A 115,343-nucleotide genomic window follows, 5' to 3' on the forward strand; every position below is an offset into this window, starting at 1 on the left:
CCATCCCAATGCTCCCAAACCGTCGTCGCCCCTAACTTGACTTGGTGTAGCCAAGATGGGTATGAGCCTTTCAGCAGTAGACTGTATGCTGCTTCTGGATAACCATTGTCGCTCAGCGCATCACAGATATGCGGCGTTCCCAAGAAACCAGTATTCAAATGACCACCATTCTTTTCGATCAACGATACGAGGCCAGAAGCAAGCATTGGTTTCTGCTCTGCTGAAACTAGATCAAAGTACAGAGGCAGGATGTGGGACGTCTGAGTCTTAGGTACTCGCTCTCCGAACTCACCAATGAACTCAGATACAAACTTTTTCTGTATATTTGAATACAGTTGAGAGAAGTACTCCTCTCCCTTTTCATAACCTAAAATTCCTGCGATCTGTGCTAAAAGTTTTGTGGAATATGCAAAGTAGGCAGTTCCTGTTAAACGGGTTGGGGTGCCACCAAAAAAGCTTCCTTTCTCAGCATCAAGAGCCAACCAATCACCAAACTGAATACCAATATCAAATACATAATCAACGGATTGATTTTCTACAAAATAGATGTAGTCACACATTGATTGATAGTTTTCTCTCAATACATCGGTATCCCCATACATGAGATACATATGCCAAGGAATAATCACTATCGCATCGCCCCAACCCGCTGCGGAGTGGGTGCTTTTCTTAAAGAAAGGATGATCGTCAACACGGCCTGTAAGCGTATCTGGCACGACGAAAGGAATGCCTCCTTCTGGGAGCTGATCGCAACGAACATCAACTAACCACTTAGAGAAAAAGCTCTGTGAGTCATAGAGGTAACACGCTGTTTTTGAGAAGATTTGAGCGTCACCTGTCCACCCAAGTCGTTCATCGCGCTGAGGGCAATCTGTTGGAATATCAACAAAGTTACCACGCATTCCCCATCGAATATTCTCATGGAGTTTATTCAACAAAGAATTCGAACAGTCAAAGTGTCCAGTCTGCTCCATTGCTGTGTGCAGCACTGTCGCTTCGATTTGATCAATCACTATATCTTCACAAGACTTAGTGATTTTTACGTACCTAAAACCCTGGAAAGTAAAATGAGGTACATATCTATATTGCTTGTTGGCACCAATAATAAAGGTGTTCTTTTGTGCTGCGGTACGCAGATTCTCAGTATGGACATTGCCATCTTGGTCAAGCACTTCAAAATGCTCAATGGTGACTTGCTCACCTTCATTTCCGGAAATTTCAAGTTCAACAACACCGGAGATATTTTGCCCAAAATCAACGACGGTCTCTTCTTTGGGAGTTTTGAGTATCGATTTAGGTTTTAGTGTTTCTATGAACTTAATACCAGAGCTAGTTTGTGGTTTGAGAGCTCGTTCGTCGAATGGCACAACCTGACAATGCTTCCAATCATCATTGGATGAGGTTTCTTGATTCCAATCTGAGCTTTCCTTTCTAGCATCATAGATTTCACCATCATAGATACTAGAAAACACCACCGGAGAGGCTTTGTATTGCCATGTGTCGTTACTCGCAATGACCTCTTCTTCGCCACTTTCATAACGCACCACAACCTGGCAAATAACGCCGGGCTTTTCAGCGTATAAGGCGCTATCACCTAACCAACCTAAACGCCCGCAATACCAGCCAGCTCCGACATGCATGGTAATCACGTTCTGTTCTTTAATTTGCTCGGTAATGTCGGCAGATTGATAAAGGTGATTTTCGTTATAACTGGTGAAACCGGGCTTAAGCACCCCGTCTATCACCTCAGTGTCATTGAAGTACGCTTGATAAATTCCACCCGCTGTCGCATGAACAGTGACCGATTTAACCTGATGAATTCGCTCGATGTTAAAACACTTTTTAATGTAAAAAGCTTGTTGTTCATACGGTGTATCATCGTCACCACAGGTTATATATCGAGCTAGCCACGGCTCATTGATGATACCTGTTAAGAAGTTCGCTTCTTTCCAATCAGTGACTCGGTTTTGACTATTCCAGCACCTAACACGCACAAAATACGTAGTCGAACTTTTCAGAACAAGTGCATCCATTTTAACGTTAGCACTACGATCACTTTCAACCATACCTGAATCAAGGAGCAATCTTGTAAAGCAACTTGTTGTCGAGACTTGATATTGATAAGCGACTTGAACATCATTACGAGCTTCGCTTCGCACTTTCCAAGTCAATTTAGGCATAGACTCGAGACAACTTGTCTCTAATTGATTGTTGAGATAGAGCTTGTCTATATATAATTTGTCTTCTTTCATAGAACTACTTTCAACATATTTGATTTGAAAAAGAGCACATACCTATTCAATCAGTATGTGCTCACTTAGCTATGACACTAACTAGTCAGTAGCAACTGATAGTTTGTAATCTGGTTTTTTCACTGCTTTCAGTAGAGCAACACCAATACCAGCAACAATGATTGACATGAATAGGAAGATCAGTCTTCCCCAAAGCGGGTTAGGAACTAGCGTCAACAGAAGGATAAACCCAGCTGCAACCAGAATCATTTTACCTAACACTTGGCACTGTCTGTTATCTAGCTCGATGCTTTCGTCCGTTTCCTCTACAACAACTTCGGTTGCAACATTAGAAAAGAACTTTTCGATATTCTTCTCACGCTCAGGAGCTAAGCCTTTGTAGAAGAATTGAGAACATACAAAGAACGGTAGAGTAATAAGACCATGTCCAATAACACCAAGCGTTACAGATTTCATTTCCGTAAACTCACGATTAGTTAACGGCTGCTCTAAGTTTAAGAAGCTCGCAATCATCTCTGGTGTAATAACAAATGCAATGGTTGCTGATACACACATACCGACTAAGATAGTACCGCCAACAGCCCACTCTGGTGTTTTCTTAATGTAGAAGCCCAACAAAGCCGGAATCAGAATCGGGAAACCAATCAGAGTATTAATCAGCATGGTCAAATCAAACAGACCGTACTGTCTGAGCGATGAAAGCCCAAGCGCCGCTAGAATGATCACAACCCCAAATGCTGCTGTTAGCATCTTGCCTACTTTCAATAAGTGTTTTTCTGAAGCTCCTTTATTGATGTATGGCTGGTAAATACTCTTAATGACAATACCGGAGTTTCCGTTCAAACCAGAATCCATTGAGGACATTGTCGCTGCAAAGATTGCTGCAAGTAGTAGGCCGATCATACCGACTGGCATTTCTCGCTTGACGAAAATGTAATAAGTCGCGTCTGTGACTTTGTTACCTAATTCCGTAATGCCCCATGTTGAAGGATCTGGGTAATGGCCTGAAACAAACCATACTGGTAAGAACCAAACCAACGGACCAACTAACATGAGTGACGCTGCCAACAATGCCGCTTTTCGAGCATTTTTTGTATCTTTTGCAGTAATGTATCGGTAAGAACTCAACATATTGTTCGTCGTCAAGAACTGCTTGATAAACATACACAGGAACCAACCTACAAACAGGTATGTGTAGTTGTAGCCATCACCAATAATTGGGTTTTCTGGAAGACCATTCGACATAAGTTCAACGACACCGCCGCCCTTCCACAGTGCGACAAGACCTGTCACCAATGTCATCACAGTTAGAATAACCATCTGCATAAAATCTGATGCAATTACGGCCCAACTGCCTCCGATCAGGGACATGAAAACAACGATACTACCTGTGACAACAATCGTCACTTCCAAAGGCACACCGACAACTGCACTTGCAAATACCCCAAGCGCATTTACCCAAATCGCTGCCTGAAGGATACCCAAAGGCATTCTTGACCACATCATGATCTGTTCGTTAATACGACCATAACGCATTCTCACACCTTCTAAAGGTGTAATCACTCGCATTTGTCGAGCTTTGGCAGCAAAGAACAGATAGTTACATAAAAAACCTAGTGCAGAGGCATAAAACACAACGATTGCGACTGCAAAGCCACCCGTTAGACTTTTACCCATATGACCCGTGAACGTCATTGCACTGACTGCTGTCATGAATGAGGTTGACCCCACCATCCACCACAGCATCTTGCCGCCCCCTCTAAAATAGTCACTGGTATTTGAACTAAATTTTCTGAATGCCCAACCGATCGCAATTAAGAAACCGAAATAGACAAAAAGTATCGCGATATCAATCATACTTCCCTCTCAACCTTCCATTAATAAATTATTCACTGCTTACAGCTCGATTTCATAGTCAAACACAACTCGTTGCCCGGCTTCTTTAGACGGAGCGTCTTGAATCGTGATAGCGTTATGACCGATGTCGTCCAACTGTTGATTTAACGTTTCTCTAAGCTTGCTAACCACACCATCATGCGATTTATAGCCAATTAAGTTATCCAACTCGTATGGATCCGCTTGTAGGTCGTACAAGAAGTCATCGACATAAGTATCAGACTCAACTTGCTTAACACTGTATTTCCATCGAGTTGTTCGAATGCATCGACCGACATGTGACTCACTGATTTCGACGTAAGCATGATTTCTCACGTTTTGGTCGCGTTTCTCTACAAGAGGAAGCAACGACTGACCGGACATATCAGATGGAACCTCAATGCCACAGGCATCCAAAAGTGTTGGTGCAACATCCACTAAGCTGACCGGGTTTTCGAATCGACCACCACGGTTAAACTGACCACCTGCCATTACCATTGGAATCTTGATTGATGCATCGTGGCATGAGCGCTTATATTCACCATTGCGCGTTTTGAAGTGACAGCCATGATCAGAGGTGAAGATCACGATAGTGTCATCTAATAGATTTAGACTTTTTAGCACGTCCTTTAAGCGGCCATAAGCTTCATCAATTCGCTTCACCATGCCGTAGTAACCTGGTAGGTGAGAAGCACTAGTGCCCCCAAGCGCTTTGAGATCAGGCGGAGTCCAATTGTCTAGGTAACGCTCGCTATAACCTGTTGGTGCTGGGAAGTCATCACGATGATTTTGCATATGAGGCTCTAGCAAAGAAACCATCATATAGAATGGTGAGTCCTGGTTTTCATCAACGTATCGAATCGCCTCATCAACAATCGCATCTACGCGATACCCTGGCAATTTCAGTTCATTCCCTACTTCGTCATAAACAACCGTTCGATAGGCATCTGAAACAAATTCAGGGATATTAGCTGCACGCCATGTTTGGTACCCACCTTGCGGGCTATCAAAAGGACCTACACATGACGCATTAAGATGCCACTTACCAAAATAGCCAGTTTTGTAGCCTGATTCGTTAAAGAAGTGAGCGAGCGTTCGCTCATCAGAAGACATACTACTACCATTGGTATTACAGTTAGTTTCTGATGCATATTTACCCGTCTGCAAACAAGCTCTTGCTGGCAAACACACCGGTTGAGGTGTAAATGCATTTTCAAAATGTGTTCCACGCACCGCATCATGATCGAGGTTAGGAGTCAGCCCCATTGGATTGCCATGCACACCTAATGTGTCAAACCTTTGCTGATCAGTAAAAAAAATAATGACGTTCTTTTTTTTCATAATAAATACACCCTTGACACACAAAATAAAATATCGTTTCAGCATCTGAAATCTTTATATCGAGGGAAATTATAAAAACAAAATAGAACATAAACCCGTGAACCAAACCACAATTTATTTTAATTGACAATCTCATAAACCATAACGTGAGCATAACCACAAAACCATAATCAGTATTTATTAAAATAGACATCAGTTAATTAACTTGAGTATATCCTCAGATAATTACCAACACCTTCACAACAAATTGAATTAAGAGAGTAGAAATGGTGACTTGTGAGATTGAAACGCCAAACAATAAAGTGGCGGAAAATAACAATATTGTCGATGATGCGATCAAACGCGTATTAAAGAAAGTTGACCTTATGATGACAGTTTATCATGATGGTTTTCCTGCATCGGCTAGTGAAAACTTGGTCTACCCAAAAATTGAGAATACTCAATGGACTACATGCTTTTGGACAGGATTGTTGTGGTTGGCCTATGAGAACACTAACGATGAAAAATACCGTCTTCTTGGCGAATCGTTAATGGATAAATTTGAAGAGCGACTTGACAAGAAGATCTGTCTTGAAACTCATGATATGGGCTTTTTGTTTACACTTTCTTGCCTTGCTCCATACAAAATTAATGGTAACGAGAAGGCAAAAGAGCTTGCTGTTCGTGCTGCTGAAGTACTCATCAATCGATACCACGACAAAGCACAGGTTATTCAGGCTTGGGGTAACGTCAATGACCCTAACCATAAGGTTCGTATGATCATTGATTGCAACATGAATCTGCCACTGCTTTATTGGGCAACAGATATCACTGGTGATCAAAAGTATAGAAACATCGCACTAAGCCACCTTGCGCGTTCAAATAGCCATATCATTCGTGATGACTACTCTACGCACCATACCTATTTCTTTGATAAAAATGACGGAACCGCTATTGGTGGCAAGACTTTCCAAGGCTATTCAGATGAGTCCACCTGGGCTCGTGGACAAGCTTGGGGAGTTTACGGTTTGGCCCTAAGTTACAAGCATACTGGTGACTACAGTTTGATTGAAATGTCTAAAAAACTTGCAGACTATTTTCTTGATCACCTTCCAGAAGACTTAGTCGCCTATTGGGATTTGACGTTCACAAGTGGGGACGAGCCGCGCGACAGTTCAGCGACCGCAATTTTCCTATGTGGATTGCAGGAGTTACTAAAGCACCTGCCTGTTGGAGATGCTGACCGAGCTCGCTATGAAGCTTTTGTTGATAAAGCCATTGAGAATCTATCTGACTCTTACATCAGCGAAAATGACGATGAGTACGGTGTGTTACTGCATGGTACATACGCAAAGCCTGACGGCAGAGGTATTGATGAGTTCTGCATCTGGGGAGATTACTTCTTCCTTGAAGCTCTAATAAGAAAAAACCGCGATTGGAACACCTACTGGTAAAGATAAGTTAAACCACCCCCAAATTGGTATTTACCAGCTTGCCCATATCATTACTCAGGCAAATGATATGGGCCTTTTTCTAAGGAAATTTTATGAAAACTGCAGCGATACTTCTCTCATCTGGCTACGAAGAAGGCGAAGCCATTAATATCATTGACATACTGCGTCGATTGCAGATAGAAGTGAGTATTTTATCGTGTGAAGATACGTTAAATTTGGGCTCATACCATAATGTCACCATCAAGGCAGATGATTATCTGTCGAACAACCAGAATAAAGTTTATGACGTTCTAATCCTCGTGGGAGGCCCACCAAACACTGACTATTTAGGAACGCATAAACCCACTAAAGAAATGATAGGAAACCACTTAAAATCAGGATCTTACATAGCCGCTATCTGCTCATCAGCTGCAAAAATACTTGCAAAAAATAACTTTCTCAAAACACACCAATATGTATGCTGTGGTGAGTTTTACAAGAACTACGAGGATGGGGTTTACATTGACCGCCCTATCGTCATTGATGGACCGTTTATAACGGGTAAAGACTACGGATACACCATCGATTTTGCATTTGCTATTGCTCATCTGCTGCTCGGTGATCAGCGAACACGGTCTCCAGAAATAAATGATATCGACTGGGTAGCAAAACACATAAACTATCGCAGATATAAAGATTACTAATTAATTGATATTAACTGGATAGTATTGATTCTGGCCCATACTATCCAGCGCCTGTAAAGTCATCATCGACATTTGTAATTTGATACGTCATATTTTGCCCTCCCTACTGAAAACTCGCAATTATTGCCACAAAACAAGTTAAAATTAAACACTGCACAATAAAGCCAAATAGCATATTTTATTAATTGAATTAGGCAATATATAGGACCCATATTGTATGAACCGTTCTTTTATTATTTTAACCTTTGCCTTTTTGAGCATAACTCTTGTTTATAGCGTTCGTGCTAAGACTCAAGAAATTAATACCAACTCCATAAATAAAAGCTATCAAGCGGATTATAATTATTCATCACTAAATACAAAATCTATTGATTTAAATTTAGAGCTTGATGCACTCAACAATGCATATATTGAGAGCGATATGCTTTCCTATCTAGACGTAGCACAACACCTAATTAACGACTTCATTAGAAAAAACCCTCCAAATGATGAGTCAACTTACGTGGTGAGTTTTGATACGCTTACGAGTATAGTAACGACCGTGGCATTAATAGAAGACGCTAGTGACCATTCTAATGGCTTCATACTAGCAGCTAGAGGATGGTTAAAAGAGTACCTGAATTTTACTTTGCCACTGAGAGATCAAACTGCCTCAGATTCCGTTCAGCCGCAATACGTTCAAGCCCAAGGGTTACTGATGGAGCTGAATCACTCTGTTGATTTTCACTATGACCAAGATCTATCTACCAGAAAAATTGCGGAACGGAATCCTGACCGGATAAATCCTGAGGTTTATTCAAGTTCAATCAGGTTGTAACGCATTCAATCATTTCACGCTTACTCGGAAGCACTACACCTGTGTTAGCACTCATCCATTTTGTGAAATGATAAGCGTTGAAATCGGCTCAAATTTCAACGCTTATCACAGCGTTAAGAAAACTATTACAGTGATTCTAGCTTATTTTTCAGCCTGTATAGCCCTTCAACAAAGTAGTAGTCTCCGTAAATCAAAGAGCAGTCAATCCCAAGTCCTTTCGGGTAGTTAAAAGTACCGCCAACCAAAATTCCTTGGTTGCTGCTATCTCCGTATGTGCCGTAGTGTTTGTAGAGACTTTCTAGAATGTCACTAGCGGCCTTCAAATAGCGCTGGCGTAACTCTTCCGTCGGAGCTAAATCTGATAGTAAAACCAGTCCACTAGCAGCACATGCCCCAGCAGAGGTATCTCTTGGCGTCGCTTCATCTCTTGGCGCTCTGAAATCCCAATACGGTACAGAGTCCTCATCAAGGTGTTCGATAAAGAAATCTGCTGTCTTCATCGCTGCTTTGAGGTAGCGTTCCTCTTTGGTATGTTGATAGCTCATTGCAAAACCATGAACAGCCCATGAGGCGCCTCGGCTCCACGCTGAGTCCTCATCGTAACCTTGACCGCCATGGTATTGTTTTACATTTCCTGATAAGTAATCAAACTCAACCATGTGTCTTACTGAGCCATCAGGGCGGATAAACTCCTTCAACACGGTATCAGCGTGAGCCATTGCAATAAGTTTAAATCGAGGGGCATCGAGTTGCTCTGCTGCCCAATATAAGATAGGCAAGTTCATCATGCTATCAATGATACTAAGACCCCTTGGATCAGCATCATTAACATCATTTTTATTCCAAGCAGTCAGGAATCGACCATTGATATTAAAACGGCTGGCTAGATGACTTGCTGCTCTTAGGGCTCGAGTTCTAGATTGCTCATTCCCCAACAGCTCATACTGCTTTATTGATGTAAGTTGCCACATAAAGCCCACGTCGTGATGAATATTAACATATTCATCTAATGCCTCATCCATGGTCTCTTCACGCTGTATCGCGATATCTTTGAAAGGAGCGTAGTCTTCTTTCTCATGCAATAACCACAATAAACCAGGCCAGAATCCGACTACCCAGCCCCAAAGTCTGTCGCTATCCGTGTAGATACCATCTGCTGTCATTGTCGGGAAACGTGCGGAGATGTTTTCACTTGTAAGCTTTACCTTGTCAAACGTATCGCTCCACGCTTGCTCAACCCATTGTAGATTATCTTTCATTCTTTACCCTTATCGATAATTTATATTATTTTTAGTCCAGAGTAGACCGCTCCCAGCCCAGCAACAACACATAACGCGAGTGAGAGGTTGCGCACCAGTTTTTGAGAAATACGTGGCAAAACCGCGATCGCTAATTTATGGCCAGCATAGCCAGCGGGTATCAGCGGCAAAGCCAATAACACATGCTTAATGCTCATGTATCCAATGGGGATCTGAATCATCAAAGACAAAGATGAGCTCATTAAGAAGAACCCTGCCAGATTGGCACGGATCTGATTAACATTCTGATGTTGAAGTAACAATGCCATCGGCGGCCCGCCAATACCTGAACTTGTCCCCAGGAATCCAGAAAAGAAACCTGCCAGCATTAAGCGCCTCGGTGTGACATCAACTTTAAATGGCAACAAGCTGGCACCAACCGCGATAAGTACGGTAGAGCCCAGCAATACTGACAGTTGAGCTACATCGATAAAGTAGAGAATAGCAGCCCCTACACAACTTCCTGGCAGCAAACCAATCGTGCTTTTTTTTAGGCCATTTAAAGAGATTTGCGTGCGATATTTAAACGTGTTGATGGAGGCAATGAACAAACCAACGATGATGATGGGGCCGGGAATGTAATCTGGTGAAATGTACAGCAAAAGAGGTGAGGCAACGATTGCCATACCAAAGCCTGTGGCAGTTTGAATGAATGCTCCTATGAAGATCAGGAACATAGCTAGTAATATAGTAACATCTATCAATTTTGAAACCTTGCCGTCTTTAGTAACTCACACTTTGCGTGCCAGCACTATACGCCCTGTGGAAACGTCACGTCAAATTTTATAAACCCTCGTTTTATAAAATAACTTCTTGTATTGATGTATGACAAATATTTGCTTTTTGCCCATAGATGACTGATTGTTTGAACATGTTTAATACAAATATAGTCACATATGACTCACAAAAATCAATTGTTGCCATTTCGTGCTAATAACTTGCCCTTTCAATCGCTAAACTAATTTGTCTTTCAATGAAACTCATGACCCACAGGACATCTCTTTTTGAGCGCTGACGCTGACATTGATAGAGAACTTCCACGATACCGTTCGATACCATGTCAAGAAACACATCTTCCCCCCAATACTGATGAGGCAAAATCAACCCTGCAAATACAAAACCCGCAAGCATTTATAGCTTGAATTGCAAATCAATAAGCTATTGATATTTAGTTTTGTTCTAACAGACACCAAAGTCAGCGTGATGTCAATAAACGTGAACTAAGTCTATATTTTCTGTCGAATCTGTTGAGTTACAAGCTAAAGTTGGGATTTATCTACCCTTGGTTTCGATGTATCACTTAAAGGCAAATAAGCTAGTCCGTGACTAGCTTAGGAATGAAGGTTTGAACCATGTATACACTAATTTCTTGCTCTTTCAATCGCAAAGTCAATCTGCCGCTCTACAAAGCAGAGAATCCACTGTGCGTCTCTCTTTGAACGATGATTCCTGCATTGGTACAACACCTCAATCACACTATTTGCAACCATGTTTAAAAACATATCTTCGCGCCAATGCTGGTAAGGTAGCATGTAGGTTCGACTTTTCAGCAACAGATATATATCTTCTTTCGACTGCTTGATATCCTCTGCTGTCATATCATCAAAATACTGGCTTTGAATCACATCAAAGCAAAGGCTGGTGCAATGCACCGCTAACGGTGAATATCGCATCATTTACCTCCTGTATTTAAGAAAGCCGCAAACGCGCTGCCATCTCGGCGAGTTAAGTTAGGCACATAACGAGAATACACACGAAACAGCATAGTGGTCGTGGTGTGACCCATTTGATTCGCTATCCATTCTGGAGATTCACCTGCCGCCAAAAGTAACGTTGCGAAGGTATGGCGGGTTTGATACGGATTACGTCGTTTTAACCCTGCTCTTTCAATAGTCGGATACCAAACGGAACGAGCAACTACAGCGTAATTGAGGTGACGATTTTGAGCATTAGTAAACACATATTTCAGTTTTTTATCGGCGCTAACACAATGCTTTTGAAGGGCTTCCACCACCCTATCTGTAAGCTGAATCACACGATATGAACCATCGGTTTTGAGCCCTTTTAACCGGCCACGCACAATACTTTGACTAACCGTAATGGTTTTGTTCTCTAGATCCACGTCTTCCCACATCAATCCATCCACTTCACCTGTTCTCATACCGGTAAAAAAGCGTGTAACGTAATAGGCGTAGTACTCCTCATCAACATGTTTGAGGAATCGCTCCACTTCCTCTAATGAGAATGGATCAACTTCCGTGCGACCTACTTTTAAGGCTTTGATATTCTTCCAGGCTGGGGTAAAGTCATAACGATCAGCGGCTTCATTAAGAATCATTCTAAGCGGTGTCATTATGTGATTTATTCGTGATGGACTTAAGAATTGTGCATTTCGTCCCGGCACTTTGGCGAGGAAGGAGCGAAACTGCATGATTTGAGCCTTATTGATGGCACTGATTCTTTTGCTGCCGAATGTCGGTAATAAGTATTTGTTCAATATACCCTCAACATCCACTAGGTGACTGTGACTCCACTCGATCTTCATTTCAGCTAACCATATCTCAGCAAATTCCTGAAACCTTGGTGACTCTGGCGCTTCAAAGTAACTTTTTGCCGTTTCCTCTCTTCGTTTTACCTCAGCGAAACGCTTTGCCATAGAGCTTTTTGGAAAGTAAGCGGAATAGTCAAAGGTATCGAGTACAATTTCCGCCTCTATCCTTTTGAGTAAGCGCTCCAAGCGGTTTCGATTGGGCTTATTATCAGGCAGTTGCGTTTGTTCTCGGCAACGCTGACCACGATAGCGAAACTGAAGAACAAGCTTGCCATTTCGAACGTTCAATACCCCCATATTGTGCCCCTTACAAACCAGTGATTAATGATTGCATCGAAACACCGCTAAGCATTTCCTCTTCTACTCGTTCCCAAATAAAGAGTATTTTTCTACCACCGAATGGACGGATGTAATGTACTCCTTCAAACAGTACACTGTCCTTCAACTGCTCTCTAATCACTCTTTCGTCATACTTGATTCGCTTTGAGAGCTCTGACGTTGTCAAATAGGTATTATCCATCGTACAATCTCCTACTGAACTAAATATCTTTCAAAAGAGCCTAATACTCTCCTGTAGAACAAAATGTATCATAAGAATTCTCTTTTGCAAGCATTTTTAATCTACAGGAGATCATTTTTTACAGGAGAAGACCATGCTGAAGTGCCACTTATCGAAAATCATGGGTGAGAGAAAGCTTAAAATTTCCGATGTATCACGCGATACGGGGATCAATAGGGGCACTATTACGCGTTTGTATAATGAAACAGCAACCCGTGTAGAGTTAGAAGTGATTGATACACTATGTGGCTACTTTGATATCACTGTTGCAGAGTTATTCGAACGGATACCTCAAAACAACAATTAGAAAAAGTAATGATGAGCTGACGACTATTACGCTTCAGCACATTTAACGTCACCTAATACCCTTAACCAGTGGTGGACACCAAATTGGCCACCATTTGGACACCGACATACAAGGCAACGTCTAGTTCTTGGGTTTCAGGCATGAGAAAAAAACGCAATAAAGCGTTTATTTTTAATAGTTTAGCTTGATTTTATAACAGATAAGAATTGGAGCGTGCAGCGGGAATCGAACCCGCATCATCAGCTTGGAAGGCTGAGGTAATAGCCATTATACGATGCACGCACATCGTTGGAACGAGGTTTAATATGCCACACCTGTGAGAAAAGAAAAGCACTAAATTGGCCGAATTGAACTGACTGCGTATCTTTTGGGCATTTTGAGGGTTTATTGTGCTAGGCTCTTGTTCTCATTAGAAATTAGTGAGAGATAGCTCTCATTTTTAGTTCCTCTCATGCTAGCTCTTCATTCTTCTTAACAAATTGACTCCCCAACCAATTTCAGTCAGCATTGAGTCTCATTATCAAAATAACAAGCTCAACACAGGTTACCATGAAATTTATTCGAATCATTTTAGGCAAATTGATTTTGCTACTGAACTTTATCTTTCGCCCAAGTGGTGTCAAACGTGCACCAGACGCACAGCAAGCTGCTGATGAAAAGGCCAAGGATCTCACGCTATACCAATTTGAAGCGTGCCCATTTTGTGTCAAGGTTCGACGTGAAATGAAGCGTCAGTCGATCAACCTTGCATTGAAAGACGCTAAAAACGATGAAGTCGCGCGTCAAGAATTACTCGAAGGCGGTGGTCGAGTCAAAGTACCTTGCCTTAAGATAACTAAACACGGTGAAGAGACTTGGATGTATGAGTCATCCGATATTGTGGCCTATTTGCAAAAAGAGTTCGCTTAATCGCTGATTGGTACTAACTCAAACTGATAGCAGAGTGCGTAATGTACCGGCGTTTTTTAAGGTACTCTGCTATTCATTCTCATGAAAATCAAATAGTTGATTAAACCATTCATCCAACTGTTGTTTTTTGCTTTCTGGGCCGTTAACACGCACAAGATCTCGCTCATTCGCTTGCTGCCACGTAATCAAGCCAGACGCCAAAGCATCTAATATATCTAGCTCGGTAACGACCAATAAGTCATCTTCCCCTGGAAATTCATTCATCCCCGTCACCAATACTGATTCATTGACAATAACTTCGCTGTAGTGCCCTTTCACTGCCTCGAAAATGGCAAAATCAAGCTTGTTATCACTCGGCTCGGCCAATGCACTTCTGAGCGAATACAGTCGGAAATGATCAGGCTTGCCCGCATTATTAAACTCATTTGACTGCCTCACATCTATCACACGTGCAAACACATCCAAAGAGCCCTCTTCTATGACCATATTAAACCCGGTGCTTTGGTGTAACCCACACGCCCATGCAGTAAAGGAACTCACCAATAATACAGCTAAACCTAGTTGTCTAAACATCTGAATCCTCAAAGATAAAAGGGACCGATTTGGTCCCTTCATTCATTTCCTTTAGAGCCTTATCAATGTTCGTTGTTAGCGCACAATCAACATAATCTCTTCAGGAGACATTGGCTTGTCAAAGTAGCTCATGAACTGGCCAAAGGCTTGAATGTTGCCGTTAGCAAACGCAAACTCACCACTTTGTAGCTTCGCACCAATCGTTTGTTGCGCAGCTGGGCCAGCAATCAAGATGTCGTTCAGTGTCGCGCGAGTTGTGCTGATCTGAACATCAGCGCCCTCAAGTGCAGATTCGTGCAGCTGAGCAATACCGTTACGAATTTCAATTGTGAAAGACTCGTTGGTATCAGTGAAGTTGTAGGTCATCGCCATGTTCACATCGAGCGTATTCTCAGCGATCAACGTTGACGTCATCATATCGAAGATTTGCGCACTTGGTAGCGCAGTTAGCACGTCGACTGATGCAAAGCTGATCATGTTAGAAAAGTCACGCGTACCCTCAAGCTCAGCCGCTGCATTCAAGCCCCAGTTACGCCAGTTGATGTTCACCTGATCTGCCGCCCATGCTTTATAAGCTTGTGCTTTTAGCTTGCGCGCTTCCATATCATCGTTATCAACGGTAATTGGGTATGACAGAATCTCTGCGGCAAACGTGTAGTTTTCTGCTTCAATAGCTGATTTTGCAGTTTCGAGGATGTTGTCACGACCGCCCATCAGCTCAACAAACGCTTTAGCACGCTGGTCGTAAGCCATCGGCTCTAGTTGCCACGGGTCACCTTCAAAGAAACCGTTATAACCTACGTAGATTTGACGTACCGCATGTGCCACTGTGCCGTAGTGCTCACCTAACCACGGGTGCTCAGCTAAGTGTGAAGGCAGTTTAACTACTTCCACTAGCTCATCTGGCGTTAGACCTTTGTTCATGTAACGAATCGTTTGGTCATGCGTGTATTGAATCGCATCACGGTAAGCCGTTAGAACGTGTGATACTGCTTCTTTACCCTCTACTGGACGACCGTGAGAGTTGATCATCACCTCAGTATCAAACTGACGCATTACGTCGATACCTTTGAACCAAACTGAAGGGTCGCGGAATTTTGTACCACGAATGGTGTGCAAGTTCGGGAAGTTTTCACCCTGCAGCACTTCTGCCGCATGCAGAACTTTTTGCTCTGGTAAGTAAACCACCAGCTCATCCGCTGTTTCAGAAGGTACGTGCACAATCTCCAGTTTCACACCGGCAATCGTAACGTCTAGACGATCATCAAACTCTAGGTTAGGTTCGATGAATGAAATGTCACCTTGCATGAAACGCGGGCCTAAGCCGTCATTAACCGTACCGAACTCACCCTCAGGAACATGCTTAGCACCGGTGTATGATGTGCGGTGACCAAAGAGAGTGCCTAGGTTTGAAGACCAGTTTGCAACCGCAGCTGTTAGCGTTTCTTGCGCGATGATTTTCACTTCGCCAGATGCTACTTGCTCATCAGTTGCCCACGCACGAACACCTGCGATGTGGTCAATGTGGTTGTGTGTGTAAATGATTGCCTTGACAGGCTTATCAGTGATGGCACGGAACTGCTCTTTCGCAGACTGAGCCATCTGTACCGACTCACCTGGATCGATCACGATAATCCCGTCATCACCTTCGATCATAACAGGAGTATCAAGGCCAAAGCCGTAAGCCATGAAAATGTTATCGTCGACTTGAAGAACCGCTTGATCCATCTTGCGACCGTGCTTTGTTAGGCTTGGGTGAACATGCTCTGATTCTTCAATATATGCGAGAGTATCGCCAGTCTTAGACAAGACTTTGATTCGCTCGCCCTTACCCCACATTAGGTTTGAAGGGTGCTCGATCAACACTCCATCGTTGTAACGCGCCATCATATCAACATCTTGATACTGTGCCGCGCTGCTTGTTCTGAGTTCATGACCCGCTGCTGATGTTGCCTCAACAACCGGAGTTGAAGACGTGCAACCCACAGTAAACAGAATACCTGCAATCGCTGCAGGTAATGCCATTTTCTTGAATGAATTTGTCATTATCTAAAGACCTTTGTCTCAAAGTTATTGTGTTTTCCACCATACTAATTAGATAAAAGGCTACCATCTACGATGGTTTACGATTTCAATTCATCGTATTTACGATATTATATTATTCAGTGATTACAGACTCAAGGTCCTCAATGAACAACGAAATTCCAAACTATAACCTACTTGTTATCCTTGCCGCTGTGATTGAACAAGGCAGTTTGAGCAAAGCGGCCGAGCACCTCAATACCAATCAATCCACCGTCAGTACGGCTATGAGTCGGTTATCAAAACAGCTGGGGCAAGAGTTGTATCAACGTAAGGGACGTACGATTGAGCCAACAAGCTATGCGATGAGTTTATACAAGCAGATCAAAGCTCCTATCGCTCAACTAAACAACGTATTTCAATCGTTTGGGGACTTTAACGCTGAAAATGCCCAGCGCCAGTTTGTGATTTCTGCACCTGAACATTTGCAATGGATTGTGATGCATGAATTCAAACGTATTGCACCAAAAGGCATTACACTCGAAGTGTATGAACACCCTTTTAGCGAAGAAGAGATGTATAACGACCTTCTCTCGCAAAAGTTTGATTTATTAATCGATATCTTACCTTCCAAACAGCCTAACGTGATCAGTAAGAAACTTATGGAGAATCGTTTTGTTGTCGTTTGCAGTCGAGCTCACCCGAGAATACAAGAGACATTGTCAGAAGCACAGTTTATTGATGAACAACACGCATTACTGGAAAGAAAGCGTGATAGCCAGTATAGCCTGAGTCGCTACACCGATATCGATTTATCAAAACGAAAAGTGGCTTATCACGGCAGAACATTATTTAGTAACTTAATGCTCTGTAGCCAAACTGACTATTTAACCGTGGTGCCTCTCTCGTTAGCACTGCAATTTCAGGAAAGATTGCAGCTACAGATATTTGAGCCACCATTCGATCACACACCAATCAGTACGCATTTAACATGGGCTAAGAAGCTAGATAACGACCCTGCTCATCAATGGCTTAGAGAAAAAATGTTCATCATTTCTGAACAGGTTCAAGGTTATCTCAACGACTATAACCGGCAAACGCGCTAGATCGCCTGTTGCATTTGCTCTATCTCTTTATCATGCTTTGCCATCTCAAAGAAACTGTCTATCCAGTGAAGAAGCAGAGCTGAATCCTGTGGCTTTCTCACCTCTTTGAGCGCTGACCAATAATGGTTTTCAGTAACGAGAGGTTTGAATTTGTGCACGACCGCTTCGGTAAACTCAGCACTAAATTCTGGATGACCTTGCACCGTCATGATGTGGTTGTCTTTTACCAGCATAAAGTTGGGGCAAAAATCATTTTTAGCCACGACTTTCATCCCTGATGGGGCAATGGTGACCTGGTCTTGATGACTAACAAGTAATCTGGCACTGTCCACACCCAGCTTCATCCAACGCTTTTGGGCACAGATTTGCACTTCATAACTGCCAAGCCCCCACCCTTTGTTTGAGCGCTCTACTTTCCCGCCTAATGCTCGAGCAATAAGCTGATGACCAAAACAGATCCCTACCAGCGGCTTTCTTTGAGCCTCGCAGCGAATGATCCACTCCATTAAGTTGGTAATCCACGGTTCGTTGTCATAGGCATTATCGACACTGCCAGTCAGAACATAACCAAAACAGACATCCAGGTTAGGTAGCACTCCGGCTTTTGCATCGTAGTTTACAAACTCGATGGTATCGTTGATGGCATGCAAGTTTGTGGTGATCATGTCCACGTATTGCCCATCTATATCCACCAATGATGGATCAACATAACCGCAAGTAATTATCCCTATCTTCATAGACAGTGCTCTCCCTAATGACTATTTTTTCATTATAGACCCAATACTTAGCTTCAATTAAAAAATGTTAGATTCAGCACAAACAACAAAGGCGCACCGAAGTACGCCTTTATGTTCAACCGTTACAGACTTAATCTAGGTTAGAAGTGATAGTGAGCATTAAACGTCAAACTTGACGCACGTGTTGACTCATTCATCACTTCCATACCGAAAGATTGTAAGCTGGCACCAATACTTAGCTGCCTCATCAAAAACAGGTCAGCGCCAACGCCCAGAACCAAACCCATACCGGACTGGCTGCCAGATTCCCACGTATTGTCTCTCGACAATGACGCATCGTAGTAATTAAGCCCTGCTTTAGCGTGCAGCTCGAAACGACCAATAGGGTACGTTGGTTTAGCAGCAACATACCAAGATGAGGCATCGACATCACCATTAAACGCATTCACTTCGCTGTGCTCGATATATCCCGCTTCGGCCGAAAGATAAGGGTGAAAGCGGAAACTGCCATTGATTCCTTTTGCAGTGCTGCTGCTCGATTCGATATCACCAATACCAATTTGAGCACCTAAGTTATAAGGCGAAAACGCATTAGCGGATAATGACACCAACATAAATGCAAACAGGCTAATTTTATTCATTGTGTTCCTGTAAAAACTCTCCAACTGAAAACGCCGAGATAATGAATGATATCGCATGGTGTTTCAAATAAGATTTACATTTCATATCAATTTATCTCTCAATTAAACCAATTGATGGCTACTATTTACATTCTGCCGAGCCCAGCCTCATTTATTGGGCTAAGTTAGACACACACGCTTCGCTCTATTCGTTTTTCATCATGTTCCACATTCAATCGAAACCTTCGCGCCATAAAACCTTCACTTTTCTGACACTTTGCACTCACCTAAGTGAAACACAATGCGAAGAAAATAACTTCGTACGAAACAAACGAACTCTCGTTAGAAACCTCTCTTATTGAGAACAATAAAAGGAAAGAACAATGAACAAGCTAATGCTAGCAGGACTGCTATCAGCGACTGTTTCAGGTGTAGCGACAGCACAAACCGAAATTACATTTTGGCATGCTATGGGTGGTCAACTTGGCGACACAGTGAACCAGATCGCAAGCGACTTCAATGCTTCACAAGGCGACTACAAAATCACTCCTATCTATAAAGGTGAGTACACAGAAACACTGACAGCGGGTATCGCAGCATTCCGTGCTGGCGAAGCACCAAACATTCTCCAAGTCTTCGATGCTGGTGCTGCGACTATCATGAATGCACCAGGTGTGGCTAAACCTGTACAAGATATCTTGGTTGATTCGGGCTACTCATTCAGCTCAGACAACTACCTAGCGGGTGTTCGTAACTTCTACGCTGACAACGAAGGCAAGATGATTGGCATGCCATTCAACAGCTCTACGCCAGTGCTTTACTTCAACAAAGACATCCTAGATGAAGTAGGTGTTGAAGTACCTTCTACTTACGAAGAGCTCGAAGTGGCTGCAGCTAAATTAAAAGCAGCTGGTCATGCAACCTTCTCTCAATCACTTTCAGCTTGGATCTTCTTCGAAAACTTCAAGTCTCGTCACAACTTACCATTGGCTGATAAACAAAATGGTTATGATGGTCTTCCAACTAAGATCATGTTCAACACAGAAGACATGCAAATGCACGTCTCTAAGCTAAAAGATTGGTCTGACAAAGGTTACTACAAGTACTACGGTAGCGACTGGGACGCAAACCAAACCCCATTCGAGCGTCAAGAAGTGGCAATGTGGATGGGTTCATCAGGTTCATTCGGTGGCCTACGTAACCGCGTAGATTTCGAAATGGGTACGACTTACCTACCTTACTGGGAATCAGTAGCGGAAGAAGGTAGCCACACGTTCATCGGTGGTGCTGCACTGTTTGCTCTAAGTGGCCACGATAAGAAACAAGACGATGCTGTTGCAGCCTTCTTTGCTTACCTAACTCAGCCAGACACACAAATGCAGTGGCACAAAGATACTGGCTACGTTCCAGTAACTAACGCAGCATACGACCTAACTAAAGAGTCTGGCTACTACCAAGAAGCACCAGATGCTGAAGTGGGTGTTCTACAGCTAAGCCTTCCTGAAGGTGAGTGGACGAAAGGTTACCGCCTAGGCTTCTACCCACAAATCCGCGAAGTGATGCACCGTGAGTTCGACAACATCTTCGCTGGTCGCTCTTCTGTTGAAGAGAGCCTAGAGAAGGTAGACGTTGAGTCATCTCGCCTACTACAGCGTTTCGCTCGTACAGTTAAGTAATTCAATTACTTAAGCCAGCCCTCACCTCGGTGAGGGCTTTAGTGTTTGTTTTTCACGTTTGGAAGTTATTGTGAATCGTCGACAACAATTCAGCCACAGCCCGTTGGCTTACCTGCTCTTGGCTCCGCAAATCGCCATCATTGCAGTATTCTTTATTTATCCAGCGGCTCAAGCCGTCTATTTGTCATTTATGCTCGAAGACCCATGGGGTATGTCCTCTACCTTCGTTGGTCTAGAGAACTACCAGATTCTATTTGAGTCGCGAGATTATCGAGACTCTGTGATCTTTACCGTGCTTTTCGCCTTTACGGTATCGCTGCTGTCTTTAAGCTTAGCTCTGCTGTTAGCCGTTAAAGCCGACAGTGTTTTGCATGGCCAAGGCCCTTATAAAGTGACCCTAACTTGGGTTTACGCGGTTGCACCAGCGGTCGCCGGTATTATGGGTGCGTTTCTGTTTAACCCCCACTTCGGCACGCTCACCGAGCTTTTCTCAAAGATTGGTTGGAACTTTAGTTTCCAAACCGACCCAGTTGATGCGACGTTAGCCCTTATCATCGTTTCCGTTTGGAAGCAGGTGTCCGTCAACTTCATTTACTTCTTAGCGGGTTTACAGTCGATTTCATACGCAGTGCGCGAAGCCGCAATGCTAGATTGTGTTTCAGACCGCAAGCGTTTCTGGACGATTACTTTCCCACTCCTCGCCCCTACTGGCTTTTTCTTGTTGGTGATTAACCTGACATACGCCTTCTTCGATACGTTTGGCGTCATCGATACCATGACAGGTGGCGGCCCAGGTGGCAATACAACCTCTTTGGTTTACAAGGTTTACCGAGATGGTTTTGTTGGTGCAGACCTAGGTGGCAGCTCAGCCCAGTCTGTTGTTCTTCTGCTGTTGGTATTAAGCCTGACCTATCTGCAGTTCCGCTTTATTGAAAAGCGCGTTCACTACTGATTATTCACTAAGAATACGAGTGAAAACGAGGAGTTACTATGAAAACCAATAAAATCTCTGATCATATTATTCTGATCCTTGGCGCGCTGTTTATGCTTGCGCCGATCTGGCTTATCTTTGCCAGTTCAACCCACCATCCAAATACTATCCTGACCGACGGTTTACAGATGACGATGGGTGATAACCTAGTCGGTATCTATTCCGAAGCTTGGAATAACAGCCTTGGGTTCTCTGACGCAGTGACGGCAAAGTCGATGATCATGAACTCGATGATCATGGGTCTCGGCTTCGCCATCGGCAAAATTTTAATAGCGATAGTCGCAGCTTATGCGCTGGTCTATTTCCGCTTACCTTATGCGACGGCATGGTTCTGGCTGATTTTCGTTACCCTACTGTTGCCTCTAGAAGTTCGCATTATTCCGTCTTATGAAATTGTCGCTAAGATGGGTATGCTTAACAGCTATTCAGGGCTTATCTTTCCACTGATTGCTTCTGCGACCGCAACCTTCTTCTTCCGCCAGTTCTTTAAAACCATTCCAGATGAACTGATGGAAGCGGCTCAGTTAGACAATGCGGGCCCGATTCGTTTCTTAGTCGATATCGTTCTGCCACTTTCAAAAACCATGATGGCAGCGATTTTTATCATTATGTTCGTCGATGGTTGGAACCAATACTTGTGGCCAATCATGATGACGACCGATGAGAGCTACAACACGATTGTTATGGGCATCAAGCAGATACTAAACAACATCAGTGAATCTAGCCTACCTCGCTACGACTATGCCTTTGCCATGGTCATTCTCGCAATGCTTCCACCTATTTTAGTGGTCGTTATCTTCCAACGTTGGTTTGTTAAAGGACTCGTAGAAAGTGAAAAATAATCAGCAACAACCTCATTCATCTCAAGTAGTTAATATGCAAAACCCATCATTGGAGACAAGTATGCTTACCCTAAAAAGCTTGGTAAAAACGTACGAAAATGGCCATCAAGCAGTAAAAGGTGTCGACCTCGATATCAAAAAGGGCGAGTTCTTAGTGTTAGTTGGTCCTTCTGGTTGCGGAAAGTCTTCCATTCTTCGCTCTATTGCGGGTCTTGAGAGTATTTCGAGTGGCGAAATTCATCTCGGCGGACGCCGCGTTGATACTGAAAAACCTGCTCTACGTGATATTGCGATGGTGTTCCAAAACTACGCGCTATACCCGCATATGACCGTGTATGACAACTTAGCCTATGGTCTGAAAAACCGCGGTGTTGATAAAGCCACTATCAAACAAAAAATTGAGCAAGTTGCAAAGACCCTCAAGATTGAAGAGTATTTAGATCGTAAACCTTCTAAGCTATCAGGCGGCCAACGCCAGCGTGTGGCGATGGGCCGTGCAATAGTTCGCTCACCGCAACTGTTCCTTTTTGATGAGCCACTGTCTAACCTTGATGCTGCTCTTCGCGCGCACATGCGCCTTGAAATCAAAAAGCTACAACGAGAGCTAGGCGTGACTAGTGTTTACGTCACACACGACCAAGTAGAAGCCATGACACTAGCGGATCGCATTGTGGTGTTGAACGGCGGTGAAATTGAGCAAGTAGGGACACCTTCTGAGGTGTATCATAAGCCTGCAAGTCGTTTCGTGGCCAGCTTCATCGGCAGTCCTGCGATGAACTTCTTACCTGCAAAACTTGAACGTGGCGCTCTGACAGTAGGCACACACACACTATTTTTGCCTGAATATGCGCATCTCTCTTTAGACAACTTAAGCGTGGGTGTTCGCCCTGAAAATGCGTGCCTTGAGCGCGAAGACTGCACTCAGCTTGAGCTGGATATGGGTATTACTGTGGTTGAACCTCTCGGTCCAAACCAACTGGTTCACGGCAAAGTCCATGGCGAACCGTTTATTGCTGTGACACCAGAGATCGAGATTGATGCGTCAAAAGTGATCCCGTTTCATGTCAGCATCGACAACCTGCACCTGTTTGATGAACAAGGCAAACGTCTAGAACCGAGTTTAGACGCTCCCCTTGCTGAAGCTGATAAAGCCATTGCGTAATAAGGACTCTCTGTGAATTTATCTCCAAGACAGAAAGAGATTCTTCATTTCCTAGGCGAAACCAATGGAGTGCTATCGAGCACTCTATTGTCTGAACGCTTTGCGGTCTCGGTGCAAACCATTCGTAAAGATATGAATGATCTCAGCGACAAAGGCATGGTTCGTCGAGTGCATGGAGGGATCACACTGCCAACAGCCAACGACAACCTCTCCTTCTCCAATCGAGAAGTGGTGAACTTGCCTGCAAAGCAGTCGATTGCCAGTCGCATTGTGGAAGAGCTACCTGAGGGAACGAGTATTTTTCTCGGGATCGGTACCACACCGAAACAAGTCGCTCATGCGTTATTGGATCACCCCGGTTTGACAGTAGTCACCAACAACATTAACGCCGCTAGCATCCTCAGTCGCAACCCAAATCTGAGCGTGCACCTCGCTGGAGGACAAGTTCGTTCATCCGATGAAGACACTGTGGGCGAAACCGCAACCAATTTCTATCGCCGCTTTTATATCAAAATCGGTATTTTTGGTGTTGGCGGGTTAACTGAAGATGGACAACTGCTCGACTTTACACCCGAAGAGGCGGATCTATCGCGTGCCATTATCGAGCAAAGTACCCAAAGCTGGCTTGTTGCGGATAAAACTAAACTAGGTCGCTACGCCCCGATAGTCAGTGGTAAACTTGGGGAAATAAATACGCTGTTTATTGATGAGTCTTCGCCAGAGATCCAACGCTTGTGTAAGGTCAATCAAGTAGAGTTAATTGAAGCCAACGCCCCTCTTGCGGCTATCAATTCGTAGAAGGAATTTGCATTATGTCACCGATTATTGTCGGCCACCGTGGTGTTGCAGGGCACTACCCTGAAAACACACAAGTCAGCATTCAGGCCGCTATCGATTTAGGTTTAAAGTGGGTTGAGATTGATGTTCAACCAACAAAAGACAACATCTTGGTTGTATGCCATGACCATACCATCAATCGCTGCAGTAATGGTCGAGGCCGAGTTGACGCCTACACCCTTGAAGAGCTACGCCAGTTCGACTTTGGCGGCTGGTTTGCGCCACAGTTCCAAGGTGAACCTATCTTTACCTTACAAGAGTTACTTGAGCTCGCTGCAGCCAATAACGTTGGTCTAAACATTGAGGTAAAAGTCGATAATCACGATGTCGCCGAAGTCGCGAGTCAATTAAAACAACAACTGGATAAGAGCCCGTTAACTCAAGATAAAATTATCCTATCCAGCTTTAGTCACGACATCATGCGCCAACTCCACCAGCATTGCCCCGGCTATAAACTTGGCGTGCTCAGTGAGCGTTTACGTAAAAAAGACTGGATTTTACTTGAAGAGATTGGTGCCTTTAGTTGCCATTTAAACTTCCGTTGGACAGCGAAGCGACATGTAGAAAAGCTGCATCAAGCGGGCTATCAAGTGTGGTGTTATACCGTGAATAACCCTCGCAAGCTCAAACACCTCAATAACCTTGATGCTGTGTTTAGTGATTTCCCGAGTCGGTTTTTTCGCTAACGTTTTATGAGCCCAGATTTCATTTCTGGGCTTTTTCTATAACTAACAACAATAGTATCTAAGGACTACCCCGGTTTTGAGTTAAACTACAACGACTTACACTACTCTCATTAAGTTATGCCTATATTTGCTCACATTGCCGTTGTTATGTTCGCCTTTGCAGCTAACTCGCTTCTCTGCCGTATGGCATTGGCTAACGAACTCATTGACCCAGCGAGCTTTACACTCCTTCGAATCGTCTCTGGTGCGATAACGCTAATATTGGTGAGTCAGAGAGTGGCTACGCCTCATAGTCAGCTTTTCTCTTTAAGTCGAAACGCTATCGTTTCTAGCCTAAGCCTTTTCGGCTACGCCACGTTATTTTCATTCGCTTACGTCTCCCTTTCGACTGGAACGGGCGCATTGCTGCTGTTTGGTATGGTGCAACTTTCACTTATTACGTGGTCGCTTATTAAAGGCCATCGTTTTAACGGGCGTGAGGTCATTAGTGTTGGTTTATCACTGATTGGTTTTGTGGTGTTGATGCTGCCCTCTGCTGAGCAACCTTCACTAATTAGCGGCGTGATGATGGCACTCTCTGGACTATGCTGGGCTATATTCACCCTTATTGGTAAGAAGCAGCAATCTGGTTTGTATGCCATCACTCAAGGGTTTTCCGGTGCAATGCTGTTGAGTGTGTTACTGCTCCCGTTTGCTTTTGTCTACGCAGACCTTTCGTTGCATGGCGTGATATTGGCGGTGATTTCTGGCGCACTCACATCGGGCTTGGGCTACTACCTTTGGTATCAAGTGTTACCGAAAATATCGACACTAAACGCCTCGATTGCACAGCTTAGTGTGCCTGTCATTTCGATGGTTATGGGAAGTTTAATGCTTGATGAGACAATTTCCGTCAGAACAGCGATTCTATCAATGATGATTTTGTTAGGGATCACCATTACGTTTCTGAGCAGAAAAGAGTGAACCTTCTGTGCTTGTCAGATAAGCCTTGATTGACGATGCTTGCTCACGCAGCGGTTCGACTACTCAACCAAAAAACCGTACGAGCGAAACAGCTGCTTAGACTCTTCCGTTTCCAGATAATCATAGAAATCTTGAGCTGTTTTACTTTGGCTTTTGCCGGTCACAATCGCGACTGGATACTCAATGGCGTCATGTGATGACGAAGGAAATGTGCTGATGACTTCAACCTTGTCTGACACCATCGCATCCGTTCGATACACCACCCCTGCTCTCGCTTCACCACGCTCAACCCACAACAGTGCCGAGCGTACGTTATTCGCTCGCGCTAACACTGGCATCAATGATTGCCACATCCCCAATGCTTCTAGCGCTTGCTGGGTATAAATTCCTACTGGTACATGTTTCGGGTCGCCTACCGCTAAGCGAGTGCCTTGCAGTAATTTAAGAATATCGGATGCCGAAGTAAAGTTGACTTGGGGGATAGGCTCACTGCTAGGAACCACCATCACCAGCTCATTGCGAACTAAAGGGGCAACCGAGTCTGGCTCAACCGCATTTTGTTCGACTAAATAGTCCATCCAGCGCGTATTGGCAGAAATAAACAGATCAGCGGGGGCACCTTGGGCAATTTGGCGAGCCAGAACAGACGAAGACGCATAAGAGCGTTTAATCTTAATCCCGTTCTCTCGTTCATATCGCTGAGCAATCTCATCCAGCGCATCAGTCATTGAAGCGGCAGCAAACACCGTAATATTTTCAGTAGCGTTAACACTCAGTGAAACAAGAAGCGACAAACAAGTAAACAATCTAGATAACATACCAACACGCTTTGATTAGCAAAATTCACGCGTATGTTAGCACGGCTTCGCACGGTATAAAAAAGCCCTGAATAATCAGAGCTAATCTCAGTCACAATAGAGTCAATGGTGAGCGTCTAAGCGCCGATAACGCCACCGTCCTCTTTTGTGATCATCAATACTGATGAGCGAGGAACACTGGTCCCGCCATCAGGGAAGTGCGATGGTGCTAAGTCTTCTCCTGGGTGCTGAACACCCACAAACATGGTCTTGTAGTCTGGTGAGAAGGTTAAGCCAGTGATCTCACAAGCGACTGGGCCAGTTAAGAAACGGCGAACTTCACCACTTTCTGGGTCGCTACACAGCATCTGGTTATTGCCCATGCCAGCAAAATCGCCTTTATTGGAGTATTTACCATCCGTTTGAATCCACAAACGACCAAAACGATCAAAACCAATACCATCCGGGCTGTTAAACATATTGTCAGCATTAATATTATCACTGCCCGCCATCAAACCCGACTCATGCACTTCTGGGTTGCCGGCCATCACAAAAATGTCCCACTCAAACGCTGAGGCAGTATGATCGCCGCCTGTGGGTTGCCAACGCACAATGTGTCCATACGGGTTTTTCGCTCTAGGATTGGCGGCATTAAGTGGCTGAGACTCTTTTACACCACGGTTTTTGTTGTTTGTTAGGGTCACAAACACGGAGTGCTGTTCAGGGTGAATCGCTACCCACTCCGGACGATCCATCGTCGTTGCCCCCACTTGTGTTGCCGCAAGGCGAGCAAAGACCATAACAGAAGCAGCATCAGGGAAACCGTTTTCTGGCGTTAAACCATTTTTACCCCACGTCAGCTCTAGCCACTCTCCTTTGCCTTTCAATTCGCCTTCTGTGCCGGTGAACTTGGCGACATAAAGCGTACCCTCTTCTAACAGGTCGCGGTTCGCGTCACTACCTGGCTGATACTCGTTTTTTGAAACAAACTTGTAGAGATGCTCACCACGCTCATCATCGCCTAAATACACCACAACATGACCACTCTTATCCACCATCAAAGCGGCATTCTCATGCTTAAATCGCCCAAGTGCGGTGCGCTTTTTCGGTGTGGAAGCGGGATTCATTGGGTCAATTTCCACCACCCAACCGTGACGGTGCGGTTCATTGGGCTCTTTACCCATATCAAAACGATCATCATGCTTAAACCAGTCATAACCGCGATCTTTGTTACCTAAACCATATCGGGCATAAGTATCGCCAAGCTCAGTACCTTTGGTATTGGCAAAGTAGCCGTTAAAGTTCTCTTCACACGTGAGGTAAGTGCCCCAAGGCGTTTCACCATTTGCGCAGTTATTGAACGTACCCAGCACTTTCTTGCCAGAGCTATCTTTTGCAGTTTTTAACAGGTCATGCCCTGCTGCTGGCCCAGAGGTTTCCATCTCGGTATAAGCCGTAATGCGTCGGTTCAATCTTCCTTCTGGATTCACCATCCATTGGCCCTGTTTTTTCACCAACTCAACAACCGATACCCCATGAGCTGCCTGCCCTTTCAGCGCATCATCAGCAGAAATAGTCTTGCCTTGGTGCGGGTATAGATATTCGTTGTTGGTGTATTCATTGTTCACCGCCAATACCGCACGTTCGTCACTGATAGGGAAGAATGTCATGCCGTCGTTGTTGTCACCGAACTGCATCGCTTGCGCCTTAGCATCGTTCGCCTGATCAAACGCTGGTGCACCTTTGATGACCGCATCACCCCAAGAGATCAACACATCCGCTTTATATCCCTTCGGCACTTTCACCGTATCGTCTGTTGAAATAGGGATTCCTTCAAAGCCTAACAACGCAGAAGGCGTTGCTACAGTGCTCGCAATCGCCTGACTGATTGGGCTGGCAGCGAAGAAGCCCACCGTGCTTGCGGCACCAGTGGCTTTCAAAAAGCCTCGACGTGACAATGCCGCGTCTATATAGCGGTTAAACTCAGGCTCTTCTTGAAGTGGACGTTGGTCGGTGTGGTCATCATAAGTGCTCATAGTGCTTCCTTTTACTTTGGCGTCGAGCCCTATATTGAGCTCTTAGAGTAATAACTTGGCCTATGATGGCGACAATAAGTGAAGGTTTGGTTACATTTAATTAACACTTGCATGAATGAGATTTAACCACCCAGGTTTCAAACTGAAACTATCTGTAAGATTATTTGTCTGGGTAACTGATAATACACTGAAAAGTAACGCTTTCGCTGACCGCCTTGTAAGAGTGGTTTTGATCAGCAAAAAACCTCAGGCTCTCGCCCGCTTTAATCGCGTGCCACTGTTCACCACACCTAAGGCTTAGATCCCCTTGCACAACATGAATATGTTCAACGACACCAAGTTCGTGAGGTGTGGAATCTTGTTGATGAAATTCACTTAGGGTAATTTCAAACACCTCAATACGCGTATCATTCTGAAACGGAAACAGTGTTTTCACCTGCATCTTGGAATCGTCAGGAAAGGTCATTGCACTCTCTTGCAACTCGGGCTCTGTAGCAAAAAAAGCAGAGAATGAGGTTTCTAATCCACTGGCAATTTTCCACAGCGTTGAAATGGTGGGATTAGACTCACCACGCTCAATTTGCCCCAACATCGCCTTTGAAACCCCGGTGCACTTAGCGGTGGCATCTAAACTTAACCCCTTCTCTATTCTTAGCGATTTAAGGTGAGAGGCGATTTGAGTTTTAAACATACTTTCAGACACGATAATTCCTTGGCAAAACCGTCTTGTGCGTTATAGCGCACAGTGCTATCTTTTAATTGTGCGCTATAGCGCACGGGCATGGTCATAAGGATAACAGGCAAGCAAAGGAATGAAAATGTTAAAGCTCGACCACATCACCGCCGGACTCGCTGCCGTTATCGTCGGCTATACCAGTGCCATCATCATTGTTATCCAAGCGGCACAAGCACTTGGGGCTACTAGCAGCCAAATTGAAAGTTGGCTATTAGCGCTTGGGCTGAGTATGGGCGTGGGCAGTTTTGTGCTCTCTTACTATTACAAGATTCCGATTCTTATTGCATGGTCGACACCCGGTGCGGCACTTCTTATTACGCTTGAGGGCGGTTACTCTATCGCTCAGGCAACACCCGCTTTTGTCGTTACTGGTGTCATGATCACACTGACTGGCTTGATTAGACCGCTTAACAAGGCATTATCATCCATTCCACCACACCTCGCCTCTGCGATGCTGGCGGCGATACTATTGCCGTTTTGCATTAATGCCTTCACGCCAATCGCCCATCAGCCGCTACTCTTTTTCACGATGTTTGTGTCGTTTATCGTGGCTAAAATCTTGTTTCCTAAGTTTACGATGCTGACACTGCTCGTTGTCGGTATAGGCTATTCAATGTTATTTGGTCAGTTTGAAGTGGCGAGCCTCAGTTTCGATATTGCGCGGCCAGAGTTTATGGGTTGGCAATGGGATCACAATGCCATAATCAATATTGCTGTGCCGCTCTACCTCCTCACGATGCTTTCGCAGAACTTGCCCGGCTTCGCGATGCTGAAAAACTACGATTACCCTACTCCGACTCAGCCTATTCTCGTCACAACCGGTCTTGCTAATGCTTTGTTCGCCTTTATTGGTGGGTTCAGTCTCAACTTAGCGGCCATCACCGCATCACTATGTATGAATGAATCGGTAGATAAACAGCCACAAAAGCGCTATCTAGCCGCGATGTGTGGCGGCGTTTTTTATATCGTAGCTGGATTATGGGGTACGGCGGTGGTGTCACTCTTTATGGCGTTGCCAAAAGAGGTCTCGCAAATGTTGGCTGGGCTCGCGTTATTGGGAACGCTGACCTTGTGCTTGAAGAAGTCGTTGGCGGAAGCTGATAGTGAACCCGCTTTGATCACATTTCTGATCACGCTCTCTGGGGTGTCAATTTTTGGGGTGAACTCAACGCTGTTGGGGTTAACTACAGGCTGGCTGTATATGATATTAAAGCGACGCGAGGCCGCGTCGCTTTACAGCAAAAGCAAAGAAAACGATTCGCCAACTAGTAGCGTTTCTTCATCTTCAACGCCACGTTCACTAGAGCAATAAGCACAGGGACTTCCACAAGAGGGCCTATCACACCCGCAAAGGCTTGGTCTGAATTCAGGCCAAATACGGCGATTGAAACCGCGATAGCCAATTCAAAGTTGTTACCTGATGAGGTAAAAGCAATCGAAGCGTTTTGATCGTAAGGTAGACCCAATTTCTTACCGATAAAGAAGCTGATAAAAAACATCGATAGGAAGTAGATGATCAGTGGAATCGATACAAGTAACACATCACCCGGCAGTTCAAAGATCATCTCACCTTTCAGACTAAACATCAGCACGATGGTCGCGAGCAACGCAATCAAGGTAATCGGTGAAATGCGTGGAATAAACTCTTCTTGGTACCACTGCTCACCTTTCGCTGCGACTAGCCATTTACGGCTTAAATATCCTGCCAAGAATGGAATACCGAGATAAATTAATACACTTTCGGCAATATCAAGCATCGTGATATCGATATCGAAACCTTGTAGGCCCATCATTGGCGGCAATACCGTGATGAATAGCCAAGCAAGGAAGCTGTAAGTGACAATTTGGAACGCACTGTTCAATGCCACTAGCGCAGCGCCGTACTCTTTGTTACCGCCACCGATATCATTCCAAACCAGAACCATGGCGATACAGCGAGCAAGACCAATGAGAATCACCCCGACCATGTAGCCGGGATGGTCACGTAAGAAAATCACGGCTAATGCGAACATGAGGATTGGCCCAACGATCCAGTTCATAACTAATGACAACGTCACTGCCCTGCGATCTTTGGTGACTTGTCCCAATAGACTGTAATTGACCTTCGCTAATGGTGGGTACATCATCAGAATCAAACCAATCGCTAGCGGGATATTGGTGGTTCCCACAGTCATTGATTCATTCCAGTTCTCTACTGCCTGCGGAAAGCCGACACCAATTGCAACGCCCACTGCCATTGCAAGGAAAATCCAAACCGTCAAATAGCGATCAAGAAAACTCATTTTCTTAGCTGCCGTTTGATTCATATCCACTGTTTCAGCACTCATCATTCCACTCTCATTTTATTGTTGCCGGTGACAACGGCTGTTCTGACAGATCAGTCGATCTTCGAAACTGACCACCACCGAAAACATACGCAAAACCATATATACGCCAAATCATATATGCATTTTGTTAAGAGTCAACCGGTGTCATAAAAAAATCATACTCGCGGCTCACGATCTGCCGGATGATTAACCCCATCATTGACAACAACTTCTCCCAATTCATATGGGTTGATACCCTCTAGGCACCCAATGTTATAGCCATATTCTGTCGGATTTGAACGTCTTTGATGGTGAGTGTAGATACCGCATTGTGAACAAAAATAATGCTTCGCTGTGTGGGTATTGAATTGATAGAGCCTCAGCAACTCTTCCCCTTTGAGAATTTTTATCCCATCAAGCTTTACCGATCCAACTATCGCCCCTCTACGTCGGCAGATTGAGCAATCACACCGTCTCGGTTTTTCAATACCACTCGGTAAGTGCAGCTCTAGTTGAACCGCTCCACAGTGACATGATGCACGGTGACGAATCCGTACTTGTACACCACCGACTACCTTGATCATGCGCATCTCCTTTGCGTGTTCATGATTGATGGTTCAGAATGTAATAATCATCTCTTTATCGCAATTATTTCATGAACTTTCTTGCTCATTTACACATCGCAGATCTCTGCCAAAGCAGTTTGTTAGGTAATCTACTGGGTGATTTCGTCAAGGGTGACCCATCAAAGCAGTTTGACGCAGAGATCGCAGCGGGTATTCGACTACACCGGTTTGTCGATTCCTTTACCGATGCTCACTCAATAATTAAAGATGTGAAGCCTCTGTTTAGCCCAGAGCAGCGCCGGTTTGCCCCTATTGCGCTAGATATGTTTTGGGATCACTGTCTGGCAAAGCACTGGCACTCACACCACACGCTATCTCTCAGACAGTTTGTGGTGCAAGCCGAATCAAACATTCGACATTATAAAGGCCCTTTGCCTCGCCGCTTTAACCAAGTTACCGACCATATGTGGCAGGGACGCTGGCTAGAATCCTATGCGGAGTTTGATAATATCGTCTATGCACTCGAACGTATGTCGCAGCGTAGCTTACGAATGGGCGCGTTAGCAAAATGCAGCGACAGCTTAGATAGGCATTATGATGAGTTAGAACAGCAGTTCGTTCCTCTCTATCAAGACGTACTCAAACAGGCGCTCAAGGCATCTCAATAATTTGGTAGTCGCGAATAACCTGTTTAGTCACTTTGCCCCAGCGTGAGGCTTTTACCCGTTGTTGGTGCGCATCAAACGCTGCACGGGAGATAAATTCTTCGTAGACATCATAGCAACATGGGTTATTTGGTCGCACCACGACATCAAAAACGACACAACCTCGCTCTTCTCTTGTCAGTTGAATATGTTGTGGCAGGCATACCCGTACACTCTCTAGCTGGTCAAATGGAATCTCAATTATCCCTTTGAGTATGACTTTTCCCATCAAAGAATCTCCAACAACTGACAATTGCTATCGATAGCTCAAAAATATCAATCAGACCCCAGTGATAATATTGAGTTATATCAAACTATGTCAACAACACAGTTCAAAAGCTGAGTGCATACTCTATCCTTACCACCTATTGGTTAGATAAACTTTCCGCAGAGGCAAGCATGGATGGACTTTCTCTAGATATTAGAACGCTAAATTTCATCGTGATTCTATTTTCATGCACCTATGCTGGGGCCTTTGTACTTTATCGTCAGTCTCAAACACGAACCAAAGGTCTAAAGTTATTCGCTTTCTCTTTACTCTGTATTGGTATTGGTCCATTTTTCTTGAGCTTTCGTGGCATCGCCCCTGATTGGCTCACCATCATCGTTGCTAACACGATACTTATAACCGGGTTTCAACTGAACCTTCATAGTTTGTGCATATTCAAACAAGCCAAGATTCGTTATACCTATATTGGTTATATTGCGCTACCTATCATGTTTATCTCGCTGCTTTACTATACCTATTTCGAACCCTCGATAAAATATCGTGTCATCGTTATATCTTGCGCGTTTATCGTTATCTCGCTTGCTAGCGCCGTCGCCATCTATAGAGGTAAGCGCAAAGACTTAGCATCAGCCGAAAAAGCAATGATTAGCGCCTTCGGGTTGTATTGCCTATTTAACGCAATTCGAGCTGTGACGACTTACTTCAATCCAGAGATACCAAGCCTGTTATCCGCAGGATTAGTTCACCAACTTGCGTATTTGAGCATAATGCTCCTCGTCGTAACGATTAGCTTTAGTATGTTATGGATACTAAACGCGCGATTGATTTCTGCTATTGACCATCTATCCAAGCGTGATGCGTTAACAGGTTTTTATAACCGATTAGCACTTGACATCAAACTGCCTAAGCTTACAAAACAAGCAGAGGAAAAACAGCATCCTATCAGTATCATCATGACCGATATTGACCACTTTAAATCAATCAACGACCAGCACGGACATATCGTTGGCGATCTCGCGATTCAATCGATAGCCAGCGCTATTCAAAACAAACTCCCACATCAGTTATCTGCATTTCGCTATGGCGGTGACGAGCTGCTGATTGTATTACCTGAGTATTGTGAACAAAGAGCCTACTCGCTTGCAGAGCAGTTACGAGTATACGTTGCCGATAAACACAAACTTGATACGGTACATTTGGAGATCACGTCAAGCTTTGGTGTTGCAACCTTACTTAAAGGAGAGACATGGAAGGAGCTCATCACCCGAGCTGATGACGCGTTATACAGAGCCAAGCGACTTGGAAGAAACAGAGTGGTTCTTTGCAAATGCTCACTATCGATAAAAACAGCATAACCTCTACAGCTAGCCTTCTCCCCTGAAATATAGTGACGCCGTAACTAATGTATTTATCCCGAAGTGCCTAGTCATGCCAACCAATAAACAACAGCTTAGATTTCACCAAGACCTCTCGAATTATTTTCACTGATAAACTTGCTTTGAGTGAACATCGAGAGGTCAGTGCATGAGTCGATTTACACTGTTAATTGTGTCGCTTTACCTACTTGCTCAACGGTTGCTTTGACGTTTTCAGCAATTTGGCTAAGGGTTTCCAACTCTTCTTCAGTAAACGGATGCTTCAAGACTGTTTCAGCCCCTTTACGTCCAATGACCATTGGAAGGCTTAACACCACGTTATCAAGCCCATATTCACCCTGAAGTAGCTTAGCAACGGGTAATACCGAACGTTCGTTGATGGAGATCGCCTGAATAATTCGGAATACACTTGCTGCAATGCCATGAGTCGTATTTTGCTTGCGCTTGAAGATCTCATAACCCGCTTGTTTCACGGATTCGAGCAGATCATCAGCATCGATACGTGGGATATGTTGAGTATCGCAATAAAAATCGGCTGGCTGACCTGCAATTGAGATTAAGCTCTTTGGTGTGAAGCAATTACTCCCATGCTCACCCAACACGTAGCCAAAGACATTCTTCGGGTCAAGGTCGACACGACTAGCAACAATCGTCATTAGACGTGCCGTATCAATCACACAGCCACTGCTGATCACCTTAGACGGCGTAAAGTTAGTGTTTTGAGTAATAAAGTGCGCAACGATGTCACAAGGGTTACTCACGACAATTAAGATCGCATTTGGTGCAACCTTTTCCACTTGTTGTGCAATATCAACCCCAATTCGGCTATTCACTTCCGCCAAATCAAGGCGAGTTTGACCTTGTTTGATTTGTGCGCCAGCGGTAATCACCACAATATCTGCTTGAACCAACGCCATATAATCATCGGTTGGAACAATGTGTGTATTTTTAGAAAAGGTTAAAGCGGCGGTATGACGAAAGTCGAACACCTCTCCTTCCGCACGTTCCAGGTTATTGTCTAGTAAGACGAGCTCACTGACACTGCCCATCGTCAGTAAGTAATTACAGATGCCTACACCTACGGCGCCAGCGCCAATCACACCAATTTTCATGATTCCATTCCTGATAAATATCCTAAGCACAATATATTAACAGCAAGCAGAAAAGATGCCATAAATCACCAGCCAACCGCCTAGTTATCAATCAATTCATCTAATCAACCAGTATGAGACCAGACTCATCCCCCAACAAATAGCCAAGAAAAACAAAACAACATACAAACCTAGTTAACAATATAATTACACCAATCCAATTCTAAAAAATATTTTATAATTAGACAAAAATTCTCTATTATAAGCAACAGACAGGTGATTTAACCAAATGAGACTAAAGTCACACTTTAGATCTAGTAGTAATTACCATCGCTAACAGAACAATACTTCATCCCCGCCTACCTTGTACTGTTTTACTAGTACAGATTTTCCTGCTAGGTTGCGTGCTCTCTGTTAAAAAGTCGTATGAGGACGCCATCGTGAGTGATGTTCAAGCGCAACCACAGCCTAGCAGTTCGGGCGTGATTGGCTTTATTGAAAGAGCTGGTAAAAAAATCCCTGATCCCGTGATCATCTTTATGTTCCTATTTGCGTTTAGCCTTGTGCTAACGGCAATGATCGGCGGTCTTCAATTTGAAGCTCTTGGCGCTGATGGCGGTATGGTTCAATACACCGTTAAGAGCATGACAGATACTGAAAGCGTTCGCTGGTTGTTTGACAATGCTATCCTTGCTAACTGGCTAGGTTTTGGTGGTGGCGTACTTGGTGTCATCCTAATCGTGATGTTAGGTGTTGGTGTCGCAGAAAACTCTGGCATGCTTGCCGCTGTTATCAAGAAAGTCGGTCTTCGTATTAACGATAAATATCTTCCAGTTTTAGTTGTCTTTTTGGGTATTATGAGCTCAATTGCCACTGACGCAGGCTATCTTGTTCTTATCCCACTAGCAGGTATGCTTTACGCAGGCCTAGGTAAAAACCCACTTATTGGTATGGCAGCAGCTTTTGCTGGTGTTTCTGCGGGCTTTAGTGCGAACCTTCTTCCAGCAACGCCAGTTGATGTTGTTATCGGTGCAAACGCACGTATCTTTGCAGAAGCGCAAGGTATCCCTTTTGAAGCAGCAGATGGTCGTGAGCTTAACCCAGCAACGATGCACTACTACTTCATCCTTGTATCAACATTCCTACTTGCCGGTATTGGTGCATGGGTGACAGCTAAGTTCGTTGCGCCTCGTCTTGAAAAGATGGATTACACCATCCCAGATGACATTGGTCTTGAAGACTTCGCAGTAACAGACGCAGAAAACCGTGGCTTAAAAGCAGCAGGCCTTGGCCTTATCGTGTCAATTCTGGCTGTTGTGGGTCTTGCTATGGGCCCTCTAGCAACATACACCAATGATGCTGGTCGTGAAGTAACACCATACCTAGACAACGTTATCGTCTTGATTGCTATGGTCTTCACTATCGTTGGTGCGTTCTACGGCTTTGCAGTTGGCAAATTCAAGAACGTACAAGACGTGGTTACCTCGATGGTAAAACAGATGAACACCATGGGCTACGTACTGGTGCTTACGTTCTTCTGTTACAACTTCTTGGCGCTAATGAGCTACTCAGGTCTTGGCACATACGTGACGTTCCTAGGTGCAAGCTTCCTTGAGATGCTAGGTCTACAACAGTTCCCTATTCTGCTGATCATCGGTTTCATTCTTGTTACTGGCGTTATCAACCTATTCGTTGGTGGTCTAACAGCAAAATGGATGCTACTAGGTCCAATCTTTGTCCCAATGCTGTACCAGGTAAACCCAAACATGACACCTGATATGGTGGCTGCGGCTTACCGTGTAGCGGATTCATCAACCAACATCATCACTCCTATGATGACGTATGCAGGTGTTATCCTAGCGTTCATGCGTAAGTACAAGCCAGAGTTAAGCTTTGGTGATGTAATCGCAATGATGGTGCCATACTCGATTGCCTTCATGACAGCATGGACCGCACTACTGATTGGCTTCTTTACCTTTGGTATTCCACTAGGTTTCTAACCTTAGCCAAAGACAGTCATAAATGAAAAAGCCCCTCACAACGTATTTGTGAGGGGCTTTTAATTGTTGATAAGACTACGAACTCAACAAATCGATGTACGACTAAATTCACGCTAAACCTTTTTTCCCAACGAATAAAGCGAATATCGCTATTGATGATAAACTAAGCCTATAAGCCCACTAATGAGATAACCATCATGAAAGACTGCAATCAGTGCGGTAAGTGCTGCATCAAATATAGCGATGGTGATCTAGCGGCCACGCAAGAAGAAATAGACTTATGGGAGCTGTTTAACCCTGACATTTTTGAATATGTTAAAGATGGGCAGATCTGGTTTGACCCTGAGACAAAAGAGCCATTACACCGTTGCCCGTTTTTAGAGTTAGCCCCTAAAGCCAAGCCTGATGAAAAAGACAAATATACCTGTCGCATTTACCTCGATCGACCAGAGGATTGTCGTCACTACCCTAGCCTAATCGATGAAATGGTGAGAGATGAATGCGAGATGATCGAAGTGGTGGATCTTGAAAACCCGAAACAAGCTCAGAAACAATTAGACAAGTTAATGAGCTCAAGCCGACCATCAAGCTATTCTTAGCGCCTGGTTTTAAGCTAACAGTTATAAGCTAACAGTTATAAGCTAACATGAAACGCTAAATGGTAGAAACTACCCCGTACGCAACGCCAATATTGCCGGAATATCAGAAATGTCGGTATAACGTGACAAGTGTGAGTCTTTTGATTCAATCGCTACAATCGACATCCTATCTGCGAGCTCGTTGCCCTCGATACCAACATGCCCATTAACATGATGTATCGTAATTTTGGACGCAATTTGCTGATACAGGGCGAATGTCGGTTTGATAATATCAAGGTTCTTGATTTCACCACCCGGCTTCGTCCAGCCTTTTTTCTCCCAACCTACAGCCCACTTAGTAATACAATCGATTGAGTATTTCGAATCACAGAAAATCCCGACCGTATGCCCTTGTTCCAACTTATCTTTCGCTAAGATCAGCGACTGATGCAAACCATTTAGCTCTGCCGTATTGTTGGTGCCATGCGATTGATATAAGCCATACCAAAGCTCACTAAGCTGATTGTTTTGATAGACAGCTAAACCCGTCCCCGCCTCGCCTGGGTTTGGATCACAGGCTCCATCGGTATAGATTTTTACGTCAAAGTCCATTGAATCAATCTTCGCCTGACTCAGAGGTACCGCTTTTCCTTTTGAGGTCGCTTTAGAGCCCGTATTCACTTTACTGGTATTAGAGCGAGCGGGTTTACCACGGAATGCCGCTTCCGCCTCTTCAAGCGTCGGAAAAGACTTATATCGAGCACCTGCAAAGCCATCAACCAATGACTTACATTTAGGCCAAGTGGTGAAAATACCCGTTTCACGCCCTTTCCAAACCACATAGTATTTTTTAGCCACGCGGCCTCCAAACTGATATTGTTGTATATATATAATGCTGCCTCACAGTGCATTAACACCGTAGCCAAGACTATCACCGTTGCTGTTCAATAAATTCAACAAAGCTAGCCATATGCCTTTGCAGACGTGTCTCAACCTTTTCATCGATAATCTCAAGTTGATCATTCAAGACACTATCTATACCCGTAATCATCATTTCATGAGTGGGATGAATCTTAGAAAGGGTCGAGTCAAAAACCAATTTAATATGTGCTTGAGCTCTAGCACCACCGACAGGGCTGTTTGCCTGTGTAATGATAGTCACTGGCTTGCCCTTTAATACCGAGTTAAAAGCAGGTCTCGATACCCAATCGATCGCATTTTTCAGCACGGCTGGGATGCTGTGATTGTATTCTGGCGTGCACACGATCAGGCCATCTGACTCTTCAACGTAACGAATCAACGCTTGAATATTGTCAGGCATATCCTGAGCTAAATCCTCACAATAAAACGGCAAAGTGTTTAACTCTGGAAGGACACACTCGTGCTGTGGTAGATACCCTTTTAAAGCGTTTAAGATGGCAATACTTCTACTCTTCGAGTGAAAGCTTCCCGATAATAATAGTAATTTCATGGTCATTCCCACTGATGTATGGCTTTTATATCGCCATCGCGCTAATGATAATCATCTTGCTATAGGATGTTTCTACGGCGAGCTTCTTTCTTAAAGCTGGATTCACGATAAAACCAGAGTACACAATTTGCGAGTAGCATTAACGCAGCAAACAGCACAAAATTAGACAGCTGACTCTGCAAAAACACATCAATCCCCTGCGCTTTGATTGAAGAGTATTGGAAAACAACACTGAAAACCAAATAGAAAGAAAATGCACCTAGTGTGCTTTTTGAAAGCCAAGCGAAGAAACCCTGCTCGCGCTTCTTTTGCCAAATATCAAATACTTTATCGTTCATAAATCAGCCTAACTTGGTGGTCCTTTTGCAATCTTCGCTGCCACTGCCTGCTCACATAGCACCGCTATTGATTCGCTACACAGCAACAGCTTAACCTAAGCTATTGTGCCGTATAGGCTAAACCCAACAATGGAATGATATTGTGAGCCCCTCTTAAAGAGTTGTTATAGCAAGTTTTCACGACTATAAATTGTGTTCAGCTCGCTCATCTTTGCACTCATATGAGCCCATTTCAAACTCACGACAAATCCAAGGTCGATTTTCATAGATAGTACACATGAAGCTTTGTCGGTCTAAGGCTGAACACCAGCCATCTGAGAGCCTCAGCATCGTTTCACTACCCCAAATATCACGTTTAATGTGTTCTTCTGGTACACCTGTGTCTGAGATGATCATGACCTCTAGTCGGCAGCAGCAAGCCTTACAATTAGAGCACAAAACTTCGGAAGGGGATTGAGTTTGGATGGGTATATTCATAAAGCATATCTTCAAGGTCAATTGTGCATTATACCTTAATTTACCTACGCTTCCTGATGTTTAATTACACTTAGTGGGATAACACCACATGAGGTTAGACTATTGCTTAAAGAGGTCTATTTATGATGTTCTTTACTCCATGAATGCTCAGCATACTTTTTAGAAATTAGTTGATGGATGTGAAGCCCTGTCTTTCGAACCAGATACCAATCTATCACTGCCAAAAATGACCAATCCTATTATCGTTCCCATCTAAAACCTCCTTGCACATCGAATCATAACTCTATCAAACCACTGATAAATTAGATAAGCAGGAAAGCCTAATAAAGCGGCCACCATCACCCACGTTCGAAAGATGCTAGTCATCTTATATACGATTCGGGGGGATGGCGTCATGTGGGATGAAAATATTGCTAAAAATTAGCTATTGACGCCATAGTCGTTTGTTATAGCTCTGCGATGTGCGACAGAGTTTCTGGGTGACGTTGTACCAATTTTAGAAGAGTAACAGCTTGCCCATTTGGTGCGCTACGTCCCTGCTCCCAGTTTTCTAATGTACGCGATGATGTATGTAGCAAACGGGCAAATACACCACGAGACATATTAAATTGCTCACGAATACTTACTATCTCATCAGGCGAGATGTTTAACTCGTTGATGTCATTAACTTGGTGCGTTTTCAGAGTTACTTTACCCTCTGAATGCTCCTTAGCTTCAACAAGTGCTGAACTGAGTTCTGCAAATAGGTCACGATTGCTCATTGCGCCACGCCTCCATAAAAGCCTTTAACTGTTTCTTTTGATCTGCGGTTAAGTCTGACATTTCATTTTTGCTGTAAATGGTAAGTAAATAGAAACGACGCTTTTCATCGAGGAAGTAATAGATAACACGTGAACCACCACGCTTGCCTTTACCTTTACTTGCAACTCGAATCTTCCGCAAACCACCTGTACCTTGAATTACGTCACCTTGCTTCGGGTTCGACATAAGTTCGGCTTGGAACAGTCGAAATTCCTAGTCAATGAGGTATTCATTTCGGTACTTTTCAAATATGGTTGATTCAACAAATACACTTTTCATAAGCAAAGTGTACGCAAGTAACGTATGGATAGCAAACTGTACGTGAATAACGTAGTGATTAGGTTTTGGAATGAGAAGCCGAACAGAGCTATAGCCCTGGTAAGGTGCGAGCAGCGCAATACCGATGCCTCCGCATACCACCTTAATCACTAAAACCAACGCATAGTAAAAATGCCACGCGTTGCGAATCACTCTTAAATGCTTTGTTGAACGAAGCCGCTCTGCGGCAGAGTAAAGCGCACATACTTCTATTACCACCATCACTCGATGGTCAACATAGGAGTCTACACCATGAACCCCACCGACACTGAACGCTACCACTCACTTTATGAACAACACCTTACCAACCTAAAGCTCCAAGGTAAACGACCAGCAACCATCGATGCCTACTCACGTCCTGTTCGTCGTATTACTCAGTTCTTTGGTTGTTGCCCTGACACACTCAGTAAGCAACAACTCAAGCGCTATTTCGCCACTCTCATTGAGACCCACTCATGGAGTACCGTCAAGCTTAACCGTAATGGATTGCAGTTCTTCTATCGTTACACCCTTAATAAAAAGTGGGAATGGCTCGATATCGTAAGACCGCCCCACGTCAGTAAGGTGCCTGATGTCATTACCCCGCAGCAAGTGGCTCTGCTTATTAACCGATGCTTTGAGCATTACATGGGAGCAAGTATGAGTACGTTTATCGAATTGCTCCGCACCAATAAAGATGAGCTTGAGCACTACCTTCATCAACAAAAAATCAGCGCCCAAGTCAGCAACGACATACGCTCTGCGATCCAAGCGGCTTCCAGCGTGCTAAAGAGCTTCGCCGAAAGACAAAACAAAGGCGCATTAGGCTTTACTGCCGTGCTGCATACTCACAATAGGCAACGTGATCTGCATCCCCACCTACATATTATCGTCGCGGGTGGGCGGTATGACTCACCCAAACAAGTTTGGCACAAAGACAATAAGCAATACTTGTTCAATGCCTTCGCACTGGCAAAGGTATGGCGAGCCCGACTATTAAGCGCAATCAATAAGCACCCCCAGTTATGGCGACCAAGAGTCAAGCGACTCGGAGCTGTCCTTGCTGCCAACACGAAATGGTGTGTGTGGGAATAACCCGACCGAGATAGCCGAAAGGCGAACATAATAAGGAGAATGGCGAGGGACAAAGAGTAAGGGAGGGAGGCAAGCAAAAAAAGAGAGACGAACATACGCTAACCATATGATAAAACGAAACTCTTCGTTTTATCACCACTGCGCTCGCCTTGAGAAAACCACCAAGGCGAAGCCACGTCAAAAGATGATCGTACAATTTACTTATAGAGAGGCGTCGGGCTTGTTCAACAACCAGATTAAGCGCTGGCTTCGCAGCGCTTAATCCTTATCTGTTATACAAACACTAGCTCGTATCTATCTCTTACCATTGTCATCTTGTGCATGCTGACATTAAGGTTATGTACTTTATTATAGTGGGCAACCAAATCTTGTAATTTGTCAAAATTGTTTGCTTGCATTTTTGCTCCAGCGATTACCCCTGTCATTATCTCAGGCCTAAATTTATGAATACCTGGGCCTGCGACGTGTGCTAAACATCTATGTTCCCGCTCATAACTCCAATCAGTCGCTTTGACCAAAAACTGCTTTTTGACTGCATCGAACCCCCTTACACCCATATGCGTTTTAGGCATTGATTCAGAGTACTCAACAGGCCATGACGCTAACGTTCGCTCTGGATAATCTGCCAAATATCTATCATCAGTCTCAAATTCAACGACAAATCCGCGATGCAAGTCGGCATAATGTGACCACATCAATATACTGTTTGGATTGTCTGATAGTGAACAAATTCCCCAAGCAGAAGCTAAATCCTGAGCTATTGCACCTTGTTCCATCGAACGTTGAATGTTAGCCAACATTACGCTTTTCTTTTGAATTCTTTGGGCAGGCGATAACTTTAGATGTTCCCCTGCAGCTTTTAGTAAATCAGATCTTTCATTTATAACGTATTCCATCGACTTTTCGATGTCATAGTTTACGACACAATCAAAAGGGTCATTGAACTCAGAATATGAAGAGAACTTCATTGTATTGTGAGTCAGTATGTTCAATGAGCCATCATTAAAAGGCACATATTTGTATAGCTTCACGAAATAATCCTGTTTGTATAACGCCTTGTTATATGCCTAGCTTTCACCTATACTCAATGCGCACCATCAATACGCATAGGATTACTTTATGAGAAACACATATAGCACACATGCACCTAAAAAGGCTACAAACCTTAGCCTAAACAGTGAGTTACTTGCCGAAGCTAAGCGCCTAAACATCAACCTATCAGCAACAATGGAAAAGGCTTTGGAAAAGGAAGTAAAACAACAATTGAAAGCCGAATGGCTAGAACAAAATGCCGAAGCTATTGAAGCTTGTAACGACTTAACTGCAAAACACGGACTATTTTCCGATTCATACCGAGTATTCTAATGGCACAATTTACGCTTTATAAAAACAACGATAAGAGCACCGCAAACGCTTACCCATATTTTGTCGATGTCCAAAGCGAGTTGCTAGATTCACTGAATACTCGCTTGGTGATTCCCTTAACTCCTATCGAGCTGTTAGAGAAAAAAGCCCCTAGCCACCTGTGCCCTACGATCCATATTGATGAAGGTGACTTTGTGATTCTTACTCAACAAATGGCTAGTGTACCAACTAAAATCCTTACGACCCCAGTCAATGAGCTAAGCACGTTTAGAAACGAAATTATCGCTGCTATCGACTTTTTGATTACTGGCATATAACGCCTTACTAAGCTGTGAGTAAACGTGTGCCATGTCTGAGCGCTAGCGAGTTCGGCACGCGTTTGCGAGTCAGACTTAAGCAATTTGTTAGCTAGGTGTTATCCCGCATTTTGTAATGGAAGACAAGTATGATAGTTCGCTTGCCCCAATGGCATCTTTATGTACTTTCGCTTTAGTTGGAGTAATTTTAATGCTTGATGCTGCACCTCCTAAAATGAAAGCCCCTAGCTTAAATACTGGATCATCAAAGAAATGACTGAAACTAATACCTCCAACGAATGAAGTGCTACTCAACTCTCGAGATACATTCAGGTTGGCAAAATCACAAAAGCCAAACTTTTCTTTACTAACGGTATTCAAGTCTGAAATGGCGCTATTTAGCTGCTTTGCATAAAAGCCTCTTGCAGTGTTTGAGTCATTAGAATTTGTAATTTTGAGGTACAAATCTGTCAGGGTATCTGCGAGAGCATCCAATTCATCGGTTCGTTTGCATTTAAAGTCTAAAATCGATTCAATAGGAATATCAGCTCGAGGCACTGGCAGGCAGTTTTTTAGTTCCATTTTTGCTGTTAACTGCTCAACTTCATGTTCTTTAGGTAAAACTAACTCACTACCATTTTGATGAATAGTCCACTTTATTGGATCTTTTTTAATTAGTTCTCCCATCTTCTCACTAGCCAGTAAAAAGTGGTCATTCTGGAGATATTTGACCAATTGCTGGCCAAAAGGGTCCATAGCAGCTTGTTGCGTTGGGTCGCAATACAATCCACCTCCTGTCCACTTAACATACCCCAAGCTTTGATCCCAATCTGGATTACCTGCTGTTTTCAATGACAAGATGCCAGCTTTACTTAATAGCTCTTTCTCTTTATCTAACTCACAACGTATTGGAAGAGCATCAACAAGAGCTATTTCATCCCAATACAAACAAAAATACCTTAAAAGCTCAGGAGTTATGTCCGCTGAAATAGATAATTTAGAAGCTGTTACATTGACGGCATACGCAGACATTACTACACCATTCCCAATCATCAACTTACTCCTAATTCAAATGTAACCTAGCTAACGCTTAAGCATTTATCCATTGTCGAAGCACACTCGATAAATGCCTGTTGGACTGAGCCGCTTCTTTCTATGGAATTTGCTTTTTTCTACTCATTCCCTTTCTGGCTACGCTGCTCGCACAAGCTCTGCTAAAGCCTGCAATTTTTATCGTAGCCATCTGTCGCCAAGGTATTAATTATACTTGTTGCATAACCATTTTTGAAGCGAACAATATCCCTCCCTCGCACTTCAACTGCGATTTGTTCTCTTATGAACTACCCACTAGCTCAGTCGTTCTTTTTCAGCAATGGCGCGCGGTCGAACCGTTATCCCTATCAAAACCATCGAACGATTCTTACAGTTCGGACAGCAAGGCTTTTCCTTATGCACTTCTGTCACTTCATCAAGCTGCTCACTGAGATTTTTTCTGATGTCCGCTATTGCTCTGGCTCGTATTGCATTGGCTAAAAAGCCGTAGTAACGGATCCTCATCAACCCTTTGGGCAGCACATGAAGCAGCAGCCGCCTAAGCATCTCTCCCGGACTACAGCACATTTGCTTCAATGTCTTTGATTGATGATCTTTAAAGGTCATTTCGATGCTGCCATTGCTGCCTCATCTGCTCTTGGCAATTAGGGCAGTGACGATCTCGGCAAGAGCAATACCAAGTCTCATCATGACCACACTTTTCACACCGCCATTCATAGGTGCCCATTCTTTCAGTTCGACAGTCCCGAAGATGGTGCAGGACCTGCCACTGCCTTGGCGTGATCTTGGCTTTGTTGATTTCATCCAGTCCCTGAGTAAGCACGGTTTGATACGGAGATAAAACGTTCATTCCGCGCCCCATAACCGCTCTATCAGATCAAACTCGTTACTGCTGTTGCCCTCGCTATAGTGACCAATCCAGTGTGTATACCTTAAAGTGGTTTGGATGCTCGAATGACCAAGATGCCGCTGTAAAACATTCAGTGGCATGCCCGACTCAAGCTGATGAGTAGCATAGGCATGCCGCAATGCGTGTATCCCCCCTTCCTTCTTGACACCCGCAGCACGCTTTGCAGCTTTAAAACTCCGCTGCATTGAGCTGATATCAAGATGTTGCTCTGGCTCACGACTGGGAAAAAGGACAATCATGGGGTGGTAGTGACGCCAATAATTTCTTAAGTGGTTTAACTGGCTATCACACAGTGGAACGAACCGATCTTTCTTACCTTTGCCTTGATGAATATGCAGACGTTTCGCCACACCATCAATATCTTTAACGTGAAGCGCTACAACTTCACTCACTCGTAGCCCACAACCATAACAAAGCTCGAGTGCCGTTTGATATTTCAGGCTGCGGCAATGGCTGATAATTGCCTTCACCTCGTTGCGGTTTAACAGCTCTGGTATCTTACTGTCGCGTTTAATTGGAGGGACAAGTCGCTCTTTGAACTCTCTTTTTAGAACGGCCCGATAGAAAAACACAATGGCGTTGAGCGCCTACAAACACGTACTGCCACACAGGTGTCTTTCATGGGTTAACGAACGTAAATATTGACGGATTTGTTCATCACTCAATTTGTCCGGGGCACTATGGTAGGTCTCCGACAACTCTGTGACCCAGCGTAGGTAACATTCATGAGTGCGTGGAGAGAAACGCCGAAGCGTCATTTCATCAATAAACTGCTGTCTTAAAGGGGTCATGATGTATTCCTCTTTCAATGGATACATCATGAGTTTGGCTTATCGAAGACAGTCTAGCGCAGAACTCCGCGAAGCGGTTTAGTTCAACATCAATATGGCGGCAGTGCTCAACTGCACATACTTTGTTTAATGACAAAAAAAGGGAGCTGACCAAATCAGCTCCCTTATCTATTAGTAACCTCTACTCACGCAGACTTATACTTCTTCAAGCAATTCCTGCTGTGGTTCTGATTTGTCTGTTTGTCCAAAACCACGTAGGCCAACCACATGTACGTGTTCGTGATCTTTGAAGACCTTACGGACCAGTTTGTAGGTGGTGCCTTTTTCTGGGCTGATGTTCTCTGGTGCGGCGATAAGCAGCTGCATGTCTAGGCGGTCACAAAGCTCAAACAGGGTTGAGATTGATTTTGCATCCAGACGTGCGGCCTCATCGAGGAACAACAAGCGACATGGGACGATGTCTTTGCTGCGTAGGCGGCGTGACTCTTCTTCCCAGCTTTGAACTACCATCAACAGAATTGACTGACCAGTACCAATCGCTTCACCCGTTGATAGTGCGCCTGATTCTGCTTGTAGCCAACCATCAGAGCCACGGTTCACTTCAACACTTAACTCTAGGTAGTTACGGTAGTCTAGTAACTCTTCACCCAATACTTGCGGTGAGCGCTGGCCCATATCAATGTGTGGGTTCACGCGTTGGAATAGCTTCGCCATCGCTTCTGAGAAGGTAAAGCGTGAAGTCTCGAACAGGTCTTTATGCGCGTCTTGCTGCGCCGCTAAGCTCTCAAGCAGCACTTCATGGCTTTCACGCACTTTCACGTTAAGGCGAACGCCGTTCACCTGACCGAAGTTGATGTTCGATAAGCCTTGGTTGAGCATACGGATACGGTTCTGCTCGCGCTGAATCGTCTTCTTGATGATGCTAGCCACTGACTCTGAGCTGATGGCTAGGCGGTTTTCACGCTGCGTAAGCTCTTCGGTTAGACGTGCCAGTTCCACTTCCATCTCTTCGATCGCTTCTACCGGATCATCGGTATGGATGATGTCTTGGCGAATACGCTCACGAAGGTGTTGGTAAACGGCAATGTAGAACAGAACCTTGCGCTCTGGGCGTGCGTTGTCTTCCGATAAACGCAGTGCATCACGTAAGTCTTCGTTGTCTGCAACCGCAAGACGCAGCGCACCCAACGATTTATCCGACATTGAACGCAGCTCATCGGCACTCATGTACGCCAGTTCACGCTTGTGCAGACGACGCTCAACGTCGTTTTCACGCGCAAGACGCAGAACAGAACACCAACCTGCTTTCGCCGCCACAACAAAGGTACGCAGTTCGATGTACTCTTTCTGTACCTTCTTCATGCGTTTCGCTAGACCCTTCATCTCAAGCTCAGTTGAGGTGAGTGTGCGCTCGTATTCACTCTTACGACTGCGAGAAGTGTGCAGACGCTCTTGTAGCTCGTCACGACGACGAAGTGCACGCTCTTCTGCGCCTTCATCGGCATTCACGCCATATTCTTGCAACTCTTGACGGAACTCTTGAACCGTCTCAAGTTTCGCTTGATGCGAACTCTTCAGTGACGCCAATACTTGGTTGTATTGGTTCATCTGGCCTTGTGACTGTTTTAACTCATCACGTGAACGCGTGCGTGTACGCTCGGCTTCAACCAGTTTCGCTTTAAGCTGCTCACTGAGTTCACTACTCTTGTTAAGCAAGTCCACTGAATCGGAATAGCTAAAGTAATGACGACGCTCCACCAAGTCAGCCAACGCGAAGATTTGCGCTTTTAGCCCTTGTAGGGCTAGGTCTGCTTGTTGGTATTGGCTTTGTAGCGCATCGAACTGCTCAGGGTCGGCTTCAAGGGCATTTGCAATGCCTTCAAGCTCTGCCACCGCTTTTGCGTGAGCTGTAAGGAAAGTCTTGGCTTCAGAAAGCTGTGCCAGTTTGGCTTCAAGCTCTTCAAAGCGCTCTACCAACGTCTCATCTTCGATAAGGCGCATGTTCGGTGCAATCTTATCAAGCGCCGCTAGCGCTTGCTTGCTGGTTGTCAGTTGGCTGCGTTGCTGCTGCTCTTTACTTTCTAAATCGCTCAACACACGTACAATTTGGTTACGCTTATCACGAGCAACAACTAGCGCTTGCTCTGGGTCAGCGTCAAACGCCACTTGAATGTGTTTTGCGACAAAGTTGTTGAATGATTGGAACAAACGCTGCTGCTTCTGCGCATCGAAGGCCGCTTTCGCGTGATGCTCAACCACTTCTTCACGTTCGTTGCGCAGCAGCTCTAAGCGTTGCTCACGAGCAGCACGACCAAACAGTGGGATTTCAGGGAAGCGAGAGTAACGCATTTGGCGTTCGTTTAGGCGAACACATACCGCGCCCTCAAGCTCTTCTGCGTTGAAGCTGCTGTCATCAAAGGCATCGATGTCGCCTTCAATGATGTATAAGTCTTCAGGACAGTCATCCAGCTCTACTAGCTTCTCTTCGATGCCTGATAGATCAGAAACCACAATCGCGTGACGTGCTGGGCCATACATTGCACTGAAGTATGGGGCATCGCCAATCGTGATATCGTCATAGATTTCAGACAGCAACACGCCGCCTAGTGTATCGGCAAGGCCTTTCAGGCGAGGATCGTTCGAACCACCCGGTGACGCTAGGCGTTCAATTTCACTCTCTAGCTCATTGCGGCGAGTGGCTAGCTTGTCTTTTTCTAGTGAGAGATTCTTCTCTTGCTCTAGAACCTGTTGCATCTGAGACATCACCGCTTGGCTGTCTTCTAGCTCAGCATCGCTCTGCTCACGCAGCGTTTCTAGTGCTTCGTTAGCTGCAATCCACGCTGGGGCAATCGACTCAAGACGCTGGATTTCAACATTAAGATCTTGCTCGTTGCGGCGCTGTTCGCTGCGTTGCTCACGTAGCTCGTCTTGAGAGACATCGAGCGTCTCAAGTTGCATTGCATGGCGTTCACGCTCTTGCTCAACCGCTAGCTCATCTTCTAGTGAAGCATTGAACTGTTTTTGGTAGCCATCCACCAGCTCTTTCACTTGGCGCTGAGTATTGATGTTGCGCTCAAGGTCACGGTGCTGGGCACGCCACTGCTGCTCATTCTCAACCACTTGCTGCGCTTCACGTGCTTGCTTGAAAATCGCTTTTGCTTGCGCTGCAGCTTGATGACGTTCAACGTCGCCGACAATGCTTTGCACCAACTTATAAGCGGTATCAAACTGCTGCGCGGCTGCCGAAGACATATCCAACTTGTGCTTAATTGAAAGCAACTCATTGGTGTTGGCCGTCTCTTGGTTTTTCAGGTCAGCTACCAGGGCTTGTGCAGACTCTGCCGTAAGGGCGTCATCGTCAAGTAGTGACTTGGCTTTCTCAAGCGCTTGCACAGCTTGTTGATATTGCAATGCACGGGTTTGCTGAACGTCGAGCGCTTGTTGGTAATCCGCCAACTGAGTCTTCAAGCTGTCCACTTCTTCTTCAGAAACGGTCGCCTGCTCTTCAGCCATCAGAACGCGCTCTTGCGCTTCTTCAACCACCATCATCTGCTCTTCAAGACGCTCGCTTAGCTCTTCAAGATCTTCTTGATAACGAATGATCTTTTCTTGCTGGCGCAGTGCGTTTTGCACCAATTGAAGGTGATCGGATGCCGCGCGGTAATCCACTTCAAGCGCTGTTTCTTGGTCCACCAACAGCTCAAGCTCTTCTTGAACCTGAGTCATCAGTTGGTTTTGCTCAATCAAGGTTTGACGCGAGCCGAACAACTCTTGGCGCAATGCCATGGTTTGGTCTAGCTTCTTACGGCGCTCATTCGCATGGCGCATGTAGTCTGCCGCTACGTAGTTGGTCGATTCCGTGATCAAATGCTTGAACAAATCACGGTCAGCTTGCGTTACCTTAATCGCTTCCAGCGTCATACGGTTTTCACGTAGTGCTGATTCCATATCTTGGAAAGCTTTCTTCACCCCGCCATTTTGTGGCAGAAGGTAGTCACGCAGTGAGCGTGTGATAGCACTTGAGATACCACCGTAAAGCGAAGCTTCGATTAGACGGTAGAACTTAGAGCGGTCACTTGAGTTACGAAGTTTCTTTGGAATGACACCAAATTCAAACATCTGCGCGTGGTAATCAACAATCGAGCTAAAGGCTTTGAACTGCACGCCTTCATATTGCGAGACGATCTCTTTCACTTCGTTGATTTGACGCACACGCGCTTGGTTAGCTGATACCGCTTCAATCAGAACGTCCGTTGGTTTGACATCCATCGGCAAACCTTGAATCACGAAAGGCTTGATATCTACTTTCTTATCACGACCCGCTACTTGCTGCAGTTTAACCGCGAACAATAAGCGTTGGTTACGCGAGTTGATCACATCCAATGCCGCATAACAAGAACCAGCTTGCAGCTTACCGTAGAGACCTTTATCACGAGATGATTGGCTTGAGCCTGCTTCTGTGGTGTTACGGAAGTGCAGCAAGCTTTGGTCTGGGATCAAACTGGTGATGAAAGCCGCCATCGTGGTGGACTTGCCTGCACCGTTACCGCCAGACAGTGTTGTAACAAGACCATCGATATCGAACGTGCGAGCAAAGAAGCCGTTCCAGTTCACCATGGTCAGTGATTGATATTTACCGCGTTCAATCATTCTACGATTCCTTCTGCTGGCACGGTATCCATGTCAACATTGTTCAATTCTAGTTCTGGGGTATCCGACTCATCGCTATGAGCCTCTTCAAGCAAGCTGCCTTGGCTTGGTTCAGGTGTATGCACCACGGCCTCACCATCACGGATAAGACGCAGCTGCGCTTCACGGATATCGTCACCCACACGCACATCAGCACCAAAGCGGAACACCGCTTCACTGATACGGAACTTGCCCGTTTCGCCCACGGTAATCACCATGCCTAAACGGCGCAGACGACGCAGCGATGTACGTACTTTTTCAAACAGTTTCTCTTTGTCGAGATCAGAGCCTGACGCGCGGTTTGTCACCAGCTTCATCAGTTTGTTTTCATCGGTCAGCGTAAGAAGCTCTTCATACAACTCTTGGTTGGTGAAGATACCTTCATGCGCCAAACGCTCTGGGCTAAGGTAAAGGAAACACAGCACCTTACCCACCAGCATATCAAGCTCAGACAGCACACTACGGCTGATGAGCGATGTTGAGCGTGGACGAAGATAGAAGAAGCCTTCCGGCGCTTTCACTAACTCGGTGTTATAGCGCTGATAGAACGAACCAAGCTCTACTTCAAAATCAGAAAGAAGTGCGTGGTTATCAAGATCTTCACTTGAAATATGACGCCCTGCACGCAGCAAGCTATCAAGCTGCGGGAACAGAGGGTTCGAAATTGCTTTTACCAGATTCTCTGGCATGTAGTCGTTAGTATCTGTCGATGACATTTGCTTGTACCTTTGCGCCAAAGTCGTTGATCGCCTGCCAATCTGGCTGGATTGCTTGATAGTCGGATTCTGAATAACCCATACGTACTGCTTGATCAACAACGATGCGAGCTAAATCAAAATGATGAGTGTGTGGGTGCTGTGCGAGGTAATCACGCAATACAGCACCGAGGTCAATCGGCTTGCCTTGGTCTTTATGGGCCTTCAGCATGTCACCGATGCGCTCTGCTAGCTCATCATTGACTTGTTCAAACTCTTCGTATTCCACTTCCATTGGGACTTGGCCGGTCACTTCGTCATCGCGAAGGACTAATGCCTCATCACGCAGATCGCTCAAGCGCTCTGCATCGGCATAAGTCAGGAACCATGGTTGGTCGAAATAGTCTTTGAGCGATTGACGTAAACGCGAGCTAAACGCTCGGTTCTTATCCATATCAATCGCTGTACGAATAAATTTGTGGACGTGGCGGTCATAGCCAATCCATAAATCGATGGTTTGCTGACCCCAGCTGGTGATGCGGTCCAGCTTCATCTGCAAGCTGAATAGGGTTTCGTCAATGAAGTCGAGTTCTTCATTGCCATACACTTGCTCTTGAATATCCATGATCTGCGTTTGCAGCTCATCACCCGCCGCTTGCAAGGTGTCTTGCAGCTCTTTTAGGGTTTCCGAGGTTTCTGACAGCAGTTGCTCACAGTTATTGATGGCTTCACGCCAATCTTTGTTCAGTAGCTCAGCAATCTGTGTTTTCACTTGTTGCTGCTGCTCGTCCATCACACGCTGGTTGAGGTCGATTTGATCGAAGATTTCCGCAACAGAATAGCGTAAAACGCCATAAACGTTCTTCTTCCAGTGTGCGGTGGTGCCGCCCTCTTGTGCCGCTTGCAGCGCCTTCGCCATCTCATCTGCCACCATAGACAGCTGGATAGACAGGCGAAGTTTAGAAAACTCACGGTGACGGACATAGTAATCGGTAATGCCGATCGCTAACGGCGAAAGACGATAGATGCTTGCACCATCGTTAATTTCACTCGTAAATCGGCTGATCAGACGTTGTTTCACCATATCATTAATGGCGTTATTCGCTCGGAACGCAGACGCTTCGCCCGTCTCAGGAAACATTTTTGAGACTATCGCAAACGCATCATGCAGTTCACCTTCCCCCAGCTCTTCATCAAATCGCTCATTGCTCAACACTGCGAGCGCGATCATAAATGCTAAGCGTTCCGGCGGGAGGCTGAGAGAAAATTCATTCTTCTGTACCCAGCTGACCAGCTCATCGACTGGCTGCTCGGCTACATTGTGAGTCATCTCACTCATTATTATTCCTGCTGTTGCTTCTTTTTGGCCCATACATGGATGTAGCGGCCTAATGAGAGGTATGGCTCTTGTCGACAAAGTTGTTTTTCTAATGCCAATACGTCTTCATATTCGTAATCGCCAACAAATTCTCTATCGCCGATGTAATCACTGAACGAACGAATTCCCGATTTACCGCAGATTTCAAAACCTGCGTTTTCGATCCACTGATACACCTCTTCTGGCTTTAGACCTTTCTGTGGCTGTAATTTAAATCTTTTTCTAAACGGCATACCGTTTAACACATGCGGGATATTGCCACAAATTACGTTCTTGTAAACTAAACCATGGTGGTTGTAGAACATAATTGACGCCATACCGCCATCTTTAACCTGTTGGAGGAGCAATTTGAGGGCTTCTTCAGGGTCTGCAAGCCACTCCATCACCGCATGAAACATCGCGATATCCACCTTGGCATCAAGATGGTTACCCACCTCCTGCACCGGGCTGTGTACAAAGCGATACTGTTCACTCAGACCATTGCCGTCAATGTCCTTCTCAGCCAGCTTAAGCATTTCTGAAGACAGGTCACACAGAATGACCTCGTGACCCAGTTTGGCCACTTTTTGTGACATTTGAGCGAGTCCGCCCCCTGCATCTAGAACAGTTAAAGGGCTTTCATGTTGGTCAAAATTCGCTAATAATGCCTCTAAGTCTTCCCAAACAATGACTTGACGGATTTCTCCCTTATCTGAGCCATAAATATTTTTTGCGAATTTGTGGGCAATATCATCGAAATTGCGGTCTTGTGTTTGTTTCATTGCGCTATCATAATCCTCCGACCCGCTATTCTGTCATAGGATGATAAGGAATAAAGAGGGAGTGTGTTAATTTGTCTTCAATTGATGTTTTTTCGGGCTATTTTGTATGTTTGAACTGAAAAAAGTGGTCTCTGCTCTGCTAATGCCGCTACCAGCAATGCTCATCGTGGCGTTTTTCGGGCTGATGCTCATTATGTTTACAGCGAAACGTAAGTCCGGCTGTTTCATCGTGCTATTCTCTCTTATCGGCATTTTTCTGATTGCCTTTCAACCTGTGACCACTCGTCTTTTGATGCCACTAGAGCGTCAATACTCTGTATTTTTACCCGTTGATAAAACCGTCGACTATGTGATGGTGTTGGGTAATGGCCATGTGGTTGATGATCAGATCCCACCAACGTCAGAGTTAACCCGTGCAGGCCTAATGAGACTGAGTGAAGGCATCCGTATTCTGCGTATGTACCCTGGCGCAAAGCTGATTCTTTCTGGCTATGCTGGCGGCACTGATACAAGTAACGCACGCATGATGGCCAAAGTGGCGCTAGCCCTTGGGGTATCAAAATCGGATATCGTTTTATTAGAGACTGCGAAAGACACATGGGAAGAGGCGCATCAAGCGGCCGCTTATGTGGGTCAGAAAAACCTTGTGGTCGTGACATCGGCAAGCCATATGAAGCGAGCGATGCAAGAGTTTGATACCGCTGGTTTGTCTCCGATGCCAGCACCCACCAACTATCTTGCCCACGACAATATCAATCAGCCTTGGGACAAATATATGCCGAAGGCCAAATACCTAGAGCAAACCGAGCGCTACTGGCACGAAACGCTAGGAACACATTGGAAATCACTGCGTGACTGGGCAGGTGAAACCAAAACCCTTGAAGCGCCGATAGAGATCTTAAGTGAGACGGAAGTCGAAAACTAAGTCTCGCTCCACTTATCAAGCCGCCTGAGTTGGCGGCCTTTTTGTCTCTATCATCATTGAACGTTAATATGCTAATGATTTAATTCAATAATTTATCAATGAGTAACACAGGGAATATCAAACAATGGAAGAGAAAAAAATCAATCAAGAAGTAACCGTCGTCGACATTAAAATGCCATTTCTGTCTATGGTGGTCTTTCTAGTTAAACTAGCGATTGCGGCGATACCCGCGATGATCATCTTAAGCATCATCTTCACAATCCTCGGTGCTATCTTTGGGGGTGTGTTCCATAGTTTTTTCTATAGCCACGGTTACTGATCCGCTCGCCAGTTAGGCCAGACCATGCTTTTCTGGCCTTTTGGGTAAGGGAATATTCAGTTTATTTGGCATCACCTTGCCAGCCTTACGATTAGCCGGTGGCATTTTAGTGTTTCTTGTCGGCTACCATATGCTGCAAGGCAACCAGTCGAAAATTCACACCTCCCATCAAGCGACACAAGTCGCGATTCATAATTGTTCTTAATTTCAAACCTACAAAGTGTGAAATGCCAGTCGTTATCAGGAAGCTGTCTAAACGACAAATATTGAGTTCAATTATTGTATCTATATTGTCTCCTCTTCTCTGTAAATATTTGGCCGCTAGTATTCTCTTTTTATACTGTCATTGTCAGACAAATTCCGCCTCAATTTCAGCGATGTTTGGTAGAACATTCAAACGAATTGCACATTAATTTAGTTCGTGCCGGCAGCAGTAGAAAACCACAACTAATCAATAGTTTAAATCAATAAACAATCCATACACTTGACCTTACTTCACCTGCAGAAAACCTATTCCTCCACAAAAACTACTCATTTTGTGTTATATTGCGCACCTCGTGACTAGATGTCGGCACTTCAAATAGATTAAAATTAGGGTTAAGGAGAAGGCCCACTATTTGAATAAAAACCGCATGCTAGTCAGTCTTTTAATCGACATGGAGCCGGTCGTTGCATTCACTCCTTTTATGAATGTATATGCCTCTAAATTATGGGTTATAAATCAACAAAATACAGTATAGATTCAACAGATTATCAAGTAGGTCAGGACAACGTTACCAAATGGGGAATGGACGTCCATAACACCGTTTTTACCGCTTCTGCGGGCTTATCGATCCTTTTCATCGTTACACTCCTTTTGCTTTCGCCTGCAGACGCTAAAGCAGCCATCGACGCCGTAAAAGGCGCAGCACTCTCCAAATTTGACTTCGTGTTCATGTGGGGTGCCAACATACTACTCATCTTTGCACTTGGTATCGCTTTCTCACCACTAGGTAAGATTCGCTTAGGCGGCGACGATGCAAAAACCGAATTTTCAACTCTGTCCTGGCTCTCAATGCTATTTGCTGCGGGCATGGGTATCGGACTCATTTTCTGGGGTGTTGCTGAACCGACCGCTTTTTTCACCAACTGGTTCGGAACGCCTCTCAACGTTGAACCTTTTACCGCTGAAGGGCGCGAACTTGCACTAGGTTCTGCTGTTTTCCACTGGGGCTTCCACGCTTGGGCAATCTACGGCATGACTGCACTCTGCCTAGCCTACTTTGTTTACAACAAAGGCTTGCCGCTTTCTATGCGCTCAGTGTTTTATCCACTGCTCGGTGATCGCGTTTGGGGACGTATCGGTGACGTAATCGACGTCATGGCTGTTCTAGTCATCCTGTTTGGTCTAGCAACGTCTCTTGGTTTAGGCGGCTCGCAAGCCGCGAGTGGTATCAGCCACGTATTTGGCCTAGACAACACCCTATTCCTGCAGATACTGATCATCCTAACCATTATGGGTTTAGCGATCGTTTCTGTTGTTCGTGGCATGGACTCTGGTGTTAAAGTCCTAAGTAACCTCAACATGATCATCGCATTCCTGTTCCTAGGCTTCCTTGCTGTGCTTAACTTCACAACAGTACTAGATTCTCTGTTTACAGGTATCACTGGCTACGTAAAGAACATTATTCCTCTCAGCCTAAGTTCAGGCCGTGAAGATTCAACGTGGTTACACGGTTGGACTGTGTTCTACTGGGCATGGTGGGTCGCTTACGCGCCATTCTTCGGCATCTTCGTTGCGCGTATTTCAAAAGGTAGAACGATTCGCGAATTCCTAACCTGTGTATTAGTTATCCCAACCGTAGTTACGACACTATGGATGTGTTTCTTTGGTGGTATCGCTATCGACCAGATTATGAACAATGTCGGCCTGCTTGGTGCTGAACAAGGCATTAGCGACGTTTCACTGAGCTTGTTCTACATGCTAGATGCATACTCGATTGGCAATATACTCTCTGTTATTGCTGTAGCGCTCATTGTCGTGTTCTTTGTCACGACATTAGATTCAGGCTCTATCGTGGTTGATAGCATGACAGCAGGCGGTAAGATAGAGTTACCTATCAAACAGAAAGTGGTCTGGGCGGTTATCTCGGCAACTATCGCCATGGTAATGCTGTGGGTTGGTGGTACCGACTCCATTCAAGCGCTGCAATCTGTGACGATTATCGCTGCCCTGCCTTTCACTATCATCTTGGTTGTCGGCTGTTTCAGCTTGCTAAAAGGTATGCTGACTGAGGTTGACGGTAGTTCAGCTCAAGAAACCGTAGTGAAGTAGTGCTGCGTTACATAGGCGAAATTAAAAAAGGATCTGATACTCTCAGATCCTTTTGTTGTTTTTAAACACAAAGGACAGTCCAACTTAATTGTACAACAGAATTTGAAGGGACAGTCCAGTCTATTTCAGTCATCACAACTTTGTTTACGCGGTTTTTCTCCATAGGGCTAACAGACACAGACTGATTTACGATAGAGGACAGTCCAACCAAACCATTTGAAGACATTTAAAAACTGTTTATGATTAACCTACGTCTTGCACTCATTGCTTTGACTACGAACCGTCACGGTTTACTGAAGTTATGATGTGTAGAATAGTCTTGAGGTTAAGCTGCCTAAAGTCACAAACAGAGCGCATAAACTCGTCCACACTTTCGAGCTGCTTTTGCATTATTCACAGTCTCGACTAGCCCCACTTTTGTGGCTCTTGGTTGTGACAGGTGCTCTAATGCATGCAACCATTGATGCTGGCTCGTCGTTAATCTTTCTAATATCGCTGGCAAAGAGCCCGGTATTGAACCCTTACCTTCACGAAACTGTCGACCAGTCCAGTCTAACAAAGCTAGATAGTCTGAAAAACGGTAAGGAATAGTCCGATGTTGCTTTTCAGCCCCTTGAAACCCCATTAACCCGGCCGCAGTTCTTCTCTTTTGTTTAAGAGCCATAAGTCGACAGCGAATTGACGTGAACGGTGATGATTCTGGTGTCATTGCTTCTCCTGAGCGAACTGGATTCAAGTCTACATAAGCCATTGCAGCAACGAGTGCAGCATCATCTAATAAGGCCTGACTTTTAAAACGGCTTTCCCAAAAATGACCTTTGCAATCATCTTCTTGATTTGCTTTTCGAGCTATAAAATAGTTAAGCTCTTTCATAAACCAACTAAGACTTGAAAGCCGCTTTCGCCACTGCTCAATGATTGAATAACATGCATGCAGCTCAGACTTTTTTGTTAGCTCATCGCGCAACCAACGCGTCACAAGAGCAGGGATTGCATGGAGTTTTCCCCAACGTTCTACGACTTCATGATCAGATAACGTCACTGCTGATTTGTGATCAACATACACCACTAAGTGATAATGATTACTCATCACTGCATAAGCACAAATCCCGATGCAATAAATCGTTGTGAGTTGCTTAACTCGATCTTCAACCCAACCTCTGCGGTGCTCATAGTTTTTACCAGTCAAGGCATCCTCTCCACAGAGAAAAGAGCGTCTCACGCATCGAGAAACACAATGATAGTAAGGGGTGGATTTCAGATCGATCAATTGCTTTCGTGCCGTAGTCATGGTGTTACCTTCTAAAAGATTGTCACCCAACAAACTGCAATAATCAGCGAATAATATGAATCAAATTTTGTGTGTAACCCCGCATGTTCCAATAAACCTCATACTGAGTCGACATTTGATTTGCACTAGAAAAACGACCGCCCCTCCAAAGGACAGTCCCATCAAAATATGTCACACTTACTAAACGCATGTCGGGTCTGTCCTTTCAAATTGGTTGGACTGTCCTCTATAAATCGCTCGCTCTAACATATCAGGGCGAGTTTTTTCCTCTATTGATTGCTCACGAAAGGGCCCTGTTAAGCTCCCTAGATTAAGGCCGAGATTTTTTTAGCGAGGCTGACGTCTTTTTCTGTAATGCCACCCGCTTCATGAGTGACCAAATCGATCTCTACTTTTTTATAAACATTCGACCATTCTGGGTGGTGGTTCATTTTCTCAGCGATGATCGCCACCTGAGTCATAAAACCAAAAGCACTTATGAAATCAGGAAACACTAACTCTGTGTGTAGCTTGTCTTGCTGTACCCGCCAAGTTACTGATGACGTATCATTTAGCTTTGATAGGGAACTTTGTAGATCTTCTGATCTTACTTTGTCACTCATTACTAAACACCTCTTCGTGTAAACACTACGTTCTCAAATCCACCGCATTCAGATCAAATGCCATACATCGTAAGTATTAGTAATGCAAAGTGACTTTGTATAGTGTTCAGCTTTCTTCACGAAGTTTGAATATCTAATAATTCAGCATTGTTTAGTCAAAAACGACTCTGCATTCCTTTTGCAAATCGAAAAGGGTATTCACGCACCTGGGCGTTCACTTTAAGTGTCTGCCACCATCAAGGTGTATCGTTCTTCCCGTCATAAAGTCACTCGCAAGCACATACTTGATGGCATCGATCACTTCTTCAAAGCCTGCCTCTCTGGGAATCAGTGCTTTTTGCAAAGCTTTATCTTTGTACTTCTCATCATCGTTTTCATTGAATTTAAGCATGGCTGGAGAAATCGTATTAACCTTCACATCCGGCGCCAACATGGCTGAGAACGAAAGTGTCAAATTATTGAGTGCAGCTTTACTGGCAGCGTAAGCGATGTGTTTTTTACTGCCTTTTTCCGCGACATAATCACTAATGTGAATGATGTCTGTTCCTTTCTCACTCGATAACAGAAGGTGTTTGAGTGCTAGGTTGACCAAATATGGGACGGTAGTATGTACCATCATCATTTGATTCATAATTTGTAATGCGTCTTTGCTGGGATTTTCCTTGTCCTCCGGACGCCAGTCGGAGGCGTTATGTATGATAGCTCTGAGTGTTTTATACTCTTGCCCAACGTAATGAAGAAATGCATCTAGACTGCTTTGTTGATAGAAGTCGACCCATATCAAGTCAGCCCCATTGTCGCGCAAACCTTGCAGCTGAGGGTACTCACTGCGATAGGTGCCGACGACTCTGTATCCCTCTGATAACAGCTGCTCCGCTAGCGCGAAGCCTAGCCGTTTCCCTACCCCAGTGATTAAAATCGTCTCACTCATCGTAAAAACTCAGCTCTAGTTTGTGGGTTCGTTTTGAATATACCGCCGAGAGCGGTTGTCGTGGTCTCAGAGTTCGCATCCATGACGCCTCTTGACTTCACGCAGTAGTGTGTTCCTTTAATCGTCACGGCTACATTTTCGGTTTCAACCAGGGTCTGTAACGCCACCAAGATTTGCTGAGTGAGACGCTCTTGAACCTGTGGACGTTGCGCGAAGAATCGGACGATGCGGTTTATTTTAGACAGTCCAAGGATCTTTGACTCGGGGATATAAGCTACATGAGCTAATCCATCAATCGTGATGAAGTGGTGTTCACACGTTGATGTCAAATCTATGTCCGATACCTTGACCATCTCGTCAACGGACATCTTGTTGTCTATCACACTCATTTTAGGGAAGTTGTTGTAGTCGAGCCCAGAGAATATTTCGTGTACATACATCTTAGCGATTCGATGAGGGGTTTCAGCAAGGCTGTCGTCGGTCAAATCTAGCCCCAAAGTGCTGACCACTTCCGTCAACAACCCTTTTATCCGGTTGTACTTCTCATCGCTGTTCATTTCGCTCGGTAGCATCGGGGTTTCTAGCCCTCTTTCGAGCAGGGCATTTCTCACTTTCTCAGCTTCTGTACTTATCATTTGATGCCTCCCTGCGTAATCTCGTCTTGGTCAGCTTCATAACTCAAAGTGAGGGAAACGGAGTCGGCAAACCGCAAAGCATGAGGCTTATCAATTCTCACTTGAGCGTACTTCACCCACGGATGAACGATGCAAATGCCAAGTACGTCGCTGGTTAACTTTTCTAACAGCAGAAACCGTCCAGTTTCAACATGGTTGATGATACTCTTGCAGATGTTTTTATAATTGAGTGCATTATCTACGTCATCTGAGAGACAGAGATTGTTAGCGGGATAATGGATTTCTGCATTGATAACAATGTCTTGCTGCTTGGTCTTTTCCTCTTCATTGAACCCGATGTAGGTTCTCAATCGGAGGTTTGTGATGGTAATGATAGCGTTGTGGTTCATGTCAGTGTCCTTTCATAGAAGGTACAACCGTTACGTAGTCATTTTAAAAAAAGATCAATACGACACAGGCGAGCCACAGGTGTGTTAGCCTACTTAGGGCGATGCAAGGTCTATGAAAAACGATATTTGAAAACGATAGGCTCCGTTTTCTGACTCGACTGATCGAAGCGATTCCAGATTTGCTCAAACGGGATATCCAAAACAGGATGACGTTCTTGAGGAGCAAGGTCGACCAACGGTCTAAGAACAAAAGCGTACTCGGTGATTTCTCCTCTGGGCAGTTCGATGCCGTCAATAATACCCACCAAGTTGTCATAGAGAAGAATATCGATATCCATCGTGCGTGAAGCATACTCTTTAGCCTGACGCTGGCGACCACTGTCTGATTCGATTTGGCGTAGAACCTCTGCAAGCTCTGCGACCGTGTGGTCACATTCAAATCCAACGACGAGATTTAAAAAGTTGTCTCCTTTGAACCCAACAGGCTCGCAGTCGTAAAAATCGGAAATGCTCAACGGCGCAAAATGACGGTTTAGGGCTTTGAGAGATTCTGAGATGTGGTGTTCTCGGTTGATATTACTTCCTATACTCACGTAAACAGACGCCATATTAAGTTTTCCTTTTTTAGCCACTGGCTACGTGTTATCTCGCCTTAAAGATCACTTCCTTCATCCTGTTATTTTAATTTCTATGCAATACCCTGCGACAATACGACTAGATGAGACAGGCATATTAACCTTAACCCTCAAACAACAAGTGGAATATCATCGAGTTATGTTAATCTCAACATCAGGTGAACAAAACTAGGAGTGAACATGGTGCGATTCAATTGTACGTGGCGCTGCGGTCTTGATGGTTAGGCTAGCGAGCTGCTCGCTTCCTCTGACGAAAGACACGTAGGCAAAACCCAGCCACCACAAGTGAGGCAAGTATAGGTATCCCCCACAATATAAGGGGAAAGGCGCTAGACTCCGGTTGATAGAGAACTTGCTGGCCATATTCAGCCACCAGCTTTTGCTTGATTTCATCTCCGGTAAATCCCTCTTTCACGAGGCTAAACACCTGCAACTTGAGAGCCTGTGCAGCAGGCTTGTTAGATTCAGTTAAGTTCTCATTTTCGCATTCAGCGCAACGAAGCTCGCTCGCTATAGAAATGGCCAGAGCCCGTTGTTGATGAGACTCAAACTCAAACACTTCACTATTGGATGTTTGCTCGTATGCCCAAAGTGACATTGAAACAATCAACAAAGTTGCACTCAGCAAAACTGCCTGACTCAACCTTAATCTCACCTACCACCTCAATGGTTCACGTCAAAAGAACCGAAATGACTACTTACTTCTAAAATAGACCAAAATGATGAATTGGATAAACTTAACTGCTGGCTCAGTGAACTCTCTACAACCAGCTTGCATAGCACAAGTGCATACAGACACATATACTATATAAATACACCAACTTAGTGAATATGCTTAACTCCCAGTAACGACATGATACATTTCACCAATTTTGAGCCCAGAAACCAAAGAGAAACACCAATTAAACCTACTTTGATAGACAATTACCTTTAGTTAGCAATATGAACCAAGATCTAAATTTTGACCCATTATCCCCATTAAATTAAAGCTTTCTCATTTATGCACCTAGTTTTTTATTGATTGCTATTTTGGCGTTTATTCAAAACCCAAACTACCAGACAAGGACACTAGGAGTCATTATGGAAAATTTGTCTTATAAGCAGGCAGCTCGCTTCCTCGACCTAGCTACAATGGGGATCCGTGCTGGCGAAGTGGAACAACTCTTAGAGCTAGATGACCGCAATGTTTGGCTCGATAATCAGATAAACCTTGCCCCAACCTCTCACGTGGAGCGCCTCAACTACCAACTACAAGAGCGCGGGCAAAGCCAGCTCACTCAAGAAATGAGAGTTTGTGCATGGCTTGATCTGACCCTTTGGTCTCAAGACCAACTACGCCAACGTATGGCTTACGCGCTAAGTCAAATTGTCGTCGTCAATGACCGAGATGCTCAACTCTCCCCCTATCCTGACGGACTAGCCAACTACTACGACCTTCTATCCGAGCACGCTTTTAGTGATTACAAAACCCTTCTTTACCATGTCACTAGGTCGCCCATTATGGGCCATTTCCTTACTATGGTGGGCAACCTCCCCAAAGCTGAAACAGGCGTTAACCCTGATCAGAACTACGCAAGAGAGTTAATGCAATTGTTCACTATCGGTCTCGAAGAATTGAACCCAGACGGAACACCTAAGCTAGATGCTGATAGCAATCCTATCCCTACCTATGACGACTCTGATGTCGAAAACATGGCTCGCGTATTTACCGGTTGGTTTATGACTAACGGCAGCATGATAGAGCCAATGGAGTCGGACGACGTTTATCACGACCAAGATGAAAAGCACATACTGGGAGAAACCCTGCCACAAGGGCTAACGGCAGAGCAGGATTTAGATGCCGTGCTTGACCTACTCGTCGCCCACCCAAATACAGCACCGTTCGTGAGTCGTTTACTGATCCAGCGATTTGTCACCTCAAACCCACTGCCTGCCTATGTTGAGCGTGTGGCAGGTGTATTCACACAGAGCAACGGAAACCTGGGAGAAGTCATCAAAGCCATATTGTTAGACCCAGAAGTCGAAGCCCAGAACAGCGTAAACAAGGCCAAACTTCGTGAGCCAATCCTCGCTATGACCCATTTCTGCCGTGCCCTTGATTGCAAGCCAGGCTCAAACGGCAAAGTGACCTACGACGCGCTACTTTATCGTGAGACATTCAATCAATATCCACTTGGTTCGCCTTCCGTATTTAATTTTTATTCACCGGATTACAAACCACCGGGTGAGCTAGCCAACAATAATCTTGCCTCTCCTGAGCTAGAAATCATCGACTGGAACCAGACCATAAGAATGAGCAATCTAGCTTGGAAACTGGTGCAAGACAATGGCTACAAAACCGGCTCAAACAGCAAGCAAGAGCTCTATCCTACGATCTCCGACTTCACCAATATAGCGGGAGATTACGCAGCACTCTCTAGCCTCATTTGTAACCGATTCTTTCATGGTGAAATGCCAATCGATCTTGCGCCTCGCTTAGAAGCACTCTGGAACGCAAAGAGCACCAACAACAAACCGTATGCCGTCGCACCCATGCTATACCTCGCCTTTGTTTCTGCTGACTTTATGGTACAGGAGTCTTAATCATGAAAATTTCACGACGTAACTTCCTTAAAACAGCCGCCTACTCTGCAGGCGCATCAGCAGTACCACTGAGTCTATCCCTTCCTGCTAGTGCCATGGACGAAGGTGGCCGCGATTACAAAGCCATCGTCTGCTTATTCCTATACGGCGGCAGCGACTCAATGAACATGGTGGTGCCAGCAAGCGGTTCAAACCGCACCAACTACCAGAATGCCCGCCCCGATATTCAGCTTTATGATTTCGAAGTTGCTTCAATGCCTGGGTTTAACGATGAGACTGGTCAGCCTCTCACCCTAAACGGTGCGATGCCAAACCTAGCGCAAATGATGTTAGCAGGGCAAGCGACGACCGTAGTCAATGTCGGCACGCTCCTAGAGCCAACCAACAAAGACAACTATTCGAGTGTCAAACGTTCGCCAAATATCGGAGCGCACAATAAACAACAACTGGCTTGGCAACGAAGTTGGAGCACATCGGCTTATCACCCTTATGGCTGGGCAGGCATGATGATGGACATACTGGCCTCTGGTAACGAAACGGTCTCCCCGACTCTTTCGCTTAGTGGCAACGAATGGCTTAATGGTGCCAGTGGTAGTGAGTTGCAGTTATCAAGTGAGGGTATCCGTGCCATGTCGCCGCTATCGGTTAACTCGGTAAACAACAACCTGACTAAGTTACTCGACAACAACACGGCCTCAATGTTTGGTCGTGCCTATTTGGATAAGTTCCACCAAATCTACGACTTTCAGTCTACGCTAACCAACATCCTTGACCTCTATCCAGAAGACCCAGACATCCCCGCTGGCTATCTGGGAGGCCAGTTTAAAATGGTCAAACGTATGATTGAGGCCAGCCAAGATCTTAACCAAGCTAGACAAGTCTATTTTGTCTCATTGGGTGGCTTTGACAACCACAGCAACCAACGAGGCAAGCACGATGGTTTACTCGGTCAAATCGATACGGTGGTTTCAGCGTTCTACGCTTCATTAGAAAAGAGCGGCCTCACAGACAACGTTGTAACTTTCACCATGTCCGATTTCGGTCGTACCATAGAAAATAACAGTAACCGAGGCACTGACCATGGCTGGGGCAGTAACCAAATCGTCGTTGGTGGCGCGGTTAAAGGTGGAAAAGCGTATGGCCGCTACCCTGAATTTATTAAAGACGGCCCTGATGCGATAGGCAATAAGTTCATACCCACCATAGCCTCTGAACAATACGCAGCAACCCTGTGCAGCTGGTTTGGCGTCAGCGATGACGGCATTAAAGTCATCTTCCCGATACTCGACCAAGAGCGTGAAAACAAGTTCGACAGCCCGTATCTCAGCTTCTTGCAACAAACAGGAGAAATACCCCTTGTGATTGATAGCGTGGCAGCATCAACCACACGACAAGACCACACACCTGAAATGGCGATAGACGGTGACCCAAGCACCAAATGGACGGCGAAAGGCACAGGCATTACTTTCGACATCACATTAGCGCAGACCACCTCATTAACCCAGATCTTATTCTCTCAAGCCAAAGGAAACGTAAGACAATACTATGTCCAAATTTCACTCAGTGAAGATGGCATCAACTACAACCAAGTCCACGATGTATTAACACCAGGTGACACACTCGATTTGGTGAGCTACGACTTATCAGGCAAACAAGCCAAATACATACGCCTAACCTGTAACGGCAATAACGACGCAGTCAACACTCACCTTCGCACTTGGAATAACTTCCAAGAAATTGAAGTCAGAGGCCTAATCTAATCCGGTTTAACCTTAGATTTGAAAGCCGATGTAGTCAGTATCGGCTTTCAGCCAACCTAAACTTTGGCTATTTTAGACTTACTCTGAAACCGCCGGCGAAACTCCACCGGCGTTAACCCCATCACCTTTACAAACACCTTACGACAGGCGCTGCTGTCTTCATACCCTACTTGCCTAGCGATCACCTCAAAAGACTCGTTACCTGTTTCAAGCAAATCACAAACCTTTTGAACCCGAACTCGCTGAATATACTGATTTGGATTAAATCCAGTTGCAGCCTTAAGGCGTCTCTGTAACGTTCTTACGGTCATATGGACACCAATAGCTAATTGCTCTACAACCAGTGTGTCAGCAAAATAAAGATTAATATATTGCTGAACATCCACGATAGCTTGATCCCCGTGTTGTAAATTAGGTAAAAATTGCTGATAAAAACGCTGCTCGCGAGGGGCAGTATCAACAACCAACAACTTTCCTACCAGTCGCATCGCTGCAGGAGAGGCAAATCGTGCAATCAACTCTAGTGCTAGATCGAGCCAAGACATCATGCCACCCGCCGTAATGATGTCGTGATGGTCAATTAGGATCTGGTTACTATCAATTTCAAGCTTCGGATAGGCTGCCTTTAGTGCCTGTGCTAACCCCCAGTGGGTAGTGATTGACCGATGTTGAACTAGGCCTGTTGCAGCTAACACAAACGCCCCCGCACAAGCAGAGGCCAATAGAGTGCCTTGGCGATGCTGTTCAACCATCCACTGGATATCTGAATCCAATGGCGCGAGGTAATAAATATCATCATTCGCAGGAGGCAACAGCAATACATCGCAACTGGCTGTCAAATCTTCAATATTCTGAAAGACACTTGTTAGAAACTGACAAGGCTCACCAAGCTGCAAGCAAGCTCGGTTGGCAAACTGGAATGCCTCCTCTAGCCCATACACGGCTGATTTGGAAGATCCAGAATAGTGAAATATCCCCACATGAATCGTACGCATATTACCTTGTCGCTTTTGAACTGAATTATGTCATTTTAGACTCTAACCCTTTGAGTTCAACTGCAACATACTATTCCTACACTATAACCAACGACTCAGACAGCAAACGGCGATGAACAAGAAAGCACGGTCAATTTGCTATTCAATGGTATCCATACACAAATAAGCACATCTGCCATGATGTTGTGCGCTACGCTTTATCAAACAATCTCATATCTGTCTGAGTAACCGTATTCGGAGACAAACCATGCAAGACATCGAAATTAAACTAGAAAGGCCACGCGTCGAAATGCTCTTCGCTCGCTATCGTGACCAAATTGGTGAAGACTATGCGGGATACCGAAACCACGTTTACCGCACCATCACTTACGCCATGCACTTTCTCGATAACGCAGAAGAATACGAGCAAATAGTTGAGACAGCGTTCGTTTATCACGATATCGGTTTGTGGACAGATCACGAGCTGGCCTACCTAGAACCATCAGAAGCGGTCGCACTTGCAGACAACGAAGAGTTTGGTTGGGGGCTAGACCCAGATTTATTGCGTGGAGCCATTCACTGGCATCACAAAATCACGCCTTATACTGGCCCCAATGCCAAGCTCATAGAAGCATGCCGCAAAGCAGACTGGATTGATGCATCTAAGGGAATGGTGAAAAAAGGCATGAGCAAAGAGGCTATCGCCAAAGTCGAAGCTGCATTCCCAAATAACGGCTTCCACGACACTCTACTGCGTTTAGCAAAAGACTACGGCGGCTCGACACTAGTGGGTGGTTTGAAAGTGACACGCGGCATTGTGAAGTGGTAAAAACAACGCAGGCCACACGTATCTTTGCTCTTGGAATCACTTCCCAAAAATCGAAGTCAAGGGCTTGGAGTACTGACTGCTAAGATTTCACTGGAAAGCCAATACCATTGATATTGGCTTCGCATATCGATTGAAATGTTCTATGTGGAATGGTGTGTCGCTCGTATCCGCCCCATAAACCCACGGGGCGATATTGTTAGTGTTTGAAGTTCCAAGGTAGGAGCGCATCGATATCAGGTTCCGCTTTCGCTAACTCCTGCATGCACTTGACCATGTAGTCGTAGAGGAGCAGTCCATTGGCTTTCGCAGTCTCAACGATACTGTAAAGCATCGCGCTCGCTTCAGCCCCATTAGGGTTAGTTGAGAAGAGCCAATTTTTTCGGCCATTGGCCGAGCGTGTATTTTATCGCCTTACCCAGCGGGCTAGACTATATCACTTGTTGAGTCGTCATCCACTCGTACAACTCATCCAGTATCGGTTTGGCATGCAGTTGACGTTCTGCTTTTCTTTTTCCAGCAGATTCACCTTTTAAGCGGGATTCTATTCCATAGAGCTTCTGGATTTTGGCCAGCGCTTTATCCGCTTTGCCTGACTTACCTTTACCTTGAAGCTTCTTAGCATCCATGAACTTACACCGTGCATGCGCCATGCAGCCAACATTAGTGACTTGGTGAAGCCCATCATAGGCACCATAACCATCAGTTTGCAGATAGCCATTATAGTCACCTAAGAAGGCAACAGGGCATGCCCTCGCGCGACTGTTTTGATAGTCGTACAAGGCGATATTCTTCACATTGGGCACAGCTGGTGAAAACTCAAGTTTCTCACTGCGGTCTTCACCGATTTTATGAAGTTCATGGTTACAGCATGAACACTGCTTTTCATGGTCGTCTAAGTCGAGTTCGATAACCTCACGAGGCAAGGTCTTTGGAAGTAGCTTGCGTTTTCCACGCTTCTTCGTTGTGGTGGTGGTCGTGACCTCAACCTCTTCATCTTTAGCGGCTTCACATTCAGCTTCGTTGAAGAGGTCTCCTTGTGATTCATCGTAAGGCTTTAACGCTTCCGAGCGTTTAGCGAACTGGCGGTCGAAGGCAAGCTTGAGCTGTTCAAGTAGCGACTGGCGCTCTTGTTTCCATTGGGTTTCTGACGCCATCAGCGCTTTCACCATCGCTTGTAGCTCGGCAACATCCTGGCTTTCTGGGTTGATATTTGGTGTCTTTTTCATGGCATTTATTATACTAAAATCATGCCGTCACTGCTTGGTGGATAAGGCTTTATTATCGTTTAAGTCATTGTAAAATTGTTTATTTTAATGGGTTTATGGCCGATAATCGTGAAGCCAGAAAGCAGTCTATCAAGCTCGAATTGAGTCAGAGTAAACACCTCATTTTTCTCTTTTGTAGGCCACTTGTACTTAGCTTTTTCAAGGCGTTTATACCAGAGAGCGAAGCCTGTTTTATCCCAGTACAACACTTTGATTTTGTCGCGCTGTTTGTTGGTGAAGAGGAACAGTGCGCCACTTCCTAAAGGTAAGTCGGTGTCATTTTCGATAATCGCAGCAAGGCCGTTGATGGATATTCTAAAATCGGCGCTTTCACGATATAAGTAAATCTCTGGGGCGCTGAGCAAGCGTTTCATGATAACGCACCGATAAGCTCTGCGAGATAGGCTGCTGGCGTGCCTTGCGGAATGCTCAGCTCAACATCATTAATGAGAAGAGTCATGTGAGCGGTTGCACTCTGAGTTTGATACCTCGTCGTCTTTTCGACGACTTCAGCTCGGACAAAGCCTAGAGATACGTCAGTTTTATTGAGTTGCTGGCGCTTGGCATAGAACGTTGAGGGATTGAGTTCATTGAGCTTACAAAACGCGAGTATCGACAGTGAACTCGATTCAGATTGTTCGATAAGCATTTTCCATTCTTGATTGGTGCGTCGTTTTCCCATTTCAAACCTCCTTATGGTTGGAGACTTGATCTTATTATTTGTGTTAGGTGATTAGAATGCGGGGTTTATGACGTGCTTACGATGCGATAATTGGAAGCCCCCACAGCAAAAAGTTGGTTCGCGACATCGAAGAACGATAAAGCACCTGCTCTCCATATCTCTCGACCATATGCTGCTTAACTTGTTTAGGTGTGTGTCCTTGCTTAACTAGCTCGAAAACACGGTGCTTAAAGTCTCTAGCCGCAGCCGAGTTAGACTCGATTATATTTTGATTAATACATGTAGGACATCGCAGCTCTTTTGCTAAAACCATTGTTTGGGCTTGTTGTTGGGGGGATTCAAACTCGAACACATCGGCATGCTCGGCATCTTGTTGTGCCAACAAAGATAGGGAGAACACAGACACAGCAACACTAACTAAAAACGCTTTCACGAACTTCAAGCTCACACAGCACCTCTTCACGACTCTTTGAGCCAACATGCGACTTCGATACTCTATTTTAAAATAGCCAAAAATACCCGTTTCAGAAAGTCTTAGTATTGAGGGGACAGTCTAATTACTTATTTAGACTGTCCGCTTAACAACGCCGACTTCGCAAGTATTAATAGCCAACCATGTTTGAACAACCAGTAAGCAACCAATAAGCAACCAATAAATAAGACCTTTGAAAAAATAACACGGAAAATCAAGAGTAGGTGATCATCCTACTCTAAGGCGCTTTGAGAATCGCTAATTTCAGCCAAAATGATCCCATCAAGCAATAACTGCACAGAGTCGACCAACACTGACTCAGACTACTGACCAAATAAAGAGGACTACCAGATGAAAATAGCTCCAATTGCTCTCGCGTTACTGGCTGGCAACGCTCTTGCCGCAGAATTCTCTCAAAAAGAGTTGGCTTACATGCCTGCAAACACTCAAATTGAGTTATTCAAAAGCGGTATGATCACGCCGATTGATATTGTAAAAGCTCAAAAAGCTCAGTATGAAGAAACAAATGATGTGGTCAATGCAGTCACGTATGCACACTGGGAAGAAGCAGAGAAAGCAGCGAAAGAAGCAACCGAGCGCTATAAAGATGGCACTTACCGAGCTTTAGAAGGTATCACATACGCAGTAAAAGATGAGCACCATGATAAAGGCTGGAAAGTTACTTACGGGTCTATGCTTCACATGGACGATCCTGTAATGGAAAATGCAGACCCTATGGTGTCGAAACTAAATGCCGAAGGTGCTATTCCCGTTATACAAACAACCGTACCTGAGCTGTATTTTAGCTGGGTAACCAGTACAGATGCATGGGGTACATCCCGTAACCCATGGAACCCAGATTTCGCTGTTGGTGGCTCATCAGGTGGCTCAGGTGCAGCCGTCGCAGCCGGTTACGCAACCATGGCGACAGGCTCTGACATGGGAGGTTCTATTCGTATTCCATCTTCATTTAATGGACTTTACGGTCTCAAGCCTGCCGCATATACAGTACCAAACAGCATGCTCTACGCATACTTCTCAGGCAGTGGTCCTATCGCCCGCACTTTTGAAGACATGGTAATGATGTATAACGCTATGTCTGGTCAGGATGCACAAATGTCAGTACCAACCGTGGGCGTACAAGAAAAACTCACTAAAGAAATTCAATCGCTAGAAGGTATGAAAATCGCCTACATCGGTGACATGGGCACAAGTCCGATGGCAGACTACGTCGCTGATGGTATGGATGATGCTATGGAGATCCTTCGCCAGCAAGGTGCAACCGTTGACGTTGTCGACTTTGATTTTGACATGCAGATGGGCTTGATGGAAGGCATCTCAAACCTCGCATTTTCAGGCGCATTAGGCGCACCGATGATGGACAGTTACGAGGGTGTGACTGACCAAATGACGTCTTACACTGGCAAACTAATCCAAAAGGCAATTGATCACCGTGAAGACTATGATGGACGTGCACAAGCGAAGACAGAAACCGAAGTACTGCGGATGTGGACCAAACTTTCAAGTGAAGTTTACTCACAGGGTTATGACTTAGTGATAGCACCAACAATGCCAACGGTAACCGTACCAGCAGATTACAACTTCATTACCGACGAGCCACTGCAAGAAGATGGACACACCTATGACCAAGCAGTTGGTATGATGTACACCCTGCCGTTCAACCTACTCGGTTGGTTGCCTGCGGCAAGTGTTCCAGCAGGTATTAGCCCTGATGGTGTTCCATTTGGTCTTCAAATTATCGGTAAACCAGCGGATACTGCCACGGTGGTAAAAGTAGCGGGCGCTTACAGCAAGGGAGCCCCTAAGTTCTTTACCGGTGACTTATTACCCAATGGTATTAAGTAACAATATTCCGAGAGACTAAAGCGTCACTTTGAGTAAATGAAAACTAGGCTCTGATATTCAGCAGCCTAGTTTTCTATTTATGACTCCTAATAACCATTATGTTCCATCGTCATTGCATTCGTGTATCCCAGATACTCAAGCTCAGGCCTTACTCCTAGCATTGTTATCGATGCCCAAAACCACACACTGCATCTATAAACATTTTCATCGCTGGGTTGATTGAGGCGCCCTGTTGGAGAATAACTTCAGCATTCCAATTGGCAAACTCATCTGGGAACACAACAACGTCATTGTTCTCCGTTGCCTCTTTACAAATAAAGCCCGGAAGATGCCCCCAGCCCACGCCTGTTTTCACTAAATTCAACATCTGAAACGCATTATTACAGACCATATGTCTATGGCTGACGATATCCGCACTCTTTAGCCCCAAGTCACTCAAAAATGAATACGTTAGTTGTAACTTATCGGCAAAGTCTCTATCAGTCGCATTTTTAGGTAGCTGCCATTGTTTTGGCACCACTCTGACCACATCGAAGCTATATGCTTTTTTCACTTCTATTTCCTGGACCATATTGATCGCTGAAAACACCAACCCAACGTCTGCTCTACCAGACATCACCCAGCCTCTTACCTGCAACGTATCGCCATTCAATACTTTCAGGTTGAGGTAGGGATATTTATTAAGAATCTCTGCTAATACAAGATCGAGGTTGCGGTCAACTAAGCTCGTTTCAATCGCCACGGTCATGCGATCTGGTACCCCTTTCAACAAACTGTCTATCTTAAGTTCAAAGTGTGTGGCTTCGCTGAGCATAGAGATAGCATATTTATAAAGTTGCAATCCATGCGGTGTCACCTCTAGAGAACGAGCATGTCGTTCAAATAACGTCAAACCCGTATCAATTTCAAAGTTGTTCACCTGCTCACGTACCGTCGTCACGTGCTTTCCCAAGTGTCGCGCGGCCTGAGCAATGCCTTTCTGTTCAACAGTCGCAACAAACGCCTGTAACTGCTCTATTGATAATGCCATAACCCCTCTCATAAACAGAATTAAGAGCAGGTAACTTACCTACCCTCAGACACTTTGAGAATAGTGTATGTAAGTCATAATAGCCACATCAACCAAGAATACTCCAGAGTCAAAAAACATCGGCTCTGAACCATGAAATTATATAGAGGGTTACATCATGAAAACGTTTAAACTCAATACTATCGCTGCTGTTGCTGCACTTTCTATTGCATCTATTGCAGGTGTTGCTGAAGCCTGCTCTCGCATTACCGTTGACACCCCACAAGGTGTATCAACAGTCCGCTCTCTAGATTGGGGGGTCCAACTCGGCAACGTTGCTCAAGTCAACCCTGTCGGTATCGAACGAGCTTCTGAAGCACCAAGCTATAAAAATTCAATGACTTGGACTACTAAGTATCACTCTGTTGCACAAACTGAGTGGGAAGTTTTCCATGGCGTTGCCTCTGATGCAATCAACTCTGAAGGCCTAGGTACATCACTGCTTTACCTGGCAGATTCAGCAGATTACATCAAAGACTACCAAGACACAGGCGCGCCAGCTGTGAGTTTCCTAGAAATCGTTTCTTACGTTAATGAGACTTACGCAAGCGTTGACGAAGTCGTAAAAGCTTTCGAGGCCAATGAATTCCAAATCGCTTGGGCTGATGGTCTCCATGGAAAACAGCATGGCCTGCACCTCTCAGTACAAGATAAATCAGGTGATATTGCTCTATTCCAGCTTAATGAAGGCGGCGAAATGGTTGTGCACCGTGGTGATGTTGAATCAGACCTACGTGTCATGGCAAATGCACCCTTACAGCAGCATCATCGCGATTATGTATCGAAAGTAAACTTGCAAGACTTAACTGCTGAAGAGATTCCATCATCTATTTCTTCTTTGGATAGAAACCTTCGTGGTCTGTTCAACACGTCACACGTTACGTTTACAGAGGATGTGTCGTGGAAACAAACTCGCGGAAAGTTGCTCAGCACATACAACGCAGGAAATTTAGTACCACAAGACCTTATTGACCCAGTCAACGGTGAGACATACGCAACCTGGACTCAATTTGTCTATAACCACGATAACGGTGACTTCCTTTTCACCAACTACGATACGCGCGATCAAATTGGTTACAACTTGAATGACACATTAGACTTCACTAAAACCATGTGTGCAGATACGGTACAACAAGCTGCAGACGGTCTCAGAGAAGTAACATTTAAAGTCTGTGAGGAGAGCGTAGGTAATCTATAAAACTCCGCAATACTAAATAAAGCACGCCCAGCAAACTGCTGGGCGTGCTTTATTATCATCTATCATAATAAACACTCACTATTCTTACTTTAACCTTAGAATCCACTCACTCAAATAACTTGCGGTTACGGGTATCTATTTCGCTGTTTTTCTTGAATCAAATCTACAAAACAACGTACCTTTAACGGTATATGGCGACTATGTGGATAGATGGCATTGATTGGCACGGTATCACTTGGAAACCCAGCAAGAACTTGAACCAACTCACCTGATGCCACATACCTTTCTGCCATCCATATTGGTATTTGAGTAATACCAGCTCCCGCAAGCGCCATCTCTAAATTGGTTTCACCGCTGTTGCTGCGAAAGACACCTCTGACGGGAACCGAAATTTCTTGGTTTTCGCCAATAAAATGCCAATTGTTTTGTGAACGATTAAACGTGTAGACGATACAGTTGTGCGATCTCAGATCCTTCGGGTGCTTTGGTGTGCCATGCTTTGCCAGATAACTTGGTGCGGCAAACAGCAGCAATGGATTGCTAAATAATGGCCTAGCAATTAAGGAGGAGTCCTCCAGTTTCTTGGCACGAATTGCGATATCGATGCCGTTGGCGATAAGATCGATATGGCGTTCATCAATAACCATATCAATGTTAATTTCAGGATACTCAGTCAGAAACTCACTGATCAACGGAGCCATTAATATTCGCGCCAGTGGAGCAGGCGCTGCAATTCTTAGTGTTCCCTGTGGCGAAGTGACTTGTGAGCTTAATTTAGTATGCCTATTTAATATAAAAGTGCTTTTAAGTAATAACAGGTATCTACAAAAGTAATTTCCATACAACGAACGGCTTTTATAAAATTCACCCACAAAAAGAACCTCTTGATTGGTGCTTTATTTAACTAATTTTAGACATAAGACGAAAGATAATGAATTATTTGAAAAGAGCCGGGCTTTTATCTGTGGTTTCAATGGCAGTTTTATCTGGGTGTACATCGAAGCAAGCTACTGCTCCATTAGTCAATGCTCCAAACATCAGTTTAAAACAATGCGCTAAATATGAAATTATCGGTGATGCAAAAGCGACTGTATCTGATGAAGATTTCTTAGTTTTTGATCTCGATGGAAATGATAACGTCTCTGGTAATATCGGCAACAATAGCTTGTCTTGGTTTGAGTTTGAAGACGAAGCCAGAAACCAGAAACCAAGCGGTCTATCAGGCAATCGAAAGTGTTCCAGAGGCGGACTCTATTCTATCTCCTAGGTTTCATGTCAGTGAGGAGTCATTTCCACTATTTTACAGCAAACAAACAGTTACCGTACAAGGTAAGGCAATAAAATATTTACCTGCTGAGTGCTAGATTAAAGAACCTATGCCAACAAAAAATATAAAGTGTGAGTTCAAGATCAAAAAAGCCCCCTTTCGGGGGCCGGGTTAGGCGAGGTAATCGCCTAAATTAGTCAGTAAACAATAATGAGCCAACTGCTTAGAATTTGTAGCCAACCGTCACGACACCCTGTGTCAGTAAGTCATTTTTACGCTCAACTTTACCGCTAGCTGATACATCTGTAGCTTGAACTCGTCCGTCTACGTATAGCCCATTGTCAACGGTCAATCGAACCCCTACCGCACCACGTCCACGAACTTCGCCTTTTTCGCTGTTGCCCGTGAACAATAGGTTTGCATCTTTGTTGTAGTACACACCACCTACTGCTCCATATGGTTTAATTGAGATGCCGCGCTCTGTATTGAATGTATAGCCAGCTTCACCTTCTACTGCCAACTCATAGGCGGTGCCAAGATTAGTCGGTTTTTCTTTACCCTGACCATTTACCTTAAAGCCCGTCGCTGCACCTTTTACATTGACAGCGAAGATTTCATTAAAGTCATAACCCGCCTCTAAGACCACTGAAGCATCCGCATCAAATCCGGTCTCTTTATCTTGAAGTTTGTATTTACCCATATCTGAACCAAACCCACCGCCTACACGGAATCCTGAGTGGTCATCTGCCGCGAATGAAGATGCTGACATTAGTGCAAGTGTTGAAGCTAGAATTAATTTTTTCATTTTGATTACCTCTAAAAATTTAAGTAACTCCTTTTGTTTATTTACCAGTCCCGTTTGGCTTGATAGGTACTTTATCTATTATTTTAAATTAGATTAAATTAGATACTATTCAATTATTAGATAGGTCACCATGCAGCATTTAATTATCCGTGGCGATACCACTCAATGAACTACAAAATTGAGGAGATGACCAAACATATTGAAAGCCCATTAGTATATTTTATTCTGGGCACAAAAAAGCCCCCTTTCGGGGGCCGGGTTAGGCGAGGTAATCGCCTAAATTCGAGTGCTGGACACACTTATTTGATTGCAAGTTAGAACTTATAGCCGACGGTTAATAGACCTTGAGTCATCAAGTCATCTTTCGCTTTAAAGCTTTTCCCTTTCTGAGAAAAATCTGTCGCTTGGACACGACCATCAAAGTAAACACCGTTGTCTAATGTCATGCGAACACCAACCGCACCTCGAGCTTTAACCGCGCCTTTATCTTTATCTGTAAGACCAAAGACTTTACTAGAATCTTTGTCATAGTAAACACCACCAATCGCAGCGTAAGGCTTGATCGCAGCGCCGCCATCGGTCACAAATGTATAACCGGCTTCACCTTCAAGAGAAATTTCATAGGCTGTTCCACTTTTCAGCCCTTTGTTACTGCCTTTTTCATATGTCTTGAAACCAGAGCCTGCACCTTTAACATTTACCGCGAATATCTTATTAAAGTCATAGCCGGCTTCAATAACAAGTGATGGGTCAGCTTCTACTTCGCGATCTGCTTTATCGTTCACTAGCTCTGCACCTGGAACATCGAACTTCGCTACGCTAGAGCCAAGACCACCACCGACACGGAAGCCAGTATGATCGTCCGCTGCGAATGAAGATGCTGACATTAGTGCAAGTGTTGAAGCTAGAATTAATTTTTTCATTTTGATTACCTCTAAAAAGTTTTAAGTAACTCCTTTTGTTTATTTGCCAGTCCCGTTTGGCTTGGTAGGTAATTTACTCAAATCTTTTCGATAGGTAAAAATAGATACTATTAGTATTTTCGATACTTCATCACCCTTATAAATATAACGACTCTTTTAGTCCATGCTGATGAGGTTGTTTTCATCCCAACAGAAAGATGTGCAACCTATCTACAAAACCAATAGTTACTAATTCGAACTATTTTCACTGGTTCGACATAATGACGTCATCAATGAGGAGAGCATGATGAAAACACACACAACTGATAGCCCAATACACCACTTTAAGCAGCAATTAGTACAAGCTTTGTTGCTAGAAGCGGGCATACTTTTCGTGATTTCGCCGACATTTATTGATGAACCGTCTGACATAAATTTATTCGGTGGAAAGGTAATTATATTACTCATTGCTATGATTATTTGGAATGCAGCCTATCGCTTCGGGTTTGATTACTATTTATGGAATAATAAAAAAACTTTAAATAAAACTCTTTCATATAGACTGATATATACCGTGTTATTTCAAGTCGGTGTGCTTGTTATATCGACACCAATCATGTTTTCTATCTTTGATTCATCATTTTGGCACGTCGTCACCGCAGACCTTTGGTTCAGTTTATTAGTATTTAGCTACAGTTATATCACCAACTTCATTTATGACCGTTGCCTTTAATGCACATTAAACCAACCAACACTATTAAGAGAGACTAGTTATGAACACCAATATTACTCAAAATACACGTACTCCAATGGATAGAATCCGCCACACTATTTTGTTTGAACTCGGGTTAATTGGAACGATTGTCCCGGTGGGAATGTTGTTTGTGCAAGGCAAAAACCATCATGTTGGCGCTGTTGCTGTTGCCATCTCTTTTCTAGCAATGGTTTGGAATATGTTGTTCAACTATATGTTTGATGCCTATTTATTAAGAAAGCAAAACCATTGTGTCAAATCAGGAAAACAACGCCTTGCACACGCTATTTTGTTTGAGGTGGGTTTAGTGTTAGCGACCGTACCGGTATTAGCTTGGAGTCTCGATCTCACGCTAGGCCAAGCGTTTATTGCAGATATCGGTTTTGTGGTTTTCGCGTTGTTTTATGCAGGAGCATTCAACCTTATTTATGACAAGGTCTTTCCTGTTAAGGGAGTGAATAAGCAAGGCGTCACTTCAGCATGTTAATTGGCAAACAACAACTCGCGCAGGTATTGACAAACAGGGCCTGCGCTTGAATTTTCTTTCCAGAGTAAGTCGACCCCGTAAGACGCATTAGACTTCATATATTCGGGCGTAAACTCCACTAACGTACCTAAAGCAACTCGCTCCGCAAGCATCACTTTAGGTAACAAAGCCCAACCAATTCCCTGCTCGACCATTCTGATCATGTCATCCTGATCATGTGCCAACCAAATAGATTGAGACATTGTACTAACAGGTCCAAGAACCGCGTGCTCATGCATGCTGGTACAAATAATTTGCCTCTCTGTCGTCAACATCTCATTATCGACAAGCGTTAAGTCTGCAAAATCACAATCCGGGCTGCATACGCACACCCAATCCAGTTGTCGAATGCAAGCGAACTCAAAATACTCGGGTATCGCTTCAGCTGTTAAGTGTAAGACGAAATCAATACGATCATTACTCAAGTCGTCAAACAGCCGCTCGCTAGTCTCTTTCACTACTTGAATTTGTGTATAAGGATATTTTTGTGCGAGCTTTTCCAGTGGGGTCTCAATCACGGCAAAAGGCACCAAGGGATCAAGGCCTATAACAACCGTATTCTCTACTTTATCACGCACACCACTCGTGTAATTTTCTATTCGATCAGCTTGTCGCATCAGTACTTTTGCCTGCTGATACAAATGCTCACCCTCTTGAGTTAACACCGGGTATTTCCCTGTACGATCAAAGAGACTGACTCCTAAGTCTAACTCTAAGTTGTTTACACTAACACTAATCGTACTTTGGCTTTTTCCTATGTGTCTACCCGCCGCTGAAAATGATCCTTTTTCCGCTGCAGTAACAAAGGCGAGTAAATAATCGAGGTTAATCATCCGTATTACCTATTGGTTTTGCTAATACTTACTAATTTAATCTATTTGTCATGAAATGCAAAAATTACTGCGAATCGAAACAACAATATTTTGGAGTTCAGTATGAAAAAATTGGTATTGGCAGTAATTATGGCAAGCGCATTTGGTACGGCGGTAGCAAATGAACAAGAAGCAGACTCAGTGAACTACGGTGATCCAACCGCTAGCTTTAGCACGCTAGGTGTCAGTGCAAGCAAAGACACTACACAACTTAACGGCATGATGGGGCTTGGTAGCAACATATTCCAAGTTGACTTGGGCTTTGACAATAAATCTGGTGATGTTAACTATCGTGGTCGGTATTTCCATGTGACAGATGGACTGGGTTACTCTGTTGATGTTCTGGGGGATAAAAACAGTACGACCGCACTGGCGGGTGCTATCTATAAATTCCAAGTGACAGACAACATCATGTTATTTCCCATGGGTTCAGTCGGTTACACAAAATCGAAAGACTCAATCAGTTCAGTAAAATCTGAATCCGCTTTGGGACAAGTAGGCCTTTACGGCATGTATGGGTTTGATGCCGGTCACTGGATCTATGCTAACCCGAAAGCAACCTACCATGCACAAAGTAAAGAGTGGCTACCTCAAGTTGAAATTGGTGGTGGTTACATGCTGTTCAATAATGCGTCTATTGGTGCAAAAGTTGAGTATACGGGAGAATCATCTAAAAAAGGCCTATCCGTTAAGGAAGATACTGTCGGGTGGCTGCAAGCGAACTACTACTTCTAGACTGGCTACCAACGTCTATCATCGCCAACGCACCAGCGTTGGCTTTTTTTTGTGCAAATAACCTGACAATTCGCTATCACGCAAACCAGTTTCGAATTACCAATTAACACAACCTATTTCTCCGCTGCTCGACCAGTTATTTCTACCATTCCCACATTTATCCCTATTCCAAAGACAACTTAAAAAGCGGTTGTCCCCACTACTTACAATTCAAACGTTACTAAACTTAAATTGTTATTAGATTCTAACAACCCTTCAACGCGATTAATGACTTGCGCGTTGTTATAGTTAAATAGAAACGCACCAATAAATCGGAATATCTATACAATTACGATGAACGATGAAGCATCTATATCGACAAGATGATATGCGACGACCTGTCTTAAAGCCAACATCTCGACATCCAAGTCAGACAAGCCTTCCTGGTGTAAAAAAGGACATAAGTTAGGTTAAAATTGGATGCTTCAACGCAACATTGAACGCATTTTAGGTGATGAAGGAATGGGAGGAACGTGAAGTTTCAAGCAAGAAGGAATTTTGAATTAGAGTGAAAAGCGTCCTCTTCCTGTATGACGCATTCAATTGGTTTGTTCTTACGCGTATCGAGTCAGTACAGATACGATGACCGCTGACCAAAGCAGTGTGCTAGTGATGAATAAGTAAGTGATGTAGCGAGACATTTCTCTCATAGTTTTCTCCTAAAGATAGTGATAAGTGATTAAACGTCTTCAAGTTGAATAACTTGAAGACCTGGGGAGCGACGAAACTCCCGAATAGACTGAAAAATGACAAATAAGACACAGGCTGCGATGCAACCTAAGAATGTTGCAGTTACGATGCCACCAAAAGATGCCCATCCTAGTGCTTGCTGAGCACCACTACCAATAGCATCAGCGAGCATAAGGGGCACGAGGCCTACTGCAAATGAAAAGGCCGTCATAAATACCGCACGACATCTCAGGCGCATCGCTTCCACGGCTGCTTGTTTGATAGGTAATGCATTAACCTCTCGCAATTCTTTTGCATACTCGACAATTAAAATTGCGTTACGAACCGCCATGCCGACTAATAGGACTGCGGCGAGCTGTGTGAATATTGTGATTTCTGCGCCAAGTAACTCAACACCAGCAATAATTCCTATCACCGCGGTAGGCACCATGGTCATGATCGCAGCGGGAATCAACCAGCTTTCATATTGCCCCACTAAAACTAAATAAGTGATCAACAGTGCTAACGCCAAAATCATGGTCGCTTGATTGCCTGCTTCAATCTCTTCTTTCGCTGTACCGGTGAACTCTATTGAGTAACCATCAGGAAGTGTCATAGACTGAAGGTCACTGATCACCGCCCCGGTGGACTGCGACGGTATGACATCTATCGAGACAGATTGCATCCCATTGAATCGGTTAAGGAAATTAGGCACTGAAATAGTTTCAATCGCAAATAGCTTGCTTGCTGGTTGGCTTTGCCCGTTTCCATAGTTGATATAAACATGATTGAGAGCATCTTTATCAAGACGATGCTCCGGCGCATTTTGCATCATCACCTTATAATTTCGACCGTGAAGGTTAAATGTATTGACATATTGGCCACCAAAATGCGTTTGCATCCCTGCCGTTAAATCGGCATAGCTGATACCGTACTCGAGCAACTTTTGACGATTTACATTCAGCTTCAACGAAGGCTTATTTACCGCAAATTGAGTCATCGCGATATCAATCGAATCCTTTTCATTGAGCTGAGACAAAATTTGCTGAGTATCTCTACCTAACTCTTCTGCTGAACGTGCTTGGTGATCAATAAGCACCATGCTCACGCCATCGACCATACCTAGCTCTGGGATCACAGGTGGTTTAAATGCGAAGCCTTCTATTCCCATTTTTTGCAGAGTTTTATTCGCGACTTCAGTAATTTGCTCATCCGACATCTTTCGCTCAGAAATCTCATCCAAATTTAATAAGATCAGAAAACTGCTCATATCAGCGGTATTGTTTAATAGGTTGAAGCCCGACGCTGCGATAGAGTTTTTTACTCCTGGGATATTCTGAAAGGCATCGACCAACTCAAGTGCGTGTTCGTCAGTGACATCCAATGCTGTACCAGGGCCAAAACCACCCACGACAAAAATAGCGCTTGTGTCTTCGGCGGGAAGCATACCTTGGGGTAGCTCTCGGCCATGATCTATTGCCACCCATACACCGGCCGCCAACAGCAACAAAGAGAGCAACGGGAAACGCACAAAGCCTTTCGTGATAGTCGTAAATCCACTGATCTTAAATCCAATCAGTCGTTCGACTTGTCGAGCGATAAAGCCTTTGCTGGGTGGTTTCATAAATAAAGCACAAAGCGCTGGCGTTAAGCTCAGTGCAACAACCGTTGAAACGAGCACTGAAACACTAAGTACGACGCCAAACTCACTGTAGATAATTCCTGTCATCCCATCCATAAAAATGGTTGGCGCAAACACAGACAGCAGCACCAGTGCCGATGCAATAATAGGAGCCACCACTTTATCTAGTGCGATACCCACTGCCTCTGTCACAGAGAGTTGTTGGTTATGGTGCAGCTCATGCTCCGCAGCCTCAATGACAATAATGGCAGCATCGACAACAATACCAATGGCCATGACAAGGCCCAACATTGAGATAATGTTGATATCGATACCTAAGGCATACATAAAGGCAAACGTGCCTACTAGCGAGACAGGTATCGCCGTAACCGTAATTAACGTTAAACGAATAGATTGCATGAAGATTAATGTCACCAACCCAACAATCACAACTGCCAATAACAAGGTTTCGACTACGTTATCAATAGCGCCGCGAACGAAACTCGTTGCGTCGTAAACATAGTCTATCTGGAATTCAGAGTTGGATGAATCAATCAACTTTGCCACAGCAGTTCCAACCTCGACGGCATTGGCATCCGGTGTTTTATAGATAAACACTACAGAGCCATTATTGACACCAGCATAAGCATTCGCGGTATAGACCTCGGCGCCGAGTTCAACTTTGGCAACATCCTTTAAGTAGATTTTCTTCTGTAGTGCTTCACCACGAATGACAATTTGTTCAAATTGCTCGGTCGTGGTCAGCCCACCGTCCACGGTCAAAGGGTACTCAATCAAATTCCCGATTAGCGACCCTGCTGGGCTAATTTTATTCTGCGTTGAGATGGCATTTTGAATACTATTGACATCTACGGAGTAGCGACGCATTTGTGTCGGGTCTAACCAAATTCTCATCGCATACTTTTTTTCCCCGAGAACATCAACTTTCGAAACGCCAGGAATACGCTGAAGCGCTTCTTTGAACGAACCACCAGCAAACGCGCTTATTTCAGTATCGTGTGCTTTAGCACTGGGATCTTGAATAGATAAGCCGATAAGCATGCCATTCGACATTTTTTCAACTTTAACGCCGTTTCGCATAACATCACCGGGCAATTCCGGCATCGCTAGGTTGACGCGGTTTTGAACAAGCGTAACGGCATTGTCTGCATCCGTTCCATTGTCAAACACCACCTCAAGTGAATAAGTGCCGTCAGATCCTGATGTAGATTTCATATACTGCATTCCCGCCACACCATTGACCTGTTTCTCAATTTCAGGCGCGATGGTTTTGGTGATCACCTCTGCGGTTGCACCATCCATCCAGGTATCAACGGTAATCGTGAGAGGGGCAACATCGGGATATCGACCCATTGGAGATAGATAAGCGGAAACTAAACCAGCGATAGATATAAAAATTGATATGACGATGGCAAGTTTGGGTCTTTTTATAAAAAACTTAAACATGCTGATCTCCTAATAGGTAATGAATACGCGCACGATAAACCACAGTCCCTCACTATCCAATTTAGGAACTATGAATAATGCTAATAGGTCGAGTTATCGAAATTACCTAGGCTTTCCAGCTAAATGATGCTGGCTCTAAATGCTAATTTTACACCTTAACGCTGCGCCTTTGAGTCAATCATGCTGCTCTCCTCCCATGGGCTGCGGCGTTTTTTGATTCATGATTTTAAAATATACAAAGCCCTCTTTAGCTATCCACCAAAGAGGGCTTAAAATTATAAATCAGTTACTTAAAATCTATTTGCTATGCTCAACAATACCGATTTTGTGGTGTAGTCAATTTGCTGACTTTTCCAATTCGAATCTTGATGTTGATATTTAACACTAATATCCCACTCTTTATTTAAGTCGTAACTTACCCCCGCTTCCGCGACTAATACGCTATCACTTTTCAAACGATGGTACTGAACATTAGCGAATGTGTGCAGATCATCGATGACTTCATAATCTAAGTGAGTATTGATTCCTGGCAACACACTCACGCTTGACGTCTTCGTATGCTGGCCACCATTCTGCTTATCCAGTTCAAGCTCAAGCAAATATCCGGAAGCTCCAGCACCAATGCTAGCCGTTAATTTATCGGTAAGTTTGAATGCTTGATTGTAAGAGCCGCCGACAGACCACTGACGAAACGCAAGATAAATATCATCTCCCGATTCGTATTGCTTACCATTATATTCAAATGAATCTGTAAGTTGCCCGTATCGACGCGTTTCATTCGGAGACAGAGTAAACTCTAAGAATGCATCGTCTTGCAACTGATAAGTGTACGTCATTGAAGCAAAAGGCTGAGCTTCATCGATAAGTTTGTCTCCTGGTAGCCCTGCCTTTTTTAGACTGTCGACAGAATTGAACCCTATATCAAGCTCTAAGCGGTGATTTAATGGGCCAGACGTGCGTTGTTCGTAAGCGCTTCGTTGCTGCTTAGAGAAAAATTCATTCGCTAAACTGACGCCAAATGAGACACCATCTTTGGTTGGTACTGCTGTGAACGCCATGTTTTCTGAAGCATAAGGCGAAATTAGATATTGGTTAACAAAGAAAGAAATACCCGCAGCCGCGAGTACATCATCTGCGTGGTGGCGGCGTCCATGCATACGACTCAAGCCAACAAATGAGGCGGCTGCGTAAGCCGGAATTCCCCATGCAGAACCATATCGACTTTGTAAAAACGCAGCCCCTGAAAATGCGGCAGCCGTATGACCTGATGGAAACGACATGCGACTACTGTCATTGGGGCGAGAGCGACCAACGATGTTTTTTGTACCATGAACAATCACCTGAGTCGCACCGACTGATAATGCTAGCTGCTTTGCTCCTTGAGGATCATCATGTAACCACGCAGCAAACAGACCAGTAACAGGAATAAGGATTTGAAGATGGTCTCCGGCTTCAACATACTCATCATTGACTGAGGTGTTGATGGCATTATTGCCCGCAAATGCAGGTGATAACGCTGCAATACAAAGAAGTGGACTAAGTAACTTTAATTTCGTTTTCATTGTGCTGACCTTAATTATGTAACTAATTATTTCAGCGGCAATACTAGAGAGAAATTAGTGATACTTGAAAATTGGTACTATCGGTTTTGTTAATAGGTGGAGCGAAGTTAGCTATTGTGCCCCAAGCGCTAGAGCACAATAACACCCTAATTAGATGGGAAAAACTGAGGTTTGTATCATCAAAAGATTGAGAGCACTGCTCCTGATGCACGCAATAGTGACAGAGCCTCAAACCGCACGCCTGACGGGCATAATAGAAACAATTAACAGATATGTGATGCCCAGAAATAACAATATTTCTGGCAGCACCCACCCAGGAACTAACACCATTGGGCCTAGAGCGGCACCTAAGGTCTGCGCAGCTAACGTAAAACGAATCACCACCTTAGCGTAACGTCCACTAGCTAACGTTCCCATGACCAGAGGTACGATTAAATTCCACAATAGCTGAAACAAACAGGTCGCAGCGATAAAGCTGTACATATTGTCGCCTGTCAGCATGGTAGAGACGACAAAACATTGCAGGCCAATCGCAGCGGTTAATATAAGGGGCTTCTTTCGATGCACAATTGACAACGTTGCCAAGATCGCGCCAGCCACACTAAATAAGGTGCCAACAGCAAACAGTGTTCCTTGGTCCCTTAGCTCAACATGATGAGTCGTCGCATAGCCACTCAACGTTGACCAAACCGCAGAGTGGGTCAACATGACCATTGCAATGGCACCTAAGCTGATACTAACCACACCATAATCGACTGGTTGTGAATTCTGCTCATTATCTTCTCCATCAACCCACATAGGTTTGAGCAAGAGTGTCGCACCAACCAGGGCGCCCAGAGCAAGAAAAAAGCTCCCTGAGCCCACATGCTCCATTAGGTTTGGCAACAATAAAAATAGCATTGCTGTGGTAAGCATTTGGATAGCAATAGCCCTGCCAAACGCAGCATCTGGGTTCTCTTCTCGCCCCAGCACCTCATAACTTCTGACTACAACCAACCCCGCGCAGACCCCAGCTATCGCTCTAAGGATAAAAAATAGGCTGACATCGGTAATCACGGCACTACAAATGTGGCAAAGACAAAGCAAAAGAAGGGCAGTGTTGTCATTGATTTTTATATGATAACGCGCGCAAAAAAAGTTAATTGCGCATGCAATAGCGAAACCCAGCAGTTCTGTTGTCGCTAAATAACCTAGTGTCACCGAAGAAATCTCTAGGTGTAAATCTATCGCAGAAAGATAGGAAGGAAGAATAGAGAAAACGCTGGCAGCTATGGCAAGTTTAATGCTCGCTGATAACCAGTAAGGAAGAAAAAACACGAAATGAGACTGTCCTAAATTCTGTGTAACTGTCTAAACTTAAAGCCTTAATGGCTAAGGATAGGCACATGGATAAGAAAGCACTTGAAGCTTTTGCTAAAGAAGCTGCAAAGGGAATTAAAACTCCCGATGACTTAACTGAGTTCAGCCAGATGCTCAAAAAGATCACTGTTGAGGCGGCGCTCAACGCTGAAATGGAAGAGCATCTTGGCTACGAAAAGCACAAACCCTCAAAATCCCAAAATAGCCGTAATGGAAAGAGCACCAAGCGTGTAAAAACAGAAGACGGCGAATTTGAACTCGATACCCCTCGCGACCGTCTTGGTTCTTTTGACCCCAAGTTAGTCAAAAAGCATCAAACACGATTTACCTCTATGGATGACAAGATCTTGTGGCTCTATGCGCAGGGCATGAGCACACGCGATATAGTGAATGCTTTTGACGAGTGGTACGGAGCAGAGATATCACCCAGCCTAGTTTCGCGCGTCACACATGCAGTGATGGAGGAAATCGTGGAGTGGCAATCTAGACCGCTTGATGCCATCTATCCTATCGTTTACCTCGACTGCATTGTGGTCAAAATCCGCCAAGACAAACGCATTATCAATAAATCGATCTTCCTTGCTTTAGGCATTAACACCGATGGTCAGAAAGAACTCATGGGCATGTGGATAGCCGAAAATGAGGGGGCTAAGTTTTGGCTGAGCGTTCTAACCGAACTCAATCAACGTGGCGTTGAAGATATTCTTATCGCTTGTGTCGATGGCTTGAAGGGTTTTCCCGATGCGATCAACACCGTCTTCCCGCAAACACATATTCAGCTTTGCATCGTCCATATGGTGCGGAACTCATTGAAGTATGTGTCTTGGAAGGACTACAAGGCGGTCACAGCCGACCTGAAGCGAGTGTATCGCTCTGCTACCGAAGATGAGGCTCTACTTGAACTGGAGCGCTTTGGTGAAGTCTGGGATAGCCAGTATCCGCAAATCTCCAAGTCTTGGCGCAATCACTGGCAAAATCTCAACACCCTTTTTAGCTACCCAGAAGATATTCGTAGAGCAATTTACACGACCAATGCAATTGAGTCCCTCAATAGCGTGATCCGCAAGGCACTTAAAAAGCGTAAGATCTTCCCGAATGATGAGGCCGCAACCAAAATGGTATATCTAGCAATCAAAGACGCCAGTAAGAAATGGACAATGCCTATTCAAAACTGGCGCCAAGCTATGAGTCGGTTTATTATCGAGTTCGAGGAACGCCTGGAGAAACACATTAACTAAACGGCAGTTACACAGAATCTGTTACAGCCTCCACGAAATGAACACAACCTTTTTGCTACATTTTAATAACAGTAACGCACAAATATCATTAATGAAAGTGCCTCTGTTGATACTCCTTTATCCCGTCATCCTAGTTTCGGTCACTGGACTTGCAAAACATATCGAAAATAATCTTTGAATGAATAAGTCAAATAGGAAACTTTTCCTCACTCTGAGACTAAAGCTAGCAGAAGGCCTCCTTGCCTTTTTCTCATCTCAAACATCATCCCCATGCATCATTCAGAAGCTCATCGGCGATTTCATCCTCAACCACACTATCAATGATTTCTCGCTCTACAATGGCTTCATCAAGGGAACGATCGATTTCATCATCAATGTAAGCGTCTTCTATATCTCGCATATCCCGTCTGCAACGCTCACGTTTTTCGACGCCATCAATCAAGCCATCTACCGCACCGGCAACCGCGCCAATGGCAGCGCCTCGTTGAGCCCCTTCCTTACCATCGACAATCGCCCCAAGACCTGCACCTGCAACGCCTCCCACAATGCCGCCTTCTAAACTATCCCCTACTATATGGTCACAGTAATCATCATAGCGAGAGTTCGCATGTGACTGGCACGCTATAACACTTAAACATGATATTAAAATTGGTATTGCCACTTTCATAACTTTCTCCATCAACTCATCTTAATGAGCTAATATGTCATGAGAGTATCGTTCATAATAATCAGGAAGTATCGACTTTACCGATAGTTTAAGGCCTGAGTGTTAGGCATAACATTGATGGAATAATGTTAATATGCGACAAAAGAATAGAATACTGTTGACCTAATAAAAATAAACAAGCGTTAAGAAGATAAGTGTTGCTGACTTCATCAATTTGACAGTTAGCAAATCTGCCCACCACCAATACGAATATCCTCTGGACAATCTATCGCGACCTGCGCCAACAAACGCAGTCCCGCAACAATCCTATCCAACGTCATTGTTGGCTGATTACCCTGCCTGTCCTGCTCAGGAAGAAGCGGTATATGCACAAAGCCATGAGGTACGCCCATACCAGACAAATGATGTTGAATACCATAAAACAAATGGTTGCACACAAATGTACCTGCGGTATTTGACACCTCACAAAGAATGTCGTTTTCTTGAAGTGCCTTGGTCATGGCTTTAATTGGAAGAGTAGAGAAATAAGCATCAGGCCCACCTTCAACAATGCACTCATCAATAGGCTGATTCCCCATATTGTCAGGAATACGAAAGTCATCAATATTAATGGCGACACGCTCTGGTGTAATCGCTGCCCGCCCAGCAGCTTGCCCTACCGTAATCACCACATCCGGTTTATGAGCTTCAATTGCCGCTGCAACCGTTTTTATCGATTCATAGCGAACAACGGGCACCTCACAAACAACAATCACACCGCCATTGATTTTGGTTTGATCAAGACAGCGAACCGCCTCAAGTGCTGGGTTTATAGTTTCTCCACCAAAAGGTTCGAAGCCTGTGATGAGTACTTTTTTCATTGGTTGCTTAAGAGAATATAGAGTGATAGAAACAGATGTTATCCCAACACCCAAAATGATGCTCTACAAATAGTGACTTACGATTGCCCTAATCCGATTGTGGTGTCGTTTATCCAACACTATGAATCCCCAGCTGAACTGTACTTTCAACCTATGAATTCCAAAATTACCTGTTCTTTGATTGTAACGTTTAAGGAATAAGTTAATTCTGAGCGCGTTACTCATGCCCTCTTCTGACATTGCTCTCTGCATCAATCAAACAACAATTCCCATCTTCATCTAGATTGTAGACCCGCAAAGTCTGAGCTATATCGGGATAGCGCCAAATTTCTACCCTAACCCCTGTCTCATCATAGTGAGACAAAATGGAGTCCTCATTTGGCTTGAGGCTCGCCATCAACTTATCGTATCGCTCAATCAAAGCATCTGAATATCCTAACCCAAGACGCCATATCGTCCCCATGGGTTCAGGCGAAAAACCATTCACTTGTTCTAAAGCCTGCGATAGTGCAGCCGCACAATTGAACGATTCATGCTTCGATAGCCCATCCACCAATAAAGCATGAGAAGCGCCATACAAATAGGCACTTAGATCCTCGATTCGACTGGACTTGATAGTGAGCACTTCAGACACAATAACGTGATACAACGCTTTATCACACGCACTGTCTAAATCTAGTTGAGTTAATAACGGGGCTAAATATTCAATTGCGACTCTCTTTAACTCTTGTGCGCGATTAGTATTTGCGGTCGCTCGTTCACCGCGAGGCAAATTGCAGTATAACCAATGATCAATCCCAAACGAATCAGCACCTTCAACTACTGCATGACCGACAGATATTCCGTCACACTCAAACCCGAAGCTATGGTTATGTGTTTCTGCCGTTACCCACTCTTGAACATAAAGGCCAAGATCAAAAAGGGGTACCATACGTGCCGTTTCAACCTTGGGATATTGCCGTTCAAACGCCTCAAGCAACTCAATCTGCAATTTTTGACTCTTAGACTTGGGCACTGAACGATACCTACGTAAATCTTGATAAATCGAGATTTCAAGTAGAATACGATACTCATTGAGAGAAATATTTGGGTAAGAGGGCTCAACAGTTTCAGCAACGAAGTCACAAAGTTCGACTTTTTTCTTCAAGGCTATCTCCTAAAGATGAATTGTATACCGAGCAAATATATTTGAACGGGTTGTTTATTGACTCACGATAGCTATTGCCGCTACCGGTCACTTTCAGCTTGCTGATATTGACGATACAACTCAGCATAAGCGAACATAAACGCCGCTAAATCCGCGATGGTTTCACAATCGCATAAATGCCCAGGTACCTCCTCTGGCTCCACAACTAAGTTCGCCTTGCTCGGCTCTTTCACTGCTCGTATCCCAAATAGTGATTCGAGATCGAATTGTAAAAACATAAACATAATTAAACCGCGATCCGAAATACCTCCAACCACATTGCCATCGTCATCCTGCCCACACCCAATCCGTCCATAAGTGACCTCCTCAAACGGTAAATCCAGTTCTTGTGCCCAAACATAACGCTCGACATCATCCACTAACCCGCTTTCTCTCGTTAGCAAGCTGGCATCGATGTTATAGTAGAACGCGAAAAAATCGATAAGATACGTTTCCAATCGTTTCACGTCCGTCACTTGCGTAAATCGAATCAAGGGGCATTTCTGCTGGAGTTCCTCATCGGTTAAATCCAGACCATCATAGCCAATATATGGCACGCAAGGGCGGGGGCGGCTCACTTTGAGATACTCTTCTTTTCCTTTGTGATCTGGCTGTGGGGGAATTGTATTAGACATAAGCTGCTCCATAATCAATACCGTTTGCTGAGGTGCATTATGCGATACCTAAATGCGCCGTGTAAGTCGGTATTTTGTGTGCATGTCGTGTAAATAGACATGCCATCAATTAATCACTTACGTGTCCGCATTACCAACCTATTCAAACGAATTCAAGGCAAACCGACAAGACTTGCGTAGTACTTAACGATGTACAACACCAACGATAGCTTTACCGTTTGTACTATCTATGAAGCGAGGCTAAGCGCCAGTATCACCGATTGGACCATCCGTGTATCGTGCTAGAAGAATTGCAGAGCCATTTAATTTAGCTGGGAAGGGGCCATAACATACGCAAAATTACTTACTAATCTGTTATCGCCTTATGAATCTACTCACTAAGTTCTTTCACGACTAGCTATAGGCTTGCCAAAGACTTCATCAAATGCAAGCTCTGCGAGCACTCTCACTTTCTGAGAACTCCCATTCATGTTATGAACAATAACCATCCATTGACTATTATCATTGCTCTCATCAAGGTTTAATCCATTATTTTCATCTACCTTTAAACAAGCAGCCCAAAACGGTTCATAAAAGCCTTTGTTTGCATTCTCTGGTTTACTTAAATAATTCCTTTTCCTGTGTTCATAGTCTTCTTTGTAGCGTCGATTAAATAAGTGACTTTGAAGCCGCTTTTTCGTTGTTCTGCATTCACCCCGATAAATAGCTTTAAGACCCTCTACCGTTGTTAAAAGGCAGTTATTCCCATCGATTTCTGCATCAGTGAAAATTATATAGAACCCTTCACCTGATAAAACCTCGTTAAGAGCAGACGCGCTTGTAATAATATGCTTCTCAATTTTCACTTCGTTGGGGAATTTGTTTGGTACATTGCCATCCACATAGATAGCCTGAAATGCATCTACAAACTTATTTTTCACCTGCTGATTCACGACTTCAACAGCACGTTCAATATCTTCCTTCATTGATTTAACATCGTACATACTCACCTCTATAAAATTCCACCAACACTTGTGTTCGACAGCTGATAAAAATACTACGTTCTCATCAACATGAAACGTCATCTAATGACCCTAAAACTAACCATTAGTTGTTAGTTGATTGCACCTTGAATCCTTCCTTCACTCATTCCCCATCCAATACACCCCATCGTCAAACCCACCATTAGCATTGCGTTTGCGTTCCGCTATCGCAAGAAAGTCCTCTAATGCATAACCTTTGACCTTCGCCAGAGCAATAATCACTTCATACATATCTGCCAATTCTTCCACTGCTTTAGCTGTATCGGTTTCAGATTGGTACTCTTGCAATTCTTCAACTAGCTTTGCATCTAGCGCGTCAACTAATTCAGTATCTTCGAGCGTCTTTATGCGTGGCGTTTTTCCACTCTCGCGGATGATTTGTGGAATATTATCCCTCACTATTTTTGCCATGATGCTGTCCTATCTGTTGGCTCGCCAGTGACCATTGAATCCTTGTAATACTGCCATTTCAATCAATGATTCAACCGTTGTCTTAAGTTTCTTTTCAACATTATCTTTGTGCATTGAAAGTTCAGTTTCTGAACATTGTAGTCCCATCATCCAGTCTTCAATTACTGCTTTCTTCTTATTTGCTTGAGCAAAGGCAATAAAATGCATTTGAGCATCAACAAACGATCGTAAGTAGTGATCAGACGGAATTGAATTGTTCTTAGCGCTGTTCACGCTTGATGTAATCGGAATTAGATTCCAATGCTGATCATGGCCGACGTAACTCCAAGGTACAAAGTGATCGAGTTCATAATTGTCTACCTCAATAGGGTCACCCGTAAACAAACACTTTAAACCGTGCTGCTTAATGTACTCATCCCAAATTTTACGTTGCTTAGTCAATGATTCACGCTTTAGAGGTGCAGAAATTTTGTTAGGAATTGCCGGAGTATTTGGATTTCGAGTTTGCAAGTAGCGAATGAACTCTAATTCAGCCCAGCTTTTTACGATGTAGTAATTTCGCTTTAAGTAACTGGCCCATGTTGGATGTACGATCACAGCTTTGGGAGTCGGTACGCCATCTATCTTATAAATCGGCTTATCTAGATCAAAACGTTCATTTGATAGGTGCGCTATTTTTTTATTTACGCTGTTCTCACAAGAGCTTTTCAGGCTGTGTTCTAGAAATGGCCTAATGAGGCGATACACCACATATTGGCTGAGTTTCTTCGTTACCTTATCATCACAGTGTTCATCAATTTGAGCTTTAGCCAAAGCAAGTTGTTTCTTGGCACTACCATCAGAAAGAAGTGAACCACAACCTACCTCATCCAAAATCGAAGCTGTCTTGTCCAAAACACCAAAACTCAGTAGAAAATACTTTGTCGGATACAAAGACATCAACAGCATCTCTTTGACAATTACTTTAACGTCAATCACCACTTCCTGCGTATCTTCTGCATGTTCCAACTGCTTTATTAAAGCCATGAAAAACAGGTATTTATACGAGTTAGTTGTACTCTTAAACAGTGAGGTCAACGCACCTATATTGAGCAGTTTGTGTTGGGGCAGCATATAAAGAACCTATCAGCAAAAACTATCAATCCAACATGTCTCCAAAGTTGAATTAATGCTTTGTTTTTATTGGTTTAATAACTTACCAAACACTAACACGACCCTACTCGTTTCTCTAGATTAAATCCCTATACAACAAAGGGATTACAGAAAATTGTGATTTTGCCCATTCATTAGAATGTCATCGCCAAACCACTCAGCGATGACACCTCCCCCTAACCTACAACTCCCCTTTCCAAGCTGTCACTAACTCACGCATAATCAACTGCCGCTTTGGGGCTTTATCACAAAACACATAGCTCTTCCCACCGCAGGGTAAATAACTGATCTTCACAGGATTGATGGAGTTCGCGTTATGGATCATTGCTTTTAACGTGACATGTGAGGCGATATTCAAGCTCTTCATGAGCTGTTTATCGGTTCTTGGGTTGGGAAAGGCACGGCATAACTCATCCAGTATCTCTCGATGTCGGCCTGATGTGCCGGTGATCATTTGGCGTAGAACCTGTTGTGCTTCTTTTCGGGTAAATGCGACTCTCATGATACTTTACTCCCCCTTCCAGCTTTAACGATCGCTGCTATTCGAGCCTCAATTGGGTGTTTTGTCGGCTTTTTAATATACTCTTCGCGACAGATGTCAGAAATGGACTTTGGTACGGCTTTCGGTTTTGGTTTTGCTCGCTGATTTGCAGTGTAGGCACTGGACGGTGCCTTGTGAGCATCAGAGCGCTGATTGCGCACAGGCGGTGTCGGTTTGGTTTGAGACCCTTGCGCTCGGTGAGCGCGATATAACCAATGGTTCACAAAGTAGCGTATCGATTTTGCAGACTTTCGTTTTTCAGGATGAAGCATCAACCACTGGCGAATAGATTCAAGCTCATGAAGAATATCTATCGTCGGGTATTCCTGCTCTAGTGATTCAACGAAATCTCGCCCGACTCCAACCTCTCCGTCTAGGCTCGATAGTGTGGTGACCACCGTGTCACTGTGACCTAGTATATGATTTAATTCAGTATATTTATTATTATTTTTATTTGAAGTACTGATTATGTCGGTCACTCTGTCATCCTTGTGAGTCGTTTTGAGAGCCTCTTCATGACTCTCTGACACACTGCTATTTGGCTTGATGTATCGTTCTAGATTGAGTTGATACAGGTTGCTCGATTGCACACCCTGTTTATCAAAACGATTGGTTTTGGTGAGAATGCCCATCTCAAACAAAATTGTTAGATGTCGCTGAACAGTGCGAATTGAAATGTCACATTCACGTGCCAAGCAGTGGTGCGATGGATAACACGCACCGCGTTGGTCCGCTTTGCTCGCGAGTTGTATCAAAATGAGTTTGGTGATGGGAGAGCCTGTTGAGACTTGTGTTGACTGGAGGAGCAGTTGAATTGCCATAACGAAATTCGGTTCCTTTGCTATTATATCGCCTATATGGATACAACACTTCTGCCAAAGTGAAATAGTGAACACGCGATGTTTTCACTACTGATATTATTATTTCCAATGGCACCTGAAACATTTATGTAACAATACATAATTCTGTCGTGAAAAGTGATAACCGCCTCTAAAAATATGCATACTTATGCTTATTATCATTTCTCTTCGATTTCACCTTGCCCTTTCTCTGTTAACTTGCCCGCTCTGAATCACTCATGAGGAGGCGTTTTGGTATTAGGGTATTTAAGCTCTCTGTATTGGGGAAAGCGCTGCAGCGCCATTCCCTACTCACTCGATGACGAAACCATAATTTGGCTCTCTATCAAGGCAGGTAAGCAAGAGCCACTCGGGTATAGCGTATTTTACGTTTTTTATGTTCAACCAACGCAACAGCATGTTCAGGCGCTGCTTCAATCACTCAATCAATCACACCTTAAGGAATGTGAACAGACAGGCGAAGAAGTGCTTATGACAGCGCTTGAGAGATTCGAATCATACCTATTGGCTCTTATTGCACAGGAGGTAACATCATGAAACGCATCACCATTCACTGCACCGCAACACCCGCGACCATGCAAGTGACAGCCGATAAAATTCGCCAGTGGCATCTGGCAAGGGGTTGGTCAGACATTGGTTATCACTGGGTGATTGGCCGCGACGGCAAGGTAGAGACTGGCCGTTCAATGCAACGCACTGGCGCGCATGTTCGTGGGCATAACCGAGACAATATTGGCATCTGCTTAGTCGGTGGGGTGTCTAAAGAGTTCGAGCCAGAAGATAATTTCACCCCTGAGCAATTCAAAGCATTAGCAACGCTCATACACACTTTGCGCCATTGTTACGACATTGCCCTTGATAAGGTACAAGGGCATCACTTTTATCATCCCCACAAAGCATGCCCATGCTTTGATGTGAACGCCTTTCTTAACACCTCCCCTTCCCTTAACAACGATTAACTTAAGGATGTGACTTTGACCATTTGGCAACGAATCTTTGGCTCTTCTGAGCTGCTCAATCAAGGCCTAAACACCATAACCAAAACAGGAGATGCGATGTTTTTTACTGATGAAGAGAAGGCACAATACAAGCTGTCACTCCTCAAGGCTTATGAGCCGTTCAAGCTGGTTCAACGTTCGATTGTATTGCTGTTCACCGTGCCTTATGTGTTGCTGCACTCGATTGTGGTGTTAGGGTGCATGCACGGTTATGACTGGAAGCCGATCAGCGAGATGATCAATGAGGCATTTGGGTATCCGGTGCTGGCGGCGGTGGGGTTGTATTTGAGTGGTGGGGTGTTGCTGCGTAAGCGTACGTAAAAAGACTAACATTGAACAAAGGCACAATTACGAAGGCTACTTAAAATTGAGTAGCCTATCGCTAAAAAACCAACTAAGTCACTGTTTAGTAAAAACTTAACCTTTAATATGTTATAAGAAATCCAATAATCATAAGCCAAGGAAGCGATATGAAGGGTATAGTTAAATCCTACAACAAGGATAAAAAGTATGGGTTTATCAACGGTAAGGACGGAAAGAGCTATTTCTTTCACATAAGTGATGTGCCTCATAACCAACACTCTCAAGTAGACAATGGGTGCCATCTAGACTTCGACCCAACGCCCACCAGCAAAGGGGATGCTGCAAAGAAAATCCACGTTGTTAACACTTTTCCCGCCCTCTATTTACCAGAGCTTCAAGTCTTAAGAAACAAACAACCTAAAGGGGTTTTACTGCACACCGAATCGGGACGAACACGCTTTTTTAGAAGCCCTGACGATGCCAAAAACCGCTTGGTCGCAATCGCCAAAAATGCTGGAGCGAACCTGGTGCATGATGTCAGGCTCAACAAAAGCACTTGGAGTGAAGGAAACTACAAATACTCCATGTTTCAGGCAATCGGAAAAATCAGCGTCTGTGCATTTGAAAATAAAGTCTTCAATCAACGTGAAGCCGATGCAATCACCGAGAGTGTGAAAGCGAATGCTTTGCAAATTCACACCAAGACTAAAATGGCGCTGACAGAAGAGTATGGCGAACTCGAAAGGCAGGGAAGCCAGAGCTTCACTGGTGTTTTCTTCTTTATCGCATTTATTGTCACTGCGTTCTTAATCGCTTATGCGTGAGTGAATAGCTGCGCTGGTGAACTGGACTGTCCTTTGGTTCTGGTGAGAAAAGGCACAGCTGCGGGTTACCAGAAATTAGGGTTCCCCTTGTTAGGTAGTCCAACTAAGCCATTGTTTAATAATGGTTAAACACTATAGCTTAATTGGACTGTCCTTTTGTTTTCTCTCGTTCCATTAATTAGAACCTCGCATGATATTCGCTAATGCAGGTAAAATAAGAATATTCATTATTCCTATTTTACACATTATCGCTTTGTTGAGGAGGTGTTGTAATTACCGTCAACGTATTCGCAACCACTTGATCACCAAGCACGAAAAAACGGGCTCCAAACTCCAAAACATCAAGCAAGCAGTGAGCGGTGGCTGTCAAGTAAGCGTCTCGTTCATCTCGATTGAACCAGAATCACTGCGCAATACGATTGAAGAAGAGCTAATCAAGAAATATAGCCCTGAATGGAACAAGGTCGGGAGATAAGTTAGCCAATTAAGACTCGAGACACAAAGAGAGTACAAGACTGCCCTCCCCCTTTATCGCCAAACTCATGTGATCGAACAAGTCAAAACAAGGGGGAGCTGGAGGGGGTTGCGAGCGCCCAAGCCCCTACTTCTGATTAAACCCAACATTAAATTGCTGAGCGAATGACAAGCACTCATTGCTGATATTGTCTTGGGCTCTGGCGGCGGCTTCCCACATCTCGACCTTCTCCGAGAAAAAATCAGAATAAAGAAAATTGCCGTACTCTTTTTCGCCGTGATTTAACACCCCTTCAATCATGAACTCAGTGACATAGAGCCCACGCTCTTCACACACAGTGGTTAAGCCGATTAGGGATGCCATGGCATTGATAGCAGAATTGTCTACGCCAATAATGTAAGACACTTGTGGGTCTTCGGCTTGAGCTACACTCGCAACCAAAGACACACAAAGTAGAGGTAAGGAAAATCGCATTGGATAACCGTTTGTTGAGAAGTTAGAAAAACGGCACACCCAAACGCTTAGGCATGCCAATGCAAATCACGCACTTGCCGCGTTCTTCGCAGCACGCTTCTTGGCCGCTTCGGCTTTTTTAGCGGCTTTGGCGAGAGCTTCAGCCTCTTTGCGTGCCTCGGCAATGCGCTCTAGCAGTTTGTCGGCGGGCTCATCGGTTGGGTCTTGTTCCACCAATTCACCACGGAAGGCTTTTGCCAAGATGCTTTGGGTGAGATTGTCTACTCGCGCCTGCGCTTTTTTTACTTGTGTTTCGATGGTGTCAGCGAAAGCGAAGTATTGGTCGACTAGGCGAACGATTTCTTTTTGTTCTTCTACGAGTGGAAGCAATACCGTCATTTGATATTGCGCACTGATTGAAATAAAATCTCTTGTTGTCTGCGTCTTAACCTTGTTTACTTGGTTCTTGTATTGTTGAGATCGTAAATATATAGCCAAGTATCGCGGAAGAACGAATGCCTGGTTTAGCCGATAATAGGTTGTCTGTGGGCTAAGTATACATTCTCTGTCAGTTACCGAAACACGACCAACACTTCCTTTATGTGAATAAATTACATCCTGTGGTTCTGCAAACCCTACTTTTATTTTAGATAGTGGCTCTCCTTTCAGTTTAGGTGCACCTTCAAAATCAATATGCCCTTTATCGTTCATTTGTGCTGCAGTTATAAATGGGATTCCATCATCAACGAACTCTGCAGACTTCGGGTGATTTGCACCATGATTCCCATCTTTAACATCACTTATAACAGCAAGTTTCAGCAATCTAGCTACTGACTCTACACACCACTGTTCTGGTATTTCTTGCTTAAGCAGATCTTCATCAATAGAAACATTATCTGGAACACCCCGGCGAGTTTTTGCATTTGGCTGTAAGGAGAGTATTGGTTGTATCTTTCCCGACAACCAACGCGTTCTAAAACCTTCCGTCAACTTCCCCGACACCGCAGACGCAAGCACAGATTGGCGGAAGCGTTTTAGGAAATCTGGAATGCCATCTAGGCGGGCTTTGATGGTGTCGACCTGTGCCAATACCTCATCGAGTTTTTCAACGATGCGTTTCTGTTCGGCTAGTGGGGGAAAACACACATCAATACTTTCGATTCCCGAAGCAGAAATATTTGGCTGCGCTCCACCATATGCGATATCAAGTATTGTCGGAGAAAGATACTTAATCAAATGATTGCGAAATCCAAGATCACTTAATTCAGGTGCATTGAGCTTTAAATTACCGACTCGTTGATTCTGATATGCGGGTGTACTTCCCCCATAAACACCTATCTTACCTGTTGTCGCACCCGACATTGCAACTAAGAGGTCTCCTTTGGCAATTTCAAATTCTGATACTGCAAGCTCAGTTGGAACATGATTTGCTTTTTCATCAGAGGCAACAGTGCCATTGATATCGGAGATTCGAATGACAGGAACCGTCATATTAGATGGCTCGCTATAGTCTTTACTCTTAAAGGCAAAACCATTTCTCAGGTGAATATAGCCACCTAGTTTGGCACTAGCCCAACCCTTCGGCAATTCACTCATTACTCAGCCTCCGGCTTTTCAGCCAAGCCAAACGCTTCTTCAAGTAGCTGCTTTTGCCCTTGTGCTTCATCATTCGCGCCGAGTGCTTGCATCAGTTGGTAAATTTCAGACATGGCTTCGGTCAGCTCTGCCATGGCTTCCCCTGCTAGTACTTCTGGCTCTGGCAGGTTTTCTGCGCTGGTGGCTTCGAGATCTTTTAGCCAAGAGATATCTAGGCTGTCACCTTTTTGGTCACGAATGTAGTCACGGCTGAATTTGCGAAAACGCGCATTTTCGATGACGTATTCTACCGCTTCTTCACCTTCAGCAAAGATGTTGCCTAGGGTTTCGTAAACACCTTCCTCACGAGGTGATTGGCCGTTTTTGTCTGCGCCATACGCATTGATGAATGCTTCAAAGTGCTTTTCTGTCAGTGGGGTACGTTTACCAAAGCTGTTCATGTTGGTACGCATATCGAATACCCATGTCTCTTTAGTGCAATCCTTGTCTTGAGTTGGGTTCTCTGGCGTGCCTTTTTGGAAGAACAGCACATTGGTTTTCACGCCCTGTGCGTAGAAGATACCTGTTGGCAAACGCAGGATTGTGTGCAGGTTACACTTGTCCATTAAATCTTGGCGAATACGCGTACCCGCGCCTGATTCAAACAACACATTATCAGGAATAACGACAGCGGCACGGCCGCCCGGTTTCAAGTTGGTGTAGATGTGCTGCATAAACGCCAACTGCTTGTTTTGCGTCATGTGAGTGAACTCACGGCTCACGCCAGCACCCTTTGCGCTACCGAATGGAGGGTTGGTAAGAATGACGTCTGCCGCTTCTAGGTTTTCACCATCACCACTTAGGGTGTTACCGAGCGCGATTGGGCCTTCGCTATCTTCTTTGCCTTCAATGTCGTGTAGTAAACAGTTCATCAGTGCAAGACGGCGTGTTCCTGAGACCAACTCGATGCCTTGGAAAGCGCGGCGTTGTTGGAACTCTTGCTGTGGCGTGGTGAGATCTTCGTGATCATCGGTTTCTTCTTTGATAAAGCGGTCTGCTGAAATCAAGAAGCCTGCTGTGCCTGAGGCTGGGTCTTGAATCACTTCGCCATGTTGCGGCTGAATAAGCGCGGTCATGGTGTCAATCAAAGGACGTGGTGTGAAGTATTGCCCTGCTCCAGATTTCGTTTCGCCCGCGTTCTTCTCTAGCAAGCCTTCATACATGTCACCAAAGTCTTCACGGCTTGAACCATACCAATCCAGCTTATCCATGCCATCAATCAGCTCTTGTAGGTGCTTTGGCTTATCAATATTGGTGTTCACGTTGGCAAAAATCGCGCGCACAATCGAGTGCTCATCATCCCCAAGCTCTACCAGCATCTTGCGGTAAAATTGCAACTGGTCGAGTCCGTTTTTCGCCTTCAAATCGCCCCAACGCATCCCCTGTGGCAACAGCTCGCGTTTGTCTTCCAGCTCGTCACACATTTTGATGAACAGCAGTGACGCAAGCTCAGTAACGTAATCTTGATAGGTGATGCCGTCATCACGCAATACGTTACACAGGTTCCACAGTTTTCCGACGATTTCATTAGTATTCATTCTTTCTTCCTTTGCACTGGCGAATGAGCAAGGCGTGCTCTATTGCCAGTAAAACAAAGGGACTGGCTGAGCCAATCCCAAAAATTGCTCAAGTGCCTGCTCGTTATCACCGTTCAAACGGTTACGCAGACTCACCCCAAGTGGCATCCACAAGGTCTTTCATGATCAGCTCTAGCTGACCATCCAGCTCTTTATCCGCTTGCGCCTTGCCGCCCTTGGTTCTTAGGGTGCCCACTTTAAACGATTCATCGTTTAATACCAGATCTTCTCGCATCTGATTAACGATACGCTTTAACCAACGATTTTGTGGTTTCGTCAGCTTATAACGCGCAGCGATGGTTTCTTGTGCGGTGGCGAGTCGTTCTTCAAACGGAATCAACGGGCTACCAATGGCGGCTTGGCGGATCAAACCGATGATACGCGCTGCCACATCCTCTTGCTTAGCGGCCTTGCGAGCTTGCAATAAGGTTTGTTCGTTAAACTGACGCGTTTCTAGCTTGGTCATGAGTGCCACCAGATCTGCCTTAGTGAGATCACGCGGGCGATTGACCACAATATCTAACGCCGATACTCGGTTTTGGTTTTCACGTATATAGCGCTCGAAGGCCGCCAAGTAGTCTTCTGGCTGCTCATACTCGCCCCAGTTTTGCGTCACAGTGACCTCACCGACATCGCCTGCATAGATAAGCGGCGCACGTTCACCAAAGTTGATCGCTTGACGCATGGCAGGTTCACGGTTAAGAATCCACGGGTTGTCTTTGAGTGCCTTCGCTGCGGCTTGTGGCCCCAACTGGTGCAGGTGCTTAGGCAGTTGCACCGCCCCTTCTAACTCTGGGAAGTTATCTTTCACCAAGGCATCTAGCTGGTTCATCTCTGCCGCTACACCCTCTTTTTCAAGCTTAAGCTTATCGGCTTTCTTCAAAGTACGGCTCAGTTTGAGGGTAAGCGCATCCAACGAGTGCTGTGCAAAACTGTTGCCATCGTCTTGGATCGTTTGATTGGCATCTGGGCTTGCCATCTCTTCGACCAGTTGCTCCATAGACACACTTGGCCGTGTCACCACTGGCTTCATGAGTTTGTCCGCACCGAGCTGCTCGATGGTCTTGGTGAGGTTGACGGCATCAAAGATACGGAAGGTTTGTTTGTTAATTTCATCACAGGTGCGCGTTGCACGGCCTTTCATCTGCTCATACAGAATGCGGCTCTTCACTTGACGCAGGAACACGAGGTTGCAAATAGAACGTACGTCGATACCCGTGGTTAATAGATCAACCGTCACTACGATGCTCGGCAAACGCTCTTTGCGGTAACGGGTGATCAAAGATTCGATCTGTTTGCTGTCACCGCTGGCAGATTTGCCTGTGATTTTGATGATGGCGTCATCCACTTCATCTCCTAACACGTCACGATAGGTTTCACGCAGCATGTTCACCACTTCATCGGCGTGCAGGTCGTTGACACAGAAAACCAGCGTTTTTTCTGGTTTGGTTGGGTCGATGTATTCTGGCAAGGCGTTACAAACTGCGCGGTTAAACTCTGGTACCAGCACTTTGCGGTTAAAACCTGAAATATCGATATCGAGATCTTCCGGTAACACGCCTTCAATGATCTCACCATCCACCAACTGTTCAACACTCTGCCCTTGAGCAAACTGTACGCCTTCGCGTGATAAATCAGTTTCAATGATGATCGGCGGCTCTTGGTCGACGAGTCGCCCATCAAGCACCGCTTGATGGAAGCGGTATTCATAAATCGGCTTACCAAAGATCTTCACGGTGTTGGTCGCAGGCGTTGCCGTTAAACCAATCTTCACCGCATCAAAATAGTCTAACACTTGACGGTATTTGGATTGGTATTCGGCTTGGTCACGGAACAGCATTTCAGCCTCAGTTTGCTCCGTATCTTCGTTGTAGCCTCGGTGTGCTTCATCAACAATAATACAGTCGTACATACCCGGAGTGAGTGGATTGTTCTCGCTTTGCAACATCAAAGACAGAGATTGCACCGTAGCGATTTGAATCCATGGCTTATCGCCCGCTTGGTCGGTCTTCTCTCCCAACTCATACAAGTTGTAGTGATCCGCTAACGGCATTTGGCGAATGCGGTACTCTTTAAATGAGTTGACCGCCTGAGTGCCTAGTGAGCGTCTATCCACCAAAAATAGGGCATTGCGGCAAAGGCCTGAGGTCAACAAACGGTACATAGTTGCGCCCGCAACACGGGTTTTACCTGTGCCTGTTGCCATCGCTACCAGCATGGTTTCTTTACCTGCTTCTAGCGCATCTTCAACCGCAATCACCGCCGCTTCTGACGGTTTGAACAGGTCGAGCTCTTTGCGAGAGTGCTCATCTAGCCATTTCAGCGCTTTGGCGCGATCTTTCGCCATTTTCGCTTTCAAATCTTGCGGCGAGTGGAACGCACTTAATACTCGTTGTTTTGTGCCATCAGCATTAGCAAACCAGATGCCACTTTGGCTTTTGACTTGCTGTAGGTAGTCTCGACCATTGGCGCTGTATATAAACGGAATGGATTTTAACTTATCTTCTTCACGCAATGTGCTGTTGGCAGCTTGATACGTTGGCGCTTCGTCTGCCACTTTGTTTAAGCTCAAGGTTTTACGCTTGGGTGTCGCCACAACGCCCTCGTCACCCACAACTGTGAGTTCATGCTCTTTGGCGTATTCTGTGTATGGGAAGTGCTGTGCGTAATCTTGTGCTTGTGGCAAGGCATCTTGCACGCTCAATGCTTTTTTCTTGGCTTCAACGATGGCGACGGGTTGCAGGTCGATATACAAGATGTAATCGGCTTTACGTTTGACGCCATCAGCATCAGAAACCCACTCTACTTCTGAGATCGCGAGGTTGTGCCCTTTCTGTGGACGTGTGCCTTTGCTGTGTTTGAGGTTTTCACTGTCGACTTCCCATCCTGCTTGACGCAACTGTTGATCGATGATGAAGCGCGTCTCTTGTTCTGTCAGTTCAAACTTGGCTTTTTTCAGCTTAGTCTCGAACTCAACGACTTGCTGTTGCTGTTCAGTTTCTGACAAGGCTTCGAACTCGGCATTTTGCTGAGCAATTTGTGCTTCAAGCGCCGCTATTCGATCCTGTGCTTGTTGTTCAGTTTCGCTTTGGCGGCTTTCTAGAATGGCGATGTAACCATTAAGGTCAACGATCTTATTCTGCTTGAGAGAAATCGCTTCTTCCGTTGTAGCCGCTTGATCACGAAAGGCTTTGAGCTCTTGTTTTAACGCAGCCAGTTCTTGTCGCTCTATGTTGGCACTTTGCGGCTCGGGAAGAATAAACTCAGGCTTCACCGCCATATGCTCGCCTGAGCGAAGCTTATAGAACCAGAAGGCTATGTGATGGGCCAATGCTAATGCGAGTTTCGCGTCGTTGAGGTCGTTATGGTTTTTGTGTGCCGCCTTGTTACCCAAGGTACGAATGCGATGGAAAGCGCTGATCAAATCATTGTTAATGAGTTTGCTATCACGTAAGGCGTTGATCAAATCAACCTGCTGTTCTGGCAAGGTTATCTTCATGCTTAGCGCGATAGTTTGCGCGCACATTTCTCCAAACAGACGAAGCTTAAACATCGTGATGTTCGGGTCTTGATGAAGATTTTGCTCAGCTGACAACAGAGCGTTATACATGTTTTGATCGATGCTACGAAGAAAATCAAAATTCGATTTGTTCACTGTTACTTCCCGCCGCGTGACATAGTGTTAAAGTCGTTGTTGTGAGTTGTGTTTATAACAATAACGATACGCTAACACAAGATTGTATTCCTGTAGGAATATTAACTATTACCAATACAATAAAGCTACATTTATGCTCGCAAATTTTAAAGCGTTTAAAGCTAATGTAGGTATCATTTCGCGACATCAGACGCTTTTTAGTTTTGCCAACCCTCACCTCTACAGAACTGACTACATACACTCTAGGTCTAACTAAAAAAAGCCAAATTGGTCAGCATCACGCCAGAATGTTACTACCTTGTCAGCAACGCGTGCACACGTGTAGCCTCTGTCTCTAACTTCCATCTGTATCAAATGGGTTTGCACTAAGGCAAGATAGCCCGCGACCGCGCTTTCATCTGCATGTTGCGCAAGGCGCATCACGTTTTCTTCATAGTCTGAATATTCATAGAGCATTTCTTCATCCGTTTCAGGACCGTCATAAACCCCGATTGGGTCCCAATCTTGCAGCAGCGCTTGTGAGACAAAATCACGAAACAATGCGTGCTCTATCACAGGGGGATAGGCGTTTAAGCCATTTTCTATGTGGCTATAAATTCCGCGACTGACTGAACTAGAAGACTCTGGTTTACCCTTAAAAAGGAAGTCTTGTTCATTTAAAATTGGCTCATCCTCTTCACGCTCGTCGTCTATCCATGTGCATAATGCTACAAGCGGCACACCTTGTTTCGCAGCACTGAAATCAACACAAGCTACATGGCGGCTCAATAGCGATGGGTATGAGCTTGGTGATAACGTATAGTGACCAATCACCGTAGGCACTGGAATTGGGCCGTCATATGATGGGTTATACTCGTCCATTGCACGACGTGGCAGTGGCAAATCGGGGATAAACGCTCGTTGGTCTTCACTGACAACAGCAAGGTCTCTGTAGGTGGAGGCGGTATCTTTCCACCACGCGATTCTGATGCTGTCGCGCTTGTGGCCATTGCGATCGATGAATGATTTTCCATCGGGTAGCTTGAGCTCTGGGCCTTTAAGCAACACTTCGATTATCTTAAATAACTCATGGCTTGGATCGAACGCGCAAGGCCAAAATTCCTCTTTGAGTGAGTTATCACTGTTGAGGTATGTTTTTAGCTTACTTATGCTTGGTTGGTGCCAGCAGGCGTGAATAGCGTTAAATGTCCCGAAGTTGGCAAACAAAGGCAACGATTTGAACCATTCTATCCAAGCGAGATGCTCCTCGCTCCCCTCTCCGACTTGAGTTAAAAAGCCTTGGTGCTGCTCGCGGTTTTTATCTGAATGTGGACGGCAATAGTCGCCGTTATTGTTCTTAAGCATCCAGCCAATCGCATTAAACTCGTGGTTACCAAGCAGACAGATCGCCCTCTTCTTAGCCACCAGATCTCGCACATAATTGAGCAAAGCTAGGTGATCGACTTCTTCATTAATGTCGTTATCGATAAGGTCCCCAACAAAAACAAGTAAAGGATCTTCTTGATCGTCCTCATTCCATCCAACTGTGGTTAAAAAGTCTTGCAACTTATTGTAGCAACCATGCACATCACCGATGAAAAGCTGTTCATTGCTATCAAAAGTTTGTCTGAATTGTATGCCCGCTTCCAAGTCTTGGGCTCGGCGCGTCAGTTCCGGTAGCATGTCGTCAAGCCACGTTGGCATATGGAAGGCTCCACCAGACATACCGCCTCGATTTAACCCCTCGATATAGAACACGATGTCAATATCGCTCGGTGGTTCAAGTTCACCATCACATTCAAACGTTCCTTCTACTTGATAGGTAGCCTGACCCTGTTCAAAGAGCGTTTTTACGAATTTAGTGAGCTTTTCTTCCGTATCTTCAGGTAAGGAGCCATCGTTATTGTGGTAGAACGTCAGATAGTCATCTATCGGAAACTGGTAGTGAGCATAATGGTTTTGGTGATAATAACTAATGTTGCCACTCTTTAGTTCTTGAAGCAGGCCATCAACAAATAGTTCTTGTAGTGTTGTGTTTATCCATGTCAGTAGTTCGGCAGCTGAATACTCAAACTCCTGCTCGGCTAAACGTTCGTTGAGAATGTCCCAAAAGGCAGAGTTGCCGCGTAGGCCATAGTTTCTTAACGGGTGAAAGAGGATATTGAGATGGTTTTGGGTAATTTTTGCCATGTTTGAGTGCTCGCTGTATCAATCGCTATCAATCGTCGTTTAATTCATTGGAGTTAGTCAGAGGGTCGAGTGATGTAGCCACTCAATTAAATATCCATCCAATAGAGCCACATGCCATAATCATCAAAATTCAGCGTTTGTTGCCCTTGAACTTCTGTCGTGATTTTACCGTCACTACTAATGGTTGTAGTGGAGGATGGCGAGTGGCGGATAACGATTTCGTCCTCGTCTTTAATCACTTTAAACCATCGCTGCTCTTCGGTTAAATAACTTACCACTCGCTCTTTTATACCTTGCGCTTTATTACTACCAGCCATTCATTCACCCTATTTATTTCTATTATATTGACTTACTTCATATTAACTTATTTTAAGTTGTTTTCTCTGTGTGATTTTTGAAAATAAAAGCCGCTTCACCAAGAAAATGACTAAGCCCACTTTATTTATGCTTAACTTCATTTACGCTTAGCTTTTTTCGCCAATTTACGTTTACGCTTGTTTTTTTCTTTCTCTGCCGCGTTCTTCTGCATTTTTCCTTGGCTCGTAAAGCCAATTTTCTTTAATACCGCTTTGCCTTGAGTGCTATTGATAAACTCGCGAGCCTCAGCGTGCCCCGCATCCGCTGCTTCCTTGAGCAAGGTTGGGATCGGCTTGGGCGTTTTAACGCTTTCTCGCTGTTTAAACTTCTCTGACGCTTGGCTCAAAGCATGCTTGACCATGGCATAGTTAATCTCAGCCGCTTCAAGTTCATTGCTTGTTTGACTGATCGCGCGGTGATAGATGTCGTTCATCAGGTCGTAATGTGCTGTGCTGACGGAAATTTGTTGAAATAAACGCAGCTCTACTTCTAGGTAGCTTGGTACGCAAGCATAGTTATCCGTCATCTGTGTGAGTACTTTTTCGACGTCAGACTCGGCATAAATGCTCAGGTCTACATAGGCTTTGAAGAAGCCAATCCCAGGGGCGCGTCTTGCCTGCCCTGCCACCAATGATGAGCGTAGTGCTTTTATAGTTTGCTCGTTTGGCGCTTGTTGGTGCTGTTCTAGCTTGCAATATGCATCTACGGTATAAGCCTCTTTTAGGCCGTGCTCTAGCGCCAAGTCTAGCCACTCTTGTTGTGCGTCGTGTTTATTAAATGCACGTTCTAACTGATATGAAAGCGCTGGGTGATGGCCTTTTTGTGCAGCTTGAGCAATGTACTCCTCACCCAGTTTACTCTCTTCTCGCACCGATAGATGTAAACCAAATTCATAAGCGGCCTCACCGTCTTCATCATTATTCAGTGCTTTTTTGAAGCAGTTTTTCGCATCTCGTGTCGCCTGCTCTTGAAGCAGTTTTTTTGAATAGCACTTGGCTAAGAGTAACCAGCTTTGCGGGTGCCCTTGACGGTGGGATTTCTCTAGCCAGTAACTCAGGTCTGCTTGCTTATCGAGGTACTGCTCTTTGTGCCACCAGCGTGATTTACCTTGCTGTTGGCTCATCTCATTAAGCTCGTTATAAAACGATGACGCTAGGTAGAAACTCGCCTCTTTTGAGCCTTTATGCGCATCACTGACAAAGGACGTCAGCTCGCATGACATTGGCTCTTGCCATGTGTAGGCACACTGCGTCGCGGTACCGAGAATCGTTTGCCCTAAATAGTGTGCTATCTCATAGAGGCTATTCATGTGTTGTTGCATACGAGCACGGGAAACCGTCATTTTTGCTATGTATGAACCGTTGACTTCCGTCATGTGAACCGAGCGGTTGCCGTCATGACGCAGAGTGTTCATCGCCTCAATCACCCACTCTTCTACTTCACCCGAGGCTTGCAGCATTTTGATTTTGTTGTTCAGGTCGCCATGCACAGGCGGGCGCAGTTTGAAGTGTTTGCCAAGTTCGTGGCAAGCCAATTCAACAAACAGACGAATCTTCGCCATGCTCGATTGTCGATCGGTGAAATAGTAACGCTCAGCGAGTGCCGCCTGGGCGTATAGCTCCTCTAACCCGTCTTGCAGAAAAGCGAAGTTATCGTGTTTGGTCTGTTCAAAATGAGTTTGAGGTTGCATAGTGCGGCTCCTATTGTCTGTCGATAGGCGCTATACTAAGCACATAGGCGACAATTAATGTCGCTACAATTCGTTTTATTCGACAATTAGCGATTTACTTATCGAGATTGCGATTGCGTCAGCCGAACTAATAGCAATAGCCGGAGTCAGTATGAGTGTGTCATTGCGACGATATAATAAGGTGCTGGAGTCGATTCCTTGCTATCCAGAGTCGGTCTCTAGCTTAGAGATCCGCCAACAGCTTTTGGCGTCTGAGTTATTGCCCATCAACACCGATGAAAAGAGCCAACTGCGCACCGTACAGCGCTGTATTAACCAAGTGGTAGCCGACAATAACAGTATTGAGATCAATGACGAATGTCGCCCCTATCGATACCAAATCGCACAGGGGCATCGTCACCCAGTGAAACCCGATGGAATGTCTTCAGTGGTTTCGCTACAAGTCATTGAGCAAGAGATTAAATCGATGCTGCCACCGACATTACGCTCAGATGTGGATGCGATTTTTTCTTCGCTCAAGCAACAAGACACCAAACAAACTCGGTTATGGAATGAACGGTTTTGTTACTTTCCTAACGAGCTACCGCTCATTGCTCCCAATGTTGGCACTGCCTATTTCAAACTCATTGAAGAAGCATTACTCAATAAAAAAGACCTGCACTTTTGCTATCAAAAACGTGGCGCGACGCAAGCCAAGAGCTACACCTCGACTCCGCTGGGCTTGTTTCTTTATGGCAATAGCTTCTATTTTGTTGGGTTAGTACCGGGCAGCGACAGTGATATTCGTACCTATGCCCTGCACCGCGTTCACAGCTTAAAATTGGGCTTTAGCAGTGTGCGTACACTGGCTAATTTTGATGTGCGCAAACACGTTCAGCGTTATGCGCGCCATTTTGCTGGCGGCGATAAGCTTTCTGTCACATTGAGAATTGAAAACTACAGCGGATTGCACTTGATTGAAGAGACGTTGCTGTCTGAAGACCAAGTGATTGTCTCCAACCAAGATGGCTTCACCACCATCACCGCCACCGTGCGCGACAGCCACACGCTTGAATGGTGGTTGATGAAACATGCCAATATCGTTGAGGTGATTGCGCCCTCGACGTTGAGGGAGAAGATTGTTGAGATGATTAGGGCGAGTGTGCGGTTGTATGGGGTTTAAAAGAGTCGAGGAGTCTTATATTGGGTTAATTGACTTTGTTCTTATTGACTACTGCAAAACTTTGATGAGCTAACCTGAAACCAAAATATGCTTTGTCATTGTTGTTATTTCTCAATCGCTCAAAAAATTTGATTCAAATCAACAACGATTAGACTAATTTCTTCTGTCTTAATTTCGTCATACTTCTAAGTTACGGTTACATTCAGTTACAAACAACAACATATGGAAATGACATGAAGAAAACATTTTTTGGCGCTCTCGTTGCGATCTCATCAATCACATTTACAGGCGCTTCACTTGCTCAAGATACTATTTCAGCGGTAGGCTCTAGCTCTGTTACACCTCTAATGGAAGTATTTGGTGAGGTGTATTCAAAAGCGCACCCAGAGATTTTCGTTGAAGTTCAAGGACCAGGTTCAAGTGCGGGCGTAAGAGCAGCTAAATCAAATACGGCTGATTTAGGTATGGCGTCTCGTGAGCTGAAAGACTCTGAAAAAGAGCCTGAGCTGAAAACGAAAGTTATTGCTCGCGATGGTATCGCAGTGGTTGTAAACCCAAATAATGAAGTTACTGAACTCACTTCCGACCAAATCCAACAGATCTACAAGGGTGAGATTAAAAACTGGAAAGATGTGGGCGGCGCAGACAAGCCAATCGTAGCCATCACTCGTGATACTGCATCTGGTACGCGTGGTGCATTTGAAGACATCATGAGCCTAAAACAGAAAATTAACGGCCAAAAAGTATCTGCTATTTCACAACACGCTCAAGTGGCGAATGGTAATGGTGCTCTAAAAACTTCTGTTGCTTCAAATCCATACGCTATTGGTTACATCTCTTTAGGTACGGTTGATCAATCGGTTAAAGCACTGACAGTGGATAACACAGCGCCAACTATCAGCAACGTTAAAAACGGCAGCTACAAAGTCGCGCGTCCGTTCTTAGTGATGTACAAAGGTCAGCCAAACGCTCGCACTAACGAGTTCCTTCAATGGATGGAAAGTAAAGAAGCTCAACAAATCGTCGACGATAAAGGCTATATTTCTATTCACTAATCGTTAGCTTTCATCACGACACTTTTCATGAACGATAAGACAAAGAGGCTGTAAGGCCTCTTTGTCTTATCGACTTGTCTCTAAGCACGGTTCTAACAATTAATATTTAATCGCTAGTTTGCCAATAGAGGCACTGCTTTCTATGCGTTGGTGAGCTTCTTTTAACGTCGCTACATTAAAGCCATTTAATGTTGTGGTTAACGTCGACTTAATTCGGCCTGAATCAATTAGGTTGGCGACTTGAAATAAGATATCTTGCTGGGTCTTTATATCATCGGTATTAAACAGTGAGCGCGTAAACATCAACTCCCAAATAAAGCCCACTGACTTACCTTGCAATGCCGATAAATCGACCCCTCCATCAAACTCGACGATCGAACTGATCATGCCTTGCGGAGCAATCAGCTCTACCATTGAGTCCCAGTGACCTTTTGTGTCTGCAACATTGAAGATGTAGTCCACAAACTGAATACCTTGCCCTCTGACAGACTCTACAAGGTTTCGGTGATTAACCACGTGATCTGCGCCCATGTTTCTGACCCATTGCTCTGTTTCTGGTCTTGATGCGGTAGCAATAACAGTGAGGTTCGTCAGTTGCTTTGCTAATTGAACCGCGATTGATCCAACACCACCAGCGCCACCGATGATCAGTATCGACTTTCTCTCTTCAGGACGAATTCTCAAGCGCTCAAACAAAGCTTCCCAAGCAGTCAACAGCAAACCTTTGGGCACCAACACAGCCTGGTGGAAGCCTATTTGGCCTTCAGTTTAGTAACCCTGTGAATACAAATGTTGTTTACGATGGTGATGCTGAAAAATATGGTACTAAGGAGGATTTACTGATCGGACATCGTGTCGGTGGTGTAAATGTCTTTGGTGGTGGTCTTGCTCTCTACGATAAAGATGGAGAGATATTGGGTGCCATCGGTGTCAGTGGTGACACGTCATGCACTCAAGCTCGATTATGTTCCTGGCGGAGTTTCAGAGACTGGCGACGACAATATTATCTACTCTGAAGGGCATGGGTTTGGGCATGTATCCTGCGGAAATGGCGAAGCGGAAATCGCAATGAAGCTTCCAGAAATGTATCCAATCTCAAAATAGAGCCTAGCGCGCTTAAGCAATCGGGTTCAGAGTCAATTTCATCAAATTGGCTCTGAACCCTTATTGGTTTTCTTACCTTCTCACTTAGCCACTATGCAGTATTGGAATCAATGTAAACTGCGATGACTTCATAAACGTTAAGAAAGCTCTACTTCCGCCAACACCCCAAAGTGATCCGATACGACCGGATAAAAATCGTTATTATAAATCACCTGATGCTGCTTTACTGCTACCGATTGATTACTCAGGATCAAATCAATACGTAACGCCTGACTATTTTGTTCCCAACCATCGATATTCTTGATTACGGTGATGCCGCTATCTTTCTTTTGTGCGACTTCAAAACAATCAATTAGGCCGCGCTGCAATAGATAATCATAACCTTCATTGCGTATGTAGCTTGGGTTATTGAAGTCACCTAATAGAAAGCTATTTCCTTTTGGAAGTTTTGCAGCGATTCGATCGAACTGTTCCTTAAATGGATTCTCTGAGTCATTCCACCAGCCACAATGACAATTAAAGAGATCAACTTCACCTTGTTGAGAAGCGACTTTAATACGTACTGCACGCCTATGCTTCCAGTAGCTAACGTCATAGTTATCGGTTAAATCAATGACCTCATGCTCAATAATCGGCAGTCGCGTCAAAAAGGAGAGCCCTTCTTGATAGACTTCATAACTTTGGTGAACAAAATCCCACGTAAGTTGGTACTGATAACCGTATTCCATGAGTTTTTGCTGCAACAAATAACCATAGTTATCCGCTAACACAGGATGATTACTCGATATTTTGGCATCAATGGCTGGGCTATCTTGGTGTTGATTAACCTCTTGCAGGGCAATCACATCACAGTCTTGTTCGATAATGGCTTGCGCTACTATATCCAGCTTTTCTAGTTGTTTATCTTCTTGCCAGCTATGG

At 44.6% G+C, this 115,343-nt stretch carries 109 protein-coding genes, 1 tRNA gene and 7 pseudogenes (2 of these 117 only partly in view); 44 read left to right on the forward strand and 73 right to left on the reverse strand.

All coding sequences use genetic code 11. The features are described from left to right. From QWZ05_RS03680 to QWZ05_RS03690, 3 genes are all read right to left on the reverse strand, one after another. Window positions 1–2,252: the 5' portion of an alpha-L-rhamnosidase gene (locus tag QWZ05_RS03680; RefSeq protein ID WP_290296628.1), read on the reverse strand. Its footprint begins 418 nt before the window's first position; the window shows 2,252 of its 2,670 coding nt (coding positions 1–2,252); the start codon lies at window positions 2,250–2,252; the stop codon falls past the left edge of the window. Window positions 2,253–2,333: 81 nt separating this feature from the next. Beyond that, window positions 2,334–4,109: a sodium:solute symporter family transporter gene (locus tag QWZ05_RS03685; protein ID WP_290296630.1), complete on the reverse strand. Its 1,776-nt coding sequence runs from the start codon at window positions 4,107–4,109 to the stop codon at window positions 2,334–2,336. A gap of 39 nt (window positions 4,110–4,148) precedes the next feature. Next, on the reverse strand, window positions 4,149–5,468 hold the full coding sequence (locus tag QWZ05_RS03690; RefSeq protein ID WP_290296632.1) for a sulfatase family protein: 1,320 nt from the start codon (window positions 5,466–5,468) through the stop codon (window positions 4,149–4,151). A 266-nt stretch (window positions 5,469–5,734) separates the two neighbouring features. Here QWZ05_RS03690 and QWZ05_RS03695 point away from each other — a divergent pair, with 266 nt between their 5' ends. From QWZ05_RS03695 to QWZ05_RS03705, 3 genes are all read left to right on the forward strand, one after another. After that, window positions 5,735–6,901: a glycoside hydrolase family 88 protein gene (locus QWZ05_RS03695; protein WP_290296634.1), complete on the forward strand. Its 1,167-nt coding sequence runs from the start codon at window positions 5,735–5,737 to the stop codon at window positions 6,899–6,901. A 92-nt stretch (window positions 6,902–6,993) separates the two neighbouring features. Beyond that, entirely contained in the window at window positions 6,994–7,584 is a 591-nt protein-coding gene (locus QWZ05_RS03700) for a DJ-1/PfpI family protein (RefSeq protein WP_264876534.1), read from the forward strand. Between the two features lie 217 nt (window positions 7,585–7,801). Beyond that, window positions 7,802–8,401, forward strand: coding sequence for a hypothetical protein (locus QWZ05_RS03705; protein WP_264876535.1), 600 nt, complete (start codon window positions 7,802–7,804; stop codon window positions 8,399–8,401). Between the two features lie 125 nt (window positions 8,402–8,526). On the opposite strand, the gene QWZ05_RS03710 is transcribed toward QWZ05_RS03705, so the two are convergent. The 5 genes from QWZ05_RS03710 to QWZ05_RS03730 all read right to left on the reverse strand — a co-directional run bounded on the left by QWZ05_RS03710 (window position 8,527) and on the right by QWZ05_RS03730 (window position 12,770). Next, a complete protein-coding gene (locus QWZ05_RS03710; protein ID WP_264876536.1) occupies window positions 8,527–9,660 on the reverse strand; it encodes a glycoside hydrolase family 88 protein in 1,134 nt (377 codons plus the stop codon). Between the two features lie 20 nt (window positions 9,661–9,680). After that, window positions 9,681–10,376, reverse strand: a complete 696-nt coding sequence (locus tag QWZ05_RS03715; RefSeq protein WP_373875560.1) for a sulfite exporter TauE/SafE family protein — start codon at window positions 10,374–10,376, stop codon at window positions 9,681–9,683. Window positions 10,377–11,060: 684 nt separating this feature from the next. Next, a complete protein-coding gene (locus QWZ05_RS03720; protein WP_264876537.1) occupies window positions 11,061–11,375 on the reverse strand; it encodes a hypothetical protein in 315 nt (104 codons plus the stop codon). Beyond that, window positions 11,372–12,547, reverse strand: a complete 1,176-nt coding sequence (locus QWZ05_RS03725) for a site-specific integrase (RefSeq protein WP_264876538.1) — start codon at window positions 12,545–12,547, stop codon at window positions 11,372–11,374. Before QWZ05_RS03725 ends, QWZ05_RS03720 begins: the two co-directional genes overlap by 4 nt. 10 nt (window positions 12,548–12,557) lie before the next feature. Next, window positions 12,558–12,770: a hypothetical protein gene (locus QWZ05_RS03730; RefSeq protein WP_096993182.1), complete on the reverse strand. Its 213-nt coding sequence runs from the start codon at window positions 12,768–12,770 to the stop codon at window positions 12,558–12,560. Between the two features lie 133 nt (window positions 12,771–12,903). Between QWZ05_RS03730 and QWZ05_RS03735 the strand changes: the two genes are divergently transcribed. Further along, window positions 12,904–13,116 carry a helix-turn-helix domain-containing protein gene (locus QWZ05_RS03735; RefSeq protein ID WP_264876539.1) on the forward strand — a complete coding sequence of 71 codons (213 nt, stop codon included), beginning with the start codon at window positions 12,904–12,906 and terminating at the stop codon, window positions 13,114–13,116. Between the two features lie 207 nt (window positions 13,117–13,323). On the opposite strand, the gene QWZ05_RS03740 is transcribed toward QWZ05_RS03735, so the two are convergent. Next, window positions 13,324–13,398, reverse strand: a tRNA-Gly gene (locus QWZ05_RS03740). A 267-nt stretch (window positions 13,399–13,665) separates the two neighbouring features. On the opposite strand from QWZ05_RS03740, the gene QWZ05_RS03745 reads away from it, so the two are divergent. Beyond that, complete coding sequence (locus QWZ05_RS03745; protein WP_264876540.1) at window positions 13,666–14,025, forward strand: glutaredoxin family protein; 360 nt, start codon at window positions 13,666–13,668, stop codon at window positions 14,023–14,025. A gap of 69 nt (window positions 14,026–14,094) precedes the next feature. Here QWZ05_RS03745 and QWZ05_RS03750 read toward each other — a convergent pair whose 3' ends face one another. Together QWZ05_RS03750 and QWZ05_RS03755 are read right to left on the reverse strand one after the other, a co-directional pair. After that, window positions 14,095–14,598, reverse strand: coding sequence for a hypothetical protein (locus QWZ05_RS03750; protein WP_264876541.1), 504 nt, complete (start codon window positions 14,596–14,598; stop codon window positions 14,095–14,097). 75 nt (window positions 14,599–14,673) lie between these two features. Then, entirely contained in the window at window positions 14,674–16,644 is a 1,971-nt protein-coding gene (locus QWZ05_RS03755) for an alkyl sulfatase dimerization domain-containing protein (RefSeq protein ID WP_264876542.1), read from the reverse strand. Window positions 16,645–16,787: 143 nt separating this feature from the next. Between QWZ05_RS03755 and QWZ05_RS03760 the strand changes: the two genes are divergently transcribed. Then, window positions 16,788–17,726 (forward strand): LysR family transcriptional regulator, encoded by a 939-nt coding sequence (locus QWZ05_RS03760; protein WP_264876543.1) that lies wholly within the window; start codon window positions 16,788–16,790, stop codon window positions 17,724–17,726. Here the strand turns inward: QWZ05_RS03760 and QWZ05_RS03765 are convergent. Both QWZ05_RS03765 and QWZ05_RS03770 read right to left on the reverse strand, forming a co-directional pair. Further along, window positions 17,723–18,463 (reverse strand): glutamine amidotransferase-related protein, encoded by a 741-nt coding sequence (locus QWZ05_RS03765; protein WP_264876544.1) that lies wholly within the window; start codon window positions 18,461–18,463, stop codon window positions 17,723–17,725. The genes QWZ05_RS03760 and QWZ05_RS03765 overlap by 4 nt on opposite strands. A gap of 140 nt (window positions 18,464–18,603) precedes the next feature. Next, window positions 18,604–19,104, reverse strand: a complete 501-nt coding sequence (locus tag QWZ05_RS03770; protein WP_264876545.1) for a porin family protein — start codon at window positions 19,102–19,104, stop codon at window positions 18,604–18,606. Between the two features lie 362 nt (window positions 19,105–19,466). On the opposite strand from QWZ05_RS03770, the gene QWZ05_RS03775 reads away from it, so the two are divergent. From QWZ05_RS03775 to QWZ05_RS03805, 7 genes are all read left to right on the forward strand, one after another. Further along, window positions 19,467–20,759: an extracellular solute-binding protein gene (locus tag QWZ05_RS03775; protein WP_264876546.1), complete on the forward strand. Its 1,293-nt coding sequence runs from the start codon at window positions 19,467–19,469 to the stop codon at window positions 20,757–20,759. A 70-nt stretch (window positions 20,760–20,829) separates the two neighbouring features. Then, window positions 20,830–21,711 carry an ABC transporter permease subunit gene (locus tag QWZ05_RS03780; protein WP_264876547.1) on the forward strand — a complete coding sequence of 294 codons (882 nt, stop codon included), beginning with the start codon at window positions 20,830–20,832 and terminating at the stop codon, window positions 21,709–21,711. A 38-nt stretch (window positions 21,712–21,749) separates the two neighbouring features. Beyond that, complete coding sequence (gene ugpE, locus QWZ05_RS03785; protein ID WP_164650430.1) at window positions 21,750–22,592, forward strand: sn-glycerol-3-phosphate ABC transporter permease UgpE; 843 nt, start codon at window positions 21,750–21,752, stop codon at window positions 22,590–22,592. Next, window positions 22,582–23,754, forward strand: a complete 1,173-nt coding sequence (gene ugpC, locus QWZ05_RS03790; RefSeq protein WP_373875549.1) for a sn-glycerol-3-phosphate ABC transporter ATP-binding protein UgpC — start codon at window positions 22,582–22,584, stop codon at window positions 23,752–23,754. Before ugpE ends, ugpC begins: the two co-directional genes overlap by 11 nt. 12 nt (window positions 23,755–23,766) lie before the next feature. After that, complete coding sequence (locus tag QWZ05_RS03795) at window positions 23,767–24,552, forward strand: DeoR/GlpR family DNA-binding transcription regulator (RefSeq protein ID WP_264876549.1); 786 nt, start codon at window positions 23,767–23,769, stop codon at window positions 24,550–24,552. A gap of 14 nt (window positions 24,553–24,566) precedes the next feature. Next, window positions 24,567–25,277: a glycerophosphoryl diester phosphodiesterase gene (locus tag QWZ05_RS03800; protein ID WP_264876550.1), complete on the forward strand. Its 711-nt coding sequence runs from the start codon at window positions 24,567–24,569 to the stop codon at window positions 25,275–25,277. Between the two features lie 117 nt (window positions 25,278–25,394). After that, on the forward strand, window positions 25,395–26,240 hold the full coding sequence (locus tag QWZ05_RS03805; protein ID WP_264876551.1) for a DMT family transporter: 846 nt from the start codon (window positions 25,395–25,397) through the stop codon (window positions 26,238–26,240). A 59-nt stretch (window positions 26,241–26,299) separates the two neighbouring features. Here QWZ05_RS03805 and modA read toward each other — a convergent pair whose 3' ends face one another. The 3 genes from modA to QWZ05_RS03820 form a co-directional block, all read right to left on the reverse strand. After that, on the reverse strand, window positions 26,300–27,058 hold the full coding sequence (modA, locus tag QWZ05_RS03810; RefSeq protein ID WP_264876552.1) for a molybdate ABC transporter substrate-binding protein: 759 nt from the start codon (window positions 27,056–27,058) through the stop codon (window positions 26,300–26,302). Window positions 27,059–27,174: 116 nt separating this feature from the next. After that, window positions 27,175–29,073, reverse strand: a complete 1,899-nt coding sequence (locus QWZ05_RS03815) for a PhoX family protein (RefSeq protein WP_264876553.1) — start codon at window positions 29,071–29,073, stop codon at window positions 27,175–27,177. A gap of 160 nt (window positions 29,074–29,233) precedes the next feature. Then, window positions 29,234–29,776: a helix-turn-helix domain-containing protein gene (locus QWZ05_RS03820; RefSeq protein WP_264876554.1), complete on the reverse strand. Its 543-nt coding sequence runs from the start codon at window positions 29,774–29,776 to the stop codon at window positions 29,234–29,236. 115 nt (window positions 29,777–29,891) lie between these two features. Between QWZ05_RS03820 and QWZ05_RS03825 the strand changes: the two genes are divergently transcribed. Further along, window positions 29,892–31,121, forward strand: coding sequence for a benzoate/H(+) symporter BenE family transporter (locus QWZ05_RS03825; protein WP_264876555.1), 1,230 nt, complete (start codon window positions 29,892–29,894; stop codon window positions 31,119–31,121). On the opposite strand, the gene arsB is transcribed toward QWZ05_RS03825, so the two are convergent. Both arsB and QWZ05_RS03835 read right to left on the reverse strand, forming a co-directional pair. Continuing rightward, window positions 31,075–32,136: an ACR3 family arsenite efflux transporter gene (gene arsB / locus QWZ05_RS03830; RefSeq protein ID WP_289963928.1), complete on the reverse strand. Its 1,062-nt coding sequence runs from the start codon at window positions 32,134–32,136 to the stop codon at window positions 31,075–31,077. The genes QWZ05_RS03825 and arsB overlap by 47 nt on opposite strands. 155 nt (window positions 32,137–32,291) lie before the next feature. Further along, window positions 32,292–32,699 carry a GFA family protein gene (locus tag QWZ05_RS03835; RefSeq protein WP_264876556.1) on the reverse strand — a complete coding sequence of 136 codons (408 nt, stop codon included), beginning with the start codon at window positions 32,697–32,699 and terminating at the stop codon, window positions 32,292–32,294. Between the two features lie 71 nt (window positions 32,700–32,770). On the opposite strand from QWZ05_RS03835, the gene QWZ05_RS03840 reads away from it, so the two are divergent. Beyond that, window positions 32,771–33,349 (forward strand): acyl carrier protein phosphodiesterase, encoded by a 579-nt coding sequence (locus tag QWZ05_RS03840; protein ID WP_264876557.1) that lies wholly within the window; start codon window positions 32,771–32,773, stop codon window positions 33,347–33,349. Here QWZ05_RS03840 and QWZ05_RS03845 read toward each other — a convergent pair. After that, window positions 33,333–33,614, reverse strand: coding sequence for a putative quinol monooxygenase (locus QWZ05_RS03845; protein WP_264876558.1), 282 nt, complete (start codon window positions 33,612–33,614; stop codon window positions 33,333–33,335). The two genes, QWZ05_RS03840 and QWZ05_RS03845, sit on opposite strands and share 17 nt — an antisense overlap. A 170-nt stretch (window positions 33,615–33,784) precedes the next feature. Here QWZ05_RS03845 and QWZ05_RS03850 point away from each other — a divergent pair, with 170 nt between their 5' ends. Beyond that, window positions 33,785–34,969, forward strand: coding sequence for a GGDEF domain-containing protein (locus tag QWZ05_RS03850; RefSeq protein WP_264876559.1), 1,185 nt, complete (start codon window positions 33,785–33,787; stop codon window positions 34,967–34,969). A 179-nt stretch (window positions 34,970–35,148) separates the two neighbouring features. Here QWZ05_RS03850 and QWZ05_RS03855 read toward each other — a convergent pair whose 3' ends face one another. Next, window positions 35,149–36,102, reverse strand: coding sequence for a lactate/malate family dehydrogenase (locus QWZ05_RS03855; RefSeq protein WP_264876560.1), 954 nt, complete (start codon window positions 36,100–36,102; stop codon window positions 35,149–35,151). A 419-nt stretch (window positions 36,103–36,521) separates the two neighbouring features. Here QWZ05_RS03855 and QWZ05_RS03860 point away from each other — a divergent pair, with 419 nt between their 5' ends. Both QWZ05_RS03860 and QWZ05_RS03865 read left to right on the forward strand, forming a co-directional pair. After that, window positions 36,522–38,081: an AbgT family transporter gene (locus QWZ05_RS03860; protein ID WP_264876561.1), complete on the forward strand. Its 1,560-nt coding sequence runs from the start codon at window positions 36,522–36,524 to the stop codon at window positions 38,079–38,081. A 197-nt stretch (window positions 38,082–38,278) separates the two neighbouring features. Next, a complete protein-coding gene (locus QWZ05_RS03865) occupies window positions 38,279–38,680 on the forward strand; it encodes a YkgJ family cysteine cluster protein (RefSeq protein ID WP_264876562.1) in 402 nt (133 codons plus the stop codon). A gap of 69 nt (window positions 38,681–38,749) precedes the next feature. Here QWZ05_RS03865 and QWZ05_RS03870 read toward each other — a convergent pair whose 3' ends face one another. From QWZ05_RS03870 to QWZ05_RS03900, 6 genes and pseudogenes are all read right to left on the reverse strand, one after another. Then, the gene (locus QWZ05_RS03870) at window positions 38,750–39,517 is read right to left on the reverse strand and encodes a ribonuclease H family protein (protein WP_264876563.1); all 768 of its coding nucleotides are present in this window, start codon (window positions 39,515–39,517) and stop codon (window positions 38,750–38,752) included. A 73-nt stretch (window positions 39,518–39,590) separates the two neighbouring features. Beyond that, window positions 39,591–40,130: an NADPH-dependent FMN reductase gene (locus QWZ05_RS03875; protein ID WP_264876564.1), complete on the reverse strand. Its 540-nt coding sequence runs from the start codon at window positions 40,128–40,130 to the stop codon at window positions 39,591–39,593. Between the two features lie 59 nt (window positions 40,131–40,189). Then, entirely contained in the window at window positions 40,190–40,468 is a 279-nt protein-coding gene (locus QWZ05_RS03880) for a hypothetical protein (RefSeq protein WP_264876565.1), read from the reverse strand. Between the two features lie 183 nt (window positions 40,469–40,651). Continuing rightward, window positions 40,652–40,945, reverse strand: coding sequence for a YkgJ family cysteine cluster protein (locus tag QWZ05_RS03885; protein ID WP_264876566.1), 294 nt, complete (start codon window positions 40,943–40,945; stop codon window positions 40,652–40,654). Between the two features lie 446 nt (window positions 40,946–41,391). Further along, complete coding sequence (locus QWZ05_RS03895) at window positions 41,392–41,706, reverse strand: helix-turn-helix domain-containing protein (RefSeq protein ID WP_264876567.1); 315 nt, start codon at window positions 41,704–41,706, stop codon at window positions 41,392–41,394. Then, a pseudogene (locus tag QWZ05_RS03900) lies at window positions 41,693–42,025 on the reverse strand (type II toxin-antitoxin system RelE/ParE family toxin). The gene QWZ05_RS03895 and the pseudogene QWZ05_RS03900 overlap by 14 nt, the downstream one beginning before the upstream one ends. A 291-nt stretch (window positions 42,026–42,316) precedes the next feature. On the opposite strand from QWZ05_RS03900, the pseudogene QWZ05_RS22350 reads away from it, so the two are divergent. Both QWZ05_RS22350 and QWZ05_RS22355 read left to right on the forward strand, forming a co-directional pair. Continuing rightward, window positions 42,317–42,532, forward strand: a pseudogene (locus QWZ05_RS22350) (phage integrase N-terminal SAM-like domain-containing protein); the annotation flags it as partial. Between the two features lie 171 nt (window positions 42,533–42,703). Continuing rightward, window positions 42,704–43,078: pseudogene (locus QWZ05_RS22355) on the forward strand (transposase); the annotation flags it as partial. Window positions 43,079–43,410: 332 nt separating this feature from the next. Here the strand turns inward: QWZ05_RS22355 and QWZ05_RS03915 are convergent. Beyond that, window positions 43,411–44,169, reverse strand: coding sequence for a DUF2971 domain-containing protein (locus QWZ05_RS03915; protein ID WP_290296658.1), 759 nt, complete (start codon window positions 44,167–44,169; stop codon window positions 43,411–43,413). Between the two features lie 88 nt (window positions 44,170–44,257). Here QWZ05_RS03915 and QWZ05_RS03920 point away from each other — a divergent pair, with 88 nt between their 5' ends. Both QWZ05_RS03920 and QWZ05_RS03925 read left to right on the forward strand, forming a co-directional pair. Then, complete coding sequence (locus QWZ05_RS03920; protein WP_038140558.1) at window positions 44,258–44,503, forward strand: type II toxin-antitoxin system CcdA family antitoxin; 246 nt, start codon at window positions 44,258–44,260, stop codon at window positions 44,501–44,503. Beyond that, window positions 44,503–44,820, forward strand: a complete 318-nt coding sequence (locus QWZ05_RS03925) for a CcdB family protein (RefSeq protein ID WP_290296661.1) — start codon at window positions 44,503–44,505, stop codon at window positions 44,818–44,820. Before QWZ05_RS03920 ends, QWZ05_RS03925 begins: the two co-directional genes overlap by 1 nt. Window positions 44,821–44,907: 87 nt before the next feature. Here QWZ05_RS03925 and QWZ05_RS03930 read toward each other — a convergent pair whose 3' ends face one another. From QWZ05_RS03930 to cmoM, 8 genes and pseudogenes are all read right to left on the reverse strand, one after another. Next, window positions 44,908–45,852 carry a DUF6236 family protein gene (locus tag QWZ05_RS03930; protein WP_290296662.1) on the reverse strand — a complete coding sequence of 315 codons (945 nt, stop codon included), beginning with the start codon at window positions 45,850–45,852 and terminating at the stop codon, window positions 44,908–44,910. A gap of 294 nt (window positions 45,853–46,146) precedes the next feature. After that, window positions 46,147–46,702 (reverse strand): annotated as a pseudogene (locus tag QWZ05_RS22360) (transposase zinc-binding domain-containing protein). Further along, window positions 46,699–47,334, reverse strand: coding sequence for a tyrosine-type recombinase/integrase (locus tag QWZ05_RS03945; protein WP_290296667.1), 636 nt, complete (start codon window positions 47,332–47,334; stop codon window positions 46,699–46,701). The pseudogene QWZ05_RS22360 and the gene QWZ05_RS03945 overlap by 4 nt, the downstream one beginning before the upstream one ends. A 15-nt stretch (window positions 47,335–47,349) precedes the next feature. Then, window positions 47,350–47,553: a phage integrase N-terminal SAM-like domain-containing protein gene (locus QWZ05_RS03950; RefSeq protein WP_290296669.1), complete on the reverse strand. Its 204-nt coding sequence runs from the start codon at window positions 47,551–47,553 to the stop codon at window positions 47,350–47,352. A gap of 195 nt (window positions 47,554–47,748) precedes the next feature. Next, the gene (mukB, locus tag QWZ05_RS03955) at window positions 47,749–52,203 is read right to left on the reverse strand and encodes a chromosome partition protein MukB (protein ID WP_290296671.1); all 4,455 of its coding nucleotides are present in this window, start codon (window positions 52,201–52,203) and stop codon (window positions 47,749–47,751) included. Beyond that, window positions 52,200–52,958 carry a chromosome partition protein MukE gene (mukE, locus tag QWZ05_RS03960; RefSeq protein WP_264876576.1) on the reverse strand — a complete coding sequence of 253 codons (759 nt, stop codon included), beginning with the start codon at window positions 52,956–52,958 and terminating at the stop codon, window positions 52,200–52,202. Before mukE ends, mukB begins: the two co-directional genes overlap by 4 nt. Continuing rightward, window positions 52,939–54,276 (reverse strand): chromosome partition protein MukF, encoded by a 1,338-nt coding sequence (gene mukF / locus QWZ05_RS03965; RefSeq protein ID WP_289963480.1) that lies wholly within the window; start codon window positions 54,274–54,276, stop codon window positions 52,939–52,941. The genes mukE and mukF overlap by 20 nt, the downstream gene beginning before the upstream one ends. A 2-nt stretch (window positions 54,277–54,278) precedes the next feature. After that, on the reverse strand, window positions 54,279–55,076 hold the full coding sequence (cmoM, locus tag QWZ05_RS03970) for a tRNA uridine 5-oxyacetic acid(34) methyltransferase CmoM (protein WP_290296674.1): 798 nt from the start codon (window positions 55,074–55,076) through the stop codon (window positions 54,279–54,281). Between the two features lie 106 nt (window positions 55,077–55,182). Here cmoM and elyC point away from each other — a divergent pair, with 106 nt between their 5' ends. The 4 genes and pseudogenes from elyC (at window position 55,183) to QWZ05_RS03990 (ending at window position 58,634) form a co-directional block, all read left to right on the forward strand. Further along, entirely contained in the window at window positions 55,183–56,001 is an 819-nt protein-coding gene (gene elyC, locus QWZ05_RS03975) for an envelope biogenesis factor ElyC (protein ID WP_290296675.1), read from the forward strand. Between the two features lie 124 nt (window positions 56,002–56,125). After that, a complete protein-coding gene (locus QWZ05_RS03980) occupies window positions 56,126–56,320 on the forward strand; it encodes a hypothetical protein (RefSeq protein WP_264876580.1) in 195 nt (64 codons plus the stop codon). A 37-nt stretch (window positions 56,321–56,357) separates the two neighbouring features. After that, window positions 56,358–56,498: pseudogene (locus tag QWZ05_RS03985) on the forward strand (MarC family protein); the annotation flags it as partial. A 531-nt stretch (window positions 56,499–57,029) separates the two neighbouring features. Next, window positions 57,030–58,634: a BCCT family transporter gene (locus tag QWZ05_RS03990; protein WP_290296676.1), complete on the forward strand. Its 1,605-nt coding sequence runs from the start codon at window positions 57,030–57,032 to the stop codon at window positions 58,632–58,634. A gap of 340 nt (window positions 58,635–58,974) precedes the next feature. On the opposite strand, the gene QWZ05_RS03995 is transcribed toward QWZ05_RS03990, so the two are convergent. From QWZ05_RS03995 to QWZ05_RS04025, 7 genes are all read right to left on the reverse strand, one after another. Next, window positions 58,975–59,925, reverse strand: coding sequence for a transposase (locus QWZ05_RS03995; protein ID WP_264876583.1), 951 nt, complete (start codon window positions 59,923–59,925; stop codon window positions 58,975–58,977). Window positions 59,926–60,230: 305 nt separating this feature from the next. Continuing rightward, window positions 60,231–60,527, reverse strand: a complete 297-nt coding sequence (locus QWZ05_RS04000) for a 4a-hydroxytetrahydrobiopterin dehydratase (protein ID WP_264876584.1) — start codon at window positions 60,525–60,527, stop codon at window positions 60,231–60,233. 214 nt (window positions 60,528–60,741) lie between these two features. After that, the gene (folM, locus tag QWZ05_RS04005; protein ID WP_290296680.1) at window positions 60,742–61,458 is read right to left on the reverse strand and encodes a dihydromonapterin reductase; all 717 of its coding nucleotides are present in this window, start codon (window positions 61,456–61,458) and stop codon (window positions 60,742–60,744) included. Further along, window positions 61,455–62,093: a GTP cyclohydrolase I FolE gene (gene folE / locus QWZ05_RS04010; protein WP_290296682.1), complete on the reverse strand. Its 639-nt coding sequence runs from the start codon at window positions 62,091–62,093 to the stop codon at window positions 61,455–61,457. The genes folM and folE overlap by 4 nt, the downstream gene beginning before the upstream one ends. Further along, window positions 62,090–62,482 carry a dihydroneopterin triphosphate 2'-epimerase gene (gene folX / locus QWZ05_RS04015; RefSeq protein WP_290296684.1) on the reverse strand — a complete coding sequence of 131 codons (393 nt, stop codon included), beginning with the start codon at window positions 62,480–62,482 and terminating at the stop codon, window positions 62,090–62,092. Before folX ends, folE begins: the two co-directional genes overlap by 4 nt. A gap of 110 nt (window positions 62,483–62,592) precedes the next feature. Beyond that, window positions 62,593–63,090: a 2-amino-4-hydroxy-6-hydroxymethyldihydropteridine diphosphokinase gene (folK, locus tag QWZ05_RS04020; RefSeq protein WP_264876588.1), complete on the reverse strand. Its 498-nt coding sequence runs from the start codon at window positions 63,088–63,090 to the stop codon at window positions 62,593–62,595. A 253-nt stretch (window positions 63,091–63,343) separates the two neighbouring features. Continuing rightward, a complete protein-coding gene (locus QWZ05_RS04025) occupies window positions 63,344–63,772 on the reverse strand; it encodes a cytochrome c-type biogenesis protein (protein WP_290296686.1) in 429 nt (142 codons plus the stop codon). 425 nt (window positions 63,773–64,197) lie between these two features. Between QWZ05_RS04025 and QWZ05_RS04030 the strand changes: the two genes are divergently transcribed. Together QWZ05_RS04030 and QWZ05_RS04035 are read left to right on the forward strand one after the other, a co-directional pair. Further along, complete coding sequence (locus tag QWZ05_RS04030; protein ID WP_290296689.1) at window positions 64,198–65,700, forward strand: DUF1800 domain-containing protein; 1,503 nt, start codon at window positions 64,198–64,200, stop codon at window positions 65,698–65,700. Between the two features lie 2 nt (window positions 65,701–65,702). After that, complete coding sequence (locus tag QWZ05_RS04035) at window positions 65,703–67,460, forward strand: DUF1501 domain-containing protein (RefSeq protein WP_290296691.1); 1,758 nt, start codon at window positions 65,703–65,705, stop codon at window positions 67,458–67,460. Window positions 67,461–67,516: 56 nt separating this feature from the next. Here the strand turns inward: QWZ05_RS04035 and QWZ05_RS04040 are convergent, their stop codons facing one another. Next, window positions 67,517–68,455: a GlxA family transcriptional regulator gene (locus tag QWZ05_RS04040; RefSeq protein ID WP_290296693.1), complete on the reverse strand. Its 939-nt coding sequence runs from the start codon at window positions 68,453–68,455 to the stop codon at window positions 67,517–67,519. Between the two features lie 247 nt (window positions 68,456–68,702). On the opposite strand from QWZ05_RS04040, the gene QWZ05_RS04045 reads away from it, so the two are divergent. Next, window positions 68,703–69,263, forward strand: a complete 561-nt coding sequence (locus QWZ05_RS04045; protein ID WP_290296695.1) for a phosphohydrolase — start codon at window positions 68,703–68,705, stop codon at window positions 69,261–69,263. A 196-nt stretch (window positions 69,264–69,459) separates the two neighbouring features. Here the strand turns inward: QWZ05_RS04045 and QWZ05_RS04050 are convergent. From QWZ05_RS04050 to QWZ05_RS04065, 4 genes and pseudogenes are all read right to left on the reverse strand, one after another. Next, a pseudogene (locus QWZ05_RS04050) lies at window positions 69,460–70,489 on the reverse strand (IS66 family transposase). Between the two features lie 59 nt (window positions 70,490–70,548). Continuing rightward, window positions 70,549–70,902 carry an IS66 family insertion sequence element accessory protein TnpB gene (gene tnpB, locus QWZ05_RS04055; protein ID WP_290296697.1) on the reverse strand — a complete coding sequence of 118 codons (354 nt, stop codon included), beginning with the start codon at window positions 70,900–70,902 and terminating at the stop codon, window positions 70,549–70,551. Beyond that, on the reverse strand, window positions 70,899–71,210 hold the full coding sequence (gene tnpA, locus QWZ05_RS04060; protein ID WP_264876595.1) for an IS66 family insertion sequence element accessory protein TnpA: 312 nt from the start codon (window positions 71,208–71,210) through the stop codon (window positions 70,899–70,901). Before tnpA ends, tnpB begins: the two co-directional genes overlap by 4 nt. A 76-nt stretch (window positions 71,211–71,286) precedes the next feature. Next, entirely contained in the window at window positions 71,287–71,658 is a 372-nt protein-coding gene (locus QWZ05_RS04065) for a cytochrome c-type biogenesis protein (protein WP_290296700.1), read from the reverse strand. Window positions 71,659–72,033: 375 nt separating this feature from the next. Between QWZ05_RS04065 and QWZ05_RS04070 the strand changes: the two genes are divergently transcribed. After that, entirely contained in the window at window positions 72,034–73,548 is a 1,515-nt protein-coding gene (locus tag QWZ05_RS04070; protein WP_264876597.1) for an amidase, read from the forward strand. A 163-nt stretch (window positions 73,549–73,711) separates the two neighbouring features. Here the strand turns inward: QWZ05_RS04070 and QWZ05_RS04075 are convergent, their stop codons facing one another. Further along, entirely contained in the window at window positions 73,712–74,578 is an 867-nt protein-coding gene (locus QWZ05_RS04075; protein ID WP_264876598.1) for a LysR family transcriptional regulator, read from the reverse strand. A 157-nt stretch (window positions 74,579–74,735) separates the two neighbouring features. On the opposite strand from QWZ05_RS04075, the gene QWZ05_RS04080 reads away from it, so the two are divergent. Further along, window positions 74,736–75,815 carry a linear amide C-N hydrolase gene (locus tag QWZ05_RS04080; RefSeq protein ID WP_264876599.1) on the forward strand — a complete coding sequence of 360 codons (1,080 nt, stop codon included), beginning with the start codon at window positions 74,736–74,738 and terminating at the stop codon, window positions 75,813–75,815. Window positions 75,816–75,940: 125 nt separating this feature from the next. Here QWZ05_RS04080 and QWZ05_RS04085 read toward each other — a convergent pair whose 3' ends face one another. Next, window positions 75,941–76,687 carry a substrate binding domain-containing protein gene (locus QWZ05_RS04085; RefSeq protein WP_290296705.1) on the reverse strand — a complete coding sequence of 249 codons (747 nt, stop codon included), beginning with the start codon at window positions 76,685–76,687 and terminating at the stop codon, window positions 75,941–75,943. Between the two features lie 59 nt (window positions 76,688–76,746). Here QWZ05_RS04085 and QWZ05_RS04090 point away from each other — a divergent pair, with 59 nt between their 5' ends. Next, complete coding sequence (locus QWZ05_RS04090; protein WP_290296707.1) at window positions 76,747–77,082, forward strand: hypothetical protein; 336 nt, start codon at window positions 76,747–76,749, stop codon at window positions 77,080–77,082. Between the two features lie 223 nt (window positions 77,083–77,305). Here the strand turns inward: QWZ05_RS04090 and QWZ05_RS04095 are convergent, their stop codons facing one another. Together QWZ05_RS04095 and QWZ05_RS04100 are read right to left on the reverse strand one after the other, a co-directional pair. Further along, window positions 77,306–77,887, reverse strand: a complete 582-nt coding sequence (locus QWZ05_RS04095) for a porin family protein (protein WP_264876602.1) — start codon at window positions 77,885–77,887, stop codon at window positions 77,306–77,308. A 314-nt stretch (window positions 77,888–78,201) separates the two neighbouring features. Continuing rightward, a complete protein-coding gene (locus QWZ05_RS04100) occupies window positions 78,202–78,810 on the reverse strand; it encodes a porin family protein (RefSeq protein ID WP_264876603.1) in 609 nt (202 codons plus the stop codon). Window positions 78,811–79,093: 283 nt separating this feature from the next. Between QWZ05_RS04100 and QWZ05_RS04105 the strand changes: the two genes are divergently transcribed. Together QWZ05_RS04105 and QWZ05_RS04110 are read left to right on the forward strand one after the other, a co-directional pair. After that, complete coding sequence (locus QWZ05_RS04105; protein WP_264876604.1) at window positions 79,094–79,522, forward strand: chlorhexidine efflux transporter; 429 nt, start codon at window positions 79,094–79,096, stop codon at window positions 79,520–79,522. A 40-nt stretch (window positions 79,523–79,562) separates the two neighbouring features. Further along, on the forward strand, window positions 79,563–80,030 hold the full coding sequence (locus tag QWZ05_RS04110) for a PACE efflux transporter (protein ID WP_264876605.1): 468 nt from the start codon (window positions 79,563–79,565) through the stop codon (window positions 80,028–80,030). Here QWZ05_RS04110 and QWZ05_RS04115 read toward each other — a convergent pair. Continuing rightward, complete coding sequence (locus QWZ05_RS04115; RefSeq protein WP_264876606.1) at window positions 80,027–80,902, reverse strand: LysR family transcriptional regulator; 876 nt, start codon at window positions 80,900–80,902, stop codon at window positions 80,027–80,029. The genes QWZ05_RS04110 and QWZ05_RS04115 overlap by 4 nt on opposite strands. A gap of 102 nt (window positions 80,903–81,004) precedes the next feature. Here QWZ05_RS04115 and QWZ05_RS04120 point away from each other — a divergent pair, with 102 nt between their 5' ends. Then, on the forward strand, window positions 81,005–81,676 hold the full coding sequence (locus tag QWZ05_RS04120) for a hypothetical protein (protein ID WP_264876607.1): 672 nt from the start codon (window positions 81,005–81,007) through the stop codon (window positions 81,674–81,676). Window positions 81,677–82,394: 718 nt separating this feature from the next. Here QWZ05_RS04120 and QWZ05_RS04125 read toward each other — a convergent pair. The 3 genes from QWZ05_RS04125 to QWZ05_RS04135 all read right to left on the reverse strand — a co-directional run bounded on the left by QWZ05_RS04125 (window position 82,395) and on the right by QWZ05_RS04135 (window position 88,351). Beyond that, window positions 82,395–85,472 carry an efflux RND transporter permease subunit gene (locus tag QWZ05_RS04125; protein WP_290296712.1) on the reverse strand — a complete coding sequence of 1,026 codons (3,078 nt, stop codon included), beginning with the start codon at window positions 85,470–85,472 and terminating at the stop codon, window positions 82,395–82,397. Between the two features lie 290 nt (window positions 85,473–85,762). Continuing rightward, window positions 85,763–87,034, reverse strand: a complete 1,272-nt coding sequence (locus QWZ05_RS04130) for a phosphatase PAP2 family protein (RefSeq protein ID WP_264876609.1) — start codon at window positions 87,032–87,034, stop codon at window positions 85,763–85,765. A 228-nt stretch (window positions 87,035–87,262) separates the two neighbouring features. Beyond that, the gene (locus QWZ05_RS04135; protein WP_290296714.1) at window positions 87,263–88,351 is read right to left on the reverse strand and encodes an MFS transporter; all 1,089 of its coding nucleotides are present in this window, start codon (window positions 88,349–88,351) and stop codon (window positions 87,263–87,265) included. Window positions 88,352–88,419: 68 nt separating this feature from the next. Here QWZ05_RS04135 and QWZ05_RS04140 point away from each other — a divergent pair, with 68 nt between their 5' ends. Further along, complete coding sequence (locus tag QWZ05_RS04140; protein WP_290296716.1) at window positions 88,420–89,631, forward strand: IS256 family transposase; 1,212 nt, start codon at window positions 88,420–88,422, stop codon at window positions 89,629–89,631. Window positions 89,632–89,893: 262 nt separating this feature from the next. Here the strand turns inward: QWZ05_RS04140 and QWZ05_RS04145 are convergent, their stop codons facing one another. The 9 genes from QWZ05_RS04145 to QWZ05_RS04185 form a co-directional block, all read right to left on the reverse strand. Continuing rightward, entirely contained in the window at window positions 89,894–90,298 is a 405-nt protein-coding gene (locus tag QWZ05_RS04145) for a YMGG-like glycine zipper-containing protein (protein WP_264876612.1), read from the reverse strand. A 221-nt stretch (window positions 90,299–90,519) separates the two neighbouring features. After that, entirely contained in the window at window positions 90,520–91,158 is a 639-nt protein-coding gene (gene pcp, locus QWZ05_RS04150) for a pyroglutamyl-peptidase I (protein ID WP_290296718.1), read from the reverse strand. 217 nt (window positions 91,159–91,375) lie between these two features. Then, a complete protein-coding gene (locus QWZ05_RS04155) occupies window positions 91,376–92,305 on the reverse strand; it encodes a hypothetical protein (RefSeq protein ID WP_290296719.1) in 930 nt (309 codons plus the stop codon). Window positions 92,306–92,385: 80 nt separating this feature from the next. After that, window positions 92,386–92,979 carry a hypothetical protein gene (locus QWZ05_RS04160; RefSeq protein ID WP_264876615.1) on the reverse strand — a complete coding sequence of 198 codons (594 nt, stop codon included), beginning with the start codon at window positions 92,977–92,979 and terminating at the stop codon, window positions 92,386–92,388. A gap of 377 nt (window positions 92,980–93,356) precedes the next feature. Beyond that, window positions 93,357–93,962 (reverse strand): hypothetical protein, encoded by a 606-nt coding sequence (locus tag QWZ05_RS04165; RefSeq protein WP_264876616.1) that lies wholly within the window; start codon window positions 93,960–93,962, stop codon window positions 93,357–93,359. A gap of 138 nt (window positions 93,963–94,100) precedes the next feature. Further along, window positions 94,101–94,412 carry a nucleoside triphosphate pyrophosphohydrolase gene (locus QWZ05_RS04170; RefSeq protein ID WP_264876617.1) on the reverse strand — a complete coding sequence of 104 codons (312 nt, stop codon included), beginning with the start codon at window positions 94,410–94,412 and terminating at the stop codon, window positions 94,101–94,103. 9 nt (window positions 94,413–94,421) lie between these two features. Next, entirely contained in the window at window positions 94,422–95,525 is a 1,104-nt protein-coding gene (locus tag QWZ05_RS04175; protein ID WP_290296722.1) for an HNH endonuclease domain-containing protein, read from the reverse strand. A gap of 220 nt (window positions 95,526–95,745) precedes the next feature. Beyond that, window positions 95,746–96,066: a hypothetical protein gene (locus QWZ05_RS04180; protein ID WP_264876619.1), complete on the reverse strand. Its 321-nt coding sequence runs from the start codon at window positions 96,064–96,066 to the stop codon at window positions 95,746–95,748. Next, complete coding sequence (locus QWZ05_RS04185; RefSeq protein ID WP_290296725.1) at window positions 96,063–96,926, reverse strand: helix-turn-helix domain-containing protein; 864 nt, start codon at window positions 96,924–96,926, stop codon at window positions 96,063–96,065. Before QWZ05_RS04185 ends, QWZ05_RS04180 begins: the two co-directional genes overlap by 4 nt. A 270-nt stretch (window positions 96,927–97,196) precedes the next feature. Between QWZ05_RS04185 and QWZ05_RS04190 the strand changes: the two genes are divergently transcribed. The 5 genes from QWZ05_RS04190 (at window position 97,197) to QWZ05_RS04210 (ending at window position 99,565) form a co-directional block, all read left to right on the forward strand. Further along, the gene (locus tag QWZ05_RS04190) at window positions 97,197–97,502 is read left to right on the forward strand and encodes a hypothetical protein (RefSeq protein WP_290296727.1); all 306 of its coding nucleotides are present in this window, start codon (window positions 97,197–97,199) and stop codon (window positions 97,500–97,502) included. Continuing rightward, window positions 97,499–97,924, forward strand: coding sequence for an N-acetylmuramoyl-L-alanine amidase (locus tag QWZ05_RS04195; protein WP_290296729.1), 426 nt, complete (start codon window positions 97,499–97,501; stop codon window positions 97,922–97,924). The genes QWZ05_RS04190 and QWZ05_RS04195 overlap by 4 nt, the downstream gene beginning before the upstream one ends. A gap of 15 nt (window positions 97,925–97,939) precedes the next feature. Beyond that, window positions 97,940–98,284, forward strand: a complete 345-nt coding sequence (locus QWZ05_RS04200; RefSeq protein ID WP_290296732.1) for a hypothetical protein — start codon at window positions 97,940–97,942, stop codon at window positions 98,282–98,284. Window positions 98,285–98,433: 149 nt separating this feature from the next. Continuing rightward, window positions 98,434–99,090, forward strand: coding sequence for a cold-shock protein (locus QWZ05_RS04205; RefSeq protein WP_290296733.1), 657 nt, complete (start codon window positions 98,434–98,436; stop codon window positions 99,088–99,090). Between the two features lie 190 nt (window positions 99,091–99,280). Next, on the forward strand, window positions 99,281–99,565 hold the full coding sequence (locus QWZ05_RS04210; RefSeq protein ID WP_290296735.1) for a GIY-YIG nuclease family protein: 285 nt from the start codon (window positions 99,281–99,283) through the stop codon (window positions 99,563–99,565). A gap of 126 nt (window positions 99,566–99,691) precedes the next feature. On the opposite strand, the gene QWZ05_RS04215 is transcribed toward QWZ05_RS04210, so the two are convergent. The 7 genes from QWZ05_RS04215 to QWZ05_RS04245 form a co-directional block, all read right to left on the reverse strand. Continuing rightward, complete coding sequence (locus QWZ05_RS04215) at window positions 99,692–100,039, reverse strand: hypothetical protein (RefSeq protein WP_290296737.1); 348 nt, start codon at window positions 100,037–100,039, stop codon at window positions 99,692–99,694. A gap of 66 nt (window positions 100,040–100,105) precedes the next feature. Next, the gene (locus tag QWZ05_RS04220; RefSeq protein WP_290296739.1) at window positions 100,106–101,614 is read right to left on the reverse strand and encodes a restriction endonuclease subunit S; all 1,509 of its coding nucleotides are present in this window, start codon (window positions 101,612–101,614) and stop codon (window positions 100,106–100,108) included. After that, the gene (locus QWZ05_RS04225) at window positions 101,614–103,191 is read right to left on the reverse strand and encodes an N-6 DNA methylase (protein WP_290296741.1); all 1,578 of its coding nucleotides are present in this window, start codon (window positions 103,189–103,191) and stop codon (window positions 101,614–101,616) included. The genes QWZ05_RS04220 and QWZ05_RS04225 overlap by 1 nt, the downstream gene beginning before the upstream one ends. 121 nt (window positions 103,192–103,312) lie before the next feature. Next, window positions 103,313–106,885, reverse strand: coding sequence for a type I restriction-modification system endonuclease (gene hsdR / locus QWZ05_RS04230; RefSeq protein ID WP_290296743.1), 3,573 nt, complete (start codon window positions 106,883–106,885; stop codon window positions 103,313–103,315). A 252-nt stretch (window positions 106,886–107,137) separates the two neighbouring features. Beyond that, window positions 107,138–109,054, reverse strand: coding sequence for a metallophosphoesterase (locus tag QWZ05_RS04235; RefSeq protein ID WP_290296745.1), 1,917 nt, complete (start codon window positions 109,052–109,054; stop codon window positions 107,138–107,140). A gap of 86 nt (window positions 109,055–109,140) precedes the next feature. Further along, window positions 109,141–109,371, reverse strand: a complete 231-nt coding sequence (locus QWZ05_RS04240) for a hypothetical protein (protein ID WP_264876630.1) — start codon at window positions 109,369–109,371, stop codon at window positions 109,141–109,143. Window positions 109,372–109,508: 137 nt separating this feature from the next. Beyond that, the gene (locus QWZ05_RS04245) at window positions 109,509–111,101 is read right to left on the reverse strand and encodes a DUF4145 domain-containing protein (protein WP_290296747.1); all 1,593 of its coding nucleotides are present in this window, start codon (window positions 111,099–111,101) and stop codon (window positions 109,509–109,511) included. A gap of 151 nt (window positions 111,102–111,252) precedes the next feature. Here QWZ05_RS04245 and QWZ05_RS04250 point away from each other — a divergent pair, with 151 nt between their 5' ends. Both QWZ05_RS04250 and QWZ05_RS04255 read left to right on the forward strand, forming a co-directional pair. Then, window positions 111,253–112,263 (forward strand): helix-turn-helix transcriptional regulator, encoded by a 1,011-nt coding sequence (locus QWZ05_RS04250; RefSeq protein WP_290296749.1) that lies wholly within the window; start codon window positions 111,253–111,255, stop codon window positions 112,261–112,263. A gap of 233 nt (window positions 112,264–112,496) precedes the next feature. Then, a complete protein-coding gene (locus tag QWZ05_RS04255) occupies window positions 112,497–113,318 on the forward strand; it encodes a phosphate ABC transporter substrate-binding protein (RefSeq protein ID WP_264876633.1) in 822 nt (273 codons plus the stop codon). 99 nt (window positions 113,319–113,417) lie between these two features. On the opposite strand, the pseudogene QWZ05_RS04260 reads toward QWZ05_RS04255, so the two are convergent. Further along, a pseudogene (locus QWZ05_RS04260) lies at window positions 113,418–114,032 on the reverse strand (zinc-binding dehydrogenase); the annotation flags it as partial. 153 nt (window positions 114,033–114,185) lie between these two features. On the opposite strand from QWZ05_RS04260, the gene QWZ05_RS22290 reads away from it, so the two are divergent. Beyond that, window positions 114,186–114,422 (forward strand): hypothetical protein, encoded by a 237-nt coding sequence (locus QWZ05_RS22290; protein ID WP_307726631.1) that lies wholly within the window; start codon window positions 114,186–114,188, stop codon window positions 114,420–114,422. 137 nt (window positions 114,423–114,559) lie between these two features. Here the strand turns inward: QWZ05_RS22290 and QWZ05_RS04270 are convergent, their stop codons facing one another. Continuing rightward, a protein-coding gene (locus tag QWZ05_RS04270) for an endonuclease/exonuclease/phosphatase family protein (protein WP_290296753.1) crosses the window boundary here: on the reverse strand, window positions 114,560–115,343 show its 3' portion. Its footprint extends 23 nt past the window's final position; 784 of the gene's 807 nt are visible here — the last part of the coding sequence; its start codon lies beyond the right edge, outside the window; its stop codon occupies window positions 114,560–114,562.

The sequence above is a fragment of the Vibrio agarivorans genome, assembly GCF_030409635.1.
In the GTDB taxonomy this organism is placed as follows: Bacteria; Pseudomonadota; Gammaproteobacteria; order Enterobacterales; family Vibrionaceae; genus Vibrio; species Vibrio agarivorans.

What these genes read in the sequence shown, in the direction of transcription:
- QWZ05_RS03925 (WP_290296661.1), top strand. Translation starts at nt 44,503, where the DNA reads ATGGCACAATTTACGCTTTATAAAAACAACGATAAGAGCACCGCAAAC.
- QWZ05_RS04115 (WP_264876606.1), bottom strand. Translation starts at nt 80,902, where the DNA reads ATGATTAACCTCGATTATTTACTCGCCTTTGTTACTGCAGCGGAAAAA.
- folK (WP_264876588.1), bottom strand. Translation starts at nt 63,090, where the DNA reads ATGGCGTCTGTTTACGTGAGTATAGGAAGTAATATCAACCGAGAACAC.
- QWZ05_RS03815 (WP_264876553.1), bottom strand. Translation starts at nt 29,073, where the DNA reads ATGAGCACTTATGATGACCACACCGACCAACGTCCACTTCAAGAAGAG.
- QWZ05_RS03835 (WP_264876556.1), bottom strand. Translation starts at nt 32,699, where the DNA reads ATGATCAAGGTAGTCGGTGGTGTACAAGTACGGATTCGTCACCGTGCA.
- QWZ05_RS03710 (WP_264876536.1), bottom strand. Translation starts at nt 9,660, where the DNA reads ATGAAAGATAATCTACAATGGGTTGAGCAAGCGTGGAGCGATACGTTT.
- QWZ05_RS04080 (WP_264876599.1), top strand. Translation starts at nt 74,736, where the DNA reads ATGAAAACGTTTAAACTCAATACTATCGCTGCTGTTGCTGCACTTTCT.
- QWZ05_RS03805 (WP_264876551.1), top strand. Translation starts at nt 25,395, where the DNA reads ATGCCTATATTTGCTCACATTGCCGTTGTTATGTTCGCCTTTGCAGCT.
- QWZ05_RS03705 (WP_264876535.1), top strand. Translation starts at nt 7,802, where the DNA reads ATGAACCGTTCTTTTATTATTTTAACCTTTGCCTTTTTGAGCATAACT.
- QWZ05_RS04180 (WP_264876619.1), bottom strand. Translation starts at nt 96,066, where the DNA reads ATGAGAGTCGCATTTACCCGAAAAGAAGCACAACAGGTTCTACGCCAA.
- mukE (WP_264876576.1), bottom strand. Translation starts at nt 52,958, where the DNA reads ATGTCATCGACAGATACTAACGACTACATGCCAGAGAATCTGGTAAAA.
- QWZ05_RS04070 (WP_264876597.1), top strand. Translation starts at nt 72,034, where the DNA reads ATGAAAATAGCTCCAATTGCTCTCGCGTTACTGGCTGGCAACGCTCTT.
- QWZ05_RS03920 (WP_038140558.1), top strand. Translation starts at nt 44,258, where the DNA reads ATGAGAAACACATATAGCACACATGCACCTAAAAAGGCTACAAACCTT.
- QWZ05_RS04250 (WP_290296749.1), top strand. Translation starts at nt 111,253, where the DNA reads ATGAGTGTGTCATTGCGACGATATAATAAGGTGCTGGAGTCGATTCCT.
- QWZ05_RS04220 (WP_290296739.1), bottom strand. Translation starts at nt 101,614, where the DNA reads ATGAGTGAATTGCCGAAGGGTTGGGCTAGTGCCAAACTAGGTGGCTAT.
- QWZ05_RS04140 (WP_290296716.1), top strand. Translation starts at nt 88,420, where the DNA reads ATGGATAAGAAAGCACTTGAAGCTTTTGCTAAAGAAGCTGCAAAGGGA.
- QWZ05_RS04095 (WP_264876602.1), bottom strand. Translation starts at nt 77,887, where the DNA reads ATGAAAAAATTAATTCTAGCTTCAACACTTGCACTAATGTCAGCATCT.
- ugpE (WP_164650430.1), top strand. Translation starts at nt 21,750, where the DNA reads ATGAAAACCAATAAAATCTCTGATCATATTATTCTGATCCTTGGCGCG.
- QWZ05_RS03825 (WP_264876555.1), top strand. Translation starts at nt 29,892, where the DNA reads ATGTTAAAGCTCGACCACATCACCGCCGGACTCGCTGCCGTTATCGTC.
- QWZ05_RS04100 (WP_264876603.1), bottom strand. Translation starts at nt 78,810, where the DNA reads ATGAAAAAATTAATTCTAGCTTCAACACTTGCACTAATGTCAGCATCT.
- QWZ05_RS04210 (WP_290296735.1), top strand. Translation starts at nt 99,281, where the DNA reads ATGATATTCGCTAATGCAGGTAAAATAAGAATATTCATTATTCCTATT.
- QWZ05_RS04160 (WP_264876615.1), bottom strand. Translation starts at nt 92,979, where the DNA reads ATGTCTAATACAATTCCCCCACAGCCAGATCACAAAGGAAAAGAAGAG.
- mukF (WP_289963480.1), bottom strand. Translation starts at nt 54,276, where the DNA reads ATGAGTGAGATGACTCACAATGTAGCCGAGCAGCCAGTCGATGAGCTG.
- QWZ05_RS04145 (WP_264876612.1), bottom strand. Translation starts at nt 90,298, where the DNA reads ATGAAAGTGGCAATACCAATTTTAATATCATGTTTAAGTGTTATAGCG.
- pcp (WP_290296718.1), bottom strand. Translation starts at nt 91,158, where the DNA reads ATGAAAAAAGTACTCATCACAGGCTTCGAACCTTTTGGTGGAGAAACT.
- QWZ05_RS04045 (WP_290296695.1), top strand. Translation starts at nt 68,703, where the DNA reads ATGCAAGACATCGAAATTAAACTAGAAAGGCCACGCGTCGAAATGCTC.
- QWZ05_RS04170 (WP_264876617.1), bottom strand. Translation starts at nt 94,412, where the DNA reads ATGGCAAAAATAGTGAGGGATAATATTCCACAAATCATCCGCGAGAGT.
- QWZ05_RS03725 (WP_264876538.1), bottom strand. Translation starts at nt 12,547, where the DNA reads ATGGGGGTATTGAACGTTCGAAATGGCAAGCTTGTTCTTCAGTTTCGC.
- folE (WP_290296682.1), bottom strand. Translation starts at nt 62,093, where the DNA reads ATGATAAGTACAGAAGCTGAGAAAGTGAGAAATGCCCTGCTCGAAAGA.
- arsB (WP_289963928.1), bottom strand. Translation starts at nt 32,136, where the DNA reads ATGAGTGCTGAAACAGTGGATATGAATCAAACGGCAGCTAAGAAAATG.
- QWZ05_RS04075 (WP_264876598.1), bottom strand. Translation starts at nt 74,578, where the DNA reads ATGGCATTATCAATAGAGCAGTTACAGGCGTTTGTTGCGACTGTTGAA.
- QWZ05_RS03715 (WP_373875560.1), bottom strand. Translation starts at nt 10,376, where the DNA reads ATGTTCCTGATCTTCATAGGAGCATTCATTCAAACTGCCACAGGCTTT.
- QWZ05_RS04105 (WP_264876604.1), top strand. Translation starts at nt 79,094, where the DNA reads ATGATGAAAACACACACAACTGATAGCCCAATACACCACTTTAAGCAG.
- QWZ05_RS03995 (WP_264876583.1), bottom strand. Translation starts at nt 59,925, where the DNA reads ATGACTACGGCACGAAAGCAATTGATCGATCTGAAATCCACCCCTTAC.
- QWZ05_RS03800 (WP_264876550.1), top strand. Translation starts at nt 24,567, where the DNA reads ATGTCACCGATTATTGTCGGCCACCGTGGTGTTGCAGGGCACTACCCT.
- mukB (WP_290296671.1), bottom strand. Translation starts at nt 52,203, where the DNA reads ATGATTGAACGCGGTAAATATCAATCACTGACCATGGTGAACTGGAAC.
- QWZ05_RS03930 (WP_290296662.1), bottom strand. Translation starts at nt 45,852, where the DNA reads ATGATTGGGAATGGTGTAGTAATGTCTGCGTATGCCGTCAATGTAACA.
- QWZ05_RS04215 (WP_290296737.1), bottom strand. Translation starts at nt 100,039, where the DNA reads ATGCGATTTTCCTTACCTCTACTTTGTGTGTCTTTGGTTGCGAGTGTA.
- QWZ05_RS03685 (WP_290296630.1), bottom strand. Translation starts at nt 4,109, where the DNA reads ATGATTGATATCGCGATACTTTTTGTCTATTTCGGTTTCTTAATTGCG.
- QWZ05_RS04040 (WP_290296693.1), bottom strand. Translation starts at nt 68,455, where the DNA reads ATGCGTACGATTCATGTGGGGATATTTCACTATTCTGGATCTTCCAAA.
- QWZ05_RS03775 (WP_264876546.1), top strand. Translation starts at nt 19,467, where the DNA reads ATGAACAAGCTAATGCTAGCAGGACTGCTATCAGCGACTGTTTCAGGT.
- tnpB (WP_290296697.1), bottom strand. Translation starts at nt 70,902, where the DNA reads ATGAAACGCTTGCTCAGCGCCCCAGAGATTTACTTATATCGTGAAAGC.
- QWZ05_RS03745 (WP_264876540.1), top strand. Translation starts at nt 13,666, where the DNA reads ATGAAATTTATTCGAATCATTTTAGGCAAATTGATTTTGCTACTGAAC.
- QWZ05_RS04165 (WP_264876616.1), bottom strand. Translation starts at nt 93,962, where the DNA reads ATGTACGATGTTAAATCAATGAAGGAAGATATTGAACGTGCTGTTGAA.
- QWZ05_RS03720 (WP_264876537.1), bottom strand. Translation starts at nt 11,375, where the DNA reads ATGATGCGATATTCACCGTTAGCGGTGCATTGCACCAGCCTTTGCTTT.
- folM (WP_290296680.1), bottom strand. Translation starts at nt 61,458, where the DNA reads ATGAGTGAGACGATTTTAATCACTGGGGTAGGGAAACGGCTAGGCTTC.
- cmoM (WP_290296674.1), bottom strand. Translation starts at nt 55,076, where the DNA reads ATGAAACAAACACAAGACCGCAATTTCGATGATATTGCCCACAAATTC.
- QWZ05_RS03845 (WP_264876558.1), bottom strand. Translation starts at nt 33,614, where the DNA reads ATGGGAAAAGTCATACTCAAAGGGATAATTGAGATTCCATTTGACCAG.
- QWZ05_RS03875 (WP_264876564.1), bottom strand. Translation starts at nt 40,130, where the DNA reads ATGAAATTACTATTATTATCGGGAAGCTTTCACTCGAAGAGTAGAAGT.
- QWZ05_RS04110 (WP_264876605.1), top strand. Translation starts at nt 79,563, where the DNA reads ATGAACACCAATATTACTCAAAATACACGTACTCCAATGGATAGAATC.
- QWZ05_RS03850 (WP_264876559.1), top strand. Translation starts at nt 33,785, where the DNA reads ATGGATGGACTTTCTCTAGATATTAGAACGCTAAATTTCATCGTGATT.
- QWZ05_RS04175 (WP_290296722.1), bottom strand. Translation starts at nt 95,525, where the DNA reads ATGCTGCCCCAACACAAACTGCTCAATATAGGTGCGTTGACCTCACTG.
- QWZ05_RS03950 (WP_290296669.1), bottom strand. Translation starts at nt 47,553, where the DNA reads ATGACCCCTTTAAGACAGCAGTTTATTGATGAAATGACGCTTCGGCGT.
- QWZ05_RS03770 (WP_264876545.1), bottom strand. Translation starts at nt 19,104, where the DNA reads ATGAATAAAATTAGCCTGTTTGCATTTATGTTGGTGTCATTATCCGCT.
- QWZ05_RS04245 (WP_290296747.1), bottom strand. Translation starts at nt 111,101, where the DNA reads ATGCAACCTCAAACTCATTTTGAACAGACCAAACACGATAACTTCGCT.
- QWZ05_RS03730 (WP_096993182.1), bottom strand. Translation starts at nt 12,770, where the DNA reads ATGGATAATACCTATTTGACAACGTCAGAGCTCTCAAAGCGAATCAAG.
- elyC (WP_290296675.1), top strand. Translation starts at nt 55,183, where the DNA reads ATGTTTGAACTGAAAAAAGTGGTCTCTGCTCTGCTAATGCCGCTACCA.
- QWZ05_RS03760 (WP_264876543.1), top strand. Translation starts at nt 16,788, where the DNA reads ATGAACAACGAAATTCCAAACTATAACCTACTTGTTATCCTTGCCGCT.
- QWZ05_RS04235 (WP_290296745.1), bottom strand. Translation starts at nt 109,054, where the DNA reads ATGGCAAAAATTACCCAAAACCATCTCAATATCCTCTTTCACCCGTTA.
- QWZ05_RS04125 (WP_290296712.1), bottom strand. Translation starts at nt 85,472, where the DNA reads ATGTTTAAGTTTTTTATAAAAAGACCCAAACTTGCCATCGTCATATCA.
- QWZ05_RS04205 (WP_290296733.1), top strand. Translation starts at nt 98,434, where the DNA reads ATGAAGGGTATAGTTAAATCCTACAACAAGGATAAAAAGTATGGGTTT.
- QWZ05_RS03690 (WP_290296632.1), bottom strand. Translation starts at nt 5,468, where the DNA reads ATGAAAAAAAAGAACGTCATTATTTTTTTTACTGATCAGCAAAGGTTT.
- QWZ05_RS03695 (WP_290296634.1), top strand. Translation starts at nt 5,735, where the DNA reads ATGGTGACTTGTGAGATTGAAACGCCAAACAATAAAGTGGCGGAAAAT.
- QWZ05_RS04000 (WP_264876584.1), bottom strand. Translation starts at nt 60,527, where the DNA reads ATGAGTGACAAAGTAAGATCAGAAGATCTACAAAGTTCCCTATCAAAG.
- QWZ05_RS03990 (WP_290296676.1), top strand. Translation starts at nt 57,030, where the DNA reads ATGGGTTATAAATCAACAAAATACAGTATAGATTCAACAGATTATCAA.
- QWZ05_RS03885 (WP_264876566.1), bottom strand. Translation starts at nt 40,945, where the DNA reads ATGAATATACCCATCCAAACTCAATCCCCTTCCGAAGTTTTGTGCTCT.
- tnpA (WP_264876595.1), bottom strand. Translation starts at nt 71,210, where the DNA reads ATGGGAAAACGACGCACCAATCAAGAATGGAAAATGCTTATCGAACAA.
- QWZ05_RS04035 (WP_290296691.1), top strand. Translation starts at nt 65,703, where the DNA reads ATGAAAATTTCACGACGTAACTTCCTTAAAACAGCCGCCTACTCTGCA.
- QWZ05_RS03700 (WP_264876534.1), top strand. Translation starts at nt 6,994, where the DNA reads ATGAAAACTGCAGCGATACTTCTCTCATCTGGCTACGAAGAAGGCGAA.
- QWZ05_RS03880 (WP_264876565.1), bottom strand. Translation starts at nt 40,468, where the DNA reads ATGAACGATAAAGTATTTGATATTTGGCAAAAGAAGCGCGAGCAGGGT.
- QWZ05_RS04120 (WP_264876607.1), top strand. Translation starts at nt 81,005, where the DNA reads ATGAAAAAATTGGTATTGGCAGTAATTATGGCAAGCGCATTTGGTACG.
- modA (WP_264876552.1), bottom strand. Translation starts at nt 27,058, where the DNA reads ATGTTATCTAGATTGTTTACTTGTTTGTCGCTTCTTGTTTCACTGAGT.
- QWZ05_RS04090 (WP_290296707.1), top strand. Translation starts at nt 76,747, where the DNA reads ATGAATTATTTGAAAAGAGCCGGGCTTTTATCTGTGGTTTCAATGGCA.
- QWZ05_RS03855 (WP_264876560.1), bottom strand. Translation starts at nt 36,102, where the DNA reads ATGAAAATTGGTGTGATTGGCGCTGGCGCCGTAGGTGTAGGCATCTGT.
- QWZ05_RS04225 (WP_290296741.1), bottom strand. Translation starts at nt 103,191, where the DNA reads ATGAATACTAATGAAATCGTCGGAAAACTGTGGAACCTGTGTAACGTA.
- QWZ05_RS04195 (WP_290296729.1), top strand. Translation starts at nt 97,499, where the DNA reads ATGAAACGCATCACCATTCACTGCACCGCAACACCCGCGACCATGCAA.
- QWZ05_RS22290 (WP_307726631.1), top strand. Translation starts at nt 114,186, where the DNA reads ATGTCTTTGGTGGTGGTCTTGCTCTCTACGATAAAGATGGAGAGATAT.
- QWZ05_RS03750 (WP_264876541.1), bottom strand. Translation starts at nt 14,598, where the DNA reads ATGTTTAGACAACTAGGTTTAGCTGTATTATTGGTGAGTTCCTTTACT.
- QWZ05_RS03765 (WP_264876544.1), bottom strand. Translation starts at nt 18,463, where the DNA reads ATGAAGATAGGGATAATTACTTGCGGTTATGTTGATCCATCATTGGTG.
- QWZ05_RS04030 (WP_290296689.1), top strand. Translation starts at nt 64,198, where the DNA reads ATGGAAAATTTGTCTTATAAGCAGGCAGCTCGCTTCCTCGACCTAGCT.
- QWZ05_RS03840 (WP_264876557.1), top strand. Translation starts at nt 32,771, where the DNA reads ATGAACTTTCTTGCTCATTTACACATCGCAGATCTCTGCCAAAGCAGT.
- folX (WP_290296684.1), bottom strand. Translation starts at nt 62,482, where the DNA reads ATGAACCACAACGCTATCATTACCATCACAAACCTCCGATTGAGAACC.
- QWZ05_RS04185 (WP_290296725.1), bottom strand. Translation starts at nt 96,926, where the DNA reads ATGGCAATTCAACTGCTCCTCCAGTCAACACAAGTCTCAACAGGCTCT.
- QWZ05_RS03735 (WP_264876539.1), top strand. Translation starts at nt 12,904, where the DNA reads ATGCTGAAGTGCCACTTATCGAAAATCATGGGTGAGAGAAAGCTTAAA.
- QWZ05_RS03980 (WP_264876580.1), top strand. Translation starts at nt 56,126, where the DNA reads ATGGAAGAGAAAAAAATCAATCAAGAAGTAACCGTCGTCGACATTAAA.
- QWZ05_RS04240 (WP_264876630.1), bottom strand. Translation starts at nt 109,371, where the DNA reads ATGGCTGGTAGTAATAAAGCGCAAGGTATAAAAGAGCGAGTGGTAAGT.
- QWZ05_RS03755 (WP_264876542.1), bottom strand. Translation starts at nt 16,644, where the DNA reads ATGACAAATTCATTCAAGAAAATGGCATTACCTGCAGCGATTGCAGGT.
- QWZ05_RS04130 (WP_264876609.1), bottom strand. Translation starts at nt 87,034, where the DNA reads ATGAAAACGAAATTAAAGTTACTTAGTCCACTTCTTTGTATTGCAGCG.
- QWZ05_RS03895 (WP_264876567.1), bottom strand. Translation starts at nt 41,706, where the DNA reads ATGAGCAATCGTGACCTATTTGCAGAACTCAGTTCAGCACTTGTTGAA.
- QWZ05_RS03865 (WP_264876562.1), top strand. Translation starts at nt 38,279, where the DNA reads ATGAAAGACTGCAATCAGTGCGGTAAGTGCTGCATCAAATATAGCGAT.
- QWZ05_RS04255 (WP_264876633.1), top strand. Translation starts at nt 112,497, where the DNA reads ATGAAGAAAACATTTTTTGGCGCTCTCGTTGCGATCTCATCAATCACA.